Origin of the sequence: Pseudomonas fluorescens (assembly GCF_041354075.1) — a bacterium.
GTDB classification, from domain to species: Bacteria; Pseudomonadota; Gammaproteobacteria; order Pseudomonadales; family Pseudomonadaceae; genus Aquipseudomonas; species Aquipseudomonas fluorescens_CE.
The window spans coordinates 1-115,343 of sequence record NZ_JARZGC010000015.1; the positions used below are offsets into that span (position 1 = coordinate 1).

The window sequence follows — 115,343 nt, forward strand, 5'->3', positions numbered from 1 at the left end:
GCCGAAGGTGGTTCCGACCGTCTGATCGAACGCCGTGTGGCCGAAGGTGGTTCCGACCGTCTGATCGAACGCCGTGTGGCCGAAGGTGGTTCCGACCGTCTGATCGAACGCCGTGTAGCCGAAGGTGGTTCCGACCGTCTGATCGAACGCCGCGCCGTATGAAGCGCCGTTCCAGCGCAGACCTCAACAAAAAGCCCGGCCTGATCAGCCGGGCTTTTTCGTGTGTGCACGCTTAACTGTAGGAGCGAGCATGCTCGGTCCTACAGAAAAACCGGCCCTGCACGCAAACTCCGCTCACTTCCCCGCCCGCGCCATACAGCGCTGATAGCGCTCGTCAACCCGCTTGGCAAACCACGCCGTGGTGAGTTTGCGGGTGATTTTCGGGCTTTGCAGCACGATCCCCGGCAAGACGGCTCGGGGTAACGCACGACCCTCGGCCTGTTTGGCCAGTTCGAAGACCCGTTCATAGAGTTCGGTGTCCTCGAACTCCAGGCTTTTGCCCTTTTCCAGTTGATCACGAATGGTCGGGTTACGCATGCCCAGGCGTTTGCCCAGGGTCCGAGCAGCCAACTCGGTGCTGCCGGGCATGATCGAGCCATAGCGCACCAGATCGCCATCCAGCGCCAGCGGGATGCCCGAAGCGCGGCTCAGCGCATTCTGAAACGCCGCATTACGGCTCGCGTACCACCCGGCATTGAAATCGGCAAAGCGATACAGCGGCTGGGTGTAGCTCACCGGATAACCGAGCAAGTGAGCGATGCCGAAATACATGCCGCCGCGACGGCTGAACACTTCACGGCGAATCGTGCCGTCGACCGGGTAGGGATAATCGCGCGCCTGCTGTTCGGCGAACTCGATGCTGACCTGCATCGGACCGCCGGTGTGCACGGGATTGAAGCTGCCGAACAGCGTGCGGCCCATGGGCACCATGCCGATGAAATCATCGAAGATCGCGCTCAGCTCCTTCTCGCTGCGCGCGGCATTGAGCCGCTCGCTGTAGCTTTTGCCGTTGCTGGAACGCACCTGCAGCGCCGCGCTCACCAGCAACCCGGGCACATGGACCTTGGCAGCGCGGCGGTCGATTTCGTCCCGGGCGATCTTGCCCAGGCCCGGCACCGGCGGGTCCACCTGGAAGGTCGATTCCTGCTCGGTGACCGCGAGCACGGAGCACAGGTTCTGCGTCGAGGGCTCAAGGCCCTGCGCGGCAAATGCGGCGTAAATGTCGGTGGCCCAGCCCTGGCGATCCACGGTCTTGGCCGGCAGCAGGCGCACGATCTCGGCCTTGACCTCGGCGGGCGGTCGAGGCGCCGGCTGCTGGGGGCGCTGTGTGCCGCAACCGGCCAACAGCAGCAGCGCTGCGACACCCGTGATCAAGCGATTGACTTGCATGCTGCTCCTTCCCATCCGTTGAACCGGGTTAACCATACGATCAATGGCATGGCGCAGGCTATGACTGCCGCGTCCTTCGCCCGTTCCGCACGCCTGCAGGGTGCTCGATCCCCATGGCCGGCAGAGCGTCCCGACGAAGCCGTCACGCATCATGTTTGTGAACTACTATCATTTGTCTCTGGAGTCGCATTAGCGCAAGGAACTCGTGCGCCTTTGTCTTGTTTACTTTTCGGCGGTACGCCGCCAGGTACACGATATGACCTCTCCAGCCCGCTTTGACCTGCCGTTTCGTCCAACGCTTCTCGCCCTGCTCTGCTCCCTGTCCGTCAGCGCCCACGCCGCAACGCCCGCCACCGAGCCGGCAAACGACGGCAAGGCCGTGGTGCTGGACAACGTCAACATCAATGCCCAGGCACCCTCCTCGTCCGACCTGCCGCCGCCCTACGCCGGTGGCCAGGTGGCACGCGGCGGCCAATTGGGTGTGCTGGGCAACCAGGACATCATGGACATCCCCTTCACCATGGCGTCCTACACCGAACAGTTGATCCAGGACCAGCAGGCGGAAAACGTCGGCGATGTGCTGCTCAACGATGCGTCGGTGCGCCAGGCTTCCGGGTTTTCCAACCAGGCCCAGGTCTTCATGATCCGTGGTCTGCCGCTCAACGGTGACGACATTTCCTACAACGGCCTGTATGGCGTGCTGCCCCGGCAGATCATTTCCACCGATGCGCTGGAGCGTGTCGAAGTGTTCAAGGGCCCGAACGCTTTCATCAACGGCGTCACCCCGAGCGGCAGCGGCATCGGCGGCGGCGTCAACCTGCAACCCAAACGCGCCGGCGATGTGCCGTTACGCCGGTTCACCACCGACATCAGCGATGATGGCCGGATCGGCAATCACCTGGACATTGGCCAGCGCTTCGGCGAGGACAACCGGTTCGGCGCGCGGGTGAACCTGTCGCAACGCGAGGGCGACACCGCGATCGACGATGAAAACCAGCGCTCCAAGCTGTTCGCCATCGGCCTGGACTACCGGGGTGATGCGCTGCGCGTTTCCGCTGACTTTGCCTACCAGAAGGAACGCGTCAACGCTGGTCGCAGCTCGGTCAATCTCGGCACCACCACGCACATCCCGGACGCCCCCTCGGCCGATACCAACTATGCGCAGAAGTGGGGCTTCAGCCAGATCGAAGACACCTTTGGCATGTTGCGCGCCGAGTTCGACCTGAATGACAACTGGACCGTCTACGCCGCCGGCGGCGCCAAGCACACCCGGGAAGTCGGGCGGTACGACGGCACTACGCTGGTGGGCAATGACGGCAGTTCCACCACCTCCGGCTCGTTCATTCCCCACGACGAGGACAACAAGAGCGTGATGGCCGGCCTCAATGGCAGCTTCGCCACCGGACCGGTCACCCACAAGCTCAACTTCGGCCTGGCCGGGATCTGGGCCGAGCAGCGCAGCGCGTTCGATTTCGGCGCCAGCAATCCGAACAACATCTACCACCCGGTTGACGTGCCAGCCCCTACCTCAGGCTTTGCCGGTGGCGACCTGAGCGATCCGGGGATCACCGGCAAGACCTTCGCCCGCAGCGGCGCGGTCTCCGACACCCTGGGCTTCTTCGATGACCGGCTGCTGGTGACCATCGGCCTGCGTCGCCAGCAATTGGTCGTTCAGGGCTACAGTTATGCGCCCTATGGCTCCGGCCCCCGCAATGCCTCTTACGACGAGTCCATCACCACCCCGGTCTACGGCATCGTGTTCAAGCCGTGGGAGCACGTGTCGTTCTACGCCAACCGCATCGAAGGCCTGGCCGCTGGCCCGACGTCACCCAACACCGCCGGTTCGCGGGTGGTCGTCAATGGCGGCGAGGCGTTTGCACCGGCGCGCTCGAAACAGATCGAAGCCGGGGTCAAGGTCGACATGGGCACCTACGGCGCCAGCCTGGGCGTGTACCGCATCGAGCAGCCGAGCGATGGCTACACTGAAGTCATTGACGCCACGACTGCGCGTTACGTGCGCCAGGGCGAGCAGGTCAACAAGGGCGTGGAACTCAATGTATTTGGTGAGCCGATCAACGGTTTGCGCCTGATCAGCGGCGTCACGCTGATGGACACCGAACTGAAGAAAACCCAGGGCGGCCTCAACGACGGCAACGATGCCATCGGCGTACCGACCTTCCAGTTCAATGCGTCGGCGGACTGGGACGTGCCGGGCCTGCCGGGTGTTGCGTTGAATGCGCGGATGTTGCGCACCGGCGGCCAGTACGCCGACGCGGCCAACAACCTCAGCCTGCCGACCTGGAACCGCTTCGACGCCGGCGCCCGCTACGCCTTCAAGGTTCAGGAGAAAGACGTGACCCTGCGCTTCAACGTGGAAAACGTGGCCAACAAGAAATACTGGGAATCGGCCCAGGGCGGTTACCTGACCCAGGGTGAACCGCGCGTGGCGAAGCTGTCGGGGAGTATCGATTTCTAGGCACCGCCTCTGGCCACCATCTGAAACCCCGTTTTGATCGTGACTGAAACGGTTTGACTGAAGGTGTGTTGGAACCTGTAGGAGCGAGCATGCTCGCGATGGTCGTTAACGATGATGATGGCTGTCTGAATGCCCGCGTTGCCTGGTGCTCCATCGCGAGCATTCGAGCGTCGACCGGCTGCTCCTACAGAGGTCCGGTGTGGATTTTGGAGGTAACCCATGAACCGCAGCGACGTGTTGATCGTCGGCGCCGGTCCCACCGGGCTGGTACTGGCGCTGTGGCTGAGCAAGCTGAAGATTCGCGTGCGCATCATCGACCGCAGCTCGTCTCCCGGCACCACGTCCAGGGCGCTGGCCGTGCAGGCGCGGACGCTGGAGCTGTATCGACAACTGGACCTCAGTGATGCCGTGCTCAAGGGCGGCCATCGCGTGGCAGCGGCCAACTTCTGGGTCAAGGGAGAACCGGTGACCCGCCTGCCCCTGAGCAAGGTCGGCGAAGGCTTGACCCCTTATGCCTTCCTCGAGATTTTTCCCCAGGACGAGCACGAACGGCTGTTGATCGATCGCCTGGAAAGCTTCGGCGTGCGGGTCGAACGCAACACCACGCTGGAAAGTTTCGAGGAAACCGGCGACACCCTCACCGCCCGGCTGCGCTTGCCCGATGGGCAGGAGGAGATCTGCCAGGCGTGTTACCTCGGCGGTTGCGACGGTGCGCGCTCGATCGTGCGCAAGACCCTGGACACCGGGTTTCCCGGCGGCACCTACCAGCAGATATTCTACGTCGCCGACGTTCAGGCCAGCGGGCCGGCCATCAATGGCGAGCTGCACCTGGACCTGGATGAAGCGGATTTCCTCGCGGTGTTCCCGCTGGCCGGCGAAGGCCGGGCGCGCCTGATCGGCACAGTGCGCGACGAGCGCGCCGAACCTGTCGACACCCTGCAGTTCGAGGACGTCAGCCGCCGCGCCATCGAACACCTGAAAGTGCAGATCGAACGGGTCAACTGGTTCTCCACCTATCGCGTGCATCATCGGGTGGCCGAGCACTTTCGCCGCGGTCGCGTGTTCCTGCTGGGCGACGCCGCCCATGTGCACAGCCCGGCGGGCGGCCAGGGCATGAACACCGGCATTGGCGATGCGATCAACCTGGCCTGGAAACTGGCCGCCGTGTTGAACGGCAGCGCCACACCCCACCTGCTCGACACCTACGAAAGCGAACGCATCACCTTCGCACGCAAACTGGTGGCCACCACTGACCGGGTGTTCAGCTTAGTCACCGCCGAAGGGCGCGTGGCCGATCTGCTGCGCACGCGCCTGGCGCCGTTGCTGCTGCCGAAAATGGCGTCGTTCGGCACGACCCGTCAGTTCCTGTTTCGCACGGTGTCGCAGATCACCCTGAATTATCGCGGGATGCCGTTGAGCACCGGCAGCGCCGGACAGGTGCACGGCGGTGACCGCTTGCCCTGGGCCCATGACGGCGAGGGGGATAATTACCTATCGCTGAAGTGTCCGACCTGGCAGGTGCATGTGTACGGCGACACCAGCGACGAAATGATCGCCTGGTGCAACGAACACCACCTGCCGCTGCACGTGTTCGACTGGCGGCCGGCATTCGAAGCCGCCGGGCTTGGGCGCAACGGCTTTTACCTGTTGCGCCCGGACACCTACGTGGCGATTGCAGAGACGTGCTCGGATCCGAAGGTGATCGAGCGTTACTTTCACGAGCACGGGATTCGCGCGTTTTTTGATTCCCACACATAACAAAACTGTAGGAGCGAGCATGCTCGCTCCTACAGAGGGGCTAGGGTTAGATCCCCGCCAGCGCCAGATCCATCGCGAAGTAGGTGAAGATCAGGTCCGCCCCGGCCCGTTTGATCGCCCCGAGGCTTTCGCGCACCACGCGGTCTTCGTCGATGGCCCCGGCCTGGGCGCCGAACTTGATCATCGCGTACTCGCCGCTCACCTGATACGCCGACAAGGGCAAATGCGACGCTTCGCGGATATCGCGGATGATGTCCAGGTAAGCGCCGGCCGGCTTGACCATCAACGCATCGGCGCCTTCCTGCTCGTCCAGCAGCGATTCACGCAGCGCCTCGCGGCGATTCATAGGGTTCATCTGGTAGCTTTTGCGGTCGCCCTTGAGCGCGCTGCCACCGGCTTCGCGGAACGGGCCGTAGAGCGCCGAGGCGAATTTGGTCGAATAGGCCATGATCGCGGTCTGGGTGAAACCGGCGGCGTCCAGCGCCCGGCGAATCGCCTGGACCTGCCCGTCCATGGCCGCCGACGGCGCAATCACATCCGCCCCGGCACGCGCAGCGGCCACGGCTTGCTTGCCGAGGTTGATCAGCGTCTGGTCATTGTCGACTTCGTGGTGGTGCATCACGCCGCAGTGGCCGTGATCGGTGTATTCGCAGAAACAGGTGTCAGACATGACGATCATCTCCGGCACCGCATCCTTGGCGATGCGCGACATGCGCGACACCAGGCCGTTGTCGCGCCAGGTGTCGCTGCCGTTGCTGTCCAGATGATGGGAGACGCCGAAGGTCATCACCGACTTGATGCCGGCGCGGGCATAACGCTCGATCTCGCCGGCCAGCTTCGACTCCGGAATGCGCATCACGCCCGGCATGCTCTTGATCGGCACGAAATCGTCGATCTCTTCCTCGACGAAGATCGGCAGCACCAGGTCGTTCAGGCTGAACTCGGTTTCCTGGAACAGGCTGCGCAGGCTCGCATTGCGGCGCAGACGGCGTGGACGTGCTTCGGGGAACTGGCTGGGCATGGAGATTCCTGAGGGCAAGACGAAAGTCACAGGCGCAACAGCTTATGCCCGTGAACGACGGGCACAAACTTCAGTAGCGCAAAAAACCCTTACCACAATGGCAACAATCGCCGATGCTCCGGTGTAGGAGCGACGGTGATGATCAGGACACCGCCTTCGGTATCTCCAACCCGCGCACCACCGCCGGGCGTGCCAGGAAGCGTTCGAGCACCCGGGTCACGTTGGGGAAATTCTGGATGCCCACCAGATCGCCCGCTTCATAGAAGCCGATCAGGTTACGCACCCAGGGGAAGGTCGCGATGTCGGCGATGGTGTAGCGATCGCCCATGATCCAGTCCCGCCCTTGCAGGCGACCGTCGAGGACTTTCAGCAGGCGTTTGCTTTCCTCGACGTAGCGGTCGCGCGGGCGCTTGTCCTCGTAGTCCTTGCCGGCGAACTTGTTGAAGAAACCGAGCTGGCCGAACATAGGTCCGATGCCCCCCATCTGGAACATCAGCCACTGGATCGTCTCGTAGCGAGCGGCCGTGTCCTGGGGCAGCAATTGCCCGCTCTTGTCCGCGAGGTAGATCAGGATCGCCCCGGACTCGAACAACGCCAGCGGCTGCTCGCCCGGACCGTGGGGGTCGAGGATCGCCGGGATCTTGTTGTTGGGGTTGAGCGAGAGAAATTCGGCGGACAACTGATCATTGTTCTCAAAACCCACACGATGCGGCTCATAGGGCAGGCCGATCTCTTCGAGCATGATCGAGACCTTGACGCCGTTGGGGGTCGGCAACGAGTAAAGCTGAATCCACTCAGGGTACTGAGCGGGCCATTTGCGGGTAATGGGGAATGCGGACAGATCAGTCATCGAATGGACCCGTGAAGAGATTGAGAGGGACGATCATAGTGGCAACCGACGGCTTTGGCGTATCAATAATGCTGATAGGCAAGATCAGCACAATGCAGATTCCTCCCGCGCCCACCCCGTGTACCTTGTCCATAAATTCGCAACATGCTGTCGATAACCTCTGGGGCACCCCGCTCGAAGTCGCCGGAAACATGCTGCAATCACCGTCGGATCGAACCAAACGGGCTTCAGAGGACTCTGAGTTCTGCCTTTTCGGATACGGACCGGCTTCACGACATGGAAAACACCCGACGCTGTCCGCGGGGTGTGCAAAGGTTTGTCAGCCTTAACCGGATGCGCTGTAGACACGCCCATTCCAAGGTGAGCCCTTTGAGATTTTTCAATCGTTTCAAGCATCGCGCGTATTTCCTGCTGCCCTCCCTGCTGGCGGTCGGTGCGCTGTTCCTGTCGCTCGAGTCCAGTGAAAGCCGTGCCCAGCCGGTCAACGGCACCCAGACACTGGTCTTCCTGCGTCACGCCGAGAAACCCGAAGGCGGCCTGGGCCAGCTCAACTGCCAGGGGCTGAACCGCGCCATCGACCTGGCGACGCTGCTGCCGGAAAAATTCGGCAAGGCCAACTACGTGTTCGCCGCCAACCCGACGCGCAATGTCGAGGAAGGCGAACTGGACAATTCCTACAGCTACATCCGTCCACTGATGACCATCAGCCCCAGCGCGATCAAGCTCGGCCTGCCGGTGAACATCGAGTATTCGGCCAACGACACCAGCGACCTGGCCGACGAACTGCTGAACAACAAGTACCACAACTCGGTGATCTACACCGCCTGGTCCCACGGCTACCTGCCCGAGCTGATCAACAAGGTCGCCGGCGAAGCCGTCGGCAAGAAACAGAACATCACCGATGACTGGGCCTCCAGCGACTTCGACTCCCTGTTCGTGCTGACCCTGACCTGGCGCAACGGCAAGGCCAGCCTGCAGAGCCACAGCTACAAGCAAGGCCTGGATAACGGCCAGGAAACCTGCCCGACCTGATCAGCGCTGGCTGGCGGGTGCTTGAGGGACTGGGCTATCCTGCACGTCCCTTCTCACTTGCCGGACCTTCACCATGTCACTTTCAACTGCCGCCGCGCCCATCCGGGGCTGGTCGTTCTGGTGGAAACCCGCCCTGTTCATCCTGGTGGCCTGCATCGGCCTCTATTACGTCAAGTGGTCGCCCTACTACGTGAAAGCGTTCGTGGCGGCGGACAACCACAGCATCGGCGCCTCGATCCTCAACGATTCGCAGACCGCTCCCCTCGCCGCCGCGCTGGCTTACGCCAAGGTGTATTTCCTGGCGATCTGGAAAGCCGCGGTGCTGGCGGTGATTCTCGGCTCGCTGCTGCAAGTGCTGATCCCGCGAGACTGGCTGCTGCGCCTGTTCGGCCGCGCCGGTGTGGCCTCCACCGTGCGCGGCGGCCTGTTTGCCCTGCCGGGGATGATGTGCTCGTGCTGCGCGGCGCCGGTGGCCGCCAGCATGCGCCGCTCGAACGTGTCGGTCGGCGCGGCGCTGGCGTTCTGGATCGGCAACCCGGTGCTCAACCCGGCGACTCTGGTGTTCATGGGGTTCGTGCTGGGCTGGGGCTTCACAGCGATCCGCCTGGTGGCCGGGATTGTGCTGGTGTTCGGGGTGTCGCTGCTCGCCCAGCGCATCTCCGGCCCCGAGGCATTGCCGGAAGCGGCCGTCGAAGCGGTGGCCAACGTCAGCGAAAAAGACCCTCAGCCGTTCCTCGCGCGTTGGGGCAAAACCCTGTGGCAGCTGTTCTGGAGCACCATCCCGATCTACATCCTCGCCGTGCTGGTGCTGGGCGCGGTGCGGGTCTGGGTGTTTCCGCACCTGGACGGCGCCATGGCCAACGGCCTGTTGTGGCTGGTACCGCTGGCGATCATCGGCACGCTGTTCGTGATCCCGACCGCAGCGGAAATCCCCATCGTGCAAACCATGATGACCCTGGGCATGGGCACCGCACCGGCGGTGGCGCTGCTGATGACCCTGCCGAGCATCAGCCTGCCGTCGCTGCTGATGCTGCGCAAGGATTTCGACAGCCGGGTGCTGGTGAGCGTGGCGTTGATGACCATGGGCATCGGGGTGCTCAGCGGGTTGGTCGGCGCGGCGCTGCTCTGAGGTTTTGCCGACGGTCATGGCCGCATCGCTCCCACACTGATCCGTAGCGTTCACACGATCAATGCGGGAGCGACGACTCGACCTGCTCGCGATGGAGTCTGCCGACTCGACACATCACCCGGCGCGCTGACTGCGCTCGCGCAAGTACTCGAACACCTCGTCCCTGCCGCCGGCGAATTCGATCCGCAGGCCTTTCTTCTCCCGCTGAAACGCGTACATCGGGTCGTAGTACTCGCGCAGCAAGCCCTCGATCCAGCCCCGGTGCAAGGCCACCGACCCGCTGCGGGTCTGCTCCGCCAGTGCGTCTTCCATGAGCACCCGCATCCGCCGATGACGCTCGCCGCCCAGGCGCTTCTGCACGTTGTTCAGGCTGGCCAGCAAGCGCTCGGCAAACAGCCCGAAGCCCTCCTCGCCATGCACGCCGATGAATTCGGCACACAGGTCCACCACGTAATCGCGCAGGATCCGTTCGACCCGCCCTTCCAGGCTGTCTTCCAGCCAGACCATCGGGAAACGCTGCATGCCCTGGAACAGCGGCAACGGCAAGGCGCAGCTGCCGACCATGCGGCTCTCGTCTTCCAGCACGAACTGCTCGATACCGCGGCTGCGTTTTTTCAGCACGTCCACCGCCAGGCGGTTTTCAAAGTCGATGTTGGATGGCTGACCCGTGGCGCGCTTGCCGAAACTGGAGCCACGGTGGTTGGCGTGGCCTTCCAGGTCCAGGCCGTTGCGTAGCTGCGTCAGCACTTCGGTCTTGCCGGTGCCGGTCATACCGCCGAGCAAGACGAAATCACACTGGGCAACAGCCTGGTCAAGGGTCTCCAGCAAAAAAGTCCGCATGGCCTTGTAGCCGCCACCGACCCGCGGGTAATCGATGCCCGCCTCGTCCTTCAGCCATTGCTGGACGATCTGCGAGCGCAAGCCGCCGCGAAAACAATACAAATAGCCGTCGGGATGCGCCCGGGCAAAATCGGCCCAGGCCTGGATGCGCTCGGCCTTGATGGCCCCGGACACCAATTGGTGCCCCATCACGATCGCCGCCTGCTGCCCCTGTTCCTTGTAGCAGGTGCCAACGCGCTGCCGCTCGCTGTCGTTCATCAGGGGCAGGTTGACCACCCCTGGAAACGCCCCCTTGATGAACTCGATCGGTGCCCGGGCATCCATCATGGGCCGGTCATTGAGGAACAGATCGCGGTAATCGGTGAACTGGACGGGCATCAGAACACCTCGACCGCGTGGGTCTGTCGCTCGACCAGCTCACCGATCGGCGCAAGGCTCAGGCCCAGTTCTGCAGCCACTTCAAGGAATGCTTCGTTGCCTTGCGGCGTCACCGCCACCAGCAGCCCGCCGCTGGTTTGCGGATCGCACAGCACACGCTTGTGCAGTTCCTGGAGGCGTCCGAGCTGACGGGCATAACTGTCGAAATTGCGCAGCGTCCCCCCCGGCACGCAACCCTGGTCGAGGTAATACTCGACGCCCGGCAGGCGCGGCACGCGGTCGTACTCGATACGCGCCGTCAGGTGGCTGCCGTCGGCCATTTCCACCAGATGCCCGAGCAAGCCGAAACCGGTGACGTCGGTCATCGCGGTCACGCCATCGAGCTTGCCGAAGCGGCTGCCGGGTTTGTTCAGGGTGCACATCCAGTCGCGGGCCAGGCCGATGTCGCCCTGGCGCAACTTGCCCTTCTTTTCGGCGGTCGTGAGGATGCCGATGCCCAGGGGTTTGGTGAGGTAGAGCAGGCAACCGGCCGTCGCCGTGTCATTACGTTTCAAGTGGCGCTTTTCCACCAGACCGGTCACGGCGAGGCCGAAGATCGGTTCCGGCGCGTCGATGGAATGGCCGCCGGCCAGGGGAATACCGGCGGCGTCACACACCGCCCGCCCGCCGCGAATCACTTCCCGGGCAATTTCCGGTGCCAGCACATTCACCGGCCAGCCGAGAATCGCAATGGCCATCAACGGATCGCCGCCCATGGCGTAGATATCGCTGATGGCATTGGTGGCGGCGATGCGCCCGAAATCGAACGGATCGTCGACGATCGGCATGAAAAAATCGGTGGTCGAGACCACGCCGCGCTCTTCATCGATCGAGTACACCGCCGCATCATCGCGCGAGGCATTGCCGACCCACAGCCTGGGGTCCAGGTTCTGCGCCCCGCTGCCGGCCAGGATCACTTCCAGCACTTGTGGGGAAATCTTGCAGCCACAGCCAGCGCCATGGCTGTACTGGGTCAGGCGGATCGGTTCGCTCATGGGGCACCTCGTCGGAACAATGGCGCCGATTCTAACAGAGCGTTGCCCCCGAGGTCCGGCCGCCCAGGCTCTGGGTCGAGGAGCCGTCAAAAATAACCGCCCTCCCGGGCGGTCAAGGTCCTTCACCTGTTGTCAGAACCCCATGCTGAAACTGATCGTCATCGCATGGTCTTCATTCTTGCTCGACACTTGCCCCGAGTAACCAATCCCCAATTTCCCGCTTTCGCTGATCTGGAAGTCCACGCCGGCCTCCAGCACGGCGCTGTCCCTGGCGATCGGCACGCCCTGGGTGGTGAACGAAGCGCCGCCGTCGATGAAGGTCAGGTCGGCGTCCGGCTTGGTGTCACCGAAGGCGTGGCGCCAGCCGATGGCCGCACGCGGGGTGAACTGGCCACCGTTGGCCAGGGTGATGCGCTTGCCGGCGCGCAGGCCCACGGTGGAGAAGGTGATGTCCTGGTCGGCATCCGCCTCCAGCCGCCCCGCCCCGCCTTTCTCCTTGGCCTTGTCGCTGTCGTAATTGACGTAGGCCAGGCCGGCGAACGGCTCCAGCGCGACCCCGCCCGCGTCGATGGCGTAACCGACTTCACCGAACACCTGGGCACTGCGGGCATCGTAGTGGGCTTTCAGGCGGTCGTTGTAGGCACCGACGCTGACTTCGCGTTTGCTCTCGATGTCATGCCAGCTGTAGGCCGCGCCGAGGCGAACCGCCAGGGCATCGAACTGCGAGCTGAGGTAGGCGGCCAGGTGGTAGCTCTCGACGGTGGCGTCCGAACGCCGGTCATGGGCGTCGATGTCGCTGCGGGTGTAACCGGCGGCCATGCCGGCGCGCCATTGGTCGTCGAGTTGCTTGTCGGTGCCGAGCATGAAGCCGCTGAGGTTGCGATCCAGGCTGGCACTGTTGCTGTCGCCATCGGATTCGCCCCAGGCACCGAGGGCGCGCATCCAGCCGACCATTTCGCCGTGGCACCCGTTGCTGCTCAACGCGTTGTCCGTAGGAGCGAGGGCCCGGCGCGGATCGTCGGCGGCGCTGCAGGACGGTTGCCGCATGCGGTCGTTGACGGCGTCGCGCACGTACCGCGAGTCTTCGAGGACCGCACTGGCGGTGCTGGCGTGGATTTCCCCGGACAGGCTGTCGAAGGCTGCCTGGGCGCCGGCGGTGCTGAGGTTGAGGATTTCATTCTGCAACGTGGCACCGGCCGGACCATTGTTGATCAAGGCCTGCGCCGTGGCACTCTGGTTACCGGTGGCGGCGACATCGACGAACGAGTTGCCATTGCGCGTGACCGCCAGGTTCACCGCATTGGCGTCATAGGCCAGCAAGGTGTTGAAGAACGCATACTGAGGCAAATCGACACTGCTGAAAGTACCGGTCACGCCACCACCGGCGGTGATCAGTGAATAAACGGCGCTGGAACTGAACGGCGCCAGGCTGCGCACCTGCAGGCTGCCGCCCAGATTCGCCGTGCCGCCCACCGCCAGCGGGGTCGCACCGGGGGTGCCGACCGTCAGGGCCAGCAAGCCGTCAGCGGCGTTGGTCAGGTTGCCCGCCACGCTCAAGGTCCCGGCATCGGCACCGGACGCGACCACGCCGTGGTTGACCACCCCACCCACGCTACCGTTACCAGTGAGCGCCGCGCCATTGGCCACGGTCACCTGGCCGGCGAGCGAAGCCCTCTCGGCCAGGTTGCCGACCTGCAACACGCCCTGATCCACCGACACCGCACCGCTGAACGGATGATTGCCGGTCAGCAGCAATGTCCCGGCACCGCGTTTGGCCAGTGTCCCGACACCGCTGAGCACGCCGTTGAAGCGGCCGGCAAAATTTTGCTGGAACAGCAGCCGTGCGTTGTTGAGGATGTTGCCGCGCAGGCTGGTGGTGTTACCGACCAGCGTACCGCCACTGACCGTGGTGCCACCGGTGTAGGTGTTGGCACCACTGAGCAGCAGAATGCCGCTGTCGAGCTTCTCGATGCCGCCGCTGCCCACCAGCGGTGCCGAGATCTCGGTGGTCACGCCGGCGTTGACGCGCACGGCGGCCAACGTGCCGCCCGCGCCGTTGACCGGCGTCAGGCTGCCCCCGGCGCCCGGCACCAGGCTGTAGCCATTGTCGAGGAATTGCAGGCCGGTAAAGTTCTGGTTGCCCTGCACCGTCACGGTCCCGCCCTGCCCGCCGAACACCGCGAACTGGCCGCTCGAACCTTGCGCCAGGCTGCCGGTCGGATCGGTCCAGTTGGTGCCTGGCCCCCAAACGCCGCTGCCACCGTTGATGGTGCCATTGGGATTGGTGGTGCCGCCGTTCCAGAACTGCACCTCACCGGGTGCGCCCTGCACCAGCAGGTTGACCTGATTGGCCAGCGCGGTTTGCAGGGTCAGGTTGGCCGCCGAAACCGGCAGGCTGCCGTAGACCAGGCCGTTATCGGTCAGGCTGCCGCCGTAGCGGAACAGTTGATAGACGCCAGTGCCGAAGCCACCGGCATTGCTGATGTTCAGCGTGCCGTCGAGGGTCAAGTCGCCGGCGACATCGATCACCGTGGTCGAACTGGCGGCCGAACCCAGGCTGAAATCAAGGTTGGTGCCCGAGGCCAACGCCAACGAACCCACCGACAGCGGCGTTGCGCCACCGCCGCCGAGCAGTGTCGCGCCGCTCGCCAGCTGCACCGCGCCGCCCAGTTGCCCGCTGCCGCCCAGGCTGGCACCACTGGCCACTGTGACGTTGGCGCTGTTCAAACTGCCATCGACCCGTAACACGCCGGCTTGCACATCGGTGTTGCCGGTGATGCCGTTGGCGCCGGTCAGCAACAACTCGCCCGTACCGGTTTTGGTCAGCGTGCCGCTGCCGGTCAGGTTGCCGGTGTAGCTGCCGTTGCTGTTCTGCTCGAAGGTCAGCGCCGCGTTGTTGACGATCGCCCCTTGCAGGCTGCTGGTGTCGCCACGGGTGATGCCAGCGTTCAGGGTGGTGCCGCCGCTGTAGGTGTTGGCACCGCTGAGCAGCAACTCGCCGTTACCGTTTTTCACCAGGCTGCCGCTGCCGGTGATCGCGCCGAGCAGCGTCGTGTCCTGAGTACCGGCAAGGGTCAATTGCGCACCCAGGCCAATGGCATTGGCCAGTTGCAGCGCCGAGGTGCTGTCGAGCGTTGCGTTGCCCTGAACGCTGAGCGCGCCGCTGCTGATCGCACTGTTATTGCCCAGGATCAAGGTGCCGCCGCTGAGCTGGGTGCCGCCGCTGTAGGTGTTGTTGCCGTTGAGGGTCAGGCTGGAAGCGCCGGCCTTGATCAGGCTGCCGCTGCCGCTGACCACTCCACCAAGGGTCATGGCGCTGGAACCGGCGACCGTCAGCCCGCCATTGAGCAGCACGTCGTTGGCGATGGTGACGGCGGTGTTGCTCGCCAGGGCGGTGCCGTTGGCGGCGGTCAGTACGCCGGTGCCGAGGGCGGCGTCATTGCCCAGTACCAGTGTGCCGCCGTTGAGGGCGGTGCCGCCGGTGTAGCCGTTGGCCGCATTGAGCACCAGCGTACCGGTGTCGTATTTGCCCAGGGTGCCGCTGCCGTTGAGCGCGACGCCAATGGTCGCGGTCGCGTTCGGATCGACCCGCACCGAGGCGTTGCCCATCGAGCCGTTGACCAGGTTCAGCGAGCCGGCGGTACCGTTTTGCAGGCTGTAGCCATCGGTGACGAATTGCAGACCGGTGACGGTTTGCGCACCGTTCACCGTGACCGTGCCCGCCGCGCCCTGGAACACCGCAAAATTGTTGGTCCAGGCCTGATTGGTCGTGCCGTTGATGTCGGTCCAGTTGCTGGTGCCGCTGCCCCAGGTACCGCTGCCGCCGTCCACCGAACCGTTCGCGACCAGTTGCCCGCCGTCCCAGAATTGCACGGTAACGCCCGGCGCGGTGACCAGCAGGTTGATCTGGTTGGCCAGCGCGGTTTGCAGTTGCAGGTCGCCGGGGGTGACGCCGCCCGGCACGGTGCCGATCAGCATGCCGTTGTCGGTCAGGCCGCCGGTGTAGTCGATCAGGCGATACACGCCGGTGCCGAAGCCGCCGATGTCACTGACATTGAGCGTGCCGTCCAGGGTCAGGTTGCCGCCGACGTTGACCAGCGCATTGCCGCCACCGGACACTGGCGTGCCCAGACCGACGTCAAAGTTGGAATTGCCGTTGAACGCCAGGGAATCCACCGACAGGGTGCTGCCGGTCACGCCGGCCAGATGCCCGCCGTCGGCCACCGTCACCGCGCCAGCCAATGTGCCGCTGCCGCCGAGGGTCGCGCCGCTGTTGACCAGCACATTGGCGCTGGCCAGCGAGCCGTCGACCTGCAGGGTGCCGGCATTGACGTTGGTGTCACCGGTCAGGTCGCTGATGCCGCTCAGGGTCAGGGTGCCGGTGCCGAGTTTGGTCAGCCCACCGTCACCGCTGAGGATGCCGGCGAAGGTGCTGCTGACGTTATTGCCACCCAGGCTCAATGTATTGCCGGTGCCCACCAGCGCGGTGCCGCTGCCGGTGAGGCTGGCGAGACTGCCCGAGGCGCCGAGGTTGAGTGCCGCGCCAGCGGCGAGATTGACCGTGGCGTCATTGCCCAGTGCTCCGGCGCTCAAGGTAGTGAGGCTGCCGGACTGCACGTCGAAGGTGCCGCTGAAGGTGTTGTTGCCAGCCAGGGTCACGTCGGCCAGACCATTTTTGGTCAGGGTGCCGACGCCGGCGATCACACCGCCGAGGGTCAGGTTGTTGTTACCGGCCAGACTCAGGTTGGCATTGACGTTGAGGTTGTTGGCCAGCACCAGCGGCGCGCTGTTGTCCAGGGTCGAGGCCCCGGCGACGGTCAGGGCGCCGCTGCCCAGCGATCCGCCCGTTCCGAGGGTCAGGGTGCCCGCATTCAACGTGGTGCCGCCGGACCAGGTGTTGATGCCATTGAGGGTCAGGTTGGACGCGCCATTCTTGATCAGGCCGCCCGTACCACTGACGACGCCGCCAAGGGTCAGATCATTGCTGCCGGCGTTGGTGAGGTTGGCGTTGAGCACAACATTGTTGCCCAGGCTCAGCGCGCTGTTGCTGTCCAGGGTCGAAGCGCCGGCCACGGTGAGGTTGCCAAGGCCCAGTGCCGAATTGCTGCCGACGGTCAGGGTGCCCGCGTTGAGCGTGGTACCGCCCAGGAAGTTGTTGTTGCCATTCAGGGTCAGGTTGGCCGCGCCATTCTTGGTCAGGCTGCCTGCGCCGTTGATCGCACCGGTCAACGTCAGGTTATTGCTGCCGACGAGGCCGAGGTTGCCCGCCAGGTTGAGCGCATTGTTCACGCTGACGGCGGTGGTGCTGTCCAGCGTTGTGCCGTTCGCCGCGTTCAGCGTGGCGGAGCCCAATGCCGAGTTGGACGCCAGCACCAGCCCACCCGCATTCAGGGCCACCGGGCCGAGGAAGGCGTTGTTGCCGCCGAGGGTCAGGCTGGCCGCGCCGTTCTTGATCAGGCCGCCGGTGCCGCCGATCACGCCGTTGAGGGTCAGGGCGTTGCTGCCGACCACCGTGAGGTTGCCATTGAGGGTCACGTCATTGGCGAGGGTGACCGCTGCATTGCTGTCCAGTTGCGTACCGGCATTGGCAGTCAGCGTGCCACTGCCCAATGCGGTGTCGCTGCCGACGATGATCTTGCCACCGTCCAGCTGCGTGCCGCCGGTGTAAGTGTTGGCGCCGTTGAGCACCAGCGTACCGCTGTCGAGTTTGTTGAGAATGCCGCTGCCATCGATGTTCACGCCCAGGGTCGCCGTGACGCCCGGATCGACCCGAACCGCCGTGGTCCCGCCACTGCCGTTGACCGCCGTCAGTTGCCCCGCCGCGCCGTTGACCAGGTTGTAGCCGTCGGTGAGGAACTGCAAGCCGGTGAATGACTGGGTGCCATCGACCGTCACCGTACCGGCGGTGCCCTGGAACACCGCGAAGTCGCTGGCCCAAGGCTGGTTGACCAGGCCATTGGCATCGGTCCAGTTGGTGCCCCCCGCATTCCAGGTCCCGCTGCCGCCGTCCACCACACCGTTGGCAATGGTCTGGCTGCCGTCCCAGTAGCGAATGTTCGAGTTCGGCGCCGACACCTGGATGTTGATCTGGTTGGCCACCCCGGTCTGCACCACCAGATCGCCGAGGGCATAGCCGACCGGCACGCTGGCCACGTCCAGGCCGAGATTGGTCAGGGCGCCGGTGTAGTTGAACAGCCGATACACACCCACGCCAAAGCCGCCGGCGTCGGTGACGTTGAGATTGCCGTCAAGGGTCAGGTTGCCACCCACGTCCATCAGCGAAGTGGTCGAGGGCGTCGCGAGGCTGACATCGAGGTGACTGCCGGCCGCCAGTACCAACGCGCCTGCCGAGAGTTGATTGCCTGAAGACAACGCCAGATGGCCGCCGCTGTTGACGTTGACCGTACCGAGCGCCGAGCCGGTACCCGTCAGGGTACCGCCGGTATTGACGTTGACCTGTGCACTGGCCAGCGAACCGCTGAGGTCCAGGGTGCCGCCGTTGATCGCGGTATTGCCGGTGATGCCGCTGATGCCGGTCAGGTTCAGGGTGCCGGTGCCGACCTTGATCAGGCCGCCGCTGCCACTCAGGTCGCCGTCGAAGGTGCTGGTGCTGTTGCCGCCGCCCACCGTCAGGGTGTTGCTGCCCGCAAGCTGCACGCTGCCGCTGCCGGTCAATGCGCCCAGGCTGGCATCGCTGCCCAGGTTGAGGCCGGCGCCGGCGCTGATGTTCACACCGGAGGTGTTGCCCAGGGCGTTGTTATTGAGCGTGGTGACGCTGCCGGCCGCGATGTTCAAGGCGCCCGTGAAGGTGTTGTTGCCCGCCAGGGTCAGGTCAGCCAGGCCATCCTTTGTCAGGCTGCCCGCCCCGTCGATGATCCCGTTGAGGCTCAGGTCGTTGTTGCCGGCCAGAGTCAGCCCGGCGTTGAGGGTGATGGCGTTGCCGATGCCAAAGGCGGCACTGTTGTCCAGCGTCGCTGCGCCACCGACGACCAAGGCACCGCTGCCCAGGCCATTGGCGTTGCCCAGGGTCAGCGTGCCGGCGTTGAGCGTGGTGCCGCCGCTGTAGGTGTTGTTGCCGTTGAGCGTCAGGTTGGCCGCGCCGTTCTTGATCAACGCGCCGGTGCCGCTGGCGATGCCGCCCAGCGTGAGATTTTGAGTGCCGCCGACGGTCAATCCAGCGTTGAGGGCAATGGCATTGCTCAGGTTGACCAGCGGCGAGTTGCTGTCCAGGGTCGCCGCGCCGCCGACGGTCAGCGCACCGCTGCCGAGGGCCGAGCTGTTGCCCACCGTCAGCGTCCCGGCGTTCAAGGTTGTCCCGCCGAGATAGGTGTTGGCCGCATTGAGGATCAGGTTGGCCGCGCCGTTTTTCACCAGGCTGCCGGCACCGGCGACCAGGCCGGTCAGGGTGAGGTCGGCGCTGCCACCGATATTCAAGGCCCCCGCCAGGTTCAGCGCATTGCCGAGGCTGGCGGCGGTGTTGGCGTCCAGAGAGGTATTGGCCGCCGCGTTCAGCGCGCCGGATCCCAGGGCGGTGTTGCTGCCGACGATCAGCTTGCCGGCGTTCAGCGCGGTATTGCCGAAATAGGTGTTGGCGCCATTGAGCGTCAGGTCGGCGGCACCGTTCTTCGTCAGACCACCGACGCCGGCCACCACACCGTTCAGGGTCAGCGCGTTGGAGCCTCCCAGGATCAGCGTGCCGGCCACATTGACGTTATTGCTCAAGTCTGTTGCGGTGCTGGCGTCCAGCGTGGTGCCGTTCGCCGCATTCAATACCCCGGTTCCCAATGCGGTATTGGAACCGACGGTCAGCGAACCGGCGTTCAGCGAGGTGGTGCCGCTGTAGGTATTGTTGCCGTTGAGGGACAGGCTGGACGCCCCCGTTTTGATCAGGCCACTGCCACCACTGATGACACCGCCCAGGGTCAGCGCGTTGGCGCCACCTGCGGTCAGGTTGGCGTTGAGGTTGATGGCATTGTTCAGCGTCACCGCCGAGCTGCTGTTGAGCGTGCTCGCCCCGGCCACGGTCAGGGCACCGGCGCCCAGCGCCGCACCACTGCCGACGGTCAGACTGCCGGCGTTGAGCGTGGTGCCGCCGGCGTAGGTGTTGGCGCCGTTGAGGGTCAGGTTGGCTGTACCGTTCTTGATCAACTGGCTGACACCGCTGATCACGCCGCCCAGGGTCAGGCCGCTGCTGCCGCCGATGCTCAGCGCATTATTGAGAGTGACGTTGTTGTTCAGGGTGACGGCCGTATTGCTGTCGAGCGTCGCCGCACCACCCACGGTGATGTTGCCGGTGCCCAGCGCAGCGGCATTGCCGACCGTCAGCGTCCCGGCATTCAAGGTGGTGCCGGCGAGGAAGGTGTTGGCGCCGTTGAGAATCAAGTTGGCCGCGCCGTTCTTGGTCAGCCCGCCACTGCCGCTGACCACGCCGCCCAGGGTCAGGTTGGCGCTGCCGCCGACGTTGAGGTTGCCGCCCAGAGCAACGGCATTGCTCAGCGCCACTGCAGTGCTGGCGTCGAGGGTGGTGCCCGCCGCTGTGGTCAATGCGCCGGTGCCCAGCGCGGTGTTGGAGCCGACGACCAGCGTCCCGGCATTCAGCGCGGTGCCGCCCGAGAACGTGTTGTTGCCGCTGAGGGCCAGACTCGCGGTGCCATTCTTGATCAGGCTGCCCGCGCCACTGACGACCCCGCTCAGACCCAGCGCCTGCGTCCCCCCCAGGGTCAAGCCACCCGCCAGCGCGACCGCGTTGGCCAGGGTCACGGCCGTGCTCGCATCCAGCGTGGTACCCGCTGCGGCGTTCAACGCCCCCGTGCCAAGCGCGGTGTTGCTGCCGACGAACAGGCTGCCGCCGTTGAGTGCGGTACTACCGCTGTTGGTGTTGTTGCCGGTCAGGGTCAGGCTGGCCGCGCCGGATTTGGTGATGCCACCGGTACCCGACAGCACGCCACCGAGGGTCAGGGCATTGCTGCCGAGCACGTTGAGCGCGCCGGTCATCGCGATGTTGTTGGCCAGCGTCACGTTGGCGGTGCTGTCCAGGCTGGTGCCGGCCGCCGTGTTCAGCGCCCCGCTGCCCAGCGAATTGTTATTGGTCACCAGCAAACTGCCGGCACTCAGGGTGGTGATGCCGGTGTAGCCGGTATTGGCGCCGCCAAGGGTCAGACTGCCGCTGCCGGTCTTGGTAAGGTTGCCGCTGCCGCTGATCAGACCGCCCAGGGTCAAGGCCCCTGTGCCGGTGGCGGTCAAGGTGCTGCCAAGGTTGATCGCGTTGTTCAGCGCGATGGTACCGGGTGCCGCCAGCGCCGACGCGCCGGCCACGGTGACCGTGCCGGTGCTGAACGCCTGGTTGCTGCCGACCTGCACCGTACCGCCGTTGAGCGTGGTGTTGCCCAGATAGGTGTTGGCCGCCGTCAGGCTCAACTGCCCGGAGCCGACTTTGGTCAGGCCGCCACTGCCGGAAATCACACCGCTCAAGGTGGTGGCATTGGTGCCCTGCACGGTCAACCCAGCGGCACCGAGCGAAACCAGATTGCCGATGTTCAACCCGCCGGTGCTCGCCTGGATGATCCCGCCGTTGGAGGTCAGCACGCCGGTGCCAAACGTGGCGCTGTTGTTGAATTGGGCAACACCGCCATTGAGCGTGGTCGAGCCGCTGACCAACGGCCCCTGCAAGGTCCAGGTGCCGCTGTTCACCGTCAGGTTGTTGAAGTTCACGTACGTGGCACTCGAGGCCGTGCCAGAGCCCGTGGTGCCGCCACCCACGCCCCCCGGGTTTTGCAGGACCAGGCTGTTGGTGCCGCCGGCACCGCCATCGACCGTGCCGGTGGCGGCGAAGGTCAGGTTGATGTTGACCAGCCCGCCAAGCCCTACAGTGATTTGTACACCGTCGCCCACATTGACCGAGGAACCGGTCACGGCAGTGAAGGTGTTGGTGCTGCCCGCCCCCATCGACACGCCGCCCGTGATGGAGCCGGCGTTGGTGAAACGATTGCCCGCCGCCGATGTTTCGAACGCCACCCGGCCATTGATGACGCCGCTGCTGCTGTTGGTCATGTTGACCTGCGAGCCGCCCCATACGCCGATGACGGGCGTATCGGCCAGCGTGATGCCGCCGACCGACAAGCCGGTCGAAGTGATCGTGCCGTCGTTGGTGATGGTGGTGGTGCCGGTCGCGGCGTTGTTCACGCCCAGGGCCAGGCCATCGACACTGGTCAGGTTGAGCCCGAGCAGCATGCCCGTGCCGCGCATGATGCCGGTGGCATTGTTGATCACACTGACGGTACTGGTCGCGCCAGAGCCGATGAACGCGCCACCACTCAATATCGACACAAGGCCGAGCAGTGCCGGGTCGAGGGTGCCGGAGTTGTTGAGGCTGATGTTGGCACCGGTCAGGTTCAGCACGCGACCGCCCAGCGTGGCGTTCATCTGCGCGCCGCTGTTGACGTTGACGGTCAGGCCATTGGTCGCACTGGAGTAATTGTTGAGGAACAGTGGCAGGGTGGGCACACCGGTGCAGGTGATGGTCGAGCCCGCTGTGCTGCAGGTTGCTTGCGCCTGGGGGCAGGCCGCAACGAACAGCAGTCCGGCAACACTGAACTGCACGGCAAGGGAAAGAGGGGAAAAACGTGAGACGAGCGCGCTACCCAACCTTGTATCCACGGGGACTCCTTGCGTGGCGAAACCACTTCGATCCATGAAGGGCGTGCAGCATTGCGATGAAGCACAGATACGCGGCTCACAACTGCTACGACCCGGAAAACCGTTGCATTCCTGACACACCGTAGTAGAGGGTCGGAGATCGAACACACTTTAAATAGTGCTAATACTTTCGTGAGGCAGGCCTTGGGGCCCAACGTTTACAGAGGGTTCATAGAAAGAAACGCGCAAAAAAAAATGTGGGAGCGGGCTTGCTCGCGGTGGCGTCCTTTCAGTCACGAATCAGTTGACTGACAGACCGCTATCGCGAGCAAGCCCGCTCCCACAGGGGGGGCAGACATGGGATCAAGGAATCAGAATGACTTTGTCACTGCTGCCTGCATTGACCTGGGCATAACGCTCAACCCCTTCGGCCAACGGGGATTCCACCAGACCCTGAGGCAGCGGCAGAAGTGCCTGGTCGAAGAACCGGCCGAACTGGTCGAGCATCGCCGCGCACGCCTGTACGCCATACAGCAACGAGTTGATCCCCACCACCGAGCCGCCCTTGCGATACAGCGCCAGGGCCGGCAACTGCACCAGGCCATCCACCGGTGCGGCGATGATGGCGATGCGGCCGAAGGTGGCCAGCGCCGCAACGGAGGCCGGGAGCCAGAAACCGGTGGTGTCGAAGATCACCTCGGCGCCGCCGCTGAACACCGCATTGACCTGAGCACCGAGGTCCTCCGGTTGTTCCAGTTGCAGCGTCTGATACCCTTGGGCGTGCAACTCCTTGACCTGTTCCGGCCGGCGCGCCGCCGCCAGCACCCGGGCGCCGCGTACCTTCGCCAGGGCCAGCGCGGCCGTGGCCACCGCCCCGCCGCCGATCACCAGCAAGCGGGTGTTGGCCGTCACCAGGCTGCGCTCCAGCGCGTCCCACGCCGTGGTGTAGGGCACGCCGAGGCTGGCGGCCTGGGCGAAGCTCAAATGCGTAGGCTTGAGGGCGACACCGTTGGCCGGCAGCTTGACGAACTGCGCGTGGGAACCATCGGCGAAAAAGCCCAGCTCACGGCCCGTGCCCCAGACCTCCCGGCCCAACAACGCCTGTGGTCCCTCGACCACGACCCCGGCGAAGTCACGACCGGGGATGCGCGGCAACGTGGTGTAGGGGAAACGTCCGAGCACGTTCTTCACATCGCTGGGGTTGAGACCGGCGGCCTTGATCTCGACCAGCACGTCATCGGCGCCGGGAACGGGGGTCGGCACCTCGACCAGGCGCAAGGCGGCGAGGTCACCGGTTTTATCGAACTGCAATGCTTTCATGGGTGTGTCCATCGAACAGGGAGAGGGAATTCAGGAGATCCAGCCAGCCACCAGTTGCCGACCCATCGGCCACAGTTTTTCACCGGCGAGCATGCCAAGCAGGCCGATCAGCGCGATGGCCGGTGGTGCGGGGGAACGAAAGTCCAGGGCGCCGTAAAGCAGGCCGACGCCCAGACCGATAACCAGTGAAATGAAGTAACTCATGGCAGACTCCGTGGGCCATTGGGGTATGGGCAGAGTCTAGGGAGGGGCGACGGCGAGCACCGGCCATGTGCTTCGGAATTTCGGACAAGACGCGCGGATATTCTGATTCCCCCAATCCCCTGTAGGAGCGAGCACGCTCGCGATGAACGCAAAAACACCGTTGGGTGTCAGGCTGCCAGCGTTATCGTTGACGCCCATCGCGACGGTTCGACGTTTCGACATGCTCGCTCCTACAGAGATCGGGTCGGGAAGCAAACTGCGAAGGCGCGACACCCAGTTCGCGGCGGAACATGTCGCTGAAGCTGCTGGGCGAATAGCCCAGTTCCCGGGCGATGGTGCTCACGGCCACGCCCTGAATCAGCTCGGCCGCCGCGACGGCCAGTTGCACTTGCCGTCGCCACTCGGCGAAGCCCATGCCCAGGCCGTCCTTGAACAACCGCGCCAGGGTGCGCACGCTGGCGCCGGCGTTTTCGGCGTGCTGTTCGAAGGGGATGTCCAGCGACGGTGCGGCCATGACGGCCTGGCACAGGTTCATCAGGCGCCGGTCAGAGTCGTCGGGCAAGGGGATTTTCAACCGCGAACGCCGGGCCCGTTGCAGTTCCAGCAGCGCCAGGCCGACCAGCGCCTCGTAATAGTCCGGGGCGCCGTCATGCCCCTGTGCCACCAGCCCGACGATCAGCTCGCGCAGCAGCCCGCCGACCTCGATCACCTGGACGGTGGCGTCCAGTGTCGCCGCCAATGCCGGTCGCAGGTAGATGTTGCGCATCTGCAGGTCCGAGACCACGCGTATTCCATGGGGCACGCCGGGCGGCAGCCACACCGCCCGTTGCGGCGGCACCACCAACGCTTCATGCGGGGTCTCGACCCACATCACCCCGCTCATCGCATACAGCAACTGGCCCCAGGCATGCTCGTGCGGTTCGATGTACAAGCCACGCGGATAGGTGCGCGCCAGCGGTTGCACGGGCACATTGGTGTCGCTCAGGTCAGGGGGCGCGGCAAGGGCCATGGTCAGCAATCATTGGGCTTTCTGGAACCTGCATGGTAACCAGCCGCACGCCCCGTCGCCACTTGCAGCAACCGTCTGACAATCCGACTGAATTTTCCACGACGGGCACGATCCCTCTATTACCACAGGGAGGAATACGGGCTTTATGAACAACGCAAAACTTTTCGTGATTGAGTACACCCTTCATGGCGCCCCCAAGTCTTTCATTATCCGCCTGGACAAGATGGATAACGCCGAGGCCTGGCATTGGGCGAGCTGTGACGCCGGCGTGGGTCGGATCCCGCGCTTCGGCCGGGAGAAGGTGCAGAAGACCAGCAAGCCGATGGCGGAAAAGTTCGGCGTGGAGAACGTCAAGTGGCGCCCGGCAAACTGATCGGGCGCTCGAGCGTCAGATGATCAGCGCCTGAAACGACAAGTGGAGCCAGCACGGGCTCCACTCTTTTTGTCCGACCGCTTATTCAGCCATGGGCGCATTTGCAGCCTTTGCTGCTGCATTCCTCACCCTGTTCATGATGCTTGGCGCAGGCCTCGCAGCAATAGTGTTTGCCATGGCGGGCAATGGGGTGTGCGCCCAGTTTGCAGGAGCATTTGGGGCAGTCGCAGGTACTTTCGCTATCGATCATGAGTCTGACTCCGTTGGTGTGGTCGTCCGGTCTCGCGAAGACGATCCGTCTTCTCAGTTTAGGAGTTCCTGCACCCGCCAGAGTTCACGCGTCTCGGGTACTGCTGCGGTACATGAACACCAGCGCCAGCCCCAGTAGCACCATCGCCAGGATTCGACTGCCCGACAGCTCGATCGACGGATTGCCCAGCCAGCCGAAGTTGTCGATCAGCATGCCCATGCCCAGTTGCCCGACGATCACCGCCACCGTCGCCACCGCCGTACCGACTCGCGGGACTGCACCGACCATCACCATCATGTACACCACGCCGAACAGCGCGCCGCCGAGTTGCCACTTCGGTACGTCCAGCAGGCTCACGGCGTGGGCCGGTTCGAAAAACAGGATCAGCAACCCGGTGCTCACCGCCCCCACCACGAACGTCAGCAGGCTGCTGCGCAGGACACCCACAGACTCGCCCAGACGGCCGTTGATGGCGGCCTGCACACTCAGCACCGCACCGGCGGCCACGACCACCGCCAGCAAAATAATCAGATTCATCATCAACCCCGCGCAATCAGGACAAGTGCCGCGACGATCAGCAGCAAGGCCAGCCAGCGCTCAGCGTTGACCTTTTTGCGGGTCGCGCCAAACCAGCCGAAATGGTCGATCAGCACGCTTTTGCCCACCTGCCCGGACAGGATCGCGATCATCGTCATGGCAATGCCGATGTGCGGAGTGGCGAGGGTCAGCACCACCACGTACATCGGCCCCAGAAACCCACCGATCAACTGCCAGCGCGGCAGGTCGCCGAAGGCCGGCCCCTTTTGCGGACCACTGAACAGCAGCAACAGGAACAGAATCGCCGAGCCGACACCAAAGATGCTCAAGGTCGCCCACAGATGCCCTACCTGCCCGCCCAGCGGCCCGAGCAACCCGGCCTCCACGGACAGGCCCATGCCGGCAAGGATGACCAGGGGCAACAGCAACAGGCGCAGGCCCGGTCGAGTTGGGGACGTTGTCACGACGCTGACGTCGTCGATTGAAGAAGATTGCATTTGCAAGGCACCTGCCCATTCCAGATTAAACACCAACCCCTGTAGGAGCGAGCATGCTCGCGATGCCGGTGGGTCAGCCGAGATCAATTCACCTGACAGGCCGCTATCGCGAGCATGCTCGCTCCTACAGGGGGCGATTATCCGGTAGCGGAGCTTTGCAATAAATGGCAGCATCCTGACAACACTTTTGCGTAACTCGCACAGCAGGCGAATCCATGCACGGCCTCAACGAACTGGGTTTCAAGGCCCTCAGGCTGTATGTCGCGGTACTCGATCACGGCAGTTTTTCCGAAGTCGCCCGGCGCGAAGGCCTGGCGCCGTCGTCGATTTCCCGACAGATCCAATTGATGGAACAGGCGCTGAGCCAGCAATTGCTCTACCGTCACACCCGCGCGGTCACGCCCACCGAGGCCGGGCGCACGCTGGGGCATCATGCGCGGCGGATGCTGGTACAACTGGAGGAAGCCGAGCAAGCCTTGCAGGAGCAGCAAAGCGAACCCACCGGGCTGGTGCGGATCAACGCGCCCGTGGTGTTCGGTCAACGGCACCTGACACCCTGGCTCGGACGCTTGTGCCAGCGCTATCCGAAACTGCAACTGGATATCCAGCAGACGGACAGCTACATCGACCCGCTGCAGGAAGGCGCCGACCTGCTGTTTCGCATCGGCCCGCTGCACGACTCCAGCATGCAGGCGCGCATCATCGCGCCCCATCGCTTTCAGGTGGCGGCCAGCCCCGCCTACCTCGAACGCCATGGCGCCCCGCAATCCCCCGCCGACCTGGCAGCGCATCAGTGCCTGGCCTACAAGGGCGTGGCCGGTCAGCAGCGCTGGTTTTTCCGCCAGGGCCAGGGCGACTGGACGCCGTACTCGGTCAGGGGGCCGATCACCGGCAACCATGCCGACACCCTGACCCAGGCCGCCGAACAGGGCCTGGGGCTGGTGATGTTTCCATCCTGGCTGATCGGCGAGGCGGTGCGCGAAGGCCGGCTGGTGCCGGTGCTGGGCGATTACCAGGTGTCCAACAGCCTGGAGCCGCAACAGATCGCCGTGCTCTGGCCTGGGAGCCGGCGCTTGTCGGTGAAGGTGCGCACGGTGATCGATTTTTTTGTCGAGTGTTTTGGCCAGGTGCCTTACTGGGACAGGCCCTAGCTCAGGCACCCCATCCCGGCGTCGCTCCCACAGAAGTCACTCAGATACGGAACTGCCCCACCAGACTGCCCAAGCGCTGACCGAGGTCCGCCAGGCTGCGGGAGGTCTGCGCACCGAGCTGGGTTTCACCAGCGACGTTATCCACGGCCTCGGCGATCTGGTGCACGCTGCGGTTGATCTCTTCGGCCACGGCAGTCTGCTCTTCGGCGGCGCTGGCGATCTGCGCGTTCATCGAGTTGATGGTGGCGATGAGTTGCGCCATGGTGTCCAGCGACGCCCCGGCTTCATTGGCCTGGGCCGAAGTGCCGTCGCCGGCCTCGCTGGAGCGGCGCATCGCTTCCACTGCCGACTGGGTGCCGGCCTGCAAGCGGTCGATCATGCCCTGGATTTCCTGGGTGCTGATCTGCGTGCGACTGGCCAGCGCACGGACCTCATCGGCCACCACCGCAAAACCGCGCCCGGCTTCCCCGGCACGGGCCGCTTCGATGGCGGCGTTGAGCGCCAGCAGGTTGGTCTGCTCGGCGATCGAACGAATCACCCCGAGCACGCTGACAATCGACGCCACGTCCTTCTGCAAGCTGTCGAGGGACACGCCGCTGCTGCGGATGTCGTCGACCAGCGCATGGATCTTGACGATGCTGCCGGCCACCACGCGCTTGGCGGCCTGGCCTTCCTCGTCGGTCTGCTGGGCAGCGACGGCGGCGTTCTGCGCACTCTTGGCCACTTCCTGGGCGGCGGCCGACATCTCGTTGATGGCCGTGGCGACCTGGTCGGTCTCGTGACGCTGACGCTCCATCGCCTGGTCCGAACGGTGAGCCTGGTCCGAGACCTGATGCACCAGCCCGGTCAGTTGCGAGGTCATTTCGGTGATCTGGCGCACCAGGCCATGGATCTTGTCGACAAAACGGTTGAACGAACCGGCGAGTTCACCCAGTTCATCCTGGCTGGTGATGGTCAGGCGTCGGGTCAGGTCGCCCTCGCCGGCCGCGATGTCGTCGAGGTTGGCCTTCATCAGGTGCAGCGGCCGCAGGATGGTGTTGGCCAGCAGCATGCCGGCGGCGGCAATCACCAACAGCACCACGGCGGCGATGCCGATGATGCTCAGCAATACGCCCTCCATGCGCTCCTTGACCTTGGCTTCGACCACCGCCACCTGCGCCTCGATACCGTCGAGGTTGACCGAGGTGCCGACCGCCATGTCCCATTTGGCCAGGTACTCGGTGTAGCCGAGCTTGGGCACCAGCACCGCAGTGTTGCTGGGCAGTGGCGAGCTGTATTGCAGGTAGTGGGTGCCGTCCTTGGCGACCTGAACCAAGTCGCGGTTGACGTAGACGCCGTTCGGATCGCGGTTGTCCTTGAAGCTCTTGCCCACGCCTTCGGGGCTATTGGCCTTGAACAGGCGGACGGTGTTGGAGTCGTAGCCGAAGAAGTAACCTTCCTTGTCGTAACTGATGTTCGACAGCAGCTTGATCACCTGCGCCCGCGCCGCGTCGTCGCCTGGCGCGGCGGCATCATAGAGCGGCTTGATCGCGGTCATGGCCACGGCCACGTAGCTTTTCAGCGTGTCCTTGGCGTTGCCGAGCAAGCGTTCGCGGGTCTCCTCGACTTCCTTGCGCGCCTGTTCCTGCAGCACGAAATAGGTGGTCAGGCTGATGACCAGCGCAAAGAGCAGCACCGGAAGAACGGCAAGGGACAGGACTTTAGCCTTGAGGCTCATGCGCATGACGGATCACTCTTTTGAATTTATTGGCGTGGTCAAAGGGTATAGCGGCACGCCGGGTCAAAAGTTGAGTCAGGTCATGACTGTGAAGATCAGCGCCCCCCTGTAGGAGTGAGCTTGCTCGCGAAGGTGGTCAACGATAACGCTGGACATCTGATACCCAGCGGTGGCCTTGCGTCCTTCGCGAGCAAGCTCGCTCCTACAGAAGAGTGGCGCGCCGGTCAGAGCACCATCGCCGCCACCCAGCCGAACGCCAGCAGCGGCAGGTTGTAATGCAGGAAAGTCGGGACCACGGTGTCCCAGATGTGGTGGTGCTGGCCGTCGATGTTCAGGCCGGAGGTCGGGCCCAGCGTCGAGTCCGAGGCGGGCGAACCGGCGTCGCCCAAGGCCCCGGCGGTGCCGACGATGCACACGATGGCGATCGGGCTGAACCCCAGTTGCACGCACAGCGGCACGAAGATCGCGGCGAGAATCGGTACGGTGGAGAACGACGAACCGATGCCCATGGTCACCAGCAGGCCGACCAGCAGCATCAACAGCGCCCCGATGCCCTGGCTGTGGCCGATCCACGCCGCCGACGCTTCGACCAGCGTCTGCACCTGGCCGGTGGCTTTCATCACCTCGGCGAAACCCGAGGCGGCGATCATGATGAAACCGATCATCGCCATCATCTTCATGCCTTCGGTGAACAGGTCGTCGGTCTCGCGCCACTTGACGATGCCCGACACCGAAAAGATCAAAAACCCCGCCAGCGCGCCGATGATCATCGAGTCCAGCAGCAACTGAATGATGAACGCCGCCGCGATGGCCACTCCGGCCACCATCAGGCTCAACGGGTTGTACGTGACCGCGACCTGTTCGACCTGCTCGATCCTGGCCAGGTCGTAGACGCGTTTCTTGCGGTAACTGATGAAGGCAACTCCCAATCCCACCAGCATGCCCAGCGCCGGAATGCCCATGGCATGGGTGACGTTGATGCCGCTGATGTCGACGCCGCTGCGGGCCACGTTGGCCAGGAGGATTTCATTGAGAAAGATGTTGCCGAAGCCCACCGGCAGGAACATGTACGGGGTGATCAGGCCGAACGTCATGACGCAGGCGATCAACCGGCGATCGAGTTGCAGCTTGGTCAGCACATACAACAGCGGCGGGACCAGCAACGGAATGAAAGCGATATGTATCGGCAGAATGTTCTGTGAAGCGATGGCCACCACCCACAGCAAACCGATCAACAGCCATTTGACCTGGCGACCGCCCGTGGCGTGTTGCCGATCGACCATGGCCAGGGCCTTGTCCGCCAGGGCATGGGCCAGCCCGGATTTGGCAATCGCCACCGCGAAAGCGCCGAGCAAGGCGTAGGACAGCGCCACTGTCGCCCCGCCGCCCAGGCCGCTGTTGAACGCCTTGAGGGTGGCGTCGATGCCCAGGCCGCCACTCAGGCCACCGACCAGTGCGCCGACAATCAGCGCGATCACGACGTGCACGCGGGACAGGCTGAGGATCAGCATGACGCCGACCGCGGCAATTACAGCATTAATCATCGTTACTCCAGGCACGCGAAAAGAGTCCGGCCGGCAGTCTGCGATGAGCCGCCAGCGGATACGGAATGGCTTTTATTAGAGGGCGCGCACTTTGACGCAAGCACGCACAGGCTGCAACCCTCAAGAAAGTCGATCGTGCGCCGTTACAGTGCAAAGTCCTGGATATTTATCGAATAAAGGTATCAGCATGTCGCCGCGACAACTGTCCATCCAATGGAAAATCACCCTCCTCGCCGGCCTCTGCCTGGCGGGTATCGTGACCTTGCTGGTCGGACTTTCGCTGTATCGCATGGAGCACAGCTCCGAGCTGGTGAAAGCCTCGAGCATGGAGATGCTGACCGAAGCGGCCCAGGCCCGTATCGAATCCCAGGGCGAAGTCCAGGCGTTGAGCATTCGCCGCCAGTTCATGGATGCCTATCAGTATGGCCATGGCTTTTCGCGGCAGGTGCTGTTCCTGCGCGATCAGGCGGAAAAGCGCTTCCTCGATGCCTTCGACCTGCGTGAGGACCTGACCCGCCAGGTCAAGTCGGCGCTGCAGGCCAACCCGGAGCTGCTGGGCCTGTCCCTGGTGTTCGAGCCCAATGCGCTGGACGGCAAGGACGAACTGTTCGCCGAGCAGGCGGAACTGGGCAGTAACGACAAGGGCCGCTTCGCGCTGTACTGGTCGCAACCGACACCTGGCAAGTTGACCTCGATGGCGCTGCCGGAAAGCGACATCGCCGACACCCGCACCGGCCCCGGCGGCGAACCCGCCAACACCTGGTTCACCTGTCCGCGAACTTCGCTCAAACCCTGTGTGATCGAACCCTATTTCTACAAGGTCGACGGCCAGGACGTGCTGATGACCAGCATCGTGTTCCCGTTGATGCTCAACGGCAAAGTGATCGCGTCGCTGTCCGTGGACCTCAACCTCAACAGCCTGCAGGCGGTCAGTCAGGACGTGAGCCGTAAACTCTATGACGGCCAGACCCGCGTCAGCATCATCAGCCCGGCCGGTCTGCTCGCCGGCTACAGCGCCGATGCCGGCAAGCTCGGCCAGCGCCTGGAGACTGTGGACACCACCAATGGCGCTGAGTTGACGCGTCAACTGGCCGCCAGCCGCACCACCACCACCACCACCAGCCTGCACAGCGAACACCAGTTGAAAGTGCTCTCGCCCTTCCAGGCGATCCCCGATGGCAAGCCTTGGGGGGTATTGCTCGATGTGCCGGAAAAAGTCCTGGTCGGCCCGGCCGAAATACTGAAAAAACAACTGGACGACAACAACACCACAGGCAGTCTGATCGAACTGGGCCTGGGCATCCTCGCGGCGCTGATCGGCCTGATGCTGGTGTGGCTGATGGCCCGCAGCGTCACCCGGCCGATCCTGGGCGTGGCACACATGCTCGAAGACATCGCCAGCGGCGAAGGCGACCTGACCCGTCGGCTGGCCTACGACAAACCGGACGAACTGGGCCAGCTGGCGGGCGGGTTCAACCGTTTTCTCGACAAACTGCAACCGATCATCGCCGAGGTCAAACGCTCGGTACAGGACGCCCGCAGCACGGCGGACCAATCCTCCGCCATCGCCACGCAAACCAGCGCCGGCATGGAACAGCAGTATCGCCAGGTCGACCAGGTGGCGACCGCCTCCCACGAAATGAGCGCCACCGCCCAGGACGTCGCCCGCAGCGCGGCGCAGGCGGCACAAGCGGCCAGGGAAGCGGATCAGGCGACCCGTCGCGGATTGACGGTGATCGACCAGACCACCAGCAGCATCGATCACCTGGCCGCCGACATGAGCGCCGCCATGGTGCAGGTCGAAGGGCTGGCGGCCAACAGTGAGAAAATCGGTTCGGTGCTGGAAGTGATTCGTGCCATCGCCGAACAGACCAACTTGCTGGCCCTCAACGCCGCCATCGAAGCGGCGCGCGCCGGTGAAGCCGGACGCGGTTTCGCCGTGGTCGCCGACGAAGTGCGCAACCTGGCGCAACGCACCCAGGCGTCGGTTGAAGAAACCCGCCTGGTGATCGAACAGCTGCAAAGCGGCACCCGGGATGTCGTAGGCTCGATGAACAACAGCCATCGCCAGGCCCAGGGCAGCGTCGAGCAGGTCAGCCACGCCGTGACGGCGCTGCGCCAGATCGGCGACGCGGTCACGGTGATCAGCGACATGAACCTGCAGATTGCCAGCGCCGCCGAACAGCAAAGCGCGGTCGCGGAAGAGATCAACAGCAACGTCGCGACGATTCGCGATGTCACCGAGTCGCTGTCGGGGCAGGCCAATGAATCAGCCCGGGTGAGCCAGTCGCTCAATAGCCTGGCGAACCAGCAGCAGGGGTTGATGGATCAGTTCAGGGTGTAAACCGGATCCCGTGTCCCTTGGGGTCAGTTGTCGAACACAAATGGAGGGCTCGACATTGAACCAGTGTGGGAGCGGGCTTGCTCGCGAAGAGGGTGTGTCAGGCGACTTTCATGCCGTCTGACACACCCTCTTCGCGAGCAAGCCCGCTCCCACAGTTTTTATCGAAGGCGTCAGGATCAACGCTTGGGCAGTTCGATCACCGCCTTCAACCCGCCCCACTCACTCGCTTCCAGCCGCAGCACCCCGCCCCAGGTGTCGACAATGTCGCGCACGATTCCCAGGCCCAATCCATGGCCATCGGTCTGCTCGTCCAGACGCGTGCCGCGATTGAGTACCTGGTCGCGCCGGTCCTCGGGTATGCCGGGGCCGTCGTCTTCCACGCTCAGCTCATAGCCTTGTGCTGCTTCGATCACGCTCAAACGCACCTCGGCATCCGCCCACTTGCAGGCGTTGTCCAGCAGATTGCCCAGCAGTTCCAGCAGGTCCTCCCGGTCCCACGGCAACTGCAAACCTGCGGGGGCGCGATAACTCAGTTCCAGGTGCTCGCCGTGAATCATGTTCAGCGTGGCCAGCAGCCCCGGCAGTTCCCCGTCGCAGTCGAACAGCGCACCCGGCAGTGCATCGCCGGACAGGCGCGCACGATTGAGTTCGCGACCGAGTCGCTGCTGCACCTGCTCCAGTTGCGTCGTGAGCAGTTTGCGCAGTTCGGGGTGGGCATCGAGTTTTTCGCTGGAGGCCACGCTCAGCAACACCGCCAGCGGGGTCTTCAAGGCGTGGCCGAGGTTGCCCAGGGCGTTGCGTGAACGCTTGAGGCTGTCTTCGGTGTGGGCCAGCAAGTGGTTGATCTGCGCCACCAGCGGCTCCAGCTCCACCGGCACCTGGTCATCGAGCTGTGAGCGCTGGCCCTGCTGCAACTGGGCTATCTGCTCGCGGGCCCGCTCCAGTGGCCGCAGTGCACGGTGCACGGTGACCCGCTGCAACAGCAGAATCACCAGCAACCCCAACAGGCCCAACGCCAGCCCCACTTGCTGCACGCGTTTGAAGCTGTCGCGCACCGGGGTGTAATCCTGGGCGACGCTGATGGAAATCGACTGGCCGAGGCGCCGATAGTCCGAGCGCAACACCAGCAGTTGCTGCCCTTCCGGCCCCAGTTGCAGGTTGCTGTGCAGGCCGGGGTGGTCGAGGCTCGGCAGTTCCTGGTCCCACAACGAGCGGGAGCGCCAATGGCTGTCGGCAAAATCGATGCGAAAGTAATGCCCGGAAAACGGCCGCTGATAGGCAGGCGACAGCCGCCGCTCGTCCAGCTGCAAGCCTTGCGGCCCGCGCACCAGGGCCACCAGCAGGTTCTCGCTGTCGTTGCGCAAGCCGGCCTCGAGGTAGCGCTGCAAACCTATTTCGAACAGCCACAGGCTGGTTTGCGCCAGCACTAGGCCGACGATCACCATCACGCTGATCAGCCCCAGGCTCAAGCGGCGCTGGATCGACTTCACTGCGCCTGGCCGCCGAACAGATAACCCTGGCCGCGCCGGGTTTCGATCACGCTGCGCCCGAGTTTGCGTCGCAGATGGTTGACGTGGACTTCCAGCACATTGGAGTCGCGCTCGGTCTCACCGTCGTACAGGTGTTCGGCGAGGTGACTCTTGGAGAGGATCTGCTCGGGGTGCAGCATGAAATAACGCAGCAATCGAAACTCCGCCGCAGTGAGCTGAATATCGGCGCCGTCACGGGTCACGCACTGGCGGCCCTCGTCCAGGTGCAGGCCGGCCGACTGCAACGTCGGCTGATTGACCTGGCCATGGGAGCGACGCAACAGCGCCTGGATGCGCAGGTGCAGCTCCTCGGGGTGAAAGGGTTTGCTCAGGTAATCGTCGGCGCCGGCCTTGAGGCCCTCGATCCGCTCGGCCCAGGAGCCGCGCGCCGTCAGGATCAACACAGGCGTCGCCAGCCCGCCCGCCCGCCATTGTGTCAGCACCTCGAGCCCCGGCACGCCCGGCAGGCCGAGGTCGAGGATGATCAGGTCATAGGGTTCGCTGCTGCCCTGATACACCGCGTCGCGACCATCGGCCAGCCAGTCCACGGCGTAACCCTGACGGTTGAGGCCGGCCAGCAACTCGTCGGCCAGCGGCACATGGTCTTCCACCAAAAGCAAACGCATTGGTCAATCTTCCTCGTCTTTGAGCAACTCGCCCGTGCTGGCGTTGACGTCCAGTTCACGGACGATACCTTCGGTGGTCAACAACTCGACTTCATAAATGTAGACGTCATGTTTCTCCTCCAGCTCGGCTTCCAGCAGCTTCGAGCCGGGGTGACGGTCCAGGGCCTGCTTCAACAATTGCTCGAGCGGCAGGATGACGCCCTGCTGGCGCAGCCTCAATGCCTCGTCCTGATCGAGGTCGCGGGCCAGCACCACCGAACAGAATGCCAGCAGCAGCAGCGCCATGCGTGAAACCGAACACACCTTCATTACGTATCCTGATGATCCTTGAGCACCTGGCCACTGACGGCGTCTAATTCCAGGTCCCATTCAATGCCCTGTGGGTCGCGCATTTCTACCTGGTAGATGTACTTGCCGTACTCTTCTTCCAGCTCGGTCTCGGTGATGGTCGAGCCGGGATGCTTGGCCAGGGCCGTGGCGTTGAGCTTCTCGAAAGACACGATAGTACCAGCGTCGCGCAGTCTCAGGGCTTCATCGGGGCCCAGGTCGCGGGCGTGGGCGATGTTGGCGGTCAGGCCGATGAAGGTGGCAGTGATCAGGGCAGTCAAGGTTTTCATGGGTGTCTCCGTTTTTTGGGTGTTGCGTACGGAGCTACCTTAGCGAGGCGAACTTAATTGAAACTGAATGGCCATCATTGGATGCAACTACACAGCCCTGTAGGACCGAGCATGCTCGCTCCTACAGGTACGGTGCTTGCCCCTTTCACACCTGTTTATAATCCGCCCGCCTGCCCGACAGAGAGACCGGTATGACCGCCATCCACATCAAATTTACCGCCCTGACCCTCAAGGCCGGTCCCCGGGCATTCGCGCGCATTCGGGAAAACGGCTTGCGGGCCGCCGAGGTCGGGACCTTGCCCGGTGCGGCCGGCGGGCCGAAGGCGTTGGGGATTCAGGGCCTGGACCTGGCGCTGTTCGGTGAATGGCTGCTCGCCGCACCCCGCCAGCGTTCGCTGATCGGCGCCTCGGTGGGCGCCTGGCGTTTCGCCGCCGCCTGCCTGCCCGACGCCGCCGAAGGCATTCGCCGCCTCGGGCAGCTGTACATCGAGCAGAACTTCGACAAGGGCGTGACCATGGCGCAGATCAGCGAAAGCTCCCGGCGCATGCTCGCCGACTTGCTGGACGGTCGCGACGCCACCCTCCTCGACAATGCCCATTACCGCCTGAACATCATGGTGGTGAAAAGCCACGGGTTACTCGCCGATGATCACCGTGGGCGTCTTGGCCTGGGCCTGTCCTCGGTGATCGCCGACAACCTGCGCGGCCGGGCGCGGCTGTCGCGGCACTTCGAGCGGCTGATCATCCACGACCCGCGCCTGGCCCCGCCGGTCGACGCGCTCAACGACTTCCCCTCGCGCTTCATCGCCCTGAATGCCGCGAACCTGCGCCAGGCCCTGCTGGCGTCAGGTTCGATCCCCATGGTGATGCAAGGCGTGCGCGACCTGCCAGGCGCCGGCGCCGGAACCTTCCGCGACGGCGGCCTGCTGGACTATCACCTGGATCTGCCCTACAGCGGCGACGACATCGTGCTGTACCCGCACTTCACCGACCGGATCATCCCCGGCTGGTTCGACAAGACCCTGCCCTGGCGTCGCGCCTGCCCGGCGCGTCTGCAAAACGCCCTGTTGCTGGCGCCGTCCAGGGAATACCTGGCTCGCCTGCCCTACGGCAAACTGCCGGACCGCAACGACTTCAAGCGCTTCATGGGCGATGCGCCGAGCCGGCAGAAATACTGGCGCACGGCGATGGATGAGAGCCGGCGCCTGGGCGACGAATTCCTCGAACTGGCGGCCAATGGTCGCCTTGCCGAACGCTTGCTGACCCTTTAGTCAGGACAAGCTGGTAAACTCGCCGCCTGCCCCAATCGCCTGCGGCGATCGCCACCTGACAGAGCTGAAAACACCTGTGGAAATCTTCAAGGAATTTACGTTCGAATCCGCCCACCGCCTGCCCCACGTCCCGGACGGCCACAAGTGCGGGCGCCTGCACGGTCATTCGTTCAAGGTGGCAATTCACCTGAGCGGCGACCTCGATCCGCACACCGGCTGGATCCGTGATTTTTCCGAGATCAAGGCGATCTTCAAGCCGCTGTACGAGCGCCTGGACCACAACTACCTGAACGACATTCCCGGCCTGGAGAATCCGACCAGTGAAGTGCTGGCCAAGTGGATCTGGGGTGAACTGAAGCCGTTGTTGCCGGAGCTGAGTGCGATTCGGATTCATGAGACGTGTACGAGCGGCTGCATTTACCGCGGCGAGTAATGCGAACTCAAAAGCAGTTCGCGTCAGTTATGTTGAGTATTCATATGGCGACGCCGAGCTTGCTCTGAGCTGAGCTGAGTTCGGCCAAACGAACCTTTGATTACAGCCATTTGTTTTTCCGAGTACACCGGAAAAGATAATCAACAGTCATCCGCTATCTCACGGTCGGATGTTTCATTCTTACGTGTTTATGCATATTGGAATTGATGGAAAACCTCATCTCGCAATGTGGACATGAATATCTCCCCACTGCTTCATGCGTTTGCTTGTGTAATGCCAACCCTCTCATCTGAGCGAAAGCCTTACCACAAACATCACATACGAAGCTCTTCTCAGTAGTGTGTGTAAGCATATGTCTGGAGATGGCATCATTGTCAGACCCTCTAATTCCACACGTTGGGCAGACGAAAGACTTTGCGCGCTTTACACCCGAATGAGCACGTATATGCTTGTTTAGATTAGACTTTTGTGAAAATTCTGCAGAGCAAACATCGCATTTGAAAGGCTTCTCTCCAGTGTGAGATCTGATGTGAACTCTGAGCTTGTAAGGCGTGGAAAAAACTTTATTGCAAGTGGGGCATGCAGGTCGAGACGGTGCAGCAGCGTACGCTGACGAAGGACCGGCAACCGGAGACGCTGGGGCGGGGCCTGGCGAACTGGCGACGGTTGAGAGGGGGGCCAACCTGATTTCATCCAAGCCCGAAGGTTGGTCCTGATCCCCCACCAACCCCGCGAAAGAAAGCAAACCGTCGATAGAACCGATTGAACTCACAGAAGCCTGGGAGTCGATATCTCCCTCAATCAGCACATCAGGTAGCTCAACCCGTACAGCGGACGGAGCGGGGACTGGTGGAAGAAAGGCCTCCGGCCCTAACTCAATTGCTTGCGAGCGTTCCTCGCGCAGTGCAGTTCTCGAGCGTTTTTCTCCCCCCTTGTCAAAAAAATCCGCGAGCGTCTCTTTCATCCGCCCGTCCGCGTCCACATGGCCTACCGGCGAATTCCCCAAAAACCCATACAAATTCAACCCATCCACCTCCCCTGCCGGGTCCGGGTTGATCCAGCGACTCAGCCAGGGTGCGTAATAGCGAAATCCGTAGTAATACAGCCCCGTCGCATCCTTGGTTTTGCCTGAGTAACGGATGGTTTTGTAAGCGCCAGTCTGATCGCGATGATCCTCCCAGGCGGTGCCGCCAAACGGGTAATAGGCTTCGCGGCTTTGCACGTTGGCCTGTTCGTCCAGTTCAAGCGTAACCGAGCCCAAATGGTCCGTGAATTGATAACGCAAGGGGTGTTCCGGGGCGCCTGGCCCGTGGAACCAGGTGACCCGGTTACGTCCGGCTTCGAGGTCGAGCATTTCGTATCGCTGGCCGGTCGGACGGCGGTGCAGCTCCAGGCCAGGCAGGTATCGAACTTCGGCGATCACCGTGGTGGCATGCGTCAGCGTTGTACGTACCTTGCGCAAGCGCTTGCCACCGCCGCCGTAGATGTAGCGCTCGGTGTCATCGGCTTCATTGTCCCGCACCACTGGCGATACGCTGGACAGCTGATTGCGCAAATCCCAGGTCATGGACTGACCGGGTTGCAGGCATTGCAGGTTGCCATTGGCGTCGAACTGCCTCGAAAAGTCCGGCGGCTGATCCCCTTCGATCAGGCTGCGGTTGCTGTCGGGCGCCACCGCCCAGCGACGGGTGAATGACTGCGCACCGAGGTGACGCCGCTCGGTCATGTTGCCCCCCGCGTCGTAGCCGTATTCTTCACGGTAATTGAGCACCGCGCCGGCACCGGTCGCTTCCCAGCCCGTGGCGCTGACGAGTTGGCCCAGGGTGTCGTAGCTGCAGGTACGCAGTGGATCGATGCGTTGATTCTTGAAATAACGAATCGGCAATGCCTGATCGTCGATCTGGATGATGTTGCCGACCGGGTCGACGCTGTAACGCAAGTCCTGCAAGGGCTCGGCGTTTGGCAAACCGGCGCACAGGCGCTCCAACCGGCCATCGCTGAGCGCGTACTTGGCCTCGGTCACCACGCCATTGCCGGCAGTTTCCCGCTCGACCTTGCCGCTGTGGTTATAGCGAATGTCCCGCACCAGGCATTGTTCGGGAGTGGCGGCATTCGCAGGTTGCAGCCACCCTTCCTTGAGTTGCCCGGCCACGGAATTAACGTAGCGCCGGCAATGCCCCTGCGCATCGGTGAGATTGAGCAGATCGCCGAGCGGTGAATACACCCAGCGGCTGGCGAGGCCCGGTGCGTTTTCCAGCAGCGCGTCCCGTGCAACCAGGTCCAACGGCCAGTCAGGAGGTTCGAGACGTTGCAGAAAGTGGCTGACCTCACACTGCGTCAACCCCAGCAAATCGTATTCAGTCATGTGCCGCGTTCCTGCCGGATCATCATGACGAGTCACCCGACCGCATTGATTGGCCGTACTCCAATCAACGCTGCCATACTCAAAGCGCTCCACCACCCGGTCGGTATCGGCGGTCGCCTGCTCGGTGATCGTCAGCGGACGCAACGAAGTGTCGTACTCAACCTGCACCCGACTGCCGCGACCATCCCACTGCGCCAAAACCTGGTCCGCTTCGCCAAACAGAAACACCCGCCAACCGGCGTCAACGCTGTCGCGAGACAGCACTTTGGCGGACAAACCGGTGGTCTGGCGCAACGCAGGCACCGCCAACCGCGCATCCCACTGCTCCACCAGACGCTGCCTACCATCAAAAACCTGGCGCGCAGGCCTCGCGGCAGGCGCCTGTCCCACCTTCTCACGCCAGTACGCCACGCTGCGCACAGCCAAACCACGCGGGTCGATAACCGCCAAGGTGGGCGTTGCAAGGTGCAGATTGAGAATGCTCATCGACGTTGAATAGCATCCAACTGTAAACAGCGTCTACTGTCACAAATGACAGGCATTCATACCGTTGATCCGATCGATCAAAACAACTGCCGGGACGGGCGATTTTTTTACGCCTAAGCTCCTGCCCCTCAACCTGCTCCGCCAAGAGAACATGCCATGACTGACTGGCCGCTGGCTCAAACCTTTCGTTTCAATGGGCACTCCGTTCGTTATGCGGTACGGGGCGACGGTCCGCCGCTGGTGTTCGTGCATGGCACACCCTTTTCTTCGTTCGTCTGGCACAGGATTGCACCGCACTTCATCACCTCGCACAGGGTGCATTACTTCGACCTACTCGGTTACGGGCTGTCCGACAAACCTGTGGGCGATGTTTCCCTGGGTGTGCAGAACGAGTTGTTGGCGCAGTTGCTGGAGCATTGGGGCCTGGCGTGTCCGGACGTGGTGGCCCACGATTTTGGCGGTGCCACGGTGCTGCGTGCACACCTGCTCAACGGCAAGGACTACCGCAGCCTGACGCTGATCGATCCGGTGGCGCTGTCGCCCTGGGGCTCGCCGTTCGTGCGGCATGTTCGCCAGCATGAAGGCGCGTTCAGCGCAGTGCCCGATTACATTCAACGGGCGATCGTGCCGGCCTATATACGGGGAGCGATCAAGCGTGACATCACCGATGAAGAGCTCGCACCCTATGTGCAACCCTGGCTCGGTGAGCAGGGGCAGGCGGCGTTCTATCGGCAGATTGCCCAGATGGATCAGCGTTATACCGACGAAATCGAAACGCTGTACCCGGGCATTCGCTGCCCGGTGCAGATTCTCTGGGGCGACGACGACCAGTGGATCCCCATCGAACGAGGCCGCGCGCTGCAGCAGATGATTCCCGGGGCACAGTTTCTGTCTGTCCCCAAGGCCGGGCACCTTGTACAGGAAGATGCGCCGGAAGCCATTGTCGCGGCCTTGTTGAGGTTCTTGCCCACCTGACGACCCTGTTGCCTGAGGGCGCCATTGATGGATGGCGCTGGCGAGGATAGCCGCCACCGGGCTAACGTAGGGGGACCCTGTGAACGCATGACAACAAGGACTCGCCCGATGCACATCATCAACGCCCGCTTGCGCAACCAGGAAGGTCTGCATGAGTTGCACCTGGAAAACGGCCTGATCCGCCACATTTCCCGCCAGACCGAAGCGCCGACCCTGGGCCCCGATGACCTCGACGCCGGGGGCAACCTGGTGGTGCCGCCTTTTGTCGAGCCGCACATTCACCTCGATGCGACGCTGACGGCTGGCGAGCCGCGCTGGAACATGAGCGGCACGCTGTTCGAAGGCATCGAATGCTGGGGCGAGCGCAAGGTGACGATCACCGAGGAAGACACCAGGACCCGCGCAAAAAAAACCATTCAGGCCCTCGCCGCCCACGGCATCCAGCATGTGCGCACCCACGTCGATGTCACCGACCCGCAGCTCACCGCGCTCAAGGCCATGCTCGAGGTGCGCGAGCAAAGCCGTCATCTGGTCGACCTGCAGATCGTCGCGTTCCCCCAGGAAGGCATCGAGTCGTATCGCGGCGGTCGCGAGTTGATGGAGGAGGCGATCCGGATGGGTGCCGACGTGGTCGGCGGGATTCCGCATTTCGAGTACACCCGCGACCAGGGCGTGAGTTCGGTGAAGTTCCTGATGGACCTGGCCGAACGCACCGGCTGCCTGGTGGACGTGCATTGCGACGAAACCGACGACCCGCACTCGCGCTTCCTCGAAGTGCTGGCCGAAGAGGCGCGCAGTCGCGACATGGGCTCGCGGGTCACGGCCAGCCACACCACGGCCATGGGCTCCTATGACAATGCCTACTGCGCCAAGCTGTTCCGCCTGCTCGGACATTCGGGGATCAGTTTTGTCTCCTGCCCCACCGAAAGCATTCACTTGCAGGGCCGCTTCGACACCTTCCCGAAGCGCCGTGGCGTAACCCGGGTCAATGAACTGCTCGAGGCCGGGATGAATGTGTGTTTCGGCCAGGATTCGATCGTCGACCCCTGGTACCCGCTGGGCAACGGCAACATCCTGCGGGTACTCGAAGCCGGCCTGCACATCTGCCACATGCTCGGTTACCGCAACCTGCAAAGTGCGCTGGACCTGGTGACCGACAACAGCGCCAGGGCGATGAACCTGGGGGATCGTTATGGACTGGAGCCCGGGCGGCCGGCGAACCTGCTGATCCTGTCGGCGGACAGTGACTACGAGGTGATCCGCAGCCAGGGTTTGCCGTTGTACTCGGTGCGCGGCGGCAAGGTGTTGATGAAGCGGCAGATGCCGGTGGTCGAGTTTTTGAGCTGATCCTGGCTGTCAGTTGACTGGACGGGCCTCATCGTCGGAATGCCGCCCAGACCAGGCTCGCTCCCACAGGATTGGGCATGACGGCAGAACATGTATACCCTCTGAGGACCCTGGGGGAGCGGGCCTGGTCTGGGCGGCATTCCGACGATGAGGCCCGTGAAGTCACCCCATCAACCGAGCCGTACCAAACAAGCTGACCCGGCTCAATTCCCCACCCCTTTCCTCCAGCAGAATGGGCGCCGTGCCACCCGGCATCACCACCTTCACTTCCCCCGCTGTCACCCAACCCACACGCCAGGCCGCGCACGCCACCGCGCTGGCGCTGGTGCCGGACGACGCTGTCGGCCCTTCGCCGCGCTCGAACACCCGGGCGGCGATTCGCCCTTCGCCCTCACGCATCGCCCATTGCAGATTGATCCCCGCCGGACACGGTCGCCCGGCACCAGTCGGCATGGCGTAGGCAATCGCCGTCAGCCCTTCGGACAAATCGGCCTGACGCATGTGTGCATTGGCCGGCAGCGCACCGGCTTCATCCACCAGGGTCACGCAATGCGGATTCCCCACCCGCACGAACTGGCTGGTGTGCCACGCGGGGTTCAACGCTGACAGCGGTTGCACATGGCTCAGCGCACGGCCGTTGAACGTCACCTCCCCGGTGCCCTGCGCACTCACCGCCTCGGGTCCGAAGCCCGGTTGGCCCAGGTCCAGCCAAAAGCCTCGCACCCCCTCGACCTGCGCCGCCTGCACCGCCGTTTCGCCTGGCGAAGGCGTATCGGCCTTGTCGTGGTGAACCCTGAGCAGGCATCCCTGATCTTCGGGGAACAGCCCCTGATCGCTGAGCGCCTGGGAAAAAATCGTCAGGCCGTTGCCACTGCGCTCGGCCAGGGAGCCATCGGTGTTGACGATCAACAGGTCGAACGGCGGCGCCGATTGAAACGGCCCGACCAGCAGCCCGTCGCTGCGATGGTCCTTGCTGCCGGCCGGTTGCGCACCCGCTGCCCAGCCGCAGAAGGTTTCGATAGCCAACGCAGTCCAGGCTTCGCGGGTCTGCGCTGCCAGGCCCGCCTCATCCGGCAGAACGATCCCGGCGCGGCGCACGGCATCCGGCGCCACTACCGCGTAAACATTGCCGCGTGCATCGTAAAACGGTGTCATGGCGCCCCCTGAGCATCGATCAAAGGCGACAACATATCGCGAAACAACGACAGGCTGTGCAAGGATGTCACCCTGCCTGAACGCGAAACGCCCGGGACGCTGATCGAACCTCCCCACTCGATCAATGTCCTTTGCGCACGCATTGCTTCTGCCAAGGATCGATATGACCAGCCTCAACACCCAGGACACCTTCGTGCCCGGCCGCTTGCAACAGATGTCCACGCGCGTGGCCTTTTTCATCGCCGGCTTCGGGATCGCCGCGTGGGCGCCCCTGGTGCCCTACGCCAAGACACGGGCCGGACTGGACGAAGGGACGCTCGGTTTGCTGCTGCTGTGCCTGGGGGTCGGCTCGATCCTGGCGATGCCGATGGCCGGGATCCTGTCCACGCGCTTCGGTTGTCGCCGCGTGGCAGTGGGCGGGACCTTGCTGATCTGCGCTGCCCTGCCCCTGCTGGCCACGGTGTCGTCGGTGCCGGCGCTGATCGCCTCGCTGTTCATGTTCGGCGCGGGCCTGGGCACCGTGGACTCCACGGTGAACCTGCAAGCGGTGATCGTCGAGAGGGCCAGTGGCAAGACCATGATGTCGGGCTTCCACGGGCTGTTCAGCCTGGGCGGGATTGTCGGCGCAGCGGGCGTCAGCGCCTTGCTGGGCCTGGGCATTTCGCCCCTGGGGGCGATTCTGGTAGTGGTCGTGATGCTGATCGCGGCCCTGTGCAAGGCCGCACCGCACATGCTGCCGTATGGCAGCGAAAGCACGGGCCCGGCGTTCGCGATACCCCATGGCATCGTGTTGTTCATCGGCGGGATGTGCTTCATCGTCTTTCTCGCAGAGGGGGCGGCTCTGGACTGGAGTGCGGTGTTCCTGGTGCAGGAGCGCGGGATCGCCACGGCTTACGCTGGCCTGGGTTATGCCGCGTTTGCGTTGACCATGACCGTAGGACGCCTGACCGGTGACGCCATCGTCCACCGCCTCGGGGCAACACGGGTGATCGTGTGTGGCGGGCTGCTGGCAGCCGCAGGCCTGTTCCTGGCGACCTTCGCACCGGACTGGGAAGTGGCCCTGATCGGGTATGCCCTGCTCGGTGCCGGCTGCTCGAACATCGTGCCGGTGCTGTACACCGCCGTTGGCAAACAGACCGTCATGCCGGAAAGCATCGCGGTGCCAGCCATCACCACCCTCGGTTATGCCGGCATCCTGGCAGGGCCCGCCGTGATCGGCTTCATCGCCCACGGCAGCAGTTTGAGTTTCGCCTTCGGACTGATGGCGTTGCTGCTGGTTGCCGTGGCGATTGGCGGGAAAGTGTTGAAGGTGTGAACGCCCCAGCGTCAGAACCCGACGCTGGCCTGCACGAAGAACGTGCGTGGCGTGCCGACATACATGCCCGCGTTGTTGTCACTGGAACGGGTGAAGTATTGCTTGTCGAAGACGTTTTTCACCCCGGCACCGAGCTTGAGGTTCGACAACTGCGGACCGAAGTCATAACCGCCGCGCAGGTTCCAGGTCACGTAACCCGGAATGTCGCCGTACCGGCCGTCGGCGGTGCCTTCGGTGATGTAGTTGTTGGTGAAACTGCCGTTGGCGTTCACGGCAACGCCCGGTGAGCGCTGCCTGGACTGAGCGAAGGCATCGACGTTCCAGGTCCAGCGGTCAATGTCATAACGCAGGCCAGCCGTCGCCACCTGGCGCGAATAGAACGGCAGGTCGCGGCCCTTGAAGCCCGGGATTTCCCCTTCATAGACGGCGCGGGTGTAGGTGATGCCCGCGTTGGCGGTCAGGCCGTCGAGTCGCGGGTCCAGGGCCGCCATGTCGTAATGCACCGAAGCTTCGATGCCCTGGTGTGTGGTCGCCCCCAGGTTGGTCCAGCCCGCATCGTTGCTGATGTATTGCAGTTCCTTGTCGAAGTCGATGTAGAACAGCGTCACTTCACCGCCCCACACTTCATCGTTGTAGCGCGTGCCGACCTCATAGGTCTTGGCCTTCTCCGGCTCCAGCCCGTTCGCCGTGTTGTCACCCGAACCGCCCTGGCCCAGTTGGAAATACTGCAGGCTGCCGAACGAGGTTTCGTAGTTGGCGAACAGCTTCCACGCATCGGAGAGGTGATACATCACGCTCAAGGCCGGCAGCGGCTCGTTGCTTTCGATGCTGCGATTCTTTTCCTGCACCGGCCGACCGGCTGTATCGAGCACCGGGCGGTCGTGCCAGTCGGTGCTGATGTGTTCGAAACGGATGCCGGGGGTGATGGTCCAGTTGCCGACATCGATCTTGTTGTCGACGTACACCGAGTTGGCTTCGGTGCCACCGGTGCGGTCCTGGTACACATGACCGTCGGAGGTGGGGGTCGCAACCGGGGTGTTGTTGACCAAGGCCAGACGGCTCGCCTCTTCGTGCATGCCTTCCTTGAGGTAGCGATAACCGACGCTGACCTCCTGGGTGGTCGGGCCGAGATCGAACACATGGGACACCCGCGGCTCGATACCAAAGGTGTAGTAGGTGCGGGGGAACGAGCCGAGGGTTTTCTGATCGATGGCGGCGATGTTGCTGCCACGGAAACTGTCGGAGTAGTAGGTCAGCACTTCCGCCTGGGTGCGGTCGTCGATCTGCCGGATCCACTTGAACGAAATGTCCTTGCGCCGTCCGCTGAAATTGTCGTTGTTGCGGTCGGACTGGAACGGGTTGGCGTCGTATTGCGCCTGGGTCAGGCCACCGGGCATGTCGGCGCTGGCGTCGTAGTAATGCAGGTTGAGGCTGAAATCGTCGACATCGGTCGGCGCCCAGTGGGTCTTGAGCAACACGTCGTCGATGTCGTTGCCGTTGTTGCGCTCACGGTAACCGTTGCCGTTGACGCCCGAGTACAGCAGCGCCACACCGATGCCGTTGTCCGCCGTGCCGCCGACGAAAGCCGTGTCGATGTGCTTCCAGCCACCGTGCTTCGAGGTTTCCAGGGTGGTGCCGATCTCGGCGGAGGCTTGTTCCGGGATCGCGCGGGTCACGAAGTTGATCACCCCGCCGACGTTCTGCGGTCCGTAGCGCACGGAGCCGGCACCGCGTACCACGTCGATGCTGTCGAGGTTGCCCGAGGAAATCGGCGCCATCGACAACTGAGGCTGGCCGTACGGGGCGAACGCGGCGGGAACGCCGTCGATCAGCACCGTGGAGCGTGGCGACAGGCGCGAGGTCAGACCACGCACGCCGACGTTGAGGGAAATGTCGCTGCCGCCGGTCCCGTTGGCCTCCTGCACCTGCACACCGGGCACACGCTTGAGCACGTCACCCACGTTCATCGCGCCCTGCTCGACCATGGCCTCGCGGCGAATCACCGTACGCGCGCCGGGGTGGTTCTGCACCACGGCGGCATCGGCGTCGCCGAGCCAGTCGCCCACCACCTTGATGTCCGTCACACCCAGTTCCAGCGGGCCATTGGCTGCGGAAGTCGGCGCAGGTGTCAGGGTCACGGAGCCTTCGTCGATCTGATAGTCAAGGCCACTGCCCTGCAGCAACTGGCGCAGGGCTTGCTCCGGCGAGAGATTGCCGTCCACGGCCGGGGCCTGCTTGCCCGCCACCAGGTCCGGGCTGAAGAACACCTGCAGCGAAGTCTGCTGACCGAGCGCGCTCAGGGCCTGACCCAGAGGTTGCGCCGCGATGTGAATGCTGTCGGCGGCAAATGCCTGGGGCAGCGCCACGTTGACTGCCAACGCTAGCGCCAGCGGCAACCAGGAAGATTTATTGTTTTTTGCAGTGGATTTTTTCACGTCGAACAGCGTCCTGTGAGCGCAAGAAAGTGCGTCTGTTAATGCAAACCAGTTGCAGTTGGACAAGAAGACGATGAACTCGAAAAAAACCTGAATTTATTTTGCAATTATTTCCTGGCTACCGTCGGCGTGGGTGCGCACGGCCACGGGCAGGATGTTCGGCAAGGCCTTGAGCAAGGCGTCTGTATTGTCGGATTTGAACACGCTGGTCAGGCGCAGCTCGCCGACCTTGGCGTTGCTGACCGTCAGCGGTTTCTCGCGATAAAGCGACACTTCCTCGACCACTTCGCTGAGGCGGGCATCGTTGAACACCAGTTTGCCGCTGCGCCAGGCCGTCAGCTGCGCCGCGTCGACGGCATAGGCCGGCGCCACGTTGCCGCGTGCATCGACCCGGGTACCGAGGCCGGCCGTCAGGCTGACGAAAGCGTTGTCGGGCGCCTCGCGTCCCTGGACCTTGACCGTGCCCTGTTCCACCACGACGCGAGTGTCATGGGTACCGCGCCGCACATCGAAGCGAGTGCCGGTGACCGTGACCTTGCCGCTGCCCGCCTCGACCACGAAAGGCCGGTCGCTGTCGTGCGCGACGTTGAACATGGCTTCGCCTTCGCTCAGCTCGATACCGCGCCGGCCTTTTTCAAAGCGCACCTGAAGGCGGCTGCGACTGTTCAGGTCAATCACCGAACCGTCCGGCAATGCCACATGGCGGCGCTCGCCCAGCGCCGTCGAGTACTCGGCGGAGTAAGTCGCCGATGGGTTCGAACCGCTGAACAGGCCCAGGCCGAGCGCCACTGCCAGGACACTGGCCGCCACCGCATAACGCACCAGTGGCCGACGCTTGTTGCGGGCCGGCGGTGCTTCGCACAAGGCTTGCAGCCGCGCCGCAGGAAGCAGGTCGGCGGCGGACCACAGGCTCTGGAGCAATTGAAACTCTTCACGGTGCTGAGGGTGTTCGTTCAGCCAGCGCTCGAATTGCAGGTGTTCCTCGATGGCCACGGCCGGTTCCCGCAGACGCACAAACCAGCGCGCCGCCTCATCGCGAACCGTGGTCTGCCCGCACGCGCAGTTATCCATCATGGAAGTTCCTGTGTGGCTGGGGATGAAAAGGCGCGGCCGATCATGACTGCAGTCCGTCGAGGCGGTCGCGCAGATGCCGCAAGGTGCGGATCATATACTTTTCCACCATGTTCTTGGACAGTCCCAGGCGTTCGGCGATTTCCGCCTGGGTCAGGCCTTCGATCTTCTGCCAGACGAACACCTTGCGACAATTGACCGGCAACTCGCCGAGGGCCCGCTCGATGGAATCAGCCAACTGCACCGCATGCATGAAATGCTCCGGGTCGCCGGACGACGACACACCCTGATCGATCGCCTCGGACTCCATGGCACCCCGCCGATCCTCACGCCGATAACCATCCACCGCGATGTTGCGGGCGGTCTGGTGCAGATACGCCCGAGGCTGCTCCACTGCCGCCGAATCGGACTCAAGCACCCGAACGAAGGTGTCGTGGGCCAGGTCCTCGGCCTGCTGACGATTTCTCAGGCGTCGGGTCCAGGTGCCAACCAACTCTTCGTAATGCTCGAAAAAGCCGTGTCTGCGGGGCAACTTGGGGATCATTGCGGTGTGCTGTGAAGACGGGGCGTGAATAATAATGCTTCCTATTAACCGGAAGCAATGGCTAGCGGACCAGCGCCACCACTCAAGCACGGCGGTACGGAGAGGGCCAGCGACAGGAAGGAAATCGGCGTTTTCCTGCCAAAAAAAAGACGCGCAGACGAGTTGCGGCTCGTCCACGCGTCAAAACGGGAAGCGTCAATACAGTTCTTTGTGGACGCGATGGGTGCTCGCCAGGTCGGCGACGAATGTCTGCGCCACCTCCTCGCTGAGGTGGCCAAAGGTCATGGCGATGTTGACCAGCGCCGCGTCAATGGCCCGTTCCAGGTTGCTTTTGTTGCCACAGACGTACAGGTGCGCGCCCTGGCTGAGCAGTGTCCACAGGTAGGCGCCGTGTTCAAGCATGGCGTCCTGCACGTAGTAGCGGCTTTCGGTGTCCCTGGAAAACGCCGTGATCAGCGTATCCAGCACCCCGCCGGCCTGCCATTTTTCCAGGCGCGATTGGTAGAGGAAGTCCGACTCCCGACGGCGGTCGCCGAAGATCAGGCAGCTTTGTACCGGGCTGTTCTGTTGCTCGATCTGTTCCAGCAAGGCAATCAAGGGGGCAATGCCGGTCCCGGTGCCGATCATGATCACCGGATGCTCGACCTGACGTGGCAGGTGGAACGGCGGGTTACTGCGCACAAACACCCGGGCCTCGGGATGGGGCCCGACCAGGTGCCCGGTGGCGGTGCCGGTACGCGAACGGTCGGCCAGGTCATAGGCGACCTCACGGATGCACAGGTCCACGTATCCGGGGTTGTCGTGGGAGGCAATCGAATACGCCCGTGGCAGCACATCGGGCAGCCACTCCACCAGGTCTTCCACACTCAACTGCTCAGGCGTACAGAAATCATTGAGCACATCGAGCATGTCCCGGCCATACAGATAGGCTTCGAGCTCCTTGCGCTGACTGACCTTCAACAGGCCTTTCAAGGTTTCATGCTGACTGACCTTGGCAATGTCGCGCAGCATCGACTTGCTCAGTTGCCGCAGTTCCTTGTCGGCGAGCAAGGTGCGGGCATCGTCGCGGCCGAACCACTGGCCGATCTGCGCCAGCAGTTGCTCATCGTTGTGCGCCAGCACATAGAGGTTGTCACCGGCGCGGTACTTGATGCCGCTGCCTTCGATGTCCAGGCGAACCTGCCAGGCGTAAGGCGCCGTGCCGTTGAGTCGGGTACGAGAAATCACCCGCGCCGGCCATGTGGCCTTTTCACCATAAGCGGTCACTTGCAGGTTGAGGGTGGTGCCGGCGCGTCGGTCGCCCTTGAGCACCGCTTCGAGCGTGGCGCACCAAGTGTCGAAGAAGCCCTCGAAATCGGTGTCGGCGTCGACCCGGTTGATCCAGGGTTTGGCCTGTTTCTGCAGCAGCATGGTGTCCAGCAGTTTGCTGTAGCCGCAGAAGGTCGGGTACGCGGTGTCGCCCAGACCAAAGATGGCATAAGGCTGGTCGATCAACGGTTCGAACTCGTTCAGTTGATCCATGAAGCAATCGGCATTGCCCGGGGGTTCGCCGTCACCGAAGGAGCTGCACACGATGATCAGCAAGTCCTGTGGGGTCAGGGTTTCGAGCTTCAGCGAGTTGAGATCCTGCACGGCCAATTCGTACGGCTGCAAGCAAGGCAGACGCAACAGGCGTTGCGTCAACCCTCGGGCATTGCCGGACTCAGAGCCATAACCGATCACGATGCGTTCGATTAAAGCTGGCATGGTCGCTTACCTGTCGTAGAATTCGTCGAAAGTTTCCTTGGAAAACTCCAGGCCTTCGAAGTCGCTCATCAGGTCGTTGATCACCCGGCGGATGCTGATGTACTCGACGATGTTGCCCTGCTCGTCGAACAGCGGCTGCACCGTGGTATCGACCACATACAGACCGCCACCCTTGCCGACGTTGGGGATCACGCCGGTCCAGATTTCGCCCTTCTTGATGGTGTCCCACATCTGCTTGTAAGTGCTCTTGGGCACGGCAGGATGACGCACGACACTGTGCGGCTGGCCCAGCAGCTCTTCACTGGTGTAGCCCGTCAGTTTGCAGAACAGATCGTTGACGTAAGTGATGTTGCCTTGCAGGTCGGTGGTGGAGATCACCATGACGTTTTCCAGTGCGCTCAAGACTTTGGCGTTGATGGCTTGCATTGTGTTACCCCTCGATTGATTAAAAGTTGGTGCAGTGATGTCAGGTTTGGCCAACGCACGGCATTGCTGTTTCTGGTTGTAATAAATCAATCGGAAGACTCACCGACTGAGCATGGCGCTGAGAAAAAAGAGGATCCGACCCATGAGCGGATCCTGAAAAAGGAGTTCGGGATGAAACGGCGACAGCACTGTGCTCAGCTTTCTTGCGACTGCAGGCGCGAACCTTTGCGAGTCACCTGCTGACCGGGTTCGAAACGGGCGTTGGGCGAACGGACGGTGCTGACTTCGCCCTGGGCGTCTTTGACTTCATAGGCGGTTTCGGTGAGGCCGGCCGCTTCCTGCACGGAACCGCCGGCGAAGAAACCGGCACCCGCACCGATCAGCGCGCCGATCGGGCCGCCCACGGCGCCGACCATCAGCCCGGTGACCACACCGGCACCTTTGCCGGCCGTGGTATCGGGCACTTCACGGACCACTTGGTCAGCCATGCACAACGGGGTAAACAACAGGCAGAGGGTGAAGCTGAAAGGGATGGTACGAGTCATGATCATTTCCTGCTTGGTTGGGGTTGCCCTAAGCATTCCATTAAACGTGCCAATTTTTTAATCCATACAAATCAATACCTTGAAGAATTAAGATGTCCTAATGACAACATCGCAATAGAGTCATTAGGACGACATGATTGTCATTATGACCAAACCTCAAATGACCTGAATCATTAAAACGTCCACCCTCGATACCTGACGACCGGCCAAAGAATTCAATTGCAAGAAAATATTACATACGTCATATTATTTACGTAATATTTATCCGATCCCCAAGGTGTTCGCCGATGACCAGCATGCCCAGCCCTGTTGCGGCGCCAACGCCACGCTCGTCGCTGTTCAAGCGCGTTGCCCTGCCGGTGCTTGCCCTGGTCGCCCTGATAGGCGCCGGGTTGTATGCCACCCACTGGTGGACAGCGGGCCGTTTCATCGAGGCAACCGACGACGCCTACATCGGCGGCGACGTGACGGTGATCGGGCCGAAGGTCGCCGGCTACATCGAAGAAGTACTGGTCACCGACAACCAGAACGTGAAGGCCGGCGATGTGCTGATCCGCCTCGATTCCCGCGACTACCGCGCCCACCTGGCCAAGGCCGAGGGTGCGGTCGCCGCCGAACAAGCCTTGCTGGCCAATCTCGACGCCACAGAACAACTGCAACAGGCCGTGATCGGCCAGGCCCGCGCCGGGATCGAGGCTGCGGGTGCCGAAACCGCACGCTCCCGGGATGACAACCTGCGCTACAAGAAGCTGGTGGGCAGCAATGCCGTTTCGGTGGAGAGCGCCCAGCGCGCCGACGCCACGTTCAAGACTGCCCAGGCCCTGAGCTCAAAGGCCCAGGCAGAACTGCTCGCCGCGCAACGGCAATTGAACGTGATCGAAACCCAGAAGCAACAGGCCCGGGCCGCGCTGATCCAGGCCCGCGCCGAACGTGACCTGGCGCAACTGAATGTCGGCTACACCGAGCTGCGCGCGCCCATCGACGGGGTGATCGGCAACCGCCGGGCACGGGTCGGTGCTTATGCACAGGCCGGTTCGCAACAGTTGTCGGTGGTGCCCTCGAGCGGGCTGTGGGTCGATGCCAATTTCAAAGAAGATCAACTGGCGCACATGACCCCCGGCCAGCCGGTGGTGATCCGCGCCGACGTGCTTTCGGGGCAGCAATTCCACGGTCACCTCGACAGCCTTGCCCCCGCCAGTGGTTCCCAGTTCAGCGTGCTGCCACCGGAAAACGCCACCGGCAACTTCACCAAGATCGTCCAGCGGGTGCCGGTGCGTATCCGACTCGATCCGGCGGACAGCGTGCTCGGTCACCTGCGCCCAGGGTTGTCGGTGACCGCCGAAGTGGACACACGCCAGGCACCTGAACCCGCCGCCGTGGCCAGTGCGCCATGAGCCGCGCCCTCGCCGCTCCCGCCCAACCGTTCAACGCGGCGGACATGGCGACGGCGACCAAGGTGTTCGCCTTCGCCAGCATGTGCATCGGCATGTTCATTGCGCTGCTGGACATTCAGATTGTCTCGGCGTCATTGCGCGATATCGGTGGCGGGCTGTCGGCCGGCACGGATGAAACCGCCTGGGTGCAGACCAGCTACCTGATCGCCGAAATCATCGTCATACCGCTGTCGGGCTGGCTGTCGCGGGTGTTTTCGACCCGCTGGCTGTTCTGCGCCTCCGCCGTGGGCTTCACCCTGGCCAGCCTGCTCTGCGGGGCGGCCTGGAACATCCAGAGCATGATTGCCTTCCGCGCTTTGCAGGGGTTCCTGGGCGGCTCGATGATCCCGTTGGTATTCACCACCGCGTTCTTTTTCTTCACCGGCAAACAACGGGTCATCGCTGCCGCGACCATCGGCGCCGTCGCGTCACTGGCACCGACCCTGGGACCGGTGATCGGCGGCTGGATCACCGACGTGTCTTCGTGGCACTGGCTGTTCTACATCAACCTGGTCCCGGGTATCTTCGTCGCAGTGGCGGTGCCGCTGCTGGTGAAGATCGATCAGCCGGAGCTGTCCCTGCTCAAGGGCGCCGACTATCTGAGCATGGTGTTCCTGGCGCTGTTTCTTGGCTGCCTGGAATACACCCTTGAGGAAGGTCCACGCTGGAACTGGTTCAGCGACCGCACGATTCTGACGACGGCCTGGATCAGTGGCCTGGCGGGCCTGGCCTTTATTGGCCGTACCCTGCACGTGGCCAACCCGATCGTCGATCTGCGCGCCTTGAAAGACCGCAACTTCGCCCTCGGATGCTTCTTCTCGTTCGTGACCGGCATCGGCCTGTTCGCCACGATTTACCTGACCCCGCTGTTTCTCGGCCGGGTGCGGGGTTATGGCGCGCTGGACATTGGCCTGGCCGTTTTCTCCACCGGGGTGTTCCAGGTCATGGCGATTCCGCTGTATGCCTTTCTGGCCAACCGCGTCGATCTGCGCTGGATCATGATGACCGGCCTGGGGCTGTTCGCCTTGTCGATGTGGGATTTCAGCCCGATCACCCATGACTGGGGCGCCAGGGAATTGATGCTGCCGCAGGCCCTGCGCGGGATTGCCCAACAACTGGCCGTGCCGCCAGCGGTCACCCTGACCCTCGGCGGGCTGGCACCGGCCCGGCTCAAACATGCCTCCGGGTTGTTCAACCTGATGCGCAACCTCGGGGGCGCGATCGGTATCGCCGCCTGCGCAACCATCCTCAACGACCGTACCAACCTGCACTTCACCCGGCTGGCGGAAAACCTCAACAGCAGCAACGAATCCCTGAACCAGTGGCTGTCCCAGGTCGGCAACCACTTCGCCGCCCTGGGCCAGAGCGGCGACATCGGCGTCACCGCCAGCCTGCGCCAACTCTGGCTGCTGACCTACCGGGAAGCGCAGACGCAAACCTACGGCGACACCTTCCTGCTGATCGGCGCCTGCTTCGTCATCGCCACGGCACTGGTGCCCTTGATGCGCAAGGTGCAACCCCCGGCCGCGCCCAGTGCGGATGGGCATTGAGCGAAGGCTCGGATCAGGCGTCAGTGAAAGGCGTAGGACTACCTGAGGCCGGTCATGTAGGACCCTTCCCTTTCTGCTTTTTGCCTCCCTCATTTCCCGGTTAATGGCGGCCACGATGCTTTAGCTTGAAAGCAGATTGGCCGCAGGGCACTTCCTCGATAGATCGACCTCGGCCGCGCTCACTCATCCTCATGGGGACTCTCTCCTGTGCGCCTGATTCATCGACATGATCGCGAACGCCTGGGCATCAGCCTGCGCAATATCGAATCGCCTTTTTTTGCACAATCCACCATTAAAGAAGCTTTCGCAGGGCGCTCTCTTCGATCGATTGACGGGCTCAAGGTGCGGATTCATGGCCAGGCCTGGAGCGATCAGAAAATCCTCCAGGCGGTTGGAGAAGGTGAGCTGTTGCTCGTCTCGGATGACCCTTTCGACCCACTGAGCAGCGATACATCCGGTCGGTATTGGTTCATCACCGGGGACAGCGGATTGTCCAGCGGGTCGCCGCGCCCTGCTGCCCAGAGCGTGTCCTCGCGGCCACCCGCTGAACCCTGGGTCAAACCGCCGCCACAGGAACCCGGCTTTTATGTCGTGCCGAAAAGCACCACAGCCGAGCAGTTGAAAGCAACGCTGTTCGCGACGCAGAACCCCTCGGTGATGCGCAAGTTTGCGGCGCTGAACCCCGGCCTCAACGAGGTGAAGGCCGGCACGATGATCGTGCTCAGCGACCCGCACAACCTGCAATGCACCCGCGAAGAAGCCCTGTTGATGGAGGCCGCGACCAAGACCAATGCCGCCCTGGAATTGCTGAGCCCGCAAGAGGCGGACTTCATGGTCCGCCACCGCCACGAAATCGAAACCTTCCTGACCGAGGGATCAACGGCCATGGGTGTCGGCGAGGCGATTTTCACCAGTAACCTGAAAAACATGCAAGTCGTTCTGAAGGACATCGAAGCGCTGCACGTGCGCACATTCAACGCACACGGGCATCTACGCTCACCGGAGTTTTTTGCCGAACGCAAACGACTGCTCAGCCAACTCAACACCCACCTGACCGCCCTGACCCGCAAAGGCATTGGCTTACCGGACCATCCAAACCTGAAAAACGCCTTGGGCATCTCCAGCCGCAGCCTGGTCCACCGCTGGACCAAGGCCGGTGCCGCCGGACAGATTCCCGGCTACGCGACGCACATCGAAGGCGTGGCCAAAGCGGCGAAGGTGGTCAAGTACGGCGGCTGGGTTGGCACTGCGATTGGCGGTGGGGCGTCTTATATGAAGGTGCAGGATGTCTGCGCTGAAGGCGATGCCGAGGCGTGCAGGAAGATCAAATTTACAGAGACCGGTAGTTTTACAGGTGGGGTCATAGGGGGAACGTTGGCTGGTGGTCTCTTGGGCAGTAGCGCCGCTGGAACCGTTTGCGTCGCGTTGGGCGTGCCCACCTTAGGTACCGGCACGCTGGTGTGCGGTGTGGTTGTAGTCGGAGTGGCTTCACTTGCAACGAGTATTCTCACCAACTGGGGTGGCGAATATATTGGCGAAATCATTTATGAGCACTCTCGATGAGCATCGTACAGCTGATAGTTGTGGGCGTGGGCGGACTGTCCATAGTCAGCGGTTACATCTGGTTCTGCTTTGTCTTTTATATGACATTCACTGAGTTGGAGGCCGTTCTGGGCCACCTGGAAAACAGCCCGGACGTGGTGTTTTTATCCCGAACCCGAAGAAGCGGCTTCGTCGGAAAGTCTCGCTTGATGATCGAATTGTCTGGAATTGTGACGTTTCCACGCTTTCACTCCCGAGTCGTCAAATTAAGCCCAGACGATCTGTCCAATATACCCGTGTCGATCAAGCGAAAACTGGCAATCATGCAATGGAGCGGCATCGTCATATTGGTCTCCATGATTGTGTCATTCGGTATCGGAAAAATTGCTGGCCTGTACCGTTAAATTTCCACCTCGAAGAATCCTTGGGCGCACAGGTGCCGATGTCCACTCACCGGCACCCGTACTCCCTCAAGCCTGAGGCATTTTACGAAAGCCCACCGCCAGTCGGTTCCAGCTGTTGATGGTGGAAATCGCCACGGTCAGGTCGACCATTTCCTTCGGGCTGAACTGGGCCGCGACATATTCATAGACATCGTCCGGCGCGTGGGTCTGGCTCAGTTCCGTCAGGGATTCGGTCCAAGCCAGCGCGGCGCGTTCGCGATCGCTGAAGAACGGCGCTTCACGCCAGGCCGTCACGGCGAACAGGCGGCGCGTGGTTTCGCCGTCCTTCAGCGCATCGGTGGTGTGCATGTCGATGCAGAAGGCGCAGCCATTGATCTGCGAGGCGCGCAGCTTGACCAGTTCGATCAGGCTCTTTTCCAGCGGCAGCTTCGAGACGGCTCCTTCGAGGGCCATCATGGCTTTGAGTGCATCAGGGGATGCGGTGTAGAAATCGATACGAGGTTGCATGGTGAACTCCGGTTCAAGTGGGGATGAAACAACGTTAGTCCCGAGGGTCGGCGAGGCCAATAACCAATCCTCCAGAAGACGAGGAGTCCATTGCTGCCTGCGGAAAAATAAAGTACGTCGGGCTGATTGCCAGCGGTCGGTCTGCGCCACTAGAATGCGATCAATTCTTAATTGCAGTCAGGCCAGGACGCCCGAATCGAGTAGCCGTTTCCCATGTCGTCAACCGACCACCCCTCGAACCAGCAAATCCACACCCTCTACAGCGAACATCACGGTTGGCTGCAGGGATGGCTGCATCGAAAACTCGGAAATCGCTGCGATGCGGCCGACCTGGCCCACGATACCTTCCTGCGTCTGCTGACCCGTCAGGTCATCAAACCCCTGGGCAGTGAACCTCGTGCGCTGCTGACCCACATCGCCAAAGGCCTGGTGATCGACCGCTGGCGGCGCCAGGACCTCGAGCGTGCCTACCTGGAGACCATCGCTCAATTGCCCGCCTGCGAGGTGCCGTCGCCGGAAACCCGCCTGCTGATTCTCGAGACCCTGACGCGCATCGAAGCACTGTTGCGCGAATTGCCGGCGGCTACCCGCGACACCTTCCTGCTGTCACAGATCGAAGGCCTGACGTACGGCCAGATCGCCGAGCGCCTCGGCGTGTCGCTGATCACCGTCAAACGGCACATGCGTGCTGCCTTCATTGCCTGCCTGAGTGTCGCCTGATGAACCCGATGATCAACCCGCAAATCATCGGCGAAGCCGCCGACTGGCTGGTGCATCTGCATTCCGGATCCGCCACGGCGTCCGACCATCAGGCCATCGCCCAGTGGCGCAACCGCAGTGCCGAGCATGCCCAGGCCTGGCTGCGGGCCGAAGCGCTGCTCGGGGAATTTCGCAGTGTACCGGCCAACCTCGCCCTGCAGACCCTGCAACGGGCGGCGCGCAAGGACGGTCTCAGCCGCCGCCAGACCCTGACGCGCCTGGGTCTGTTGCTCATGGCCGGCCCCTTGGGCATCGCCGCGCAACATGTGCCGTGGCAACAGTGGAACCCCGATCAACGCACTGCCGTCGGCGAACAGAAACGCCTGCAACTGGCCGATGGCAGCGAACTGCTGCTCAACACCCAAAGTGCCGTGAACATTGCATTCAGTCCTCAGGAGCGGCGCATCACGCTGCTCGATGGCGAAGTGTTGATCAGTACCGCCAGGGATGCCGCGTCACGGCCGTTTATCGTTGAAACCCCGCAAGCCATCGCCCGCGCCCTGGGCACTCGCTTCTGCGTGCGCACCCACGACTCGCGCAGCCAGGTGTCCGTGCTCGAAGGGCAGGTGCAGGTCACTCCGCTGCGGCTGTCGCAAGGCACGACCCTCGAGGCCGGCGAGCGCCAATCGTTCACCGCCGACCGCTTCGACCCGGTGGAACGCTTCGACACCAGTTCCCTGGCCTGGGACAAAGGCATGTTGCTGGCCAACAACATGCGCCTGGACGAATTGCTCGGCGAGTTGAGCCGCTACCGCCCCGGCATCCTGCGCTGCCATGCCGACGTCGCCGGGTTGCGGGTCTCGGGGGCGTTTTCCCTGCGCAATACCGACGCCAGCCTGCGCCTGCTCAGCGATACCCTGCCACTGAAAATCAGCAGCCTGACCCGCTACTGGATGTCGGTCGAACCACGGGCCTGACCGCCCCGAAATTTTTTCACTGCCTCCTGATACCTTTTTGCGTTTCGTTCGGTGTGTGGATAGACCTCTTCAATTCCACGCGCTCGACAGGAACGCCGAATGACTTCAATGCTGCCGCACCGCCCCGCCGAATTCCCGCTCAAGGCCCTGAGCCTGAGCGTTGCCCTGGCCTTCACCGTCTTGCTCCCGGTTACCGGCCAGGCGGCCGACAGTGTCAGTGAAAGCACCGCGCGCAGCGTCAACATCGCTCCGGGCCTGCTCAGCCATGCCCTGGCGCAATTCGCAGTGGCGGTGGGCGTGCCGCTGTCGTTCGATCCGGCGCAACTGGGCGCTCGTCAGAGCCCGGGCTTGCAAGGCAGCTACAGCGTGCAGTCAGGCTTCGCGCAATTGCTCGAAGGCAGTGGTTTCGAACTGATCAGCACCGGTGCCAACGGCTACACGCTGGCGCCGCGCGTGTCCGCCGATGGCGCGCTGGAACTGGGGGCCACCAATGTCAATGCCCTGCGCGACGACAACGCCGAGACCTACGGCGGTGGCCAGGTCGCCAAGGTGGCGCAGGTGGGCATCTTCGGTAATCAGGCCTTGAAAGACCTGCCCTTCAGCGTCACCAGCTACACCGCCAAAACCATGGCCGACCAGCAGGCCCAGACCATCGGCGATGTATTGCTCAACGACTCGTCGGTGCGCCAGTCCTCAGGTTTTGGCAACTTCTCCCAGGTGTTCATGATTCGCGGCCTGCCGTTGCTGTCTGACGACATTTCCTATAACGGTTTGTACGGCATCCTGCCGCGGCAGATCATTGCGACCGAGGCCCTGGAGCGGGTCGACCTGTTCAAGGGCCCGAACGCCTTTGTCAACGGCGTGACGCCCAGCGGCAGCGGGATTGGCGGCGGCGTCAACCTGCAACCCAAACGCGCCCAGGATGTGCCGACCCGCAGCATCACCCTCGAACACAGCAGCGATGGCCAGGTTGGCGGGCATCTGGATCTGGGTCAGCGCTTCGGCGAAGACAACCGCTTCGGGGCACGGGTCAACCTGATGCAGCGCGAAGGCGACACGGCTGTCGATGACGAAGACCGTCGTTCCTCGCTGATCAGCATCGGCCTGGATTACCGAGGCGATCGCCTGCGGGTGTCGACGGACTTGGGCTACCAGAAGCAGGTAATCAACCAGGGACGCTCGGTGATCTACGTCGACGCCGCCCTGAGCAAGGCGCCCAAGGTGCCGCACGCCAATGCCAGTTACGCGCAAAGCTGGAGCTATTCGCAGCTCGAAGACACCTTCGGCATGGCCCGCGCCGAGTACGACCTCACTGACAACTGGACCGCGTATGTGTCCGGGGGCGCCAAGCACACCCGGGAGAATGGCGTGTATTCGTCGTTGACCGTGAACAACCTCAACGGCAACGCCAAGGGCGGCATGCTCTATTCGCCCCACGACGAAGACAACAAAAGCCTGATGGCCGGCCTCAATGGCCACTTCGCCACCGGCCCGGTGACCCATCAGATGAACTTTGGCCTGGCCGGCATCTGGGGCCAGCAACGTTCGGCGTTCGAAACCATCGGCGCCGCCTCGCGCTATGACACCAACCTCTACGACGTGACGGACAAACCGCGTCCACGTCCGACATCGTTCGCCAGTGACATTTCCGATCCGCGCATCGTTGGCAAGAACACCCTGCGCAGCGCAGCGGTGTCCGACACCCTGGGCTTGCTCGATGACCGCGTATTGCTGACCCTGGGCGTGCGGCGCCAGGAGATGAAAGTCGACGGCTGGGCCACTGCCAGCGGCGCACGCACCTCGAGCTACGAGGAATCGATCACCACCCCGGTCTACGGCCTGGTGATCAAGCCGTGGGAACACGTGTCGTTCTACGCCAACCGCATCGAAGGCCTGGCCAAGGGCCCGACGCCGCCGACCACCGCGATCAACCGCGACGAAACTTTCGCCCCGGTGCGCAGCAAGCAGGTCGAAGCCGGCGTGCGCCTGGACATGGACACCTACGGCGCAAGCCTGGGCGTCTACCGCATCGAGCAGCCTGCCAGCTACACCCAGAGCGGCGTGTTCCGGGTGGATGGCGAGCAGGTGAACAAGGGCGTTGAGCTGAACCTCTACGGCGAGCCGCTGGACGGTCTGCGCCTGCTGAGCGGCGCGACCCTGATGAAGACTGAAATCGAAGGCAGCGCCAACGGTGTCAACGACGGCAACCGCGCGGTCGGCGTGCCGCGCTTCCAGTTCAACGTCGGTGCGGACTGGGATGTGCCGGGCATCGAAGGCGCCGCTGTCAGTGCACGAATGTTGCGCACCGGCGGGCAGTACCTGAACGCCGCCAACACCCAGAGCATTCCGGCGTGGAACCGCTTCGACCTGGGTTCGCGCTACGCCTTCAAGCTCGACGACAAGGAAATCACCTTGCGCGCCAACCTGGAGAACGTGGCGAACAAGGCGTACTGGGCGTCGGCCTATGGCGGTTACCTGACCCAGGGCACGCCGCGGACATTGAAGGTGTCGGCGACCCTGGATTTCTGATCCCGGACTGCCGTAAGGCCGCTGACGCCATCGCGCAGCGGCCATCCACGCGAAACCCTCAGGCGCGGCTGCGCAACCACTGCAAAAACCCTCTCTTCGGCGCCACCTTCGGCGCTTCCTCGGTCAGCGTCTGCGCCCGGTGCAGGCGATAATCGAGCAGCGCCTTCATCGCCTCGCCAATGTCATGCCGCGCATCCAGGCACGGCTTGAGGTAATCCTTCTCGATCCGGTACAGGCTGCAGGCTGTCTTGGCGCTGAATTCGGCAGGCAGCGACGTGTCCGACAGAATGCCACCCTCGCCGATCACTTCACCCGGCCCCATGCGCCCGGACTCGAACTTGACCCCGGCACGGCTCAGCGCCACCGTCACCACGCCGGATTCGACGATGAACAAATGGTCGCTGACCTCCCCCGCTGGCAGGATCGTTTCCCCGGCACGGAAGGTCTGCAGGGTCATGTGCTGACTGAAGGTTTCCTTTTCCTCCTGGCGCAGGGTGGAGAAAATCGCCGAGCTTTCCAGCAACGCCCGTGGCCGTGACAGATTCACCGGCGCATTCGACTCGACACTCGACAACAGGCTCACGCCCGAGGCCTGCAAGTGCCGGAACGCCAGGTCGAACAGCAGATTGCGCACCATGCGTTTCTGGTCCATCGACGCCACGAAACCACTGATTTCGTACTCCACGCCGGTGGCGCTCGAGCCTTTGAGCGCGACGCTGGGCGCCGGTTTGCTCAACAGATGGCGACACCCCTCCACGGCCCGTTCCAGCGCATCGATCACCGTCTGCGGACGCGCATGCGGGCTGAGCTGAAGGGTGATCGACACGCCGAACATATCACTCGGGCGGCTGAAGTTGATGATCTTGGCCTTGGCCGCCAGCGAGTTGGGGATCACCGCCATGCTGCCCTGGGACGTTTGCAGGCGCGTGGCGCGCCAGTCGATGTCGGTCACCCGGCCTTCGGTGCCGTCGATGGAGATCCAGTCATCCAGTTGATAGGGTTTGGTGGTGTTGAGGACTATCCCCGAGAACACGTCGCTGAGGGTGCTTTGCAAGGCCAGGCCGACGATGATCGCCAACGCGCCGGAGGTCGCCAGCACGCCCTTGACCGGCAAGTCCAGCACGTAGGCCAGCGCGGCAATGATCGCAATCAGGAAAATCACCGCGCCCAGCAGGTCCTGGAGCAGGCGCCCGGTGTGCCCGACCCGCTGCATCATCCCCGCCCCGATCAGCACCGTCAGGGTCCGCGCGCCAAACAGCCACCAACCGATCTGCAAACCGGTCGCCGCCAGGTGCAGCGGTACGTTGTCGGACCAGGGCGCAGGCTCCAGCGGGTTCAGGCCTTCGTTGAACAGCAGGATGCTGAACAGCGAAAAGATCAGCAGCCGCACCAGCAATTTCCAGTTGCTGCCATTGGCGCTGATCAGGCGCCATAACCCCAGGTCGATAAGGATCAGGATCAGCGCGCAGATCAGCGGGTGATTGGTGAGCAGTGACAGCATCGAACAGCTCCAACCGAATTCGGATGGGCACAGTGTAGGAGCAATTACCGGTCCGGGAGCAATACCCAAAAGCGTGCTCGAGGGGCTGGATGGCGCCCGTGTTTCAAACGCTCATCTGTCCGAAGCGCCCCGAATGAAAATCAGCGAACGCCTGGTGGATCTCCTTCTCGCTGTTCATCACGAACGGACCGTGGCCGACGATGGGCTCGTCGATGGGCTCGCCGCTGAGCAGCAGCACCACGGCGTCGTTGTTGGCTTCCAGGCTGATCTGCTGGCCCGCACGTTCGAACAATGCCAATTGCCCTTGTCGCACCAGCTCCTGTCCGTTGACCTGAACCGTGCCGCGCAGCACCACCAACGCCGTGTTGCGACCTTCGTGCAGGTCGAGTGACAGCAACTTGCCGCCATTGAGGCGCAGGTCCCAGACATCGATCGGGGTGAAGGTTCGCGCCGGTCCGGTACGGCCCTCGAATTCACCGGCGATCAGCCGCAGGCTGCCGGCCTGGTCCTTGAGCGGGATATTGGCGATGTCGCTGTCGAGAATCGTCTGGTAACCCGGTTCGGCCATCTTGTCCTTCGCCGGCAGGTTGACCCACAACTGAACCATTTCCAGGGCGCCGCCGGACCTGGCGAAGTCGGCGGAATGAAACTCTTCATGGAGAATCCCCGACGCCGCCGTCATCCACTGCACATCACCGGGGCCGATCTTGCCGCCGCTGCCCGTGGAATCGCGGTGTTCCACCTCGCCGTCGTAGACGATGGTCACCGTTTCGAAACCGCGATGCGGGTGTTGGCCTACACCGCGACGTTCAGTGGTCGGTGAAAATTGTGCAGGGCCGGCGTGGTCCAGCAGCAGAAACGGGCTGATGTGTTCAGCCAGGTTGTCGTAGGAAAACAGCGTACGAACCGGAAAGCCATCACCGACCCAATGGCTTTGCGGGCTGGTGTAGACGCCTATGAGGTTTTTCATGAAGTCTCCAAATCTGTGGTGTAACCCGATGGATAAAGCTTAAAACTGGAGGCTTTGGCGCGCTAGACGGCAAAAACAAGTCTGAGCGTTCCACAGGGAGGACGATATGCGGGGCTGGCGGGGATTTTATTTCGGACATAATATCAAGCCAGATTACAACCATAATATCGACCGAGGACATGCTCATGCAAAACCCGACCCGCGACACCATCCTGGCGCAATGGATCGCCGAGGAGGACGCCATGCGCAACCGCCTGGCGGAACCCGGCAGCCTGTCGCTGGCCGAAGTCAGCGCGTTGTCCCCCGGTGAATTCTTCGACGGCATCGGCAACGGCGAACTGCCCTCCCCGCCCATTGGCACCTTGATGGATTTCATCCCGATTCAATGGTCGGCCGGGGTTTTCATTTTCCAGGGTACGCCCGATTCTCGGCACTACAACCCGCTGGGCAGCGTGCATGGCGGTTACGCCGCAACCCTGCTGGATTCGTGCATGGGTTGCGCGATTCATACCCAGCTGAAAAAGGGCCAGGGCTACACCACCCTGGATCTGCGCATCAGCTATGTGCGCGCGCTGACGGGCGCCAGTGGACCGGTGCGGGCCGAAGGCAAGATCGTGCACCTGGGACGCTCGACGGCACTGGCCGAGGGACGGATCTACGACGTGGATGGGCGCTTGTATGCCACAGGTTCGACCACTTGCATGATCCTCGAGGCGCGCCAGTAAGCCAGCGAAAATCCCGAAACACACGGCGCCTGAAATCCCGGCTTCAGCCCTGGGAAAGCTGTTGGTCCAGCCGCGCCATGGCCTGCTGCAACTGGTCGACCGCCTCGTCGATCTGTGCAGCACGACCCTCGCCGCAGGCGCGCTCAAGTGCCTCGCAGCACGCGATCAGTGCTGATGCCCTGACCATCAGCGCGCCGCCCTTGATGCGATGGGCAAGCGTGCAGAGGCCCGATTCATCGTCGGTGGCATGTACCCTGAGCAGCTCTTCCCGATCGGAACGATTGCTCGACAGCAGATCTTGCAACAACTGCCCGATCAGTTCGTGGTCCTCACCGACGTACTGTTGCAAGCCGCTCAAATCGATCTCGGATGTGGCTGGGGATGGCTCGGAGGGCTCCACCCTGGGTCCAGCGCAAAACTTCGCCGCCAGCCAGGCATTCAGGTCGGCCAGGCGGATCGGTTTGAACAGGCAGTCGTCCATGCCTGCCTCCAGGCACCGGGTTTTCTCCTCGGGCTGCGCATTGGCGGTGAATCCCAGGATCAGGCTCGGCGGCAGCCCCTGGGCGCGCTCTCTTTCGCGGATCGCCTGGGCCAATCCATAGCCGCTGAGCACCGGCATATTGCAGTCGGTGATCAGCACATCGAAATCCGCCGCGCACCATTTCTCGAAACCTTGCCGCCCGTCCTCCGCCGCCGTGACCCGGTGGCCGAGGTAATTCAGTTGCCGTGTCATCAACAGCCGGTTGGCCGGGTAATCGTCGACCACCAGAATCGTCAGCGCGCGGCTTTGCGCAGGGGCCGGGGTCTCGGGCAACAGGCTGTCGTCGACCGACTTCAACAACGGCAGCTCCAGGCTGACGTCGATCCGCGTTCCGCGACCCTTTTCACTGTCGAGTTGCAGCCGGCCCCCCATCATTTCACACAGGGTCCGGCTGATCACCAACCCCAGCCCGGACCCCTGCCGGTCAGATTGCCGGCTGTTGCCGGCCTGGACGAAGGGGCTGAACAGGCGCTGCTGGTCGAACGCGCTGATGCCGATACCAGTGTCCTCGATGCGCAGACGGATCGCCAGCCCCCCCGATTCCTGCGGCTCGACCCGCAAGGTCAGGCTCACTTCCCCCTCGTGGGTGAACTTGATCGCATTGCTCAGCAGATTGGACAGTACCTGCTTGAAGCGCGTGGGATCGATCAGCACATCGCAGTCGCTGTGCTCGTCCAGGTCGACCCGCCACTCCAGGTTCTTCTGCCGCGCCAGCCCCTCGAACACCCGGCAGACCGAGGTCACCAGCGTACGCAGGTTGGCGCGCTCCGGGGTCAGGGACAAATGCCCGGATTCGATGCGCGCGATGTCCAGAATGTCACCGATCAACGCCAGCAACTGTTGCCCGGCATTGGACGCCACTTCGATGGCGCCACGGTCGGTGATGCCGTCATCCGCACGCTTGAGCGCCAGTTCGAGCATGCCCAGCAGTGCGTTCATCGGTGTGCGGATTTCATGGCTCATGGTGGCCAGGAACGTGGTCTTGGCACGGTTGGCATCGTCTGCCGCCTCTTTGGCCTCCTGCAATTGGCCGAGCAGTTGCTGGCGCAGGCGAATCTGCCGGCGCTGCCAGGCGATCCAGGCCAGTGCCAGCAACAGCAACAGACCTGCGCTGGCAAAGGCCTGGAGAATGCCCTGGCGGTGAAGCAGCCAGAAGCTCTGTTCGACCATCAGGTCGTTGCGCCAGTAACCGGTCATCTCATCGATTTCTTCCGGGGCAATGCTGAGCAACGCCTTGTCCAGGATCGAGTGCAGCTCCACCGCATCGCGGGCGGTGGCCAGGGTGCTGCGGGCCGGGTCGGTGCCGACCGTACTGGTCACTTGCAGACGGTCACGGTATTGCCGCGAGATCATGATCCGCGCACCGATCAACGAATTGATCGCGCCGTCGGTCTTGCCCTGGGCAACGCTCTCCATGCCATCGGCGGTCAACGGCGCATTGACCAGCTCGACCTGCGGAAAATGCTGGCGGACAAACTCACCGGCACTGTTGCCCTGGGTCACGGCCAGCGTCTTGCCCGCCATGTCGTCCAGCGTCCTGGGGTTGTCGGGCCCGACCCGTGTCACCAGCACATTCGGGCTGGTCAGAAACGGCCGGGTGAACCGCAATTCGGTTTCGCGCTCGATGCTCGGGCTGATACCCGCCACCACGTCAATCCGCCCGGTCCTGATGCCTTCAAGCATTTGCGCCACGGATTGCACCGGCTGAAAGTCGAACTTCAACCCGGTACGCACACTGATTTTTGCCAGCACATCAATGCTGATGCCGCGGTACTTGCCTTCACTGTCGATAAAGGAAATCGGCATGAGGTTGTCGTTGACCGCCACGTTCAGGCGCGGATGCTGATCGAGCCAGCGTTGTTCGGCCACGCTGAACTGCAACGCCTGGGTGCCGGCGATCGACGATCCGCTGGCCCCCCACCGGCGCAGGATAGTGATCCGTTCATTGGTCGGGACCGCGGCCAGCGCCTGGTTGACGATGCGTTGCAACTGGCCGCTGCCATTGCCCATCGCGAACGCGAAGCGCCCCGACTCCATGGGGGAAAAATCCGCCAGTTGAACGTTGTTCAGGTAGTTTTTGCTGATCAGGTAGTGGGCGCTGATGGCATCGCCGATGAAGACGTCGGATTGACCAAAGGCGACCGCGCCCACGGCGCCCAGCGTAGAAGGAAACAGTTGCACGTCCGCCTTCGGATAGAAGGCCCGCACCTGCTGCTCGGGCAGATAGTGATACAGCATCGCCAGGCGTTTGCCGGCCAGTTCCGGGTCCAGGGGCAACGTTGCATCGGTGCGCGTGACCAGCACCGGTTGATCGTCGGCATAGGCGCTGGATTTGCGTAATTGCGGATCCTGCGTCTCATACCGGTTGGCCGTCCCCAGCAGGTCAGCCGCGCCAGCCTTGATCGCACGTACCGCCTCGTCCCGTGAAGCGTAGCGGTGGACCTCGATGTCCACGTGCAGCAGCTGCTGGAGCAAACCGGCATAGTCTGCCGTCAGCCCCTCGTAGTCGGTGCCGGTGGTGGTGATGTCGAAAGGAGGATAATCCGGTGCCGTGACCGCCAGCACCAGTCGGCCCTTGTCGCGCAGCCAGGTCGAATCGGTCTCGGACAGCGTGACGCCATAACCATCGACACTCGACCGTCCCAGCAACCTGAGGGTCTGCGGCTGCGCATCGACACTGGAGGTCCAGATCCCAGCGACCAGGAAAAGGCCGATCAGGCTGCCGGGGCGTCGAAAGAATTTCATTCAGATCAGTTGATTACGCTTGGCGAAATCCCTCAGATGCACCTTGGATTCCACGTTGAGTTTTTCCACCAGACGGGTTTTGTAGGTACTGACCGTCTTGTGGCTCAGGTTCATGATCTCGGCAATGTCCTTGTTGCCCATCCCTCGCGCCAGGTACTGAAAGATCGTCAGTTCGCGGTCGGACAGCTTGTCGATCATTTCCGTTTCGCTGCGTTGCAGCGCACTCATCGAAACCGAACTCGTCTCCAGCTGGATGAAATAGGAATAACCGGCCCTGACTGCGTGGACCGCCTTGTGCAAATGCTGCAGATCATTGGTCTTGGACACATACGCCACGGCGCCGGCACGCATGCATCGTTCCTGATAGAACCGCGCTTCCTGACCGGTGAAGACCACGACCCGGCAGCGCACGTCGCAGGCCTGGATTCTGGCCAGCACATCCAGCCCGTCCAGCCCTGGCAGCGTCAGGTCCAGTATCACCAGATCGAGGTGGTGCTCTCGCAAGGCGGGCAACACCTCGCTGCCGGTGGACACTTCGCAGATATGATTGAAACCCTCCTGTTTGAGCAGGATTTTCACAGCAGCGCGAACCACCGGATGATCGTCCGCTATCAATGCTGACTTCATGGCAACTCCCTGTGCAAATACACGACGACCGGGCGATGAAGGCCCCGGGGTCGGACCCGGGTTAGACGCAGTAGCTGCGCGATGACTTTTGCATGTCGCGGCATGTAAGACTAGCTGACAGAAATGACAGTGCCGACGAACGGTCGGCGCGACTCGATGATTGCCATCGACCGTTCAATGAACGGCAGTTCGGGCATGGCGGCCTGGATCACCTGGACCCTTTGCTGCCCATCGGCGGACACCGCTGGCCCTCCCGCATTGTCAGCGCCATAGATCAGGACATGGTGAACCTGTGGGTGATCGAGAAAGAAGTCGTAAAGGTTCAATGCGTCTCCAGCCATCGCGGCGTTGATGACCACCAGATCGAAGGGCACGCCCCCGTAATCGACCAGGGTCAGCAATTCCGCAAGGTTGTGCACCGGCACCACGCGGTAGTAATCGAGCTGATTGAACAAACGCTCGATTCTCATGCGTTGAAAATGTTGCTCGTCGGCAATCAGGATACGTAACGCTTTGTTCGACAAACCGGGACCACCAGAAGCTTTCATATTCGGAAAGTCGCAAGGCTACGCAAGAGCCGTCGAGGTTTCTGTAGGACTATTCCGAAATTCGAGGTATCTCGTCGAGTGTGATCTGTGAGGCGGCGGACCCTGCCTGCGCGCGGGCAAGCAGGATCCATCCCCGACGCTCACGGCCAGCCGAACCGGCGAATGTAGAACCCTTTCATCGCCTGGGTCAGCGCCATGTACGCCAGCAGGATCACGGGCAGGAACACGAAGTACAGCGATGGCAGCGCCTGCAATTTGAAGTAATGCGCCAGCGGGCCCATCGGCAGGAAAATGCCCACGGCCATGATGATCCCGGTCATGACCATCAGCGGCATGGCCGCGCGGCTCTGCAGGAACGGGATTTCTGGCGTGCGGATCATGTGCACGATCAGCGTCTGGGTCAGCAGTCCGACCACGAACCAGCCGGACTGGAACAGCGTCTGGTGGTCCGGTGTGTTGGCATCGAACACGTACCACATCAGGGCAAAGGTGCTGATGTCGAAGATCGAACTGATCGGCCCGAAGAACAGCATGAAACGCCCGACCTCTGCCGGTTGCCAGCGCTGCGGCTGGGTGAGCATGTCCTCGTCGACGTGATCGAACGGAATGGCGATCTGCGAAATGTCATAGAGCAGGTTCTGCACCAGCAGGTGCATCGGCAGCATCGGCAGGAACGGGATGAACGCGCTCGCCACCAGCACCGAAAACACGTTGCCGAAGTTCGAGCTCGCGGTCATCTTGATGTACTTGAGCATGTTGGCGAAGGTACGGCGCCCTTCCAGCACGCCCTCCTCCAGCACCATCAGGCTTTTCTCCAGGAGGATGATGTCCGCCGCCTCCTTGGCGATGTCCACGGCGCTGTCCACCGATATGCCGATATCCGCCGTGCGCAGCGCCGGGGCGTCGTTGATGCCGTCCCCCATGAACCCGACCACATGCCCGTTGCCCTTGAGCAGCCGGACGATGCGTTCCTTGTGGCTCGGGGTCAAACGGGCGAAGACGTTGGTGGTCTCCACCACCACGGCCAGTTCGGCGTCGCTCATGCGCTCGATGTCGTTGCCCAGCAGCAAGCCTTGCTGATCCAGACCGACTTCACGGCAGATCTTCGCGGTCACCAGCTCGTTGTCACCGGTCAGCACTTTCACCGCCACGCCATGCGCAGCCAACGCCTTCAAGGCCGGCGCGGTGCTTTCCTTCGGCGGATCGAGAAACGCCACGTAGCCGATCAGCGTCAGCGCCTGCTCATCCGCCAGGCCATAGGTGTCGCGCCCCTCGATCATGGGCCGGGCAGCCACGGCCACCACGCGCAAGCCCTCGGCATTGAAGTGGGCGGTGACCTGGCGAATCCGCGCCAGCAGGCCGTCCTCCAGTGCTTCGTCGACCACGCCATGGCGCACGCGGGTACAAACCGCCAGCACTTCTTCCACCGCACCCTTGCAGATCAACAGGTGTGAATCACGCTCGGCGACCACCACCGACATGCGCCGCCGGGTAAAGTCGAACGGGATTTCGTCGACCTTGCGAAAGGCCGTTCCGACCTTCAATTGCCGGTGGACCTCGACGTGCTCGAGCACCGCCACGTCCAGCAGGTTTTTCAACCCGGTCTGGTAGTAACTGTTGAGGTAGGCCATTTCCAGCACGTCATCGCTGTCGTTGCCCCAGACATCGACATGGCGCGCCAGAAAGATCCGGTCCTGGGTCAGGGTGCCGGTCTTGTCGGTGCACAGCACGTCCATCGCGCCGAAATTCTGGATCGCGTCCAGGCGCTTGACGATGACCTTCTTGCGTGACAGAAACACCGCGCCTTTGGCCAGGGTCGAGGTGACGATCATCGGCAGCATTTCCGGGGTCAGGCCCACGGCAATCGACAATGCGAACAGCAGCGCTTCGGTCCAGTCGCCCTTGGTGAAGCCGTTGATGAACAGCACCAGCGGTGCCATGACGAACATGAAGCGAATCAGCAGCCAACTGATGTTGTTGACCCCGGTCTGGAATGACGTCGGCGCGCGGTCAGTGGCCCCGACCCGCTGGGCCAGGGCGCCGAAATAGGTGCTGTTGCCGGTCGTCAGGATCAGCGCAATCGCGGTGCCGGACACCACGTTGGTGCCCATGAACAGAATGTTGTCGAGGTCCAGCGGATTACGGGTGTCCCGGTCCTGCTGGCGCGGGAATTTTTCCACGGGCATGGATTCACCGGTCATGGCCGCCTGACTGACGAACAGGTCCTTGGCGTTGAGCACCCGACAGTCGGCGGGAATCATGTCACCGGCCGACAGCACGATGAGGTCACCCGGCACCAGCCGCTTGATCGGCACTTCACTGCGCGGTGCATCGCGGCGCATCACCGTGGCCGTGTTGCTGACCATCGCCTTGAGCGCATCGGCGGCCTGGTTGGATTTGCTTTCCTGCCAGAAGCGCAACAGGGTCGAGAGCACCACCATCGAAAAAATCACCACGGCGGCTTTCATGTCCTCGGTCAGCCAGGAAATCACCGCGAGCACGGTCAGCAGCAGGTTGAACGGATTGCGGTAGCAGTGCCACAAGTGAACCCACCACGGCAGCGGTTGCTCGTGCTCGACTTCGTTGAGGCCGAATTGCTCGCGCAGTGCCGTGGATTCGGCCTCGCTCAGGCCGTCGCGGTGGCTGCCGAGTTGCGCCAGCAGTGCACCGCTGTCACAGCGGGCGGCGCTCACCAGCGTTTGTGCCAGGGTCGGCGGCACTTCGCGGCTGACCGTGGTGTCGCTGAAATTTTCCAGCAGCGCCAGACGCCGGAAATGGCGGGCGATGTGGCGGGTGCGCAGAAATCCGGCGAAGAATTCCTTGAGCAGGCTCAGGTTCATGGCAGTTCCCCCAGGGTCAGCCGGGAAACCTTCGAGCAGGCGTGTCGGTGCGCCGCGATGACGACTGGCGGTCGAACATCACGCACGGTTCAGCGTCGATGAGAGGACGTCGGGAATCCGACCGGGACCGGCCAGGAATCGGGAAGCCGCTGCTCGCTTTTACGGCGAGACAACGGCACGAAAGGCAGTGCGTTATCTTGCCGGGAAGTGGCCGGTTATCGAAACCGGCCGACGACTGTCACTCGAGCAAGTACCCACTGTGGGTCTCCGTTATGGATGAAAACGCGCGAAGCTTACGCCCCGGTATTTGGAGAGTAAACGCAGAATCGGCGTGAGCTGGAGGAACTTCGGAGTTCTTCAGGGAGGGTTCAGGATTCGGCGTTGTGTCGTGCCAGTGCGCCGTCTTCGCGGGCAAGCCCGCTCCCACAGGTTCCTCTCTCTGACACACAATCTGTGTTCACCGAAGATCCCTGTGGGAGCTGGCTTGCCAGCGAAGGCGGCCTGCCAGGCACCGATGCTGTCAGCTGGCAGTCGCCAGCAACAGGTCCGCCATCGACCGGCTATGCCCACGGTCCTTGCCATGCTCGTACAAGGAACCGGCAATTTCATCCGCGCGAATCGGCAGGATCGACAGCAAGGTGTCGCTCAGGCCATGGCTTGCCTGGCAGAAGCCCTGCATGTAGAGGCCCGCCTTGCAGCGCTCGTCGGTGATCAGCTTGTAGTTGCGATCCACCTCGAAGTCACCCAGGTACTGTTCCAGCGGCGCCAGGAGCTTGCGGTGCATCTGCCGTTCGTAACCGGTGGCCAGCACCACGGCGTCGTAGTGTCGGGCCGTGACTTCGCCGGTAGCATTGTTGCGCACCACCAGTTCGATGCCGTGCGCAGTGGCCGTGGCTTTTTCGATGGTGGTCAAGGTGCGGAAGGCATGCCGGGCGATGCCCGAGACTTTCTGGCGATAGAAAATGCCGTAGATGCGCTCGATCAGGTCGAGGTCCACCACCGAATAATTGGTGTTGTGGTACTCGTTGACCAGGCGCTCACGCTCGCTGCTTTTCTGCTGGAAGATCAGGTCGGTGAATTCCGGCGAAAACACTTCGTTGACGAACGGGCTGTCATCCGCCGGCTTCAGCGCCGATCCCCGCAGGATCATGTCCACCTGCACCGACGGAAAGCTGTCGTTCAAATCGATGAAGGCCTCTGCGGCGCTCTGCCCGCCGCCGATGATCGCAATGCTCATCGGCTGGTTGTTCACGCACGGTTGCCTGGCGATTTCGGCCAGGTACTGCGAGTGGTGGAACACCCGGCCATCATCCTTCAGCGCCTTGAAGGCCTCGGGAATGCGCGGCGTGCCACCGGCACTCACCACCACCGAACGGGCGGTGCGCACTTGTTGCTGGCCCTGAGTGTCCCGCGAGATCACGCGCAGCGCTTCGACCTGCTGGTTGTGCAGCACCGGCTCGATGGTCAGCACTTCCTCGCCGTAGCGGCTTTGCGCGGCGAACTGCCCGGCCACCCAGCACAGGTAGTCGTTGTACTCCATGCGGCAGGGGTAGAAGGTGCCCAGGTTGATGAAATCCACCAGACGGCCGTGGGCCTTGAGGTAGTTGACGAAGGAATACGGGCTGGTCGGGTTGCGCAGGGTCACCAGGTCCTTGAGGAAGGAAATCTGCAACTCGCTCTGGGTCACCAGGGTGTTGCCGTGCCAGCGATAGTTGGCCTGCTTGTCGAGAAACAGCACATCCAGCTCGCCCTGGCTCGCAGCGCGCTCCTGCAGGGCGATGGCCAGCGCCAGGTTCGAAGGGCCGAAACCCACACCGATCAGGTCGTGAACGATGGGCGATGCAATTGCCTGTGTCATTTCCAGTGTCCTCTGGATGAACCGCTCAACCGCGGGGAGTAAACCTCAATGACCTGAGCAGCCTGGAGCAGGACAGCAGGTCGTCTGTTGATAGGGAACGAGGACAGTGAAATAAAATTTAAGCGAACGTGCCGGCTGTTGGCGACGATCAGTGAGCGTCCCACCGACGCATCTGCACACGGCAGTGCTTCATCGCGTTGACGATGTGCTTCTCCACCAGCGCCCGGGAAATCCCCAGGCGTTCGGCGATTTCCGGATGCGACAGGCCGTCGAGCTTGCGCAGCAGGAAGCTCTCGCGGCATGGCGCCGGCAATTCGGCGAGCGCGCGCTGGAGCATCTCGAGGCGCTGGCCGTGGTCGAGGCTGCTCAGGGGCGACGGGATGAAATAGCGCTCTTCGTTGTCGAGCACGTCCAGGGATTCGACCTGGCGCAGGGCGTTGCGCCGATGGTCGTCGATGACCAGATTGAGCGCGGTGCGATAAAGGAAAGCCCGGGGTTGCTCGATCGGCGTGTCGCTGGAACGCTCCAGAACCCGCAGATAAGCGTCATGCACCACATCTTCGGCGACCTGGCGGTTGCCCAGCTTGGCGTTCAGGAAACACACCAGCTCGCGATAGTAGTTTTCCAACCATGACTCCCGGCCGCACGCGTGCGACGTCTGTCCTTGAGCCAGATCCGCGACCGCCAGATGGACGGTGGCACGATAGTGGCAATTTCGAGCGTGTAATTTATAGTAATTCTCATATAGATTTAAAGTGCTGTTTGAATTTGCTGCATAAATAGTACTTTCCTACACAGCTGTAACGCTGTGTTTCAAAGGTTAAATTCCTTCGCGAGTCCATCGTTTACAGGACAGCTCCCCGTTTCTGTCGGCCCACCGACAGCGTTCGCCTGGCGCCCTTTGTGAGCGCCACCTGAATGACGGGCCGAATCCATTGGCCGGAACCCTGCATGAAACGTCCCCGTCACGCCCGACGCGCCCTGCTTGTCGCCCTCTGCCTGATCCCGATCATCGCCGTTTCGGCCTGGCAGGTGCTGCCGCCGGGGCGTGATCAATACGCCACGGTGCAAGTCGCCCGTGGCGACATCGAAAGCAGCGTCACCGCCCTGGGCACCCTGCAACCGCGACGCTATGTCGACGTCGGCGCCCAGGCATCGGGGCAGATCCAGAAGATCCACGTGGAAGTCGGCGACCGGGTTGAGGAAGGCCAATTGCTAGTGGAGATCGACCCGTCCACGCAACAGGCCAAACTCGACGCCGGACGCTTTTCCATCGATAACCTCAAGGCTCAGCTTCAGGAGCAACGGGCGCTGCACGACCTGGCGCAACAGAAACACAAACGCCAGCAGCACCTCGCCGCCGGTGGCGCGACCCGTGATGAAGACGTGCAGACCGCCCAGGCGGAGCTGCGCACCACCCAGGCGCGCATCGACATGTTCCAGGCGCAGATCCGCCAGGCCCAGGCCAGCCTGCGCAGCGACCAGGCCGAACTCGGCTACACCCGCATCTACGCGCCCATGAGCGGCACCGTGGTCGCCGTCGACGCCCGGGAAGGCCAGACCCTCAATGCCCAGCAGCAGACGCCGCTGATCCTGCGCATCGCCAAGCTGTCGCCGATGACCGTCTGGGCCGAGGTCTCGGAAGCCGACATCGGCCACGTCAAGCCAGGCATGAACGCCTGGTTCACCACCCTCAGTGGCGGCAATCGGCGCTGGAACAGCACCGTACGGCAAATCCTGCCGATCCCGCCCAAGCCGCTGGACCAGACCAGCCAGGGCGGTGGCAGCCCGGCCAGTTCGAGCAAAAGCGGCTCCGGACGCGTGGTCCTCTACACCGTGCTGCTGGATGTCGACAACGCCGACAACGCGCTGATGGCGGAGATGACCACCCAGGTATTTTTCGTCTCCAGCCAGGCGAAAAACGTCCTCACCGCCCCTGTCGCAGCCTTGCAGGGCGGCGAACAGCCCGACCGCCAGACCGCCACCGTGGTCGCCAAAAACGGTGAAATCCAGCCACGCACGGTACGCACCGGCATCAGCGATCGCCTGAAAGTGCAGATCCTCGACGGCCTGGAGGAAGGCGATCACCTGTTGATCGGCCCCGCCGAAGGGAGTGGCGGCTGAATGCAGACGCCCCTGATCGAACTGCAGGACATCCGCAAGGCGTACGGCGGCGGCGACTCTCCAGAAGTTCACGTGCTGCGCGGCATCGACTTGTCGATCCATGCCGGCGAATTCGTGGCCATCGTCGGTGCTTCCGGCTCCGGCAAGTCGACGCTGATGAACATCCTCGGTTGCCTCGACCGCCCGACCTCGGGCGAATACCGTTTCGCCGGGGAAAACGTCGCCGGGCTCGACAGTGACGAGCTGGCCTGGCTGCGGCGCGAGGCGTTCGGCTTCGTGTTCCAGGGCTACCACCTGATCCCGTCCGGCTCGGCCCAGGAAAACGTCGAGATGCCGGCGATCTACGCCGGCCTGCCCGCCGCCGAACGTCACGCCCGCGCCGCCGCCCTGCTCGACCGGCTCGGCCTGGCCTCGCGCACCGGCAACCGCCCGCACCAGTTGTCCGGGGGCCAGCAGCAACGAGTGTCGATCGCCCGGGCATTGATGAACGGCGGCCACATCATCCTCGCCGACGAACCCACCGGCGCCCTCGACAGCCACAGCGGCGCCGAGGTCATGAACCTGCTCGACGAACTGGCCAGCCAAGGGCACGTGGTGATCCTCATCACCCACGACCGCGAAGTCGCGGCGCGGGCCAAGCGCATCATCGAGATCCGCGACGGGCTGATCATCAGCGACAGCGCCCTCGACAACCCGCAGGTGCAAGCATCGGCCAACCCCGGAGCCCTGCAAGCCGTGGACCTGCGCAAGCGCCTGAGCGAAGGCGCCGAGGCCACCGGGGCATGGAAAGGCGAGCTGGTGGATGCCGTGCACGCGGCGTGGCGCGTGATGTGGATCAACAAGTTTCGCACCGCCCTGACCCTGCTCGGCATCATCATAGGCGTGGCCTCGGTGGTGGTGATGCTGGCGGTCGGCGAAGGCAGCAAGCGCCAGGTGATGGCGCAAATGGGTGCCTTCGGTTCGAACATCATTTACCTCAGCGGCTCAACGCCCAACCCGCGCACGCCGCCGGGCATCGTCACTCTGGATGACGTCGCGGCCCTGGCCAGCCTGCCGCAAGTGATGCGCATCATGCCGGTCAATGGTTCCGAAGCGGGCGTGCGTTTCGGCAACCTCGACCACATGAGCTACGTTGGCGGCAATGACACCAACTTCCCGGCCATCTTCAACTGGCCCGTGGTCGAAGGCAGTTATTTCACCGAGGCCGATGAACGGAACGCGGCAGCCGTCGCGGTGATTGGCCACAAGGTCCGCAACAAGTTGCTCAAGGATGTCGCCAATCCCATTGGCCAGTACATCCTGATTGAAAACGTGCCGTTCCAGGTGGTGGGTGTGCTCGCGGAAAAAGGCGCCAGTTCCGGCGACTCCGACAGCGACGACCGGATTGCCGTGCCCTACTCGGCGGCCAGCGTGCGCCTGTTCGGCACCCATGACCCGGAGTACGTCGCCATCGCCGCCGCCGATGCGCGCAAGGTCAAGGAGACCGAAATGGCCATCGAACAATTGATGTTGCGCCTGCACAACGGCAAGAAGGACTTCGAACTGACCAACAACGCCGCGATGATCCAGGCCGAGGCGCGCACGCAGAATACCCTGTCGCTGATGCTCGGCTCGATTGCCGCGATTTCGCTGCTGGTGGGCGGGATCGGCGTGATGAACATCATGCTCATGACCGTGCGCGAGCGCACCCGCGAGATCGGCATCCGCATGGCCACCGGCGCGCGTCAGCGCGACATCCTGCGCCAGTTCCTCACCGAAGCGGTGATGCTGTCGGTGGTGGGCGGCCTCACCGGGATCGCCCTGGCGCTGATCGTCGGTGGCGTGCTGATCCTCAGCGAAGTCGCCGTGGCCTTCTCCGTGGTGGCGGTGCTCGGGGCGTTTGCCTGCGCCCTGGTCACCGGTGTCGTCTTCGGCTTCATGCCGGCCCGCAAAGCTGCCCGGCTCGACCCGGTCACGGCCCTTACCAGTGAATGATCTCTCGATGAAACCGCGTCTCAGCCTGTTGACCTTGTGCCTGCTGCTCAGCGCCTGTGGCAGTACCACCCCGCGCCCGGACAGCGGGATCGTGACGCCTGCCGCGTGGCAGTCGCCGCACACGGCAAACGCGGCTCGCAGCAACCCGCAATGGTGGACCCGTTTCGGCAGCCCGGAGCTGGACCGCCTGATCGAACAGGCCCGGGCCGGCAGCTACGACCTTGCGGCCGCCGTGGCCCGGGTTCGCCAGGCCCAGGCCGGCACCGTGATTGCCGGCGGCTCGCAACTGCCGGAAATCAAGGGCGCCGCCAACGCCAACCGGCAGAAGCTGCTCCGTGGCAACGGCTACAACCAGCTCGACGTCGACGACAGCAACAAGGCCGTGGACTACTTCGACGCCAGCCTCACCGCCAGTTATGAAATCGACTTCTGGGGCGGCCAGCGTGCAGCCCGGGACAGCGCCCGGTTCGGCTTGCAGGCCAGCGAATTCGATCAAGCCACCGTGGAGCTGACCTTGCTCAGCGGCGTGGCGAGCAGCTACGCGCAAACCCTGTCACTGCAAGAGCAACGGCGCATTGCCGAACTCAACCTGGCCAATGCCCAGCGCGTTCTGAACCTGGTGCAGACGCGCTTCGATTCCGGCTCGGCCACGGCCCTGGAGCTGGCGCAACAGAAAAGCCTGGTGGCCGCGCAGCAACGCCAATTGCCGACGGTGCAGCAACAGGCGGTGGACGCCCGGATCAGCCTCGCCGCCCTGCTCGGCCGTCCGGTGCAGGAACTGGCTACCCTGCAAGAGCCATTCGACCACCTGCAATGGCCGACCATCGAGAGCGGGGTTCCCAGCGACCTGCTCAGCCGCCGCCCGGACATTGCCCGCGCCGAAGCCCAATTGGCTGCCGCCCAGGCCGACGTGCGCGTCGCCCGCGCCGCCATGCTGCCCACGGTGACCCTCAGCGCCAACCTCGGCTCAGGCGCCAATACCGCCGCCGATGTGCTGCGCAGCCCGTTCTACAACCTGACCGCCGGGCTGGTGGCGCCGATCTTCAACAACGGCCGCCTGGGTGCCGAACGCGACAAGGCCAGCGCCCGACAACAGGAGCTGTTGGAAACTTATCGCGCCAGCATCATCAATGGCTTTGCCGATGTGGAAAAAGCGCTCAACAGCATCCGTGGCCTGGACGAACAGCGCCAGTGGCAAGGCGAGGAGCTGGCCCAGGCACAGACCGCCTTCAACATCGCCCAGAACCGCTACCAGGCTGGGGCCGAGGACCTGCTCACCGTGCTGGAAACCCAACGCACACTGTATGCGGCGCAGGACCTGAATGTGCAACTGCGATTGGCGCGGTTGCAGGCGAGCATTGCCCTGTACAAGGCGCTTGGGGGTGGGTGGCAGGCTTTGTAAGCGGTGGTGACCGTCAGGTCGCCATCGCTGGCAAGCCAGCGATGAACGATACCGCGAGCCATCGGCCTAGCTGCTGATCGGATTCACCTTCAAATGCCGCGCATACCACGGCCGCTGCGGCACCCGCTTGAATAACCCTTCGAGTTTATTTTCATCGCCGATGAAGGTGATGCGCAGGGCCAGCTTCATGGTTTCCGGGTCCATCTCCACCGATTTCCCCACCTGCAATCCAGGGGTGGTGCTGCAACCGTGGGTCACCGGCCCCAGCCATGGGTCAGCGACTTCGACCCAACGCCCCGGGGCAAACCACGGCACACCGTTGACTTCGAGCCGGCTGACCTCTCCCGGATGAAAGCGCTCATGGGCGCGGAACCAGTCTTCCAGACGGTCGTCGATCCAGCCGTGAAATTGCCAGAACACCGGGTGCACGTGGGACGAGAACGGGTCACCGAGGAAATCGTTTTCCGCTGCATACCAGCGCGGCGCGAAGTCCGCCGGGTCCCTGGCGAACGGTACGGGCTGGCCGTTCGACGGGTCCCGTGGCACCGACGCCCAGCGCATGTGCAACCAGTCATGCAGGCCCAACTCGACTTCCGAGCCGAACTGCCCCAAGGTCAATTTCGACAGATAACGCGGGTCGCGGTAGCGTGATTCCCAGACTTCGAAATTGCTGTGGTAGGTTTCCGCGGTCTTGATATCGCTGACCCACTGGGTGTACTCGGTGTCCTCGGCGGCCAGCCATGTGGGCGGCAGCGCCATGCCGTCGTGATTGTCGAAGTAGCGGGCGAAGCCTGGCCGGTCGCGTTCGAGCTCCGGCTGCGGCAGGGGGAAACGCGACCACGAAGGCAGATCCTGCATCGACCGCGCCGTGCCAAGCATGTGCCGATGCATGAAGAAAAAGTCGATGCCCGAACCATTGCGATCCTTGCGCGGACCCCGCGCGTCGCGCTCCTGGCCCCGAGGGCCGGGCTGCCAGCCGATACCGCGCAAGGCATCGCGCTTGTCTTCGGGCAAGGTGTGCCATTTGTCCCGGCTGGCGTGCCAAAGCTGGTGAAACAGTCGATGTTCAGGAGAGACCAGCCACGCCAGCAGCGTCGGGTTCAGGCCGACACGCTCACGGGCTTCGGGGAACAGGCGCTTGCGGGCGACGAAACGGTTGTCCTGTGCTGGCTGACCAAGCGGGCGGTCCAGGCGCAACAGGCGACCACTGAGGGTGCCGCTGCCGGCATTGCCGAAATCTGCCCAGACCTCGTCAAGCACGACCGCCAGTTCGTAGGCTGGTGCATCCTCGGCGGACCGGGTATCGAACAGTCGCCAGTAGCGTTCGGTCGCGTCTGCCTGCACCAGATCACCGCTCAAGCGATAACGCGGTTGCCCTTCTCCACGCAGCTTTTCGGCCGTATCGAGGTAGCCGCGCAGGCCGCGTCCGCGCTGGGCAACGTCCAGAAACAATTCCAGCCCCGTCAGCGGCAGTCCCTCGAGCCCCGCGTGCGAGCCTTCGAAACGGATGTCCCAGACACCGCGCAACGAGTTGGCCAATTGTTGACCGGCGGTGTCCGCCAGTTCGACCGTGGCTTCGCCCGGCGTGATCGTCGGGTCCGGCTTCATCCATTCGCGATGCCCGTAAAAAGCCGCCGGCACGGCGGCGCCTGTGACCGCCAGACCTGCCATGAACCATCGTCGAGAAATCTTCATTGCCCTACCTGTGTCAGCCATGGAGCAGGCTTTATCCAAGCTAGAACGTTTGTTGCCGCTGCAAATTTAAACGCTATCGTCGGAACGCCGCCCGGAGCAGGCTCGCTCCCACAATGAATTGCGCACAACCTGTGGGAGCGAGCCTGCTCGTGATAACGTTCGCACAAACGCCTAAATTCCCGCGCCAGCCACTCGTTCCTCCCAGATAGCAAAGGCCCTGCGGGCGAACCTGACTGAGATGGCAATGAAAAGACCACGTTCGAAAAAGGCGCTTTACATCGGCCTGCCACTGGCCCTGGCGATTGGCGCCGTCGGTGGTTTTGCCGCCTGGGATCACTGGTTCAGCGACGACCTCGGTTACCCGGCCAAGGTGGTGAAACAGGCGGACGAGTTGCACCAGCGCCTGCTCTCCTTCGACAGCCACGTCAGCCTCACGCAAAACTTCGGCACCGACGGCAACGAGGCCGACAAGGACGGCGAGGGTCAGTTCGACCTGGTCAAGGCCAACCGTGGCCAGTTGTCCGGCGCGGCGCTGACGATTTTCGGCTGGCCGGAAATCTGGAACGGCGCCAACGCACCGCACAAGCCCACCGACGGCTTCGTCGACGAGGCACGCAACCAGCAGGAAATTCGCTACAGGATCATCACCGGCATGGTCCGCGACTTTCCCAACCAGGTCGCCATCGCCTACACCCCGGATGATTTCCGGCGCCTGCACGGCGAAGGCAAATTCGCGATTTTCATCAGCATGCTCAACGCCTACCCCCTGGGCCACGACCTGAGCCAGCTGGACCTGTGGACGGCGCGCGGCATGCGCATGTTCGGCTTCAGCTACATCGGCAACAACGACTGGGCCGACTCCTCGCGACCGCTGCCGTTTTTCAACGATTCGCCCGATGCGCTCAATGGCCTCTCGGATCTGGGCAAGCAGGCCGTCGGCCGTCTGAACGACCTGGGTGTGATCATCGACGTCTCGCAGATGTCGACCCTGGCCCTGGAACAGGTGGCGCAATTGAGTCGCACGCCGATGGTGGCTTCGCACTCGGCCCCACGGGCGATGGTCGACATTCCGCGCAACCTCAGCGACAAGGAAATGCAGCTGATCAAGAACAGCGGCGGCGTGGTCCAGGTCGTCGGGTTCTCCCAGTACCTCAAGCCGCTGACACAGACCACCCAGGACAAGCTCAACGAGCTGCGCAAGGAATACGGCCTGCCGCCCCTGCCCAATCTCGCCATGGCCCTGATGCCGGGCGATCCGATCATCGCTGCCTGGTCGGAAGAGAAGTTCGGCAAATACGCCAGCCGCCTCTACGCGATCCTCGAGGAAGAACCCAAGGCGAGCCTCAAGGACCTGGGCGATGCCATTGACTACACGGTGCGCAAGATCGGTATCGATCACGTCGGCATCAGCTCCGACTTCAACGAAGGCGGCGGCGTCAAAGGCTGGGAGAACGTCGGTGAGATCCGCAACGTCACCGCCGAACTGATCTCGCGCGGTTACTCCGAGGCGGACATCGCCAAGTTGTGGGGCGGCAACTTCCTGCGGGTCTGGGACCAGGTGCAGAAAGCCGCCAAACCCGCACTGATTTCAAAGCAGGACACCCGTAAACAATGACCGATCGCCGCACCTTCCTGAAACAGGCCGGCCTGTTCGCCGCCAGCCTGCCCCTGGCCGCCGGCCTGCCCAACGTCGCCAGCGCCGCCCCGTTGGCGCCGCCCCTGCCCCGGGACAAATGGGCGCAATTGCGGCAACTGTTCGACCAGGACCCGGACTACCTGCACTTCTCCAACTTCCTCGTCACCTCGCACCCCAAACCCGTGCGCGACGCCATCGACATGCACCGCGCCGCCCTCGACAAAAATCCGGGGCTGGCGATGGACTGGGACATGGGCGTGACCGAGCAACGCGAAGAAGAAGTGCGCGTGTGGGCCGGACGCTACCTCAAGGCCGACGCCAGGCAGATCGCGCTGACCGGCAGCACCACCCAGGGCCTCGCCATGATCTACGGCGGCGTGCAGGTGCGCCCGGACCAGGAGATCCTCACCACCGTTCACGAACATTACGCCACCCACACGATTCTGGACCTGCGCCAGGAACGGGACGGCACCCGGGTGCGCAAGATCCAATTGTTCAAGGACCCGCAAACCCTGTCGCGCCAGGAAATCCTCGACAACATCGACCAGGCGATCAAGCCTCACACGCGCGTGCTGGGCATGACCTGGGTGCATTCGGGCAGCGGCGTCAAACTGCCGATTGCCGAGATCGGGGCGCTGGTGGACAAGCACAACCGCAACCGCAGTGAACAGGACCGGATCATTTACCTGGTGGACGGCGTGCACGGCTTCGGTGTCGAGGACCTGGATTTCCCGACCATGAACTGTGACTTCTTCATCGCCGGCACCCATAAATGGATGTTCGGACCCCGTGGTACCGGCATCGTGTGCAGCCGCAGCGCCGAGGTCAAATACGTCACGCCGATCATCCCGACCTTCTCCGAAGCCACGGCGTTCTCTACCACCATGACCCCCGGTGGTTATCACTCGTTCGAGCATCGCTGGGCGCTCAACGAAGCATTCAAATTGCATCTGCAGTTGGGCAAGGCCGACGTCCAGGCACGGATCCATGCGCTCAATTCCTACCTGAAAACGCGTCTGGCCCAGCACCCGCAGATCGAGCTGGTCACACCGCGGAGCCCGGACTTCTCCTCGGGGTTCACCTTCTTTCGGGTGAAGGGCAAGGACAGCGACGAGATCGCCGCCTACCTGATGCGCAACCGTGTGGTCGCCGATGCCGTGGAGCGCGATGTCGGCCCGGTGATCCGCACCGCCCCCGGCCTGCTGAACAACGAGAGCGAAATCGACCGGTTCATGCTGTTGCTGGCCAAACAGCTCTGAGCCCTGGCCCCATTCACTGGTGACGAGAGAAACGATGAACAGTGCGTTGCGTATTTTTTCCCTGAAGGTGTTCCCTGCCCTGGCGCTGGCCGCTGCCGCCCTGTTGCCCCTCGGTGCGCAGGCGGCCGCCATTGCACCGGGCAAAGTGTTCAAGGACTGCAAGGACTGCCCGGAAATGGTCGTGCTGCCGGCGGGCACTTTCACCATGGGCACACCCGAGGATGAAGTCGGCCACGAGCCCGATGAAAGCCCGCAGCACCCGGTGACCTTCGCCCACCCGGTGGCGATCAGCCGTTTCCAGGTGCTGGCCGGCGAATGGAACGCCTACCTGCGTGACACCGGCTACGTCATGCCGGACGGTGACGACCGCCCCGGCCGCGAGTGCAAGGCCGGCATTCCACGCTACGAATACACCGCCCGCCATCCGGCCGTGTGCATGGACCTGGAGGAAGCCACGGCCTATGTCGCCTGGCTGTCGAAAAAATCCGGCAAACGCTACCGCCTGGTGAGCGAATCCCTGCGCGAGTACGCCGCCCGCGCCGGCAGCAGCGGACCATTCCCCTTCCCGTTCGATGAAGGCAAGGAATACAGCATCGCCAGACACGCCAACACCTACGGGGCAGCCGACGGCTACAACTTCACCTCGCCGGCAGGACGCTTCCCGGCCAACGCCTTTGGCGTCTACGACATGCACGGCAACGTCTACGAATGGACGGCCGATTGCTACACCGAAAACTACGTGGGCGCGCCGAGCGATGGCAGCGCCTGGCTGACCGAGGACTGCAAGGTCCAGCGCCTGCGCGGCAACGACTGGGGCGAAGCACCGGTGTTCTCGCGCTCGGGCAATCGCAACGCCGCCTACGCCGACGCCCGTGGCGACTGGCTGGGCTTTCGGGTCGCGAGGGATCTTTGATCCGATCCCCTTCATCACTGTGGGAGCGGGCTTGCTCGCGATGGGCGTCAACGATGACGCGGGCTGCCTGATTGGCCGTGTTGTCTGGACCTCCATCGCGAGCATGCTCGCTCCTACAGGAGACTTCGGCCAACCCTCCATCGCCCGCCCCCCAAACAAACCCGTAGACGGCTAAATCATCGTCCACGGGTTTCGTCTTTTAACCAGCCAAACTCTTGAACCTTTGCCCTTGTCGGCACTTGAAGCGGAAACCCCCATGACCTCAAAACCCCGCGGAGCCATCAGTGAAGTCCTCGGCCTGCTCAGGCCTTACCGGGTCGTCGTGGTGGTGTCCATTGTCCTTGGCATGCTGGGTGGCCTGAGCATTACCGCGCTGCTGGCGACCATCAACGATGCCCTCAACGCCGACGGCAGCCCGTCCCTGAATGTGCTGCTGACCTTCATCGGCCTGTGCGCGGCGGCGCTGCTGACCTCGATCCTGTCCGACATCGGCACCAACCATGTCGGCCAGCACATCATCGCCGGCCTGCGCAAATCCCTGGGGGAGAAGGTGCTGCTGGCACCCATCGAGCAAATCGAACGCTTCCGCAGCCACCGCCTGATTCCGGTGCTGACCCACGACGTCGACACCGTCAGCGACTTCGCCTTTTCCTTCGCGCCACTGGCCATCGCCTTCACCGTGACCCTGGGTTGCCTGGGCTACCTGGCGTACCTGTCGTTGCCGATGTTTGCCTTGCTGCTGGTCGCCATCGTGATCGGCACGGTGGTGCAATACGTGGCCCGGGCCAAAGGCATCAAGGGCTTCGAAGCCGCCCGCGAAGCCGAAGACGAACTGCAAAAGCACTACAGCGCCATCGCCGCCGGGGCCAAGGAACTGCGTATCCATCGCCCGCGTCGCCAGCGCATGTTCAGCCAGCGCATCGAAGGCACGGCGGACTACATCTGCAACACGCACATCCGCTCGATCAACACCTTCGTGATCGCCAAGACCTTCGGCTCGATGCTGTTCTTCGTGGTGATCGGCCTGGCGCTGGCCCTGCAATCGTTCTGGCTGGGCACCGACAAGGTGGTGCTCAGCGGCTTCGTGCTGGTGTTGCTGTACATGAAAGGCCCGCTGGAATACCTGGTGACCACCTTGCCGGTGGTCAGCCGCGCCAACATTGCGTTCAAGCGCATCGCCGAACTGGCGGAACAGTTTTCTTCCCCGGAACCGCATCTGCTGCTGCGAGACACGGGCACCGAGAAGAAAGCCAGCGTGCAGCAACTGCAGATGCACGACGTGCACTTCGCCTTCCCCGCCGTCAAAGGCAGCGCCGCCTTCGAACTCGGCCCGGTCAACCTGACGATCAACCAGGGCGAAATCGTGTTCATCGTCGGTGAAAACGGCGGCGGCAAGACCACCCTGATCAAACTGCTGCTGGGTCTCTATGCGCCGCAACGCGGTGAAGTACGGGTCGACGGCCAGACGGTCGGCGCCGAAGGGCGAGACGATTACCGCCAGCTGTTCACCACCATCTTCGCCGACTACTACCTGTTCGATGAACTGGTGCAGGGCGACCAGCAGGTGCCGGAAGACGCCAACCGCTACCTGGAACGCCTGGAAATCGCCCACAAGGTCAGCATCCAGGAAGGCGCCTTCAGCACCACCGACCTGTCCACCGGCCAACGCAAGCGCCTGGCCCTGCTCAATGCCTGGCTGGAGGAGCGTCCGGTGCTGGTGTTCGACGAATGGGCGGCGGACCAGGACCCGGTATTCCGGCGAATTTTCTACACCGAACTGCTGCCCGAACTGAAATACCTGGGCAAGACCATCATTGTGATTTCCCACGACGATCGCTACTTCGACGTGGCCGATCAACTGGTCCGCATGGAAGGTGGGCGGGTCATCGCCCAACAGCAGCCTCTGGCCACGAGAGCATGATGAACGACCTGATCGATGACGACGTACTGGCGCTGCTGCTGGCAGAAGCCGGTGATCAACCCCAGGGCATCAAAGCCCGCGCCCAGTCTGCTCCGGCGCCCATGTCTTTCGCCCAGCAACGCTTGTGGTTCCTGCAGCAAGTGTCACCGCACAGCGCTGCCTACAACCTGCCCCGGCTTATCCGCATCAGCGGCACGCTCAACCCGCAACGCCTGGAAAACGCCCTGAACCAGGTGCTGGCCCGGCACGACATCCTGCGTACCGCGTTCCGCGAAATGGACGGCGTGGCGATGCAGGTGGTCGACGAGCAAGCCCGACTGGTCCTCGGCCATGAGGATCTCTCGGCCCTGGAGGAACATTCCCGCGCCCCTGAGATTGCGCGGCGCATCGAGGCTCAGGCCGGCACGCCGTTCGACCTGCGCCAGGCACCGCTGATGCGCGCGACCCTGCTCAGGGTCGGCGTCAACGACCAACTGCTGCTGATGGACATGCACCACATCGTTTCCGACGCCTGGTCCAATGCGATCCTGATGCAGGACCTGACCCGTGCCTTCGCCCAGGCCAGCGCCACCCAGGCTACGCCACTGCCGCGCCCGGCGATTCAATACGCCGACTATGCCGCCTGGCAACGGGATGAATACCTGCACGGCCCGGCGTGCGCCAACAGCGCCGCCTACTGGCAAGACTACCTGGGCAAACCGCTGCCGACCCTGGACATGCCGGTGGATTTTCCGCGCAGCGAGCAACACCGCCACCCGGCCGGGCACCACGACGTCCGGCTGCCGGACGAGCTGTGTACCACCCTGAACCGCTTCTGCCAGCAACAGGGCCTGACGCCCTTCGTGGTCGCCTTCGGGGCCTGGCAATTGTTGTTGAGCCGCTACAGCGGCCAGCAGGACTTCACCGTCGGCGTGCCCAACGCCACCCGCAATCGCAGCGAAACCCAGGAGCTGGTCGGCTACTTCGTCAGCAGCCAGGTGTATCGCGTGCGCATCGACCCACTGCTGCCGGCCATCGATTTCCTGCAACGCCTGCGCCGTGAATCCCTGGCGGCCCTGGATCACGGCGACTATCCACTGGAGTTGAGTTTCGATGCCCTGCAATTGCAGTCCAGCGCGCAACCCAATCCCCTGTTCCAGGTACTGTTCAACTGGCGCACCGACACCGGCGAGTCCGAGCGGATCGAACTGGACGGCCTGACCCTGGAGTTTCTCGACAGCGGTCCGAGCCAGGCCAAGTTCGACCTGGCGCTGGACGTCAGCTACTCGCGACACGGCATCGAGGCAAGCGTTGAATACAGTCGCGACCTCTACCGGTCGGCGACCATCGAGCGCATGACCCGGCACTGGCTGAACCTGCTCCAGGCGCTCATCGCCGAACCGGCCCGTACGCTGGGCGAACTGCCGCTGCTGGACGATGCCGAACGCCAGGTGCAATTGCGCCAGTGGAACCCACCGCTGTCGGCGCCGCCCGAGCATGGCGTGCATCAGTTGTTCGAACGCCAGGCACAGTCCACGCCGCAGGCGCTGGCGCTGATCTGCAACGACCTTGCCCTGAGCTATGGGCAGCTCAACGCCGCCGCCAACGAGCTCGCTCATGGGCTGATAGCCCAGGGGGTGGGGCCCGAGGTCCTGGTGGGGATCGCCGTGGAGCGTTCGGCGCCGATGATCATCAGCCTGCTGGCGGTGCTCAAGGCCGGTGGCGCGTATGTGCCGCTGGACCCGGACTACCCGCAGGAGCGATTGACCTGGATGATCGAAGACAGCGGCCTGAGCGTGCTGCTGACCCAGCAGTCGTTACTCGGCCGGCTACCGTCGCTGCCGGGGGTGCAGATACGCTGCGTCGATGAACTTGATGTGCGGGGCACGTTGAATGCGCTCAATCCACCCTGCCGGACGACGGGCAGCAACCTGGCCTACGTGATGTTCACCTCCGGCTCCACCGGTCGCCCCAAAGGCGTCGGCATCACCCAGGCGGCGTTGACCCGCCACGCCCAGGTGGCGCTGGAGTTTCTCGGCCTCACGCCGCAGGACCGCTCGCTGCAGTTCGCCACGTTCAATTTCGATGCCTTCGTCGAGCAGCTTTACCCGGCGCTGATCTGCGGCGCGTCCGTGGTGCTGCGCGGGCCGGACATCTGGGACAGTGCCACCTGGTATCGCGAATTGCTCGACAAGCAGTTCACCACCAGCGACCTGACCACCACCTACTGGAACATGCTGGCCAAGGACTTTGCTGCGGCCGGCCTGCGCGACTACGGTGCGTTGCGCCAGGTGATCGTCGGCGGCGAAGCCATGCCGCCGGAAGGCGTGGCGGCCTGGGGCGAGGCCGGGCTCGGGCCTGTGAAACTGCTCAACACCTATGGCCCGACGGAAACCACGGTCAGTGCCACCCTGCTCGATTGCAGCGACTACGTGACCGGACAGCTCGCTCTGCCCAAAAGCATGCCGATCGGTCGACCGCTGGCCGGACGAGCGATCTACCTGCTGGACAACGGCGGCCAGCCGGTCCCGGTGGGCGTTGTCGGCGAACTGGTGATTGCGGGCGACCTGCTCGCACGGGGCTACTTCAAGCGTCCGCAGCTCACCGCCGAACGTTTCATCCCCGACCCGTTCGACACCCGTGGTGGCGGGCGCCTGTATCGCACCGGCGACCTGGCGCATTATCGCGCCGACGGCGTGATCGAGTATGTCGGGCGCCTGGATCACCAGGTGAAGATTCGCGGCTTCCGCATCGAACTCGGTGAAATCGAATCCTGCCTGCTGCAATCGCCTGACGTCCGCGAGGCCCTGGTGGTGGCGCGGGAAGGTTCGGCCGGCATGCAACTGGTCGCCTACGTGGTCGCCCGCGATGCGAACCTGAGTGAGCCGCAACAACTCGCGTTGCGCGAAACCCTCAAGGCCGAACTCAAGGCCAGCCTGCCAGGCTACATGGTGCCGGCTTACCTCCTGGTCCTGGCGGCCATGCCCGTCAGCCCCAATGGCAAGCTCGACCGCAAGGCATTGCCGCTGCCCGACCTGAGTCAGGCCCAGCGCCCCTTCATCGCCCCCGAAACGCCGTTGGAGCAAGGGTTGGCCCAGCTCTGGCAGGAGGCGTTGCAGGTCGAGCGGGTCAGCCTCGACGACAACTTCTTCGAACTGGGCGGGCACTCGATCCTGGCCATCCAGTTCATCTCGGCGCTGCATGCCCGCCTCGGCATCAAGCTGGCGCTGCAACAGATGCTGGCGCACCCGACCATCGAAGCCCTGGCGCGGTTCATCGCCCTGGAACATCAACAGAACGTGCAATGCGTGGTCGAGCTCAATGCCTCGACGCCGAAGGCACCACCGTTGTTCTGCCTGCACCCCAGTGGTGGCATCGTGTTCTGCTACCAGCCCCTGGCGAAAAAACTGGCTGCCCACGCCAGGACGTATGGCGTGATGCACAAGGGCTTTGCCGACAAGGAGTCGAACCCGCAAAGCTGGGCCGAGATGATCGACGATTACAGCGCGCAGATTGTCGACAAACAACCCCACGGCCCTTATCGGCTGATGGGTTGGTCGCTGGGCGGCGCCATCGCCATGGACGTGGCAGCCCACCTCGAACGACAGGGCCGCGAGGTAAGTTTTCTCGGCCTGGTCGACACCACCCTGCCGGACCGTGACTTGCCGGCCGATCTGCCACGCAAACCGTTGGAAGACGACAACCCGAACCACCTCAGCCCGGAAAACGAGCTGCTGGCGGCCCTCGAAGTGTTCAGCCTGATGTTTGCGCACCTGGAAGAAGCCGCGTCGGCCTTCATCGCCGAACACCCGACGACCGACCTCAAGGCGTTCTATCAGTGGGCCAGCTCACAGACCGCCACCGGGGAGCAGGACCTGATCGCGACCCTGGAAGGCATCAAGCAGGAGATCATGAACGCCCAGGCCTACGCGATTCATGATCGCCTGGTGCAGGCGTTCGACGCCTTCTCGCTACCGATGCTCAAGGTCCAGGCCAGTTGCTGGTGGTCGCTGTCACACAAGACCCTGGAGCAAGTCCTGCACTCGGAACAGGTCCTCAGGGCCCACAGCGTGACCGGCCAATTGCAAGGCTCGATCCACTCCCCCCTGCCCCACCGCAGCATGATCTACAGCGAGCCGCTGCTGGCGTCGTTCACCGAGGTGTTCCTCAAAACCCTGTAGGAGCGAGCTTGCTCGCGAGGGTCGCCAACGATAATGCGGGCGGCCTGACACCCCGCAGCGGCCTCAGAACCATCGCGAGCAGGCTCGCTCCCACAGATGACCGCATACCCCTGTAGGAGCGAGCATGCTCGCGATGGTCGCCAACGATGACGCGGGAAACCTGACACCCCGCAGCGGCCCGGGTTCTTTCGCGAGCATGCTCGCTCCTACAGAAAAGCGACCGCGTCTGTGGATCCACAAAAAAAACGCAGAAGCCAAGGCTTCTGCGTTTTTGTTTTCAGCGGCGTTTCAGTGAATCAAAACTCCGGGGTGTACTTGACGCTGAACATCACGTTGCGTGGATCGCCGTAGTTGTTGTTGCCGTCAAACTGGTTGTAGCCGGCGGTGAAGTACGTCTTGTCTAACAGGTTGTTGGCGTTCATCGCCAGTTCGATCTCCGGCGTCAGCTGGTAACCGACCCGGGCATTCCATACGGTGTAACCCGGTACATTGACGTCATGATCGAAGCCCACTGTACGGGTCTGGGCGGTGAAGCCCAGGCCGGTGCTCACGCGGTTCCAGTCGCCACCCCACTGATAGTTACCCCAAACGCGCAGCATGTGTTTCGGGGTCCACCAACTGAAGATCTTGCCTTCGTTGGTTGGATCGTTCAGGTACTTGGTGGTGTTGTAGGTGTAGCCGGCAAACAGTTGCAGGCCGTCCAGCACTTCGCCGCTGATTTCGGCGTCGATACCCTGGCTACGCACTTTCCCCGAGGCCTTCGAGCAGTACCAGCCGTCGCAGATCTGCGGACCGTCCGTATCGAGGGTGGCGCGGTTTTCCTGGTCATAGCGGAACACGGCGAGGGAGGTATTGACCCGCCCATCCATCAACTCGCCCTTGAGGCCGATTTCATAGTTGGTACCGATGATTGGCTTGATCACCGAGCCACCCGTGTCACGTTCGGTCTGCGGCGTGAACACGTCGGTGTAGCTGGCATAAACCGCCCACTCGCGGCTCAGGTCATAGACGACGCCGGCGTATGGCGTGACTTCGCCGGTTTCGTTGGAGGTGCTGTCAGGGTTGGCCGTCAGGCTGGTCGCATCCTGGCTCCAGGACTTGTAGCTGTAGTCATACCAGCTGACCCGCGAACCGACTACAAAGGTCAGATCATCGATCGGCTTGACGCGCCAGCTGCCGTATAGGCCTTTTTGGCGAATGTCATATTTGCTCGGTGTGCCGAAACCGCCGGACTCGAGCAGGCCTTCGTAGCTGATTTCGGGACGGTTGTGATCGATATCAAAGATGTTGCCGGTGCCGCCATCGAAGGTGCGAGCGTATTTATCGTTGGAGGTGTACTTGGAGTAGTTGCCCCCGAACATGACTTCCTGCTGCATGGAAAAGGCTTCGAACTTGCCGGTGATGTTCGTGTCGATGCCGAGCTTGGTGGAGTCGGTGTCCGTCACGAAATCCGCATACTGCAAACCACCGCCATCGGGATCAAGTCCGTTACCGAAGGCTTGCGCCCGCTGGTTTTTCGCCTTGTTGGTTTCGCTCATGCGCACGGCGCCGATCTTGAAGGCCCAGTCTTCGTTGAAGCGGTGCTCCAGATCGGTGTAGAGCGTGGTGACGTCGATGTCCGTGTGGTTCCACTTCGCGCCCGTGTAGGTCTTGCGCGGCAGGTCGACCGGCTTGCCGTCCGCATAGCGCGGGAAACCACGAACGTTGCTGCGCGAGGTGCCATCGGAATTACTGACGGCAAAACCCAGGGTGGTGTCTTCGCTCAGGTCGAAGTCCAATGCGCCGTACAGCGAAGTGGTCTTGTACCACTCGGAATCGATGAACGAATGACTGTTGTCCTGATCGGCCACGAATCGACCGCGAATGGTACCGGTCTGGTTCAGCGGACCGCCCGCATCCAGCTGCAGACCGTAGTGATCCCACGAACCGGCCTTGGCGGTAATCGCCACGGTCGGCGCAATCTGGCCACGCTTGCGCACCATGTTCACCGCACCACCGGGGCTGCCCGTACCTTGCAGCAAACCGGAGGCGCCGCGCAGAATTTCCATGCGATCGAAAAAGATCAGGTCTTGCGTGGCCCAGTTACCCAGCGCATAGGTGTTGCGCGGGATTGGCACACCGTCGTACTGCCAGTCATCGATCTGAAAACCCCGCGAGCTGAGGATCATGCCCCGGCCCACACCCTGGGCGCCGACCAGACCGGTGGTCTTGTTCGCCGCATCCTTGAGGTCGACGATGTCCTGATCGTCCAGCTGCTTGCGGGTCATCACCGTGACCGACTGCGGAATTTCCTTCAGGGTATGAGTACCCTTGCCGATGGTCACGGCATTGGAAGTGTAAGAGTTGGAACCTTCGGTAGTGGCCTCGACGCGCTGCCCGTTGATGGTCGTAGCACCCAATTCCAGGCTTTCGCCCGTCGCGCCGCGCACCAGCATCAGCGTGTTGCCTTCGAAGCTGTAGCGCACGCCGGTGCCCTTGAGCAACTCGGCGATCGCCGCTTCCGGGCTGAGCTTGCCGCTGACGCGATTGCTGCGCAGGTCCGCCATCTCGCTGGCGTCGTACACCACCTGGCGGTTGGTCTGGTTGCCAAAGGCCTTCAGGGCCTGTGGCAGCGACTGCGCCGGAATGTTGATCGCGAACTCTTCAGCCATCACCTGCGCACTCAATGGCAACAGGCAAGCCATGCCCAACCCGGCCAGCGCGTGACGTGGACGAAAGCTTCGGGAAATGACCAAAGCCTTGAACAGAGGTTTCAACTCGAAAATTGCTGACATCGTGCTCTCTATTATTGGTAGAAGGATTAGACGGCCAACCGCTGCCCAGACCTCGTCACCACCGCCCATGCGCGCTTTTCAGCGGCACATCAGCCAACGGCCTGACCGAACCCCTCCCCGGGTAACGGTCGTCTGGACAACGGCAAAATTCTTGTAGCGCCGCACAAATCGGACACCTGAGGGCAACCTCGCCCCACCGGTTTTGCGTGCTCACAGAAGTGAGACGCAGCACCGGGGAAAAACCGGAATGAGATTTTTTATTATTTGCGATTATTTTTGCGAAGGTGGCTGTTCGACGCTTTTGTAGCGTCGAACAGCCAGGAGAGAAGCGAGTAAGCAGTGAAGACTTAATAGGAGGTACGTACGATAATTCCGAGCTGGGTAACGCCTATGCCATCAGCATGCTTCCTAGTTTTTAGCCTTGGGAACGGCCTTGCATTCGCCATGATCTTAATACAATGAGAGCAAGCTATGTGCTCCGTGCCGGATTAACCACCAGTGGAAACCGACATCCGGCTCTAAACTTCTTCTGCCTCTGTTCAGCACGCCCTGCCAATGCCTCGGCACAGCTTGCTCCAATGAGAGTCACCCTCAAGTCATTTTTAGCTTAAAGGTATCAACTCCAAGTCTTCGCTGGCAATTATCTCTTGGGGGATTTCTTCATAAACGAAAAGCTCATCCCCCAGATTCAAAATTGATAGACAGCAGTCACTTTCAAATAAAAAATTTATACCTATAATTTTTCCGCATGCAGATGATTGAATAACCGAGGCCGAAAGCAATCTAAGACCTATAAAATCAGCAAAACAACCATCATCGGAAATACAAAAATTAGTTAGCTCCCCATATTCGCCTAGGTCGCATTCGATAATAGGCTCATTAGAGAGACATAGCGTAAAGCCGTCACTGCCGCAATATATCCTGCCAGCCTGAGCATTTTCGAACTGAAGAGAAATCTCTTGAGGCGCTGAGCTTCTCTCTGAGCCAAACACGTGAAGTAGTGCATTCACTGATAGCAGCTTGTTCCCGACTACCCCCAAACACCAATCGGTCATAATATCCGGGAGACTCATCACTTCACTCCTCCCCTCAATGCTCGTTTTACAGATGGGTTTCCAATTACTCCGTCTTTCAGGATAGTCACGAATGTCCCGTTAGGTTTGGTAACGACGACATCATTACCCTTAATTCTGAAATATACATCTCCTCGCCTACCATTTGCACCTTGCCCGGAGAAAGTACCAGGAATTACTTTTTCTGGATTGTTCCCAATATCATTAATTCGATCAAGCAACATTTTGCGATCTGCTGGACTGGCCGCGTTGCCACCGTAATCCTTAACGTGCTTCCCGAGCTTTTTACCTATTTGGTTCGACTCCAACCTAAAAACGGCGCCTGCTCCCAAACCACTCACGGGTACAGAAGTGCTGCCAGGTTTGGGCAGTAGCCCAAGAATTTCCCCTTTCGCCCCAACTGCCTTTGCTGGCTGCCGCTCCGCGAGTGCACCCAAAACAGCATTGATGACACTTTTTGCTGGCCGAAGCCCCGTCAGCGAAAGCAGCGCATCATCAAACGTACTGTCCGGCAGTATCCCCTTACCTGCCAACACGGACAACCGCTCCGCCGCATCCGCCACACGGGAATGGTATGTGGAAAGACTGGTTATCTCATTCGAATACTTACCCGCCTGAGCTTGACCGTATTGCCTCCAACGCTCGTAGACCGCACCGCGACCGTAGCTGCCGTCGGCATTAAACAACGTGGAGTCTTCGGCCTGCTCCTTGGTGGCACCGAACGCATACACAGGCGCGCCGTTGGCCACGATCGGTTGCCCATCACTCCAGGTCAGGGGAATTTTCTGCGCAGCCAGTTGACTTACTGCGCCGTAAGCCACACCCATGTCTTCAGCGAAGGCCCCGGACTCGGGATCAGCTCCGCTTTGCATCCACAGCGCTGTCAGACGCTCCAGGCCTGCGGCGTCGACCTCGGCACCGGCCGCCACGAGTAGCAGGTCTTCCCATCGGGCACTCGATCTCGGCTGCCCTATCCGCTTGGCGAGCTCCGCCGCTTTTTGCTTCAGCAGCGGGATTTCCTGTTGTCTGTGCAATTGGCGGTTGAACAGCTCGACACCAACCGCACTGCTCCCCGCTGTAATGGCACCGGCTACCCCCTCCCCAGCGCTGACCAACGCGCCAAGACCACCAGCGATGAAGGCATTCAGATCCTTCTGCTCGGCGCTCGTCAGCCCACTTTTGCTCACTGCGTCGGCAACGAGTGGCATCAAGGAGGCCGAAGCGCCGGCTCCCAGAGCGCCACTGGCCGGGTTGCCGCTCGACAACCCCATCGCAGCGCCCGCCAAGCCGTGCAACATGGCGCGTGCGGCCCCGCCCTCGCCCCATGCGGCTCGCGTCACATTGTCAGTGGCGGCGTAGTGCTGCTTGTCGGCGTAATCGCCGATGACCTTGAACATGTCGTTGGCAGTAGTCTGCGCAACCACACCCACGGCCGTGATCCCGCCCACGTCTCCCAAGCTCACAGCAATCAAGCCCGCGGCTACATCGGCGAGGATTCGTTTGTCGCCACCCACATCCCAACTGTTGCGGTCACTGATGGCGGCCTGACGTTCCTCCTTGTTCGTGGCTGAACGGGCCCTGGCCTCTGCCGCTTGCTGCTCGGCGTTAGCCATTTTTCCGATGACGTTTTTCGCCAAAGCAACCGAGCCCTGGACTAGCGCCATGCGCTCCTGAATGGCCTTTTCATCAGGCGGCTTCAGTGCCTGATTGGCGTTGGCCGTATCGCGATTCAGGCCAACCAGATCATTCGCACCTTCCGCGCTGCGCACAATGAGCGTGCCTTCGCTGACCGCGCTGCGAGTGTTGCTTTGTTTCGATTCGGTCAGTGACAGCGGAATGCTGCCGCCCCCCGATAAACCCACCCCGCTGCCAGAAGACACCGTAACGCTGGCTGATTGAGCGTTGATCTCACGGGCATTTTTGATGTCGCTGACAATCAGCCGGTCTGTACTGAGCAGGTTTTTGTCAGCGGAAGCTTCACTGGCGATCACCGCACCGTTGAGCAGGGTGTTTTTGCCGACATTGATGTCGTAACCACCTTCGCCAGCGAACAAACCGCTCTGATCTGTGACTGCCTTGTAGTCGCTGTTCATGTTGCTGGCGGCAAGGCTTGCCGACGCCGCGACCATTGGTCCGGAGCAGATGGGAGGCACGCAGATGCTCGCACCTGCACCCGCGCCGCCACGGATAACGCCCTGGTCGTAGCCGACGCTGGCGCCGTATTCGGCGAAAGCCGTACGCAACCACTCAAGCGTCACCGGGCGGCTCCAGCGCAGGTCGTTGCGCCAGTAACCACCGCTGTCGCCTGCCAGCGATTGATCCTTGTAACCACGGATCGACGATTGCCCGCCCAGGCTGATGCGCTGCGGGCTGAACAACACATCTTCACTGTGCTGGCCGGTCATCAGGCTGGTGAAACTGAACGACTCGCCCCACAACTTGAACGGTTGCAGATACGTCGCGGTGGCGGTGTACTTGCGGTAACGCGCGTCCGGCATCGCGCCGCGAGGGTCGTGATTGCCCTGAGCATCGAAGGCGCCAATCCCCTGTTGCAGGCCCAGGTCGAGGTTGACGAAGGCGTTGCCGATGCGTCGGCCGTGGTTGATGCCGTATTGCAACTCGGTGAGGTCTGGCGTGAAGGGTCGATTGCTCGCCCAATGCCATGGGATATTTCCCGGTCAACTGTAGGAGCGGACTTGTCCGCGATGGTCGTGAACGATGACGTGGGCTGCCTGACACTCCGCGGGGTATTCGAATCCATCGCGAGCATGCTCGCTCCTACAGAGGATTGTGTTTAACCTTGCAGGCGAAATATCGGATGACGCCTACAACCCTTTGTAGGCAAACTCCGAATCTTGCGGTTGGGCACTTTGATGCCTTGTTGCGCGTTTCCTCGGCGGGCTAGTCTCCGGTCGTCGCTGACCCTTCAGCGACCGGGTGTGGTAACCCGTGAAACCGGCGCAACAGTGCACCAGTCACAAACACAGGCAGTTGTTATTGCCTGTGTTTTTGATATGGCGGCTGTGCGTGGGACGCCCTTGGGCGTGCCGGTTTCCTCGGTTCCCGGTTTACCACCCTGCGTACAGCTGCCACCCTTTCGTGTGGTAACGAAAAGGCAGCTCCTCGAACCCAGGAGTTAATCCATGAAGAATCCATCCGCCCCACCAGAACTGAAGACCATCGGCCTCACGCCGCTCATCTATTGCTCGAACCAACCCCTGTTCCACGTCACCCGCGATGTGCCGCTCAGCGATGCGCTGGCCATGGCTTCCGATTTCCTGTTTCTCGCCAAGGGGCTGACCCAGGATGCGGCCTACGCCCGCGACTCCGACCGGCATGCCTGGGCCGCGCATTACCTGACGCAGATGGGCAAGGCGTTGGTGGATGATGTGGTGAAAGTGCTGGAGCCCGCGCCAGAGCGAACACAGGCCGAATCCAAGAAATAAACCTGCCCCCATGTAGGAGCGAGGGAGACGCCTAGTCCTTGCTCGCTATGGTGGAACTGACACCGATGGGTGTCAGGCAGCCAGCGTCATCGTTGACCACCATCGCGAGCATGCTCGCTCCTACAGGGTTTGTGCGGCTTTGGCTTGCTGCATCAATCGCGCTTTTTCCGTCAGCAACGCCTTTTCCTCCGGGCTCATGGTGTCCAGGCGCAGGCGGGCCTGGGCGATTTTTTCCAGTTGGCCGGGGGTGCCTTCACCCGTGCGCAGCGCCTGGGCCAGGCCCGCCACGGTCGGGTGGTCGAACACCAGGCCCGGCTGGATTTCGCACTGCAGCAACTTGCGAATGCCCGCCACCAGCTTGATCACCAGCAATGAATGGCCACCGGCGGCGAAGAAGTCGCGGTCGATGCCCAGGCGTGGCAGGTCGAGCAGTTGCGCCATGCGCGCCGCCAGGAGCTGTTCCAGGGCATCGCGGGGTTCCAGGCCGCCATCGTCCTGCGCCGTCGCACCGAGTTGCTGCAACGCCTTGCGGTCGATCTTGTCGTTAGCCAGGCGAGGGAAGCTGTCAACCGCCTGGATCTGCTGCGGCAGCATCACGCTGGGCAGGCGCAGGGCCAGTTCTTCGCGCAGGTGCTCGAGCCAGTCGGCCGCAGGCATCTGCCGGGGCACGACGAAGGCTAACAAGCCATCCTGTGCGGTGGCGCCGGGCAGCACCAGGGCTTGAGCGACATTCGGCAGACGCAGCAACTGCGCCTCGATCTCAGCCAGTTCGATGCGGAAACCCCGCACCTTGATCTGCTGATCGCGCCGCCCCTGCAACTGGATCGACAGGTCCGGACGGTAGCGCGCCAGATCCCCGGTGCGATACAGCCGCTGCGAGGCGTCGAAGGGGCTCTGGATAAACGCCTGCGCATCCGCGTCGGCGTTGAGGTAGCCCCGACACAGCTGCGCGCCGCCCAGGTACAACTCGCCCAACACACCGACCGGCGCCAGTTGCAGCGCTTCATCGAGCACGTACACCTGATTGTTGCCCAGTACCTGACTGAGCGCGGCCGTGTCCGGGGTATTTAGCGCCAGCGGATGGACCAGCACCCCCACCGTCGCTTCGGTCGGACCGTAGTGATTGAACACCCGGCAATCGCTGCGCAGGTCAGCGATGCGCGTGATCAAGGTCGGAGCAATCGGTTCGCCACCGAGTATCAGCGTGTGCGGCAGTTGCGCGTGCTCACTGTCGAGCAGCGCAGCGAGGTGCGACGGCACGATCTTCAGGCAATCGATGGCCTGCTGTTGCAGGAACGCGCCGAACAGCGCGCCGTCCTGCATCTGCTCGTCCGTGGCCACGTGCAGCGTGGCGCCGTTGAACAGCGCACCGAACAATGCGGTGTTGCCCAGGTCCGCCGCCACCGTGGAGGTGAAGCCCACGTGCCGGCACTGGTCCAGTCCCAGCGCCACGCTGACCTGCGCGGTGTAGTTGAGCAATTGGCGATGTTCGATGACCACGCCTTTGGGGATGCCGGTGGAGCCCGAGGTGAACAGCACGTAGGCGGCCTCCTCACCCTGTGTCGCGGGCTCGCTTGTACGAGTGACCACCGGTGTCGCGTTCAGCAACTGCGTCAATGTACTCACCCGTAACCCGGCGCCCTGCCACTGTTCGAGCTGCGCGGCATCGACCAGCAACAGGTTGGCGGCGGCCTGCTCCAGCATCAGGGCCTGACGCGCCTGTGGCCATTGCGGGTCCAGCGGCAGATACGCCGCCCCCACCTGCCAGGCCGCCAGCATCGCCACCACCAGATCAGCCGAACGGGGCAGCGCCAGCGCGACGATCGCGCCACGCCCCACCCCTTGGGCATGCAGGGCATCCGCCAGTGTCGTCACCTGAGCCTGCAATTGCCTGTAGCTCAGGCGTTGCGTGGCGTCGGTCAGGGCAATCGCCTGCGGCGTGGCGCGGGCGTGTTCGGCAATGCGTTGCGGCAGGTAGCGAGCCTCCACGGCGTGCGGCGCCGGGTTGATTGCCAACAGGCGCCGCTGTTCGTCAGGGCCCAGCAACGACAACCGACCCAGTTCAGCCTCTGGCGTGGCGACGATGGCGGCAAGCAACACCTTGAACTGGGCGATCAAGCCGTCCATCGCCTGCACGCTGTAGCGCGACGCGGCGAATTGCAGGTGCAACGCCAACGGGTTTTCGCCGTCGTCCAACTCGGTTTGCAGCAGCAATTCCACGTTGGCTTGCGGCTGTGGACGCTGCACCGGCAGCCAGTGCAACGCGCTGGTCCCGGCACGCGGCGCGCGCCACCGGGCGAAACCATACGCTGGCAGCGCCGCTGCCGGCGCCAGTTCGGGCGACCAGTATTCCTGCCAGGTGCGATGTTCATCCAGGCGGGTCGCCAGGTCTTTCAGCCAGCGGTCGAATGGCGTCGTCGCCGGCAGCGACAGGTTCAGCGGCAGGCTGCGCTCGAAAACGCCCACGGCGTCGGCGAAATACTCGTAATCCTCGCGGCTGTCATGGCGCAGCCCCACCAGCATCTGCTCATGCCCGCTCAAACGGCCGAGCAATAACCACCAGGCCGCTTGCAACAACAGGGCAGGCGGTTGTTGCAAGGCATCGGCCGCCTGCTGCAAGCCACTGCGCAACGAGGGCTCCAGGGCGCTGGTCAGGCAGGAAGTGGCGGCTGGCGCTTCGGTGCCTGTATCGCGATAGGCCAACCACGGGCTGGACAGCTCGACGTCTGCGCCTTGCAGGTGTTGCTGCCAATAGTGGCGCGCTCCGGCGGCATCCTCGTCGAGCACCACTTCGCTGCGCCATTCCAGGTACTGGGTGAACTCGCCTGGCGCGTCGTCGCCCTCTGGCAAACCCTGTTCATAGGCCAGAAGCAACTGCTGGTAAAACCGCTGCAAGCCGTTTGCATCGGTGCTGTGCCGGGCCATACCGATCAGCAGTTTCCACTGATCCTCCGCCAGACGATAAAGCACCGCCTGGGCGTTCTCCGACTCGCCGGCCACGAAAGAGCGCGCCGCCCATTCGGCGATTTGTGCCTGGATGTCGGCCGCCGCGTCGATCCGTGCCTGAACGGTCAACGGAAAGCGCTCGGCCCCCGCGACGAATTGGCGAAGACCATGAAGCCCCGCCGCCCTGCCCAGTTGCGCCACCAACATCGGCTGTTGCGCCAGCACGGCATCCAGCGCCATCTGCAGGCGCTGGGGGTCCAGTGCGCCGTTGATCCGGACCTCGAAAAAATGCAGCGCGTCGGCGCACGCCGCCGCCTTCGGCAACTGCTCCAGCACGCGTTGCTGCTCCGGCGTCAGGGCATAACCCAGGTCCTGTTGATCCATCGATACGGGGTTCATGCGCCGGTTTCCTCGGTGTTCATTGTGCTTGAAGCGCAAGGTTCCCGGGCTTCAAGGCTGCTGTGGTCGTACATGTCGCCCATGGCGACAACGATTTTGCGGGGGCCTTCGTACGGATCACGGGCATGGGCCACCAGCATGTTGTCCAGCAGGATCGCGTCGCCCTTCTGCCAGTCGAAACGCACCGCGCATTCCTCGTACAGATCGCCGATGCGCTGCATGACGTCGTCTTCAATCGGCGTGCCGTCGCCGTAGAACACGTGGCGGGGCATGCGGTCCAGGCCGAACATCGACAGCAGGTCCTCGCGCACCTGCGGCTCCAGCCAGTAGATGTGATGCAGCTGCACCTGGTTGAAGAACGACTTGGCGCCGGTCACCGGGTGACGAATGATCGCCGGGCCCGGAGTGCGGGTTTGCAGTTCATCGTTGTCGAGCCAGCGCCACTCGATGCCACCGACGCGGCAACGGGCTTCGACTTCGGCGCGGTCTTCGGTCTTGAAGAAGTGCTGCCACGACACGTCGAGCTTGTCGGTGAAGGTGCGCACGTACAGCAAGCCCTTGGCCTCGAACCTGTCGCGCAGCTCCGCCGGCAGTTTTTCGTACATCAACCGGCAATCGACCACCGGGGTCGCACCGCCGGACAGCGACGGTTGCTCGCAATAGAACATCTGCTTGCGCGGCCAGCGGTCCTGGTGGGAGCTCTCGTTGTGGAACAGGATCATCTTGCGCTCCGGGTACGGCGTGGAGCGGTAGGTGTTCTTGCCGCCCTCCTTCTTCGGCAGGTCGCCGTACTGCCCGTACAGGCCCGGCTGGATCGCCTCGGCGAAGGCTTCGAAGCCCTGGATGCCGTCCAGCGCAAAACCACGGAACAGAATGCCGGCGTGCTCGGCGAGTTTCTGTTCGAGCAACGGCCGGTTCTGCCTGATCCACTCGATCAGGTCCAGCTGCGGCTCGTTCGGCTCCACCAGCAGGGGAAACGGCTGCGGCGCGGCCAACAGCGATTCACGCACGGGCGCGGGGCGGATCTTGGCGACGGTGGTCGCCGAACGTTTGAGGAATTTGCCGAGTTTGTCGGCTTTCGGTCCCGGCGCAGCGGGCCGGGTGGCCACGGCTGAATGGTCGACTGGCATGCTGATAGCTCCCAATTGAATGTCCTGATCAGCGACGATCTGTTCCAACAGGGCTATCCAGGCCTTGACCAGGGACTGAATGCGCTCGTGTCCGAACAAGGTTGTGGCGAATTGCCAATTACCCAGCAATTGCCCTTCTTCATCGTCAACGAACAACGCCATGTCGAATTTAGAATGGGACTCCAGCACCGGCAGCGTTTCCACGCTCAAACCGCCGAGGGTCTGCACGCTGCCGGGCAGGTTGTTCATCACGAACAACACCTGCACCAGCGGGTTCATGCCTTTGTGGCGCGGCACCCCCGACGTGTCGACGATCATGTCGAAGGGCAGGTCCTGATGCTCCAGGGCGCCGAGCAGGGTTTGCTGGGTGCGGGCCAGGAAGCTGGAGAACGTGGAACCGGCGTCGAACCGCGAACGCAGGGGCAGGACGTTGACGAAGAAGCCGATCAGGCGTTCCAGTTCCGGCTGCCCGCGACCGGCGACATCGGCGCCGACCAGCACGTCCGCCGCGCCGCTGACCTGGTGCAACAGCACCTGGAAGGACGCCAGCAGCGTGCTGTACAAGGTCACGCCAGCGGTCTTCGCGTGCTGGCGCAGGGCACCGCTCAGCTCGCGGCTGAGGCGGAACTGCACCGCGTCGCCTTCGAACGACGGGACCGGGCCTCGGGGATTGTCGGTCGGCAACGGCAACTGCCCGCTGTATCCGGCCAACTGATCTTTCCAGTATTCGGCTTGCCGGCCGAGGATGCCTTGCCGTTCCAGCGCCTGTTGCCACAGGGCGAAATCGGAATACTGCACCTCCAGCGCCGGCAATGGCGGCAGGCTCGGGTCCTCCTTCAGGTGATAGGTCTGCACCAGCTCGTTGACCAGCACGCCCATCGACCAGCCATCGGAAATGATGTGGTGCATGCAGTACAGCAGCACGTGTTCGGTCGGCCCCAGGTGCAGGATTCGCCCACGCCACAGCGGCGCCTGTTCGAGGTCGATCGGCGTGCGCACATTGTCCAGCGCGGCCTGGGCCACCTGTTCTTCCTGGGCGCTGCGCGACAATCCGGACAGGTCGGTGACCGGGAAGTCGACCGTCACCTGCTCGCTGATCACGGCAATCGGGTCGCCCTCCTCGTCCTGGGCATACGCGGTGCGCAGCACTTCATGACGGCGCACCACGTCGGCAAAACTGCTCACCAGACGCTCGATGGACAACTCGCCGCGCAAGCGCAACGCCATCGGCATGCCATAGGCCGAAGTGCCACCGGACAGCTGTTCGGCGATCCACAGACGCCGCTGCACCAGCGACAGCGGCGCCACGGTTTTACCGCCGTGGGCCTTGAGCGCCGGCACCTCGACCGCAGGCTTGCCCTGCGCCTGCATCCACGCCGCCAGGTCCTGGAGCCGTGGATGGCTGAACAGATCACGCAGGCTCAACGGACAATCGTTGAGTTTGCGCAGGCGGGAAACCGCCTGGGTCGCCAACAGCGAATGCCCGCCCAGCTCGAAGAAGTGATCGGTGCGCCCGACCTGTTCCAGCTCCAGCACGTCCTGCCAGACCGTGGCGATCTGCTGTTCCAGCGGACCGACGGGGGCGACAAAATCACCGCTGGCTGCACTGGCATCGACCCCCGGCAAGGCTTTGCGGTCGATCTTGCCGTTGGGGCTCATCGGCAGGGTTTCGAGCAGCAGCACATGCGCCGGCACCATGTAATCCGGCAGGCTGGCGCGCAGGCGTGCCTTGAGGTCCTCGCGCAACAGCGCCTGGGCCGCCGCCTCGCCGCGAGCCAGGGCTGGATCGTCGAACGCCACGTAAGCCACCAGTTGTTGACCGATGGCCGCCGGTTGCGCCACCACCAGCGCCTGACGCACCGACGGCACCTGGAGCAGGTGGGTCTCGATTTCACCCAGCTCGATGCGGAAGCCGCGAATCTTCACCTGATGGTCGAGACGCCCGGCGTAGTCGATCAACCCGTCGGGGCGATAACGCGCGAGGTCGCCGGTGCGATACAGGCGCCCGCCGCCCAGCGGGTCGAACGGGTCGGGAATGAACCGCTCGGCCGTCAGGTCCGGCCGGTTGAAGTACCCACGAGCCAGCAGATCGCCGCCGATCACCAGCTCGCCGACCACGCCGACCGGTGCCGGTTGGCCGTGGATGTCCAGCACATGCAGGCCGCGTCCCTGCAACGCATGGCCAATCGGCATGGTGGCCGGCAACGGCTTGAGGCCCGACGCATACTCGCTGCAATCAAGTTCGGTGGCACTGACCGTGGCTTCGGTCGGGCCGTAGGTGTTGAGCAACTGCACGTGCCCCAGGCCAGCCTTGGCCCAGGTGGCCACGCCTTCGGGCGGCATTGCTTCGCCGCCGACGCTGACCAGGCGCAACACGCCGTAGTCGCGCGGTGCGCTGGCCGCGAAGTCCTTGACCAGCATGTTCCAGTAGGCGGTGGTCAGGTCGCTGACCGTGATCCGGTGATCCAGCACCTGGCGATGCCAGGTTTCGCTGTCCCAGATCTCCGGGCCGCGCAGCACCACGGTCGCCCCGCAGATCAACGGGGGGTAAAGCTGCTCGACGAAGGCATCGAAGTTGAAGGTGGCGAATTGCAGGCAGCGATCGGCGGCTCTGAGGCCATGGAAACCCACGGTCGTCAGGGCATGCCGCGACAGCGCCGAATGGTCGATGGCGACGCCCTTGGGGCGCCCGGTGGAGCCAGAGGTGAACATCACATAGGCGAGGTTCTGCGCGCTGCAACGCACCGGCAGGTTGTCGCTCTGCGCCGGCAACTGGAGTTGATCCAGACTGAGCACGCTGACGTCTTGCACGACGGGCAATGCACCCAGCAAATGGCCCTGGGTCAGCAACACCCGCAGTCCGCTGTCTTCGATCATCGCCCCGAGGCGCTCGGCCGGGTATTCCGGGTCCAGCGGCACGTAGGCGCCACCGGCCTTGAGCACCGCCAGCAGGCTGACGATCATCGGCACCGAACGCTCGACCGCAATCCCCACCAGCACATCGGGGCCGACGCCCTGCTGCACCAGCACCCGCGCCAGCTGGTTGGCCTGGGCGTTGAGCGCGGTGTAGCTCAGGCGCTGCTCGTTGTAGATCAACGCGATTGCCTCTGGGGTCCTGGCCACCTGCTGCTCGAACATCTGCTGCACGCGGTGCTCGTCGCCCGGCTGCACCAGGACTTCGCGCAGCGCCGCCGGCACCAGGGTCAGCTCACCCAGGCAACGCTCGGCCGGGGCCTGGACCATCTGCTGCAAGAGCTGGTCGAGGCAGGCTGCCAGTTGCTCGATCACCGCGCCATCGAACTGTTGACGGTTGTAGCTGAACTGCATCGACAACTGCTCGCCGAGCATGACCGACAGCGTCAGCGGGTAGTTGGTCTGTTCGAAGTTCGCCACCTCGCCAAAGCGCAGGCCCTGCGACCCGCCCTGTTGCAAGGCGTCGGCAATCGGGTAGTTCTCGAACACCAGGATGTTGTCGAACAGCGCTTCACCGCCCTGCCCGGCCCAACGCTGGATGTCGAACAGCGGCGTGTGTTCCTGCTCGCGCAGCAGCAGGTTCTGCCCCTGCACCTGTTGCAGCCATTGCTGCAACGGTTGCTCGGCGCGCGGGCTGGCAATGACCGGCAAGGTGTTGATGAACAGGCCGATCTGCTGTTCGACGCCGCTCAGTTGCGCCGGACGCCCGGACACCGTGGCGCCGAAACACACCGTGTCCTGACCGGTGCAGCGCTGCAACAGCAACAGCCACGCGGCCTGCACCAGGGTGTTGGCGGTGATCTTGTGCGAGCGGGCAAACTGCTGCATCGCGGCGGTACGGTGAGCGTCGAGGTCGAGGAAATACTCGCCCTGGCCCGCGCCTTCGCGGCCACGGTGAATCAATGCCTTGGCCAGGCAGGTCGGCTCCTCGAATTCAGTCAGTTGTGCCTTCCAGAAGGTTTCGCTGACCTGCCCGTCCTGACGCGCCAGCCATTCGATGTAGTCGCGATAACGCCCGCCGCCGAGCGACGGAGCCTGCCCGTTGTAGCGCTGCAAGACGTCGCCCAGCAATTGCGAATTGCTCCAGCCGTCCATCAGGATGTGGTGGCTGGTGTAGATCAGGTGATAACGCCCGTCACCCACCTGCACCAGCACCAGACGCAACAACGGCGCGGCGTGCAGGTTGAAACCCTGCCGCCGTTGCTCGCTCGCCAGTTCCGTCAGTGCCTGCGGCAGATCGCTGCGCTCGCGCCAGTTCAGTACGCTGAACGGCACGGCCAGGTCCTTGTGGATCACTTGCAGCGGACGCTGCACATCGCCGTCCCAGACAAAACTGCTGCGCAGCACATCGTGGGCGTCCATCGCCGCTTGCCACGCCTGGCGGAAGCGTTCGACGTCGAGACCGTCGACGTCCACGCACAGCTGGTTGATGTAGGCGCCAGCTTCCTGTTCATACAGGGTGTGGAACAGCATGCCCTGCTGCATCGGCGACAGCGGGTAGAGGTCTTCGACCTGGCGCGGCGTGAGCGCCAGCGCATCGAGTTGCCCCTGGGTCAGCCCGGCCAGCGGGAAGTCGGAAGGCGTCAGGCCCTGGTGCTGCGGCTGGCAGCAATGCTCGATCAGGCGTTCCAGCTCGCGGCCATAGGCCTGGGCCAGGCGCTCGATCGTCGACTCGTCGAACATCTGGCCGCTGAAGGTCCAGCCGATGTTCAACTCGCCGGCATACACCCGACCGTTCAGGGTCAGCCAGTTGTCCAGCGTGGCCGATGGGCTCTGGTTGGCCCCCGCCGACTCGCTGGCCGGGGTGAACAGGGCGCCGGCGTCCTCGGCAAAACCGGCGTCGAACTGGCCCAGGTAGTTGAAGGTGATGCGCGGCACAGGCAGTGCCGCGAGCGTCTGCCGCGCCGCGTCGTTGCCCAGGTAGCGCAGCGCGCCGAAGCCCAGGCCCTTGTCGGGGATGGCACGCAGTTGTTCCTTGATCGCCTTGATCGACCCACCGACTTCGCTCGTCGGGGTCAGGCGCACCGGGAACAGGCTGGTGAACCAGCCGACGCTGCGGCTCAGGTCCAACTCGTCGAACAACGCTTCGCGGCCATGGCCTTCGAGCTGGATCAGCGTCGAGGCATCGCCCGTCCACTCGCCGATCACCCGTGCCAGCGCGGTCAGCAGCAGGTCGTTGATCTGCGTGCGATAGGCCGCCGGCGCTTGCTGCAACAGCTTGCGCGTCTGCTCCGGGTCCAGGCGTGTCTGCACGTGCAGGGCGTGTCGGTTGTGCCGTTCGCCCTGGGGCCGCTCGCACGGCAGGTCCGCCCGCGCACCTTCCAGCTGCGCGCTCCAGTAACCGATCTGAGCCTGCATGGCTGGGCTGTCGGCATGGGTTTGCAGACGACGGGCCCAGGCTTGCGTGGAGCTGGTCTTGGCCGGCAGTTTAACGGCCTGACCGGCCTGCAATTGCTCGTAAGCCTGTTGCAGGTCCTCCAGCAGAATGCGCCACGACACCCCGTCCACCACCAGGTGATGGATCACCAGCAACAGGCGCTGACTACCATCACCCAGGTTCGCCAGCACGGCGCGCAGCAGCGGGCCGTTGGCCAGATCGAGGCTGCGCTGGGCTTGCTCGGCCAGCTGTTCGAGGGCCGTCGCATCGGACACCTCGGCTTGCCATAACAAGGGTTGCGCGGCCACGGGGCGGTGGGTGGCCACCGGCTGCCCCTGTTCGACGCTGAACGCCAATCGCAAGGCATCGTGATGCGCGACCAGCGCCTGCAACGCCTGCTCCAGCGCCTCGGCGTGCAGTGGCTTCGCGGTCTTGAGCAGCACCGACTGGTTCCAGTGGTGCGGGTCGGTCAGGTCGCGCTCGAAGAACAGTTGCTGGAACGGCAGCAACGGCGTGCGGCCGGTGACCGGACCCTGGTCGATGCTCAACCCGCCCTCGCCCATCGTCGCCACCGCCGCCAGATTCTGAACGGTCTGGTGCAGGAACAGGTCTTTGGGGCTGACCTGAATCCCCGCCTGCCGCGCGCGACTGACCACCTGGATCGAGATGATCGAGTCGCCGCCCAGTTCGAAGAAATTGTCGTGGATGCCCACCGGCGCACGCCCCAGCACGCTTTGCCAGATTTCCACCAGCGCCTGTTCGATGGCCGTGGTCGGCGCTCTGTAGGCATGGTGGCTGATGCTTGTGTCCGCTTTGGGCAGTGCCTTGCGCTCCAGTTTGCCGTTGGGGCTGACCGGCATTTTCTCCAGCCACAGCCAATGCTGCGGCACCATGTAGTCCGGCAGGCTTTGGCCCAGGTGCGCTTTCAACACCTGCGCCAATGCGTGACGGCTCGCGTCATCGGCCAGTGGCTGCGCGGCGACCACGTAGGCCACCAGCAGGCTGCCGTCCTGGGCGATGACCACGGTTTCGCGGACGTCGTCGTGCTCGGCCAGGCGCGCTTCGATCTCGCCCAGTTCGATGCGCAGGCCACGGATTTTCACTTGATGGTCGATGCGCCCGGCGTACTCGATCACGCCATCGACGCGGTAGCGCGCCAGGTCGCCCGTGCGGTACAGGCGTTCGCCATTGCCAAACGGGCTGGTGACGAAACGCTCGGCGGTCAGTTCCGGACGACGATGGTAACCACGGGCCAGACCTTCGCCCCCCAGGTACAGCTCACCCGTCACCCCGACCGGCAGCGGCGCCAGTTCGGCATCGAGAATGTAACTCGACAGGTTGGCAATCGGCTGACCGATTGGCACCACATCGTGCCCTTCATCGACGCAGGTCCAGTGGGTCACGTCGATGGCCGCTTCGGTCGGGCCGTACAGGTTGTACAGCCCGGCGTTCGGCAACTTGGCAAACACCTGCTGCTGGGCGTCCACTTGCAGGGCCTCGCCGCTGCACACGATGCGGGTCAGACTGGTGCAGGCGGCCACGGCCGGGTCCTGCACGAAGACCTGCAACATCGACGGCACGAAGTGCAGCGTGGTGATCTGATGTGCGGTGATCAGCTCGATCAGTTGCGCCGGATCGCGGTGCGCGCCGGGGGGCGCGACCACCAGGGTCGAACCGGTCAGCAGCGGCCAGAAGAACTCCCAGACCGACACATCGAAACTGAACGGGGTCTTTTGCAGGACCTTGTCCGAGGCGTCGAGCCCATAGGCCTGCTGCATCCAGCACAAGCGGTTGACCAGCGCCGAGTGACGGTTGGCCGCGCCCTTGGGCTTGCCGGTGGAGCCGGAGGTGTAGATGACGTAGGCGAGGTTTTCCCCCGTGAGCAGCGCCTGCGGATTGACGTCGCTGCGCCCGTCCAGCCAAGCGTCATCCTGATCCAGCACCAGACTGCGCAGGCCCGGCGGAATCGGCAGTTGCCCCAGCAGAGGGTGTTGCGTCAGCAGCAACTCGATGCCGCTGTCGTCGAACATGTAGGCCAGACGGTCCGCCGGGTATTCCGGGTCCAGCGGCACGTAGGCGCCACCGGCCTTGAGGATCGCCAGCAGGCCGACGACCATGTCCACCGATCGCTCCACCGCGATGCCCACCAGCACATCCGGACCAACGCCCTGCTCGATCAACACCTGGGCCACCCGATTGGCTCGCGCATTGAGCGCGGCGTAGCTCAGGCGCTGTTCGCCGAACACCAGCGCGCAGGCATCTGGCGTGCGTTGCACCTGATCTTCGATCAGCGATTGCACTGGGCGGTGCAACGGATATACAGCGGCAGTGGCGTTCCAGCCCGCGACCATGTGCTGGCGTTCCGCAGCGTCGAGCAACTGCAACTGCGCCACCGGCTGCTGGACGTCGGCCACCAGGCTGCGCAACAGGTTCAACCAGTGGCGCCCCATGCGCTCGATGGTCGAGGCCTCGAACAGGTCGGTGGCGTAGGTCAGCGAGGCGTGCAGGCCTTGGGGATTGTCGCTGGTGTCCAGGGTCAGGTCGAACTGCGCGTTGCGGTGCTCCCACGCGAGGGTATGCAGCTCGACGCCCGGCAACGCGGCGGCCATGCCCGATTCGGCTTCGCTGCGATGGTTGAACATCGCCTGGAACAATGGGCTGTGGCTGAGATTGCGCTGCACCTGCAAGGCATCGACCAGTTGCTCGAACGGCAGGTCCTGGTGCATCTGCGCCGCCATCGCCGTCTGCTTGACCTGTTGCAACAACTGCCCCCCGGTCAATGAGCCGTCGAACTCGGCGCGCAGCACCTGGGTGTTGACGAAGAAGCCGATCAGGCGCTCGGTTTCCAGACGGTTGCGGTTGGCAATCGGCACGCCGACGCGAATGTCGGCCTGGCCGCTGTAGCGATGCAACAAGGCTTGGAACGAGCCGAGCAGGAGCATGAACAGAGTGACGTTTTCGCGACGGGCCAAGGCCTTCAGGTCTGCGGCCAACGCCGGCTCGAGGCTGATCGGCAGGCGCGCGCCCTGGAAACTCTGCTGCGCGGGGCGCGCATGGTCGGTGGGCAGTTCCAGCAGCGGTTGTTCGCTGCCCAGTTGCACAGTCCAGTAGGCCAACTGGCGATCCCGCTCGCCGGCCGCCATCCACTGGCGCTGCCACACGGCATAGTCGGCGTATTGCACGGGCAATGGCGGCAGTTCGACGGCCGAATACAGGGCCAGCAGGTCATCGACCAGCACCTGCACCGACCAGGCGTCGGAGACGATATGGTGCAGCGTCAGCACCAGCACATGGTCCTGCTCATCCACCTGCAACAGCACGCAGCGCACCAGCGCGCCGTCGAGCAGATCGAAGGGGCGTTGTGTCTCGTGCTCGACGAAGGCCTTGATGCCCGCCTCGTCAGCGTCCGCCAGGCGCTGCTCGGTGAAGCTCACGCGCCCCTGCGCCTGGATCACCTGGGAAGTGTGGCCGTCTTGCTCGATGAACGCGGTGCGCAGGCTTTCGTGACGCGCCACCAATGCCTCGAAGCTGCGTTGCAGAGCGCGCTTGTCCAGCGCGCCACGCAGGCGCAGGGCCGTGGGGATGTTATAGGCGGCGCTGTGCGGGTCCATTTTCCAGAGGAACCATTGGCGCTCCTGGGCGAAGGACAACGGCAGCGGCTGCTCGCGCGACACACGATCCATGAGCGGCGCCTGCTCGCCCTGCCCGGCAGCCAATGCCTGGACGAAATCCTGCAACACGCTGTGTTCGAACAGGCTGCGCAGCGGCACCTGGATGTCCAGCTGTCGACGCACCCGCGACACCACCTGGGTGACCAGCAGCGAATGACCGCCCAGTTCGAAGAAGTTGTCGTTCAAGCCGACGCGCTCGAGCTTGAGCACGTCCTGCCAGATCGCGGCGACCTGCTGCTCGCGCTCGCTGCGGGGCGCCAGGTAGTGCGCCTGCAACTGGCTGGCATCCGCTGCCGGCAAGGCCTTGCGGTTGAGTTTGCCATTGGGGGTCAGTGGCAGGCGGTCGAGGAACAGCAGGTGCGCCGGCACCATGAATTCCGGCAGGCAGGCCTTGAGCGCGGCCTTGAGCTCATCGCGCAGGCGTTGCTGCGCGTCGGCGTCGTCGAGGTCCAGTGGCGGCGCGACCACGTAGGCCACCAGTTGCTGGCTGCCCAACGCTTCCTGGGCCAGCACCACCCCTTCCCGCACGCCTGGCTGTTCCAGAAGGCGCGCTTCGATTTCCCCGAGTTCGATGCGGAAACCGCGAATCTTCACCTGATGATCGATGCGCCCCATGTATTCCAGCACACCGTCGTGCCGATGGCGCGCCAGGTCGCCCGTGCGGTACAGGCGTGTGCCATTGCCGAATGGATCCGGCAGGAAACGCTCGGCAGTCAGCGCCGGACGGTCGTGGTAACCCCGCGCCAGACCGTCGCCGCCAATCAGCAGTTCGCCGATGGCACCCGCCGGGTTCGGCGCCAGCTCATCCCCGAGGATGTACAACGTGGTGTTGGCAATGGGTTGGCCGAGGTGCGGCCGACGGTGTTCTTCGGTCAGTTGCCAGGCCGCCGACCAGATGGTGGTTTCGGTCGGGCCATAGAGGTTCCAGACCTGCCCCGCCAGGCCGAGCATGCGCTGGGCCAGGTCGTCGGCCAGCGCCTCGCCGCCACACAGGAACCTGCAGCCGCGCAGGGTCGGTGCCTGCTCGTGGTCGAGCAGCATGCGCCAGGTGGAGGGCGTGGCCTGCACGACGCTGACCTGTTGCTCGGCGATCATGTCCAGCAGTGCCTGCGGGTCCTGGGCGGTCTGCTTGTCGACCAGCACCACACTGGCGCCGCAGAGCAGCGGGCCGTAGATTTCCAGGCCGAAGATATCGAACGAAAAGGTGGTCAGCGACAGCATGCGGTCGCGGGCGTCCAGCCCGGGCTCGCGCAGCATGCTGGTGACGAAGTTCACCAGCGCCTGATGACGGACCATCACGCCCTTGGGCTTGCCGGTGGAACCCGAGGTGTAGATCGCATAGGCGAGGTTCTCGCCATCGAGGGTCACCTGTGGATCGGCCTCGCTGTAGCCACGGGCATGTTCGCCCAAGGGGTCGAGCAACAGCGTCTGCACGCCCTGCGGGATCGGCAATTGCTCCAGCAGATGGGCCTGGGTCAGCAGCAGTTGCAGGCCGCTGTCCTCGATCATGTGCGCCAGGCGATCCTGCGGGTATTGCGGGTCGAGCGGCACGTAGGCGCCGCCGGCCTTGAGAATCGCCAGCAGGCCCACGAGCATTTCCAGGCTGCGATCGATGGCGATGCCGACCCGTCGATCCGGGCCGACACCGAGTTCGATCAGCCGGTGGGCCAGTTGATTGGCCTGGCGATTGAGCTGCGCGTAATCCAGCGCCTGCCCTTCGAACACCAGGGCCGTAGCCTCTGGCGTGCGCAGGGCCTGGGCTTCGATCAATTGATGAATGCAGCGATCACGAGGGTAATCCGCGCCGCTGTGGTTCCAGTCCACCAGCACTTGCCGTTGCTCGTTCGAATCCAGCAGCGCCAGCTCGCCGACCCGTTGCTGCGAGTCCGTGACGATGCTGTGCAGCAGGTTCTGCCAATGGCGGGCCAGACGTTCGATGGTCTCGCGCTCGAACAGGTCGCTGGCGTAGGTCAGCTGCGCGCCGAGTCCCTGGGCCTCGTCGAAGGTCTCCAGGGTGAGGTCGAACTGCGCGGTGCGCGCAGGCTGATGCAGGTGGCTAATGGTCAGTGCGGCAGGATTGGCGTGCTGGCCACGGCCACTGGCGCCGCTGCTCTGGTGGTTGTACATGACCTGGAACAGTGGGCTGTAGCTCAGGCTGCGTTCCGGCTGCAGCGCTTCGACCAGTTGTTCGAACGGCAGGTCCTGATGGGCCTGGGCCGCCATCGCCGTGTCCTTGACCTGGGCCAACAACGTGCTGAAGCGCGCCTGGGGATCGAACTCGCTGCGCAACACCTGGGTGTTGACGAAGAAGCCGACCAGACGCTCGGTCTCGACCCGATTACGGTTGGCGGTCGGCACGCCGACGCGGATGTCGGCCTGACCACTGTAACGGTGGAGCAAGGTCTGGAACGACGCCAGCAACAGCACGAACAGGGTGACGTCCTGCGCCTTGGCCACGGCCCGCAGCGAATCGGTCAAGGCCGCCGGCAACGCCAGTTCCACCCGCGCACCGCGCAGGCTTTGCACCGCCGGGCGCGGATGGTCGGCCGGCAACTCCAGCACCGGATGTTCGCTGCCCAACTGCGCCTGCCAATAGGCCAACTGGCGCTCGCGTTCGCCGGCCTCCATCCAGTGCCGTTGCCAGATGCCGTAGTCGGCGTACTGGATCGACAGCGGCGGCAGCGTTGGCGCCTGGCCCTGGCGATAAGCGCCATACAGGTGCAGCAATTCCTCGACCATGACCCGCATCGACCAGCCATCCGAGGCGATGTGATGCTGAGTCAAGGTCAGCACGTGCTCCTCGGCGCCCAGGCGCAGCAGGCTGACCCGCAGCAGCGGACCGTTGACCAGATCGAACGGCCGCCCGGTTTGCACAGCGACGAAAGCCTCGACCTGCGCGTCTTGCGACAGTGCATCGGCGGACCGATCCAGCGCCTGCACCTCGATGGCCAACGCCATGTGCGGGTGGATCACCTGCACCGCCCGGTCGTCCTGCTGAGCAAACGTCGTGCGCAGGCTCTGATGGCGCTCGATCAGGGCATTGAAGGCGCGTTCGAGCGCCGCCACGTCGAGTTCGCCCTGCAACTGCAAGGCGCTGGGA

At 63.2% G+C, this 115,343-nt stretch carries 69 protein-coding genes and 4 pseudogenes (1 of these 73 running past the window's edge); 31 read left to right on the plus strand and 42 right to left on the minus strand.

The annotated features are described in order from the left end of the window. Positions 1-294 precede the first annotated feature (294 nt). On the minus strand, positions 295-1,389 hold the full coding sequence (locus tag QIW53_RS18620) for a DUF1615 domain-containing protein (RefSeq protein WP_371051109.1): 1,095 nt from the start codon (positions 1,387-1,389) through the stop codon (positions 295-297). Between the two features lie 256 nt (positions 1,390-1,645). Between QIW53_RS18620 and QIW53_RS18625 the strand changes: the two genes are divergently transcribed. Both QIW53_RS18625 and QIW53_RS18630 read left to right on the plus strand, forming a co-directional pair. Further along, positions 1,646-3,865 (plus strand): TonB-dependent receptor, encoded by a 2,220-nt coding sequence (locus QIW53_RS18625; protein ID WP_371051111.1) that lies wholly within the window; start codon positions 1,646-1,648, stop codon positions 3,863-3,865. 219 nt (positions 3,866-4,084) lie between these two features. After that, complete coding sequence (locus QIW53_RS18630) at positions 4,085-5,623, plus strand: FAD-dependent monooxygenase (RefSeq protein ID WP_371051112.1); 1,539 nt, start codon at positions 4,085-4,087, stop codon at positions 5,621-5,623. 46 nt (positions 5,624-5,669) lie between these two features. Here the strand turns inward: QIW53_RS18630 and hemB are convergent, their stop codons facing one another. Both hemB and QIW53_RS18640 read right to left on the minus strand, forming a co-directional pair. Then, the gene (gene hemB / locus QIW53_RS18635; RefSeq protein WP_371051114.1) at positions 5,670-6,644 is read right to left on the minus strand and encodes a porphobilinogen synthase; all 975 of its coding nucleotides are present in this window, start codon (positions 6,642-6,644) and stop codon (positions 5,670-5,672) included. Between the two features lie 142 nt (positions 6,645-6,786). Next, positions 6,787-7,494: a glutathione binding-like protein gene (locus QIW53_RS18640; RefSeq protein ID WP_371051115.1), complete on the minus strand. Its 708-nt coding sequence runs from the start codon at positions 7,492-7,494 to the stop codon at positions 6,787-6,789. 333 nt (positions 7,495-7,827) lie between these two features. On the opposite strand from QIW53_RS18640, the gene QIW53_RS18645 reads away from it, so the two are divergent. Together QIW53_RS18645 and QIW53_RS18650 are read left to right on the plus strand one after the other, a co-directional pair. Beyond that, positions 7,828-8,526, plus strand: a complete 699-nt coding sequence (locus QIW53_RS18645) for a histidine phosphatase family protein (protein WP_371051117.1) — start codon at positions 7,828-7,830, stop codon at positions 8,524-8,526. A 73-nt stretch (positions 8,527-8,599) separates the two neighbouring features. After that, positions 8,600-9,655, plus strand: coding sequence for a permease (locus QIW53_RS18650; protein ID WP_371051118.1), 1,056 nt, complete (start codon positions 8,600-8,602; stop codon positions 9,653-9,655). Between the two features lie 114 nt (positions 9,656-9,769). On the opposite strand, the gene mnmH is transcribed toward QIW53_RS18650, so the two are convergent. From mnmH to QIW53_RS18680, 6 genes are all read right to left on the minus strand, one after another. Next, entirely contained in the window at positions 9,770-10,873 is a 1,104-nt protein-coding gene (mnmH, locus tag QIW53_RS18655; RefSeq protein ID WP_371051119.1) for a tRNA 2-selenouridine(34) synthase MnmH, read from the minus strand. Next, positions 10,873-11,907 (minus strand): selenide, water dikinase SelD, encoded by a 1,035-nt coding sequence (gene selD, locus QIW53_RS18660; protein ID WP_371051120.1) that lies wholly within the window; start codon positions 11,905-11,907, stop codon positions 10,873-10,875. The genes mnmH and selD overlap by 1 nt, the downstream gene beginning before the upstream one ends. A 132-nt stretch (positions 11,908-12,039) precedes the next feature. Then, on the minus strand, positions 12,040-22,563 hold the full coding sequence (locus QIW53_RS18665; protein WP_371051121.1) for an autotransporter-associated beta strand repeat-containing protein: 10,524 nt from the start codon (positions 22,561-22,563) through the stop codon (positions 12,040-12,042). A 342-nt stretch (positions 22,564-22,905) separates the two neighbouring features. Further along, positions 22,906-23,862, minus strand: a complete 957-nt coding sequence (locus QIW53_RS18670) for a quinone oxidoreductase family protein (RefSeq protein ID WP_371051122.1) — start codon at positions 23,860-23,862, stop codon at positions 22,906-22,908. Positions 23,863-23,892: 30 nt separating this feature from the next. Beyond that, positions 23,893-24,066 carry a DUF1427 family protein gene (locus tag QIW53_RS18675; RefSeq protein ID WP_192304656.1) on the minus strand — a complete coding sequence of 58 codons (174 nt, stop codon included), beginning with the start codon at positions 24,064-24,066 and terminating at the stop codon, positions 23,893-23,895. A 181-nt stretch (positions 24,067-24,247) separates the two neighbouring features. Then, positions 24,248-25,075 (minus strand): AraC family transcriptional regulator, encoded by an 828-nt coding sequence (locus QIW53_RS18680; RefSeq protein WP_371051123.1) that lies wholly within the window; start codon positions 25,073-25,075, stop codon positions 24,248-24,250. 145 nt (positions 25,076-25,220) lie between these two features. On the opposite strand from QIW53_RS18680, the gene QIW53_RS18685 reads away from it, so the two are divergent. Beyond that, on the plus strand, positions 25,221-25,448 hold the full coding sequence (locus QIW53_RS18685) for a DUF6555 family protein (protein ID WP_008152143.1): 228 nt from the start codon (positions 25,221-25,223) through the stop codon (positions 25,446-25,448). An 85-nt stretch (positions 25,449-25,533) separates the two neighbouring features. Here the strand turns inward: QIW53_RS18685 and QIW53_RS18690 are convergent, their stop codons facing one another. The 3 genes from QIW53_RS18690 to QIW53_RS18700 form a co-directional block, all read right to left on the minus strand. Continuing rightward, entirely contained in the window at positions 25,534-25,698 is a 165-nt protein-coding gene (locus QIW53_RS18690; RefSeq protein WP_371051124.1) for a metallothionein, read from the minus strand. 84 nt (positions 25,699-25,782) lie between these two features. Continuing rightward, positions 25,783-26,238: a DMT family transporter gene (locus tag QIW53_RS18695; protein WP_371051125.1), complete on the minus strand. Its 456-nt coding sequence runs from the start codon at positions 26,236-26,238 to the stop codon at positions 25,783-25,785. Then, positions 26,238-26,732, minus strand: a complete 495-nt coding sequence (locus QIW53_RS18700) for a DMT family transporter (RefSeq protein WP_371051126.1) — start codon at positions 26,730-26,732, stop codon at positions 26,238-26,240. The genes QIW53_RS18695 and QIW53_RS18700 overlap by 1 nt, the downstream gene beginning before the upstream one ends. A 215-nt stretch (positions 26,733-26,947) precedes the next feature. Between QIW53_RS18700 and QIW53_RS18705 the strand changes: the two genes are divergently transcribed. Continuing rightward, a complete protein-coding gene (locus QIW53_RS18705; RefSeq protein WP_371051127.1) occupies positions 26,948-27,883 on the plus strand; it encodes a LysR family transcriptional regulator in 936 nt (311 codons plus the stop codon). Between the two features lie 40 nt (positions 27,884-27,923). Here the strand turns inward: QIW53_RS18705 and QIW53_RS18710 are convergent, their stop codons facing one another. The 3 genes and pseudogenes from QIW53_RS18710 to QIW53_RS18720 form a co-directional block, all read right to left on the minus strand. Further along, complete coding sequence (locus QIW53_RS18710; RefSeq protein WP_371051185.1) at positions 27,924-28,745, minus strand: methyl-accepting chemotaxis protein; 822 nt, start codon at positions 28,743-28,745, stop codon at positions 27,924-27,926. A gap of 84 nt (positions 28,746-28,829) precedes the next feature. Then, positions 28,830-29,606: pseudogene (locus QIW53_RS18715) on the minus strand (cache domain-containing protein); the annotation flags it as partial. A gap of 218 nt (positions 29,607-29,824) precedes the next feature. Continuing rightward, on the minus strand, positions 29,825-31,141 hold the full coding sequence (locus tag QIW53_RS18720) for a Na+/H+ antiporter family protein (protein WP_371051186.1): 1,317 nt from the start codon (positions 31,139-31,141) through the stop codon (positions 29,825-29,827). Between the two features lie 409 nt (positions 31,142-31,550). On the opposite strand from QIW53_RS18720, the pseudogene QIW53_RS18725 reads away from it, so the two are divergent. Beyond that, positions 31,551-32,630, plus strand: a pseudogene (locus tag QIW53_RS18725) (HAMP domain-containing protein); the annotation flags it as partial. 330 nt (positions 32,631-32,960) lie between these two features. Continuing rightward, positions 32,961-33,488, plus strand: a pseudogene (locus QIW53_RS18730) (methyl-accepting chemotaxis protein); the annotation flags it as partial. 176 nt (positions 33,489-33,664) lie between these two features. On the opposite strand, the gene QIW53_RS18735 reads toward QIW53_RS18730, so the two are convergent. The 4 genes from QIW53_RS18735 to QIW53_RS18750 are packed head-to-tail and all read right to left on the minus strand — an operon-like array spanning position 33,665 to position 36,260. Next, entirely contained in the window at positions 33,665-34,978 is a 1,314-nt protein-coding gene (locus tag QIW53_RS18735; protein WP_371051128.1) for a sensor histidine kinase, read from the minus strand. Continuing rightward, positions 34,975-35,643 carry a response regulator transcription factor gene (locus QIW53_RS18740; protein WP_192304673.1) on the minus strand — a complete coding sequence of 223 codons (669 nt, stop codon included), beginning with the start codon at positions 35,641-35,643 and terminating at the stop codon, positions 34,975-34,977. The genes QIW53_RS18735 and QIW53_RS18740 overlap by 4 nt, the downstream gene beginning before the upstream one ends. 3 nt (positions 35,644-35,646) lie before the next feature. Next, positions 35,647-35,952 (minus strand): PepSY domain-containing protein, encoded by a 306-nt coding sequence (locus QIW53_RS18745; protein ID WP_371051129.1) that lies wholly within the window; start codon positions 35,950-35,952, stop codon positions 35,647-35,649. Further along, on the minus strand, positions 35,952-36,260 hold the full coding sequence (locus tag QIW53_RS18750) for a PepSY domain-containing protein (RefSeq protein ID WP_371051130.1): 309 nt from the start codon (positions 36,258-36,260) through the stop codon (positions 35,952-35,954). The genes QIW53_RS18745 and QIW53_RS18750 overlap by 1 nt, the downstream gene beginning before the upstream one ends. A 191-nt stretch (positions 36,261-36,451) precedes the next feature. On the opposite strand from QIW53_RS18750, the gene QIW53_RS18755 reads away from it, so the two are divergent. Both QIW53_RS18755 and queD read left to right on the plus strand, forming a co-directional pair. After that, the gene (locus QIW53_RS18755) at positions 36,452-37,531 is read left to right on the plus strand and encodes a patatin-like phospholipase family protein (protein ID WP_371051131.1); all 1,080 of its coding nucleotides are present in this window, start codon (positions 36,452-36,454) and stop codon (positions 37,529-37,531) included. 76 nt (positions 37,532-37,607) lie between these two features. Further along, positions 37,608-37,964 carry a 6-carboxytetrahydropterin synthase QueD gene (gene queD, locus QIW53_RS18760; protein WP_028621713.1) on the plus strand — a complete coding sequence of 119 codons (357 nt, stop codon included), beginning with the start codon at positions 37,608-37,610 and terminating at the stop codon, positions 37,962-37,964. Positions 37,965-38,118: 154 nt separating this feature from the next. On the opposite strand, the gene QIW53_RS18765 is transcribed toward queD, so the two are convergent. Further along, positions 38,119-40,815, minus strand: coding sequence for a C2H2-type zinc finger protein (locus QIW53_RS18765; RefSeq protein WP_371051132.1), 2,697 nt, complete (start codon positions 40,813-40,815; stop codon positions 38,119-38,121). 156 nt (positions 40,816-40,971) lie between these two features. On the opposite strand from QIW53_RS18765, the gene QIW53_RS18770 reads away from it, so the two are divergent. Then, positions 40,972-41,790 carry an alpha/beta fold hydrolase gene (locus tag QIW53_RS18770; protein WP_371051133.1) on the plus strand — a complete coding sequence of 273 codons (819 nt, stop codon included), beginning with the start codon at positions 40,972-40,974 and terminating at the stop codon, positions 41,788-41,790. A 108-nt stretch (positions 41,791-41,898) separates the two neighbouring features. After that, a complete protein-coding gene (codA, locus tag QIW53_RS18775; RefSeq protein WP_371051134.1) occupies positions 41,899-43,137 on the plus strand; it encodes a cytosine deaminase in 1,239 nt (412 codons plus the stop codon). A 162-nt stretch (positions 43,138-43,299) separates the two neighbouring features. Here codA and QIW53_RS18780 read toward each other — a convergent pair whose 3' ends face one another. Next, a complete protein-coding gene (locus QIW53_RS18780) occupies positions 43,300-44,292 on the minus strand; it encodes a diaminopimelate epimerase (RefSeq protein WP_371051135.1) in 993 nt (330 codons plus the stop codon). Positions 44,293-44,455: 163 nt separating this feature from the next. On the opposite strand from QIW53_RS18780, the gene QIW53_RS18785 reads away from it, so the two are divergent. Beyond that, positions 44,456-45,607 (plus strand): MFS transporter, encoded by a 1,152-nt coding sequence (locus tag QIW53_RS18785; protein WP_371051136.1) that lies wholly within the window; start codon positions 44,456-44,458, stop codon positions 45,605-45,607. Positions 45,608-45,618: 11 nt separating this feature from the next. Here QIW53_RS18785 and QIW53_RS18790 read toward each other — a convergent pair whose 3' ends face one another. The 6 genes from QIW53_RS18790 to QIW53_RS18815 all read right to left on the minus strand — a co-directional run bounded on the left by QIW53_RS18790 (position 45,619) and on the right by QIW53_RS18815 (position 52,374). Continuing rightward, a complete protein-coding gene (locus tag QIW53_RS18790; protein WP_371051137.1) occupies positions 45,619-48,042 on the minus strand; it encodes a TonB-dependent siderophore receptor in 2,424 nt (807 codons plus the stop codon). 96 nt (positions 48,043-48,138) lie between these two features. Further along, positions 48,139-49,116 carry a FecR family protein gene (locus QIW53_RS18795; RefSeq protein WP_371051138.1) on the minus strand — a complete coding sequence of 326 codons (978 nt, stop codon included), beginning with the start codon at positions 49,114-49,116 and terminating at the stop codon, positions 48,139-48,141. A 40-nt stretch (positions 49,117-49,156) separates the two neighbouring features. After that, positions 49,157-49,657 carry a sigma-70 family RNA polymerase sigma factor gene (locus QIW53_RS18800; RefSeq protein ID WP_371051139.1) on the minus strand — a complete coding sequence of 167 codons (501 nt, stop codon included), beginning with the start codon at positions 49,655-49,657 and terminating at the stop codon, positions 49,157-49,159. A 195-nt stretch (positions 49,658-49,852) separates the two neighbouring features. Continuing rightward, on the minus strand, positions 49,853-51,403 hold the full coding sequence (locus tag QIW53_RS18805; RefSeq protein WP_371051140.1) for a diflavin oxidoreductase: 1,551 nt from the start codon (positions 51,401-51,403) through the stop codon (positions 49,853-49,855). A gap of 6 nt (positions 51,404-51,409) precedes the next feature. Next, on the minus strand, positions 51,410-51,829 hold the full coding sequence (locus QIW53_RS18810) for a PAS domain-containing protein (protein ID WP_371051141.1): 420 nt from the start codon (positions 51,827-51,829) through the stop codon (positions 51,410-51,412). A 194-nt stretch (positions 51,830-52,023) separates the two neighbouring features. Next, on the minus strand, positions 52,024-52,374 hold the full coding sequence (locus tag QIW53_RS18815; protein WP_371051142.1) for a hypothetical protein: 351 nt from the start codon (positions 52,372-52,374) through the stop codon (positions 52,024-52,026). Positions 52,375-52,661: 287 nt separating this feature from the next. On the opposite strand from QIW53_RS18815, the gene QIW53_RS18820 reads away from it, so the two are divergent. The 4 genes from QIW53_RS18820 (at position 52,662) to QIW53_RS18835 (ending at position 57,303) form a co-directional block, all read left to right on the plus strand. Beyond that, on the plus strand, positions 52,662-53,768 hold the full coding sequence (locus QIW53_RS18820; RefSeq protein WP_371051143.1) for an HlyD family secretion protein: 1,107 nt from the start codon (positions 52,662-52,664) through the stop codon (positions 53,766-53,768). After that, complete coding sequence (locus tag QIW53_RS18825; RefSeq protein WP_371051144.1) at positions 53,765-55,357, plus strand: DHA2 family efflux MFS transporter permease subunit; 1,593 nt, start codon at positions 53,765-53,767, stop codon at positions 55,355-55,357. Before QIW53_RS18820 ends, QIW53_RS18825 begins: the two co-directional genes overlap by 4 nt. 207 nt (positions 55,358-55,564) lie before the next feature. Next, on the plus strand, positions 55,565-56,920 hold the full coding sequence (locus QIW53_RS18830) for a hypothetical protein (RefSeq protein ID WP_371051145.1): 1,356 nt from the start codon (positions 55,565-55,567) through the stop codon (positions 56,918-56,920). After that, on the plus strand, positions 56,917-57,303 hold the full coding sequence (locus QIW53_RS18835; RefSeq protein ID WP_201191032.1) for a hypothetical protein: 387 nt from the start codon (positions 56,917-56,919) through the stop codon (positions 57,301-57,303). Before QIW53_RS18830 ends, QIW53_RS18835 begins: the two co-directional genes overlap by 4 nt. 66 nt (positions 57,304-57,369) lie before the next feature. Here QIW53_RS18835 and QIW53_RS18840 read toward each other — a convergent pair whose 3' ends face one another. Then, the gene (locus tag QIW53_RS18840) at positions 57,370-57,810 is read right to left on the minus strand and encodes a carboxymuconolactone decarboxylase family protein (RefSeq protein WP_371051146.1); all 441 of its coding nucleotides are present in this window, start codon (positions 57,808-57,810) and stop codon (positions 57,370-57,372) included. A gap of 213 nt (positions 57,811-58,023) precedes the next feature. On the opposite strand from QIW53_RS18840, the gene QIW53_RS18845 reads away from it, so the two are divergent. From QIW53_RS18845 to QIW53_RS18855, 3 genes are all read left to right on the plus strand, one after another. Continuing rightward, positions 58,024-58,530, plus strand: a complete 507-nt coding sequence (locus QIW53_RS18845; protein ID WP_371051147.1) for a sigma-70 family RNA polymerase sigma factor — start codon at positions 58,024-58,026, stop codon at positions 58,528-58,530. After that, entirely contained in the window at positions 58,530-59,486 is a 957-nt protein-coding gene (locus tag QIW53_RS18850) for a FecR domain-containing protein (protein ID WP_371051148.1), read from the plus strand. Before QIW53_RS18845 ends, QIW53_RS18850 begins: the two co-directional genes overlap by 1 nt. 99 nt (positions 59,487-59,585) lie before the next feature. Then, entirely contained in the window at positions 59,586-62,015 is a 2,430-nt protein-coding gene (locus tag QIW53_RS18855) for a TonB-dependent siderophore receptor (RefSeq protein ID WP_371051149.1), read from the plus strand. 58 nt (positions 62,016-62,073) lie between these two features. On the opposite strand, the gene QIW53_RS18860 is transcribed toward QIW53_RS18855, so the two are convergent. Together QIW53_RS18860 and QIW53_RS18865 are read right to left on the minus strand one after the other, a co-directional pair. Then, positions 62,074-63,516: a mechanosensitive ion channel domain-containing protein gene (locus QIW53_RS18860; protein WP_371051150.1), complete on the minus strand. Its 1,443-nt coding sequence runs from the start codon at positions 63,514-63,516 to the stop codon at positions 62,074-62,076. A gap of 103 nt (positions 63,517-63,619) precedes the next feature. Continuing rightward, complete coding sequence (locus QIW53_RS18865) at positions 63,620-64,486, minus strand: pirin family protein (RefSeq protein WP_371051151.1); 867 nt, start codon at positions 64,484-64,486, stop codon at positions 63,620-63,622. Positions 64,487-64,671: 185 nt separating this feature from the next. Here QIW53_RS18865 and QIW53_RS18870 point away from each other — a divergent pair, with 185 nt between their 5' ends. Further along, complete coding sequence (locus QIW53_RS18870; RefSeq protein WP_371051152.1) at positions 64,672-65,211, plus strand: PaaI family thioesterase; 540 nt, start codon at positions 64,672-64,674, stop codon at positions 65,209-65,211. A 43-nt stretch (positions 65,212-65,254) separates the two neighbouring features. Here the strand turns inward: QIW53_RS18870 and QIW53_RS18875 are convergent, their stop codons facing one another. The 6 genes from QIW53_RS18875 to QIW53_RS18900 all read right to left on the minus strand — a co-directional run bounded on the left by QIW53_RS18875 (position 65,255) and on the right by QIW53_RS18900 (position 74,998). Beyond that, the gene (locus QIW53_RS18875; RefSeq protein ID WP_371051153.1) at positions 65,255-68,497 is read right to left on the minus strand and encodes a transporter substrate-binding domain-containing protein; all 3,243 of its coding nucleotides are present in this window, start codon (positions 68,495-68,497) and stop codon (positions 65,255-65,257) included. Then, entirely contained in the window at positions 68,498-69,124 is a 627-nt protein-coding gene (locus tag QIW53_RS18880; RefSeq protein ID WP_371051154.1) for a response regulator, read from the minus strand. It lies immediately after the preceding gene. A 110-nt stretch (positions 69,125-69,234) separates the two neighbouring features. After that, positions 69,235-69,648 carry a response regulator gene (locus QIW53_RS18885; protein WP_371051155.1) on the minus strand — a complete coding sequence of 138 codons (414 nt, stop codon included), beginning with the start codon at positions 69,646-69,648 and terminating at the stop codon, positions 69,235-69,237. 164 nt (positions 69,649-69,812) lie between these two features. Next, entirely contained in the window at positions 69,813-72,512 is a 2,700-nt protein-coding gene (gene mgtA / locus QIW53_RS18890; RefSeq protein WP_371051156.1) for a magnesium-translocating P-type ATPase, read from the minus strand. Positions 72,513-73,032: 520 nt separating this feature from the next. Then, positions 73,033-74,370: a lysine N(6)-hydroxylase/L-ornithine N(5)-oxygenase family protein gene (locus QIW53_RS18895; protein ID WP_371051157.1), complete on the minus strand. Its 1,338-nt coding sequence runs from the start codon at positions 74,368-74,370 to the stop codon at positions 73,033-73,035. Between the two features lie 148 nt (positions 74,371-74,518). Continuing rightward, positions 74,519-74,998, minus strand: a complete 480-nt coding sequence (locus tag QIW53_RS18900) for a sigma-70 family RNA polymerase sigma factor (RefSeq protein ID WP_371051158.1) — start codon at positions 74,996-74,998, stop codon at positions 74,519-74,521. A gap of 323 nt (positions 74,999-75,321) precedes the next feature. Between QIW53_RS18900 and QIW53_RS18905 the strand changes: the two genes are divergently transcribed. Genes QIW53_RS18905 through QIW53_RS18915 form a run of 3 tightly spaced genes read left to right on the plus strand, consistent with a single transcriptional unit; the run spans position 75,322 to position 79,870 of the window. Next, positions 75,322-76,494 (plus strand): efflux RND transporter periplasmic adaptor subunit, encoded by a 1,173-nt coding sequence (locus QIW53_RS18905; protein ID WP_371051159.1) that lies wholly within the window; start codon positions 75,322-75,324, stop codon positions 76,492-76,494. Further along, positions 76,495-78,468 (plus strand): MacB family efflux pump subunit, encoded by a 1,974-nt coding sequence (locus tag QIW53_RS18910; RefSeq protein ID WP_371051160.1) that lies wholly within the window; start codon positions 76,495-76,497, stop codon positions 78,466-78,468. Positions 78,469-78,475: 7 nt separating this feature from the next. After that, positions 78,476-79,870 carry an efflux transporter outer membrane subunit gene (locus QIW53_RS18915; protein ID WP_371051161.1) on the plus strand — a complete coding sequence of 465 codons (1,395 nt, stop codon included), beginning with the start codon at positions 78,476-78,478 and terminating at the stop codon, positions 79,868-79,870. A gap of 66 nt (positions 79,871-79,936) precedes the next feature. Here the strand turns inward: QIW53_RS18915 and pvdP are convergent, their stop codons facing one another. Next, complete coding sequence (gene pvdP, locus QIW53_RS18920; protein ID WP_371051162.1) at positions 79,937-81,565, minus strand: pyoverdine maturation tyrosinase PvdP; 1,629 nt, start codon at positions 81,563-81,565, stop codon at positions 79,937-79,939. 244 nt (positions 81,566-81,809) lie between these two features. Here pvdP and pvdM point away from each other — a divergent pair, with 244 nt between their 5' ends. From pvdM to QIW53_RS18950, 6 genes are all read left to right on the plus strand, one after another. After that, positions 81,810-83,180: a pyoverdine-tailoring dipeptidase-like protein PvdM gene (pvdM, locus tag QIW53_RS18925; RefSeq protein ID WP_371051163.1), complete on the plus strand. Its 1,371-nt coding sequence runs from the start codon at positions 81,810-81,812 to the stop codon at positions 83,178-83,180. Beyond that, positions 83,177-84,460, plus strand: a complete 1,284-nt coding sequence (pvdN, locus tag QIW53_RS18930) for a pyoverdine-tailoring periplasmic protein PvdN (protein ID WP_371051164.1) — start codon at positions 83,177-83,179, stop codon at positions 84,458-84,460. Before pvdM ends, pvdN begins: the two co-directional genes overlap by 4 nt. Before the next feature lie 34 nt (positions 84,461-84,494). After that, positions 84,495-85,373, plus strand: coding sequence for a dihydropyoverdine dehydrogenase (gene pvdO / locus QIW53_RS18935; protein ID WP_371051165.1), 879 nt, complete (start codon positions 84,495-84,497; stop codon positions 85,371-85,373). A gap of 256 nt (positions 85,374-85,629) precedes the next feature. Further along, positions 85,630-87,294: a cyclic peptide export ABC transporter gene (locus tag QIW53_RS18940; RefSeq protein WP_371051166.1), complete on the plus strand. Its 1,665-nt coding sequence runs from the start codon at positions 85,630-85,632 to the stop codon at positions 87,292-87,294. Further along, entirely contained in the window at positions 87,294-91,454 is a 4,161-nt protein-coding gene (locus QIW53_RS18945) for an amino acid adenylation domain-containing protein (protein ID WP_371051167.1), read from the plus strand. The genes QIW53_RS18940 and QIW53_RS18945 overlap by 1 nt, the downstream gene beginning before the upstream one ends. A gap of 124 nt (positions 91,455-91,578) precedes the next feature. Further along, positions 91,579-91,749, plus strand: a complete 171-nt coding sequence (locus tag QIW53_RS18950) for a hypothetical protein (protein WP_371051168.1) — start codon at positions 91,579-91,581, stop codon at positions 91,747-91,749. 1 nt (position 91,750) lies between these two features. On the opposite strand, the gene QIW53_RS18955 is transcribed toward QIW53_RS18950, so the two are convergent. The 3 genes and pseudogenes from QIW53_RS18955 to QIW53_RS18965 all read right to left on the minus strand — a co-directional run. Then, positions 91,751-94,228, minus strand: coding sequence for a TonB-dependent siderophore receptor (locus tag QIW53_RS18955; RefSeq protein WP_371051169.1), 2,478 nt, complete (start codon positions 94,226-94,228; stop codon positions 91,751-91,753). Between the two features lie 602 nt (positions 94,229-94,830). Further along, positions 94,831-95,301 carry a hypothetical protein gene (locus tag QIW53_RS18960; RefSeq protein ID WP_371051170.1) on the minus strand — a complete coding sequence of 157 codons (471 nt, stop codon included), beginning with the start codon at positions 95,299-95,301 and terminating at the stop codon, positions 94,831-94,833. A 2,096-nt stretch (positions 95,302-97,397) separates the two neighbouring features. After that, a pseudogene (locus QIW53_RS18965) lies at positions 97,398-97,928 on the minus strand (ShlB/FhaC/HecB family hemolysin secretion/activation protein); the annotation flags it as partial. A 516-nt stretch (positions 97,929-98,444) separates the two neighbouring features. Between QIW53_RS18965 and QIW53_RS18970 the strand changes: the two are divergent. Continuing rightward, positions 98,445-98,747, plus strand: a complete 303-nt coding sequence (locus tag QIW53_RS18970) for a DUF3077 domain-containing protein (RefSeq protein WP_371051171.1) — start codon at positions 98,445-98,447, stop codon at positions 98,745-98,747. 120 nt (positions 98,748-98,867) lie between these two features. Here QIW53_RS18970 and QIW53_RS18975 read toward each other — a convergent pair whose 3' ends face one another. After that, positions 98,868-102,092, minus strand: coding sequence for a non-ribosomal peptide synthetase (locus QIW53_RS18975; protein WP_371051172.1), 3,225 nt, complete (start codon positions 102,090-102,092; stop codon positions 98,868-98,870). After that, positions 102,089-115,343: the 3' portion of a non-ribosomal peptide synthase/polyketide synthase gene (locus tag QIW53_RS18980; RefSeq protein ID WP_371051173.1), read on the minus strand. Its footprint extends 221 nt past the window's final position; 13,255 of the gene's 13,476 nt are visible here — the last part of the coding sequence; the start codon falls outside the window, past its right edge — the gene reads right to left on this strand; its stop codon occupies positions 102,089-102,091. Before QIW53_RS18980 ends, QIW53_RS18975 begins: the two co-directional genes overlap by 4 nt.

Excerpts from the sequence above, each read along its gene's own strand:
- QIW53_RS18620 (WP_371051109.1), bottom strand. The coding sequence starts at position 1,389 with ATGCAAGTCAATCGCTTGATCACGGGTGTCGCAGCGCTGCTGCTGTTG.
- QIW53_RS18625 (WP_371051111.1), top strand. The coding sequence starts at position 1,646 with ATGACCTCTCCAGCCCGCTTTGACCTGCCGTTTCGTCCAACGCTTCTC.
- QIW53_RS18630 (WP_371051112.1), top strand. The coding sequence starts at position 4,085 with ATGAACCGCAGCGACGTGTTGATCGTCGGCGCCGGTCCCACCGGGCTG.
- hemB (WP_371051114.1), bottom strand. The coding sequence starts at position 6,644 with ATGCCCAGCCAGTTCCCCGAAGCACGTCCACGCCGTCTGCGCCGCAAT.
- QIW53_RS18640 (WP_371051115.1), bottom strand. The coding sequence starts at position 7,494 with ATGACTGATCTGTCCGCATTCCCCATTACCCGCAAATGGCCCGCTCAG.
- QIW53_RS18645 (WP_371051117.1), top strand. The coding sequence starts at position 7,828 with ATGCGCTGTAGACACGCCCATTCCAAGGTGAGCCCTTTGAGATTTTTC.
- QIW53_RS18650 (WP_371051118.1), top strand. The coding sequence starts at position 8,600 with ATGTCACTTTCAACTGCCGCCGCGCCCATCCGGGGCTGGTCGTTCTGG.
- mnmH (WP_371051119.1), bottom strand. The coding sequence starts at position 10,873 with ATGCCCGTCCAGTTCACCGATTACCGCGATCTGTTCCTCAATGACCGG.
- selD (WP_371051120.1), bottom strand. The coding sequence starts at position 11,907 with ATGAGCGAACCGATCCGCCTGACCCAGTACAGCCATGGCGCTGGCTGT.
- QIW53_RS18670 (WP_371051122.1), bottom strand. The coding sequence starts at position 23,862 with ATGAAAGCATTGCAGTTCGATAAAACCGGTGACCTCGCCGCCTTGCGC.
- QIW53_RS18675 (WP_192304656.1), bottom strand. The coding sequence starts at position 24,066 with ATGAGTTACTTCATTTCACTGGTTATCGGTCTGGGCGTCGGCCTGCTT.
- QIW53_RS18680 (WP_371051123.1), bottom strand. The coding sequence starts at position 25,075 with ATGGCCCTTGCCGCGCCCCCTGACCTGAGCGACACCAATGTGCCCGTG.
- QIW53_RS18685 (WP_008152143.1), top strand. The coding sequence starts at position 25,221 with ATGAACAACGCAAAACTTTTCGTGATTGAGTACACCCTTCATGGCGCC.
- QIW53_RS18690 (WP_371051124.1), bottom strand. The coding sequence starts at position 25,698 with ATGATCGATAGCGAAAGTACCTGCGACTGCCCCAAATGCTCCTGCAAA.
- QIW53_RS18695 (WP_371051125.1), bottom strand. The coding sequence starts at position 26,238 with ATGATGAATCTGATTATTTTGCTGGCGGTGGTCGTGGCCGCCGGTGCG.
- QIW53_RS18700 (WP_371051126.1), bottom strand. The coding sequence starts at position 26,732 with ATGCAATCTTCTTCAATCGACGACGTCAGCGTCGTGACAACGTCCCCA.
- QIW53_RS18705 (WP_371051127.1), top strand. The coding sequence starts at position 26,948 with ATGCACGGCCTCAACGAACTGGGTTTCAAGGCCCTCAGGCTGTATGTC.
- QIW53_RS18710 (WP_371051185.1), bottom strand. The coding sequence starts at position 28,745 with ATGACCTCGCAACTGACCGGGCTGGTGCATCAGGTCTCGGACCAGGCT.
- QIW53_RS18740 (WP_192304673.1), bottom strand. The coding sequence starts at position 35,643 with ATGCGTTTGCTTTTGGTGGAAGACCATGTGCCGCTGGCCGACGAGTTG.
- QIW53_RS18745 (WP_371051129.1), bottom strand. The coding sequence starts at position 35,952 with ATGAAGGTGTGTTCGGTTTCACGCATGGCGCTGCTGCTGCTGGCATTC.
- QIW53_RS18750 (WP_371051130.1), bottom strand. The coding sequence starts at position 36,260 with ATGAAAACCTTGACTGCCCTGATCACTGCCACCTTCATCGGCCTGACC.
- QIW53_RS18755 (WP_371051131.1), top strand. The coding sequence starts at position 36,452 with ATGACCGCCATCCACATCAAATTTACCGCCCTGACCCTCAAGGCCGGT.
- QIW53_RS18765 (WP_371051132.1), bottom strand. The coding sequence starts at position 40,815 with ATGAGCATTCTCAATCTGCACCTTGCAACGCCCACCTTGGCGGTTATC.
- QIW53_RS18770 (WP_371051133.1), top strand. The coding sequence starts at position 40,972 with ATGACTGACTGGCCGCTGGCTCAAACCTTTCGTTTCAATGGGCACTCC.
- codA (WP_371051134.1), top strand. The coding sequence starts at position 41,899 with ATGCACATCATCAACGCCCGCTTGCGCAACCAGGAAGGTCTGCATGAG.
- QIW53_RS18780 (WP_371051135.1), bottom strand. The coding sequence starts at position 44,292 with ATGACACCGTTTTACGATGCACGCGGCAATGTTTACGCGGTAGTGGCG.
- QIW53_RS18785 (WP_371051136.1), top strand. The coding sequence starts at position 44,456 with ATGACCAGCCTCAACACCCAGGACACCTTCGTGCCCGGCCGCTTGCAA.
- QIW53_RS18795 (WP_371051138.1), bottom strand. The coding sequence starts at position 49,116 with ATGATGGATAACTGCGCGTGCGGGCAGACCACGGTTCGCGATGAGGCG.
- QIW53_RS18800 (WP_371051139.1), bottom strand. The coding sequence starts at position 49,657 with ATGATCCCCAAGTTGCCCCGCAGACACGGCTTTTTCGAGCATTACGAA.
- QIW53_RS18805 (WP_371051140.1), bottom strand. The coding sequence starts at position 51,403 with ATGCCAGCTTTAATCGAACGCATCGTGATCGGTTATGGCTCTGAGTCC.
- QIW53_RS18810 (WP_371051141.1), bottom strand. The coding sequence starts at position 51,829 with ATGCAAGCCATCAACGCCAAAGTCTTGAGCGCACTGGAAAACGTCATG.
- QIW53_RS18815 (WP_371051142.1), bottom strand. The coding sequence starts at position 52,374 with ATGACTCGTACCATCCCTTTCAGCTTCACCCTCTGCCTGTTGTTTACC.
- QIW53_RS18820 (WP_371051143.1), top strand. The coding sequence starts at position 52,662 with ATGACCAGCATGCCCAGCCCTGTTGCGGCGCCAACGCCACGCTCGTCG.
- QIW53_RS18825 (WP_371051144.1), top strand. The coding sequence starts at position 53,765 with ATGAGCCGCGCCCTCGCCGCTCCCGCCCAACCGTTCAACGCGGCGGAC.
- QIW53_RS18835 (WP_201191032.1), top strand. The coding sequence starts at position 56,917 with ATGAGCATCGTACAGCTGATAGTTGTGGGCGTGGGCGGACTGTCCATA.
- QIW53_RS18840 (WP_371051146.1), bottom strand. The coding sequence starts at position 57,810 with ATGCAACCTCGTATCGATTTCTACACCGCATCCCCTGATGCACTCAAA.
- QIW53_RS18845 (WP_371051147.1), top strand. The coding sequence starts at position 58,024 with ATGTCGTCAACCGACCACCCCTCGAACCAGCAAATCCACACCCTCTAC.
- QIW53_RS18850 (WP_371051148.1), top strand. The coding sequence starts at position 58,530 with ATGAACCCGATGATCAACCCGCAAATCATCGGCGAAGCCGCCGACTGG.
- QIW53_RS18855 (WP_371051149.1), top strand. The coding sequence starts at position 59,586 with ATGACTTCAATGCTGCCGCACCGCCCCGCCGAATTCCCGCTCAAGGCC.
- QIW53_RS18860 (WP_371051150.1), bottom strand. The coding sequence starts at position 63,516 with ATGCTGTCACTGCTCACCAATCACCCGCTGATCTGCGCGCTGATCCTG.
- QIW53_RS18865 (WP_371051151.1), bottom strand. The coding sequence starts at position 64,486 with ATGAAAAACCTCATAGGCGTCTACACCAGCCCGCAAAGCCATTGGGTC.
- QIW53_RS18870 (WP_371051152.1), top strand. The coding sequence starts at position 64,672 with ATGCAAAACCCGACCCGCGACACCATCCTGGCGCAATGGATCGCCGAG.
- QIW53_RS18875 (WP_371051153.1), bottom strand. The coding sequence starts at position 68,497 with ATGAAATTCTTTCGACGCCCCGGCAGCCTGATCGGCCTTTTCCTGGTC.
- QIW53_RS18880 (WP_371051154.1), bottom strand. The coding sequence starts at position 69,124 with ATGAAGTCAGCATTGATAGCGGACGATCATCCGGTGGTTCGCGCTGCT.
- mgtA (WP_371051156.1), bottom strand. The coding sequence starts at position 72,512 with ATGAACCTGAGCCTGCTCAAGGAATTCTTCGCCGGATTTCTGCGCACC.
- QIW53_RS18895 (WP_371051157.1), bottom strand. The coding sequence starts at position 74,370 with ATGACACAGGCAATTGCATCGCCCATCGTTCACGACCTGATCGGTGTG.
- QIW53_RS18905 (WP_371051159.1), top strand. The coding sequence starts at position 75,322 with ATGAAACGTCCCCGTCACGCCCGACGCGCCCTGCTTGTCGCCCTCTGC.
- QIW53_RS18910 (WP_371051160.1), top strand. The coding sequence starts at position 76,495 with ATGCAGACGCCCCTGATCGAACTGCAGGACATCCGCAAGGCGTACGGC.
- QIW53_RS18915 (WP_371051161.1), top strand. The coding sequence starts at position 78,476 with ATGAAACCGCGTCTCAGCCTGTTGACCTTGTGCCTGCTGCTCAGCGCC.
- pvdP (WP_371051162.1), bottom strand. The coding sequence starts at position 81,565 with ATGAAGATTTCTCGACGATGGTTCATGGCAGGTCTGGCGGTCACAGGC.
- pvdM (WP_371051163.1), top strand. The coding sequence starts at position 81,810 with ATGAAAAGACCACGTTCGAAAAAGGCGCTTTACATCGGCCTGCCACTG.
- pvdN (WP_371051164.1), top strand. The coding sequence starts at position 83,177 with ATGACCGATCGCCGCACCTTCCTGAAACAGGCCGGCCTGTTCGCCGCC.
- pvdO (WP_371051165.1), top strand. The coding sequence starts at position 84,495 with ATGAACAGTGCGTTGCGTATTTTTTCCCTGAAGGTGTTCCCTGCCCTG.
- QIW53_RS18940 (WP_371051166.1), top strand. The coding sequence starts at position 85,630 with ATGACCTCAAAACCCCGCGGAGCCATCAGTGAAGTCCTCGGCCTGCTC.
- QIW53_RS18945 (WP_371051167.1), top strand. The coding sequence starts at position 87,294 with ATGAACGACCTGATCGATGACGACGTACTGGCGCTGCTGCTGGCAGAA.
- QIW53_RS18950 (WP_371051168.1), top strand. The coding sequence starts at position 91,579 with ATGCTCGCGATGGTCGCCAACGATGACGCGGGAAACCTGACACCCCGC.
- QIW53_RS18955 (WP_371051169.1), bottom strand. The coding sequence starts at position 94,228 with ATGTCAGCAATTTTCGAGTTGAAACCTCTGTTCAAGGCTTTGGTCATT.
- QIW53_RS18960 (WP_371051170.1), bottom strand. The coding sequence starts at position 95,301 with ATGAGTCTCCCGGATATTATGACCGATTGGTGTTTGGGGGTAGTCGGG.
- QIW53_RS18970 (WP_371051171.1), top strand. The coding sequence starts at position 98,445 with ATGAAGAATCCATCCGCCCCACCAGAACTGAAGACCATCGGCCTCACG.
- QIW53_RS18975 (WP_371051172.1), bottom strand. The coding sequence starts at position 102,092 with ATGAACCCCGTATCGATGGATCAACAGGACCTGGGTTATGCCCTGACG.